The following is a 92355-nucleotide window of genomic DNA, read 5'->3' as shown; positions in this document are numbered from 1 at the left end:
TAGAACTAAGGACCCCGCGCGCCCCGCCGGCCCGGGGCGGCCGGCACAGGCCGCGGCGGCGGGGGCCCGGGGGGGGGGCGGCCCCCCGGCGCCCCCCCCCCCCCCCCCCCCCCCCCCCCCGCCCCTCTGACCTGGGCTTTCCCGGTCCGTCGAAAAAAGTCGAAAAAATCTGCCGCCGGGGCGATGAGTTCCCGCGCCGGCCCCGGTCCATCACTCGACAGCAACGAACGGAGCAGGCGCAGCAGGCGCCGGGCCCACCAGAGAGAAGAGACACCGGGATGTCCTCCACCATGATCTTCGTCAACCTGCCGGTCAGCGACCTGGAGGCCACCAAGGCGTTCTGGGGCAAGCTGGGCTACTCCTTCAACGCCCAGTTCACCGACGAGAACTGCGCCTCCATGCCCATCAGCGACAGCATCGTCGCGATGTTCCTGACCGAGGCCCGCTACAAGGACTTCACCCACAAGGCCATCGCGGACGCGCGGACCACCTCCGAGGTGCTGCTCTGTCTCAGCGCCGAGAGCCGCGCCGCGGTGGACGAGCTGGTCGACGGGGCCCTGGCGGCCGGTGCCACCGAGCCCCGCCCCGCCCAGGACCACGGCGTCATGTACGGCCGCGCCTTCGACGACCTCGACGGCCACACCTGGGAGATCATGTGGATGGACCCGGCCATGGTCCAGGGCTGACCGTCCGCCTACGAGGTCGCGGCGGTCCGCACCGGGTACGTCCGGACCGCCACCTCCTCGTCGTCCAGGCAGCGTCCCGACTCCAGGTCGAAACGCTGCTTCAGCAGCGGCGAGGCCACGAAGGGGCGCCCCGCCGACCAGCCGACCAGCCCGCGCGACAGCACGTGCGCGCCGGTGAAGGGGTCCTGGTTGCCGATCGCGTAGGGGCGCCCCGCGCGGTCGACGAACACCGCGGCCTGGGTCCCGTCCGGGAGCAGGGCGGCCACCCCGCGCCCGGGGGTGAGCGAGGACAGCTCGCACACCGTCAGCCAGCCTTCGGCCACCCGCAGTTCGACGGTCATCGGACAGGACCTCCCAGGGTCAGGGCGGCCAGGTCGGGCTTGACCTGGCCGCGCTCGGGGACGAACCTCACGGTCGGGTCGGGGGCGCCGGGCGCGTTCACGAAGGACACGAACCGCCGCAGCCGGTCGGGGTCCCGGAGGGTCTCGGCCCACTCGTCGCGGTAGTGCGCCACGTGCCGGGCCATCAGCGACTCCAGCTCCGCGCACAGCCCGAGCGAGTCGTGCACCACCACGTCCCGCAGGTGGTCCAGGCCGCCCTCCAGCCGCTCCAGCCAGGTGGAGGTGCGCTCCAGCCGGTCGGCGGTGCGGATGTAGAACATCAGGAACCGGTCGATCAGGCGCACCAGTTCGGCGTCGGAGAGGTCCTGGGCGAGGAGGTCGGCGTGGCGCGGGACGGCCCCGCCGTTGCCGCCGACGTAGAGGTTCCAGCCGTTGGCCGTCGCGATGACCCCGAAGTCCTTGCTCTGCGCCTCGGCGCACTCGCGGGTGCACCCGGACACCGCCGACTTCAGCTTGTGCGGCGCCCGCAGCCCCCGGTAGCGCAGCTCCAGGTCGATGGCCATCCGCACGCTGTCCTGGACCCCGTAGCGGCACCAGGTCTGCCCCACGCACGACTTCACCGTCCGCAGGGCCTTCCCGTACGCGTGCCCGGACTCGAAGCCGGCGTCGACCAGCCGGGCCCAGATCGCGGGCAGCTGGTCCACCCGCGCGCCGAACAGGTCGATGCGCTGCCCGCCGGTGATCTTCGTGTAGAGGCCGAAGTCGCGGGCCACCTCGCCGATCACGATCAGCTTGTCCGGGGTGATCTCGCCGCCCGGGATGCGCGGGACGACCGAGTACGAGCCGTTGCGCTGGAGGTTCGCCAGGAAGTGGTCGTTGGTGTCCTGGAGGGCGGCCTGCTCGCCGTCGAGGACGTAGCCGCTGGCCCCCACGGCGGGGGCCAGGGAGGCGATGATCGACCCGACGGCGGGCTTGCAGACCTCGCAGCCCTCGCCGCCCCGGGCCTCCGGCCGGCCGTGCCCGTCCAGGAGCGCCTGGTACGAGGCCAGGCGGCGGGTGCGGACGATCTCGTACAGTTCCGCGCGCGTGTACGCGAAGCAGCCGCACAGCCCCGGGCCGGCGGCGGGCGGCAGCAGCTGCCCGATCACCTTGAGGCAGCCGCCGCAGCCCGTCCCCGCCTTGGTGCACTTCTTGACCTCGGGCAGGGTCGCGCAGGCGGTGATCGCCTTCTTGGTGACGTTGTGGCAGGAGCAGATCACCGCCGTGTCGGGCAGCGCGGACGGGCCCGGCTGCGGGGCGGGGCCGAGCCCGGCGGGCAGGACCAGGTGCTCGGGCGCGACCGGCGGGACGCTGCCGGTGAGCGGGCGCAGCAGCCCGTAGGCGTCGGCGTCACCGACCAGGACGCCGCCGAGCAGGACGCCCTCGGCGGACATGACGAGCTTCTTGTAGACCCCGGAGCGGGAGTCGGACCAGACGACGTCCAGGCTGCCCTCGGCCGTGCCGTGGGCGTCGCCGAAGGAGGCCACGTCCACGCCGAGCAGCTTGAGCTTGGTGGACAGGTCGGCGCCGGTGAACTCCCGTTCGCGGCCCAGCAGGTCCTCGGCGGCCGTCTCGGCCATCTCGTAGCCGGGCGCGACCAGGCCGTAGACCCGGCCGTCGACGGCCTGGGCGCATTCGCCGATGGCGTACACGCGGGGGTCGGAGGTCCGGCAGCGGGCGTCGACGCTGATCCCGCCGCGTTCGCCGACGGCCAGGCCGCAGTCCCGGGCGAGCTGGTCGCGGGGGCGGACCCCGGCGGAGAAGACGACGAGGCCGGCGTCGACGGTGGACCCGTCGGAGAGGCTCATTCCGGTGACGGAGCCGTCCTCGCCGGTCAGCACCGCCCGGGTGCCGACGCCGGTGTGCACGGTCAGGCCCATGTCCTCGATCGTGCGCAGCAGGGCCGCGCCGCCGCCCTCGTCCACCTGGACGGGCATCAGCCGGGGCGCGAACTCCACGATGCGGGTGGTGAGCCCGAGGCCCTGGAGTGCCCCGGCCGCCTCCAGCCCGAGGAGCCCGCCGCCGACGACGGCGCCGGCCGTCCGGGTCTTCGCGTACTCCTCGATCGCGAGGAGGTCCTCGATGGTGCGGTAGACGAAGCAGCCGGGGGCGTCCCTGCCGGGGACGGGCGGGACGAACGGGTGGCTGCCGGTGGCCAGGACCAGCACGTCGTACGGGAAGACGCGCCCGGAGCGGGAGGTGACCGTACGGGCCTGCCGGTCGACGGACTCGGCGGGGTCGCCCAGGTGCAGCTCGATGCCGTGCTCCGCCATGAACCCGGCCGGGGTCAGGGAGAGCTCCTCGGGGCTGGTGCCGGAGAAGTACGAGGTGAGGTGCACCCGGTCGTAGGCGGGCCGGGGCTCCTCGCAGAGCACCGTGACGCGGTGCGTGGCGGTGGCCCCGCGCTCGGCGAGCGCCTCCAGGTAGCGCTGGCCGACCATGCCGTGCCCGATGAGCACGATCGCGGGCAGGGGCTCGGTCATGTCAGTGGCCTCCGTCGTCGGTGAGCAGGTGGAACAGGTCGTGCGGTGCGTCCAGGGACTCGTCGCCCTCCCAGGTGCGGGCCAGGGCCCCCACGGTGGAGAGCTCGCCGAGCAGGACCCCGCCGACCAGCCGGTCGCCGCGCAGGACGACCTTGCGGTAGGTGCGGCGCGTGGCGTCGGCGAGGCGGACCACGTCGTCGCCGGGGAGCGGGGTGGGGTCGCCGAAGGCGGCGAGGTCGAGGGGGCGGTCGGCGCCGCCGAGGGTGAGCCGGGTCAGGGCGCGCGTGCCGGTGTACTCCGTCGGGGAGCCGGTGAGGACGGCGGCGAGTGCGTCGGCCTGCTCCAGGGCGGGGCCGGCCAGGCCGTAGAGCCGGCCGGCGTGCTCGGCGCAGTCGCCGATGGCGTGGACGTACGGATCGCTGGTGCGCAGCCGGTCGTCCACCACGATCCCCTTGCGGACCTCCAGGCCGGCCGCCCGGGCGAGTCCGGTGCGGGGGCGGACGCCGCAGGCGAGGACGACGACGTCGGCCGCCAGGCGGTAGCCGTCCGCGAGTTCCACCCCGGTGACGCGGTGGCCCTGGCCGGGCGGCGTGCCGGTGCCGGTGGCGGTGGCGGTGGCGGTGGCGGTGGCGGTGGCCGCTGCGCGGAGCCGCTCCCCACCCCGCCCCTTCCCGAAACCGGGGGCCCCGCCCCCGGACCCCCGCGCCTCAAACGCCGGCGGTGCTGGAATCAGCCCCGCCTGGGGGCACCTCCCAGCGGTAGCCGGGGGAGTTTCAGGCGCGGGAGCCGGGGCGGAGCTCCGGGGAACGGAGGAGGGGCGGGGCGGGGAGGAAGCCCCGCGCAGCGGTTGCCCGGTGGTGGTCAGGCCCCTGACGCGGCACTCGGTGTGGATCTCCACCCCGAGGGCCGTCATATGGGCGTGCAGCAGTGCGGACGCGTCGCCGTCCAGCTGCCGCTCCATCAGCCGTTGCGCCTGCTGGGCGAGGACCACCTGCGCGCCCCGCGCGGCCAGCGCACGGGCCGCCGAGACACCGAGGAGGCCGCCGCCGATCACCACCGCCCGCACGCCGGGCCGTACCGCCGCGTCCAGGGCGAGGCAGTCGTCCATGGTGCGGAACGCGTGCACCCCTTCGGGGAGTTCCCCGCCGCCCGGTGGGAGCAGCCCGCGCAGCGCCGGCAGGACCGGGTTCGAGCCGGTGGCCAGTACGAGGGCGTCGTACTCCGGGGCCGTGCCGTCGTCGCAGTGCACCCGGCGTGCGTCACGGTCGATCCGTACCGCCCGCACCCCCCGCCGCAGCACCGGGCCCGGGGCCGGCAGTGCGGCCACCTCGGGGGCGTACCGCCCGGCCAGCACCTCCGCCAGCAGGACCCGGTTGTAGGGTGCGCGGGGCTCCTCGCCGAGGACGGTCACCGCGGCGGCCGGTCCCAGCCGCGCGGCGAGCCGCAGGCCCGCCAGGCCGCCGCCGATCACCACCACACGCTGCTTCGAGGTCATGGAACGAGCGTGCTGGGCGGCTGTTTCCCCGCCGCATCGCTCCTGTTACCCGGACGGAACGCCGCCCTCAGCGCCCGCGCGGCAGGCCGGTGAGGCTTCCGGCGACCGGAGCGCGGGCGGCGTGAACCTCAAGCTTCGCGCAACTTTTCGAGGGTCGGTGGGACCTGCACGGATCCGCTCCCTAGGGTCGGGTCCGTGCCTGACATATCTACGACCATGATCATCGTGCTGTGCGTCGCCGCCGCGGCGGCCGGCTGGATCGACGCGGTGGTGGGCGGCGGCGGACTGCTGCTCCTGCCCGCCCTGCTGCTCGGCCTCCCGCACGCCCAGCCCGCCGCCGTCCTCGGGACCAACAAGGCGGTGGCCATCGTCGGTACGGCCGGGGCGGCCGTCACCTACGCGCGCAAGACCCCGGTGGACGTGAAGCTCGCCGTACGGATCGGGCTGGCCGCGCTCGCCGGGTCGATGGGCGGGGCCGCCCTGGCCGGCGGGATCAGCAAGGACACCATGCGGCCGCTGATCATGGGTGTCCTCGTGGTGGTCGCCGCCGTGGTGATCTTCAAGCCCGGCTTCGGCGCCGCTCCCTCCGCCGCGCCCGTCTCCCGGCAGCGGGTCCTGCTCACCATCGCCCTCGCCGGCCTCGGCATCGGCTTCTACGACGGCCTCATCGGGCCCGGCACCGGCACGTTCCTGGTGCTGGCCCTCACCGCCCTGCTCCACCTCGACCTGGTCACCGCCTCCGCCACCGCGAAGATCGTCAACTGCTGCACCAACGCCGGGGCGCTCGCGATGTTCGCCTACCAGGGCATGGTGTTCTGGCAGCTGGCCGCGCTGATGGCCGTGTTCAACCTCGCCGGCGGCATGGTCGGGGCCCGGATGGCCCTCAAGAAGGGCAGCGGGTTCGTCCGGGGCGTGCTGCTGACCGTGGTCGGCGCGCTCGTCGTCAAGCTCGGCCTGGAGCAGTGGGGCTGACCGCGCCGAGCGGGCGCGGGACCCCCGGCCGCGCGCCCGCCGGACGTCAGGCCCGCGGGGCGCGGCGCATCACCCAGAGGGTCGGCCCGCCGCCGGGCAGCTGCGCCTCGCCGAGCACGGTGAAGCCGAAGTGCTCGTAGAAGGGGACGTTGGACTCCTTGGAGGACTCCAGGTAGACGGGCAGGCCCGCCGCGTCGGCCCGGGCCAGGCCCGAGCGCAGCAGAGCGGCCCCGTGCCCCCGGCCCTGGCCGGCCGGGTCGGCGCCGAGCACCGCGAGGTACCAGTGGTCCTCCGGGGGCGCGTGCTCGGCTGCCGCCGCGATGCCCGCCCGGAACACCCCCGCCCGGTCGCCGAGCACGGTGGCGATCTCGTCGAGGGTCTCGTCGTCGGGGAGGGCGCGGCCGTCGGGCGCCACCCAGAAGGAAGCGGCCAGGTCCGTGCGCTCACACACGCCGTGGCGGCCGTAGTGCCGGGTGAGGAGCGTGGCGAAGTACCGGACCATGCCCTCCTCGCGCGTGGCCTCCTCGGGGAAGAACCAGCACATCATCGGGTCGTCGGCGAAGGCGCGGGCCAGACCGCGGCCGATGTCGTCGGCGTCGTCGGTCGTGGCGGGCCTGGGCGTGTTCGTGGTCGGCATACCGGTCATTCTGCAACCGGATGATCTTGGCCGGGGTGGCGGGGTGCCCGGTTTCAGTAGGTCCCGGTGAGATGGGCGAAGACGACCACGTTGCCCTGATAGCCCGTGCGCGGGGAGAAGCCGCCGCCGCAGGTGATCACCCGCAGCTCCGCGCGCTGCGACGGCCCGTACACGCGCCGGTCCGGGAAGGACTTCGCGTCGTAGACCTCGACCGCGTGGACCGTGAACACCGCGGTACGTCCGTCCGCGCGGGCGACCTCGATCACGGCGCCCCGGTGCAGCGCCCCCAGGTGGTAGAAGACCGCCGGACCGCTCGCGTTGTCCACGTGACCCGCGATCAGGGCGGTCCCCGTGGCGCCCGGGGTGGTCCCCTCCCGGTACCAGCCGGCGAGGTCGCCCGGGGCGGGAGGCGGCACTTCGAGGCTGCCGTCGCGCTCCAGGCCGAGCCCGGTGAGCGGGGCGTCCACCCGGATGGACGGGATCCGGATCCGGGTCGGCGGAGAGCCGGGGAGCGGGTCGATGCTGCCGGGGTAGACGGCCTGCGCGCTCAGGGCGTCGGCGGGGGAGGGCAGCGGCGGCCGGACGGTCTCGCCGGAGCCGCTGGTGACGAGCCAGACCCCGACGCAGACGGCCACCGCCACCAGCCCGGCCCGCCCCCGCCGGTCCACGGTCCGGGGCCGCGCGCCGCCGGGGATCCGCTCCGCTGGGCGGCGGTCGCGCCCGGGCCAGATGCCCCGGATTCCCGGGAAGCCGGCCATCCCTCGCACCCCCTCGCCTCGCCGTCGTCAGCAGTGGCCGTCGCCCGGCCCCGCGAACGGGGGGACCTCGCGGGGCGGGCGACGGTGGGCGGTACCGGTCGGACCGCGGCCTGGGCCGCGGTGGGCGCCCGTCAGCTCCGCGTGCCGCTCGCCCGGCGACGCAGGAGCCAGGTACCGCCGACGGCGGCCGCGGCCAGCACTGCCGCTCCCGCCGTGATCTTGGCCGGGTCGGTGGTGGTGGACGTGCCACCGCCCACCCCGGTGCGCACGTGCCCCTGGGGGCCGTGTTCGGTGACGACCAGGTCGCCGGTGGCGAACTTGCCGTCGGCGCAGGTGGCGCCGATGCCGTAGGTGCCGGGCCGGATGTCGCGGGCGACCTGGAACTGGCCCACGACGACCTCCTTGTGGGTACCCGGGACGAGCCTGAAGCGGCCCCCGCCCACGGTGGTGGCGTCGCCCTCGGCGTGACCGCCCGGACCGCAGGCCTTGGTGTTCACGGTCACCGTGGTGCCCGGCACCGCCGACTTCGGCCACACCTCCAGCACGGCGAAGTCACCGGGTGCGAAGGGCGGCATGCCCAGGTCCGCGGCGGCCACCGCTCCGGCGACCGGGCCGGCGAAGGCGGCGGCGGTCAGCGCGGCGGCGGTCAGCGCGTGGGCGGTCCTGCGGCGCATGGGTCACTCCTCGTGACACGGGGTCGTGTCACGAGGAAAACCGGCCCGCCCGCCCCCCGCCTGCTGACCCATCGTCAGATCCGGTCCCCGCGCCCCTCGGGCACGGGATCAGCCCAGGTCGGAGGCGCTGAACGGCCATCCGTGCGCCCCCACCCCGTCCGGGTGACATCCCGGCCCGCTCGGGCCTGCGGCAGGGGCACCGCCGCCAGGCCCCCGGGGCCGGCCTCGGGCGCCTCCGCCAGCGCCTCCGGCGGGCGATCGTCACAGGGGCCGGGAGATGGTCAAACAGCGGTGCGTACGGTGGGGGATGCACGGGAGAGAGGGGCCTTCGGGCCCGGCCCGCGCAGGTCCTGCGTAGCCGAAGGAGGGGCTCGTGGCATCGGTCGATCGGCCGGGACAGGGCGGCGTCCTGCCGTTCTTCGTGTACGGGACGCTGCGGCCCGGCGAGGTCAACCACCGGCTGTTCCTGCGGGGCCGCACCACCGCCGAGGAGCCGGCCCGGCTGCCGGGCGCGGTGCTGTACGAGGGTCCGGGCTACCCGTACGCGGTCGAGCGGGCCGGCTCCGAGATAGCCGGGTCGTTGATCACCCCCGCCCCCGGGGCGTACGCGGAGCTGCTGGCCTCCCTGGACCTGCTGGAGGAGTACGCGGGGCCGGGCAGCCCGGGCAACGTCTACGACCGGGTCGCACGCGAGGCCGTCCGCGGGGACGGGGGCCGGGTACGGGCCTGGGTGTACCTGGCGGCCGCCCCGCTGGCCGTCCGCCTGGCGAGGTCGGGCCGCGAGATCCCCGGCGGCGACTGGCTGCGGAGGTAGCCCGGCGGCACGGGGCCCGCTGCGCGGGGCGGTGTCCCCCACCCGCCCTCCCGCCGTTCCCCCCGGCTCCGCCCGGACCCGCGCCTCGCCCCCCGGCTACCGCCGCCAGGTGCCCCCAGGCGGGGCCGGACTTCCGCGGCAGCCGGAGGAGGGCCCGGGGCCGAAGCCCCCAGGGGGCTACAGGCCTTCCGCGCCGCGGTTGCGCAGGCGCTGCCCGTACTGCTGGAGCACCCACAGCTCCTGCTGGATCGCCGCGTGCTGCTCCGGCGGTGCCTGGGGGCCGAGGCGGGCCAGCTGGCCCTGGATCTCGTGCACCCGGCGGTCCACCGCCCGCAGGCGGACCTGTACCAGCTGCACCCCCGCGTAGACCTCGTCCACCGTCTTCGCGTGGATGGCCTCCACCGCCAGCTCCGTCACCAGCGCCCGGACCGTGTCGTTCGGGGCCGCCTCCCGCACCCGGGCCAGGTAGTCCTCGGTGCCCTGGGCGGCGCCGCCCGCGTCCTGGATGGCCCGGCGGACCTCCGCGTACGGCGGGGCCGTGAACTCGTCCGCCCCGTACGCGTCGAAGGCGGGGGAGACCAGGGCCGGCCGCTGGAGTGCCAGCTTGAGCAGCTCCCGCTCCGTGCGGTGCGCCGGGCTGCGCAGGTTCAGGGCCGGACCGCTCGGCCGCACCGCGGCGGGTGCGGCGGCCGGGGCCTGCTCCTGGCGGCGGGCGGGCTGCCGCCGGTCCGGCTGCTGGCCGCGCTCGCGCGCCCAGCGCGCCTGCTGCGCGACCCGCTTGACCACGAACTGCTCGTCGCGGATGCCCAGCATGCCCGCCAGCTGCACCGCCGACTCGTGCTGGATGGCGATGTTCTTGATCCCGGCGACCACCGGGGCCGCCTCGTCCAGCGCGGCCGCCCGCCCCGCCGGGTTCTCCAGGTTGTGCCGGGACACGATGTGCCGCAGTGCGAACTCGAACAGCGGGGTACGGGACTCCACCAGCCCGGACACCGCCGCGTCACCCTGAGCGAGGCGCAGGTCGCAGGGGTCCATGCCGCCAGGGGTGATCGCGATCGAGGTCTCCGCCGCGAACTTCTGGTCGTCCTCGAAGGCCCGCAGCGCCGCCTTCTGCCCGGCGGCGTCACCGTCGAAGGTGAAGATCACCTCGGCGGTCGCGTTGTCCATCAGCAGCCGCCGCAGGATCTTGATGTGCTCCCCGCCGAAGGCGGTGCCACAGGTGGCGATGGCGGTGGTGACGCCGGCCAGGTGGCAGGCCATCACATCGGTGTAGCCCTCGACCACCACGGCCCGGGAGGTCCTCGCGATCTCCTTCTTCGCCAGGTCGATGCCGTACAGCACCTGGGACTTCTTGTAGATCGGCGTCTCGGGGGTGTTCAGGTACTTCGGGCCGTTGTCGTCCTCGCGCAGCTTGCGCGCGCCGAAGCCGACCACCTCGCCGCTGATGTCCCGGATCGGCCACATCAGCCGGCCCCGGAAGCGGTCGATGGGCTTGCCGCTGCGGCTGTCCTGGGCCAGTCCGGAGAGGATCAGCTCCTTGTCGCTGAAGCCCCGCCCGCGCAGGAACCGGGTCAGGTGGTCCCAGCCCGCCGGGCTGTAGCCCACGCCGAAGTGCCCGGCCGCCGCCTGGTCGAAGCCGCGTTCCGCCAGGAAGCGGCGGGCGATCTCGGCCTCGGCGCCGCCGAGCTGGTCCACGTAGAACTGGGCGGCCGCCTTGTGCGCCTCGACCAGCCGGATGCGTTCCCCGCGGCCGCTGGTGCCGGCGGTGTAGCCGCCCTCCTCGTAGCGCAGCGTGATCCCGGCCTGGCCGGCCAGCCGTTCCACCGCCTCCGAGAAGGAGAGGTGGTCGATCTTCATGATGAAGTCGAGGGTGTCCCCGCCGGCCTGGCAGCCGAAGCAGTGGTACAGCCCCTTGCTCGGGCTGACCTGGAAGGACGGGGACTTCTCGTCGTGGAAGGGGCACAGGCCCTTGAGGTTGCCGCCGCCGGCGTTGCGCAGCTGGAGGTACTCCGAGACCACGGCGTCGATCGGGACCGCGTCCCGTACCGCCTTCACGTCGTCGTCGTTGATCCGTCCTGCCACCCGTGAATTCTACGGTGGGGCGGCGGCAAACCCGTCAGGCCCCCTCGGCCGGCACCAGGGAGTCGAGCGGAACGGAAGGGTCCGCCAGCTTCTCGCGGTCCACCGGGGCCTTGGAGCGGATCAGGTTCTGGATGTGCTCGGTGACGTCCCACACGTTCACGTTCATTCCGGCCAGCACCCGTCCGTCGGAGAGCCAGAACGCGATGAACTCGCGCTTGCCCACGTCCCCGCGCACCAGCACCTGGTCGTAGCTGCCCGCCGGGGCGAACCCCGAGTACTCCAGGCCCACGTCGTACTGGTCGGAGAAGAAGTACGGCACCCGCTCGTACGAGACCTCCTGCCCCAGCATCGCCCGCGCGGCGGCCGGCCCGCCGTTGAGGGCGTTGGCCCAGTGCTCCACCCGCAGCCGGGCCCCCAGCCCGGGGTGCTGCGCGGCGGCCACGTCGCCGACGGCGAAGACGTCCGGGTCGGAGGTGCGCAGCGAGGCGTCCACGGCGATGCCCCCGCCGTGCTCCCGGTCCACCAGGGCCAGTCCCGAGGTCTCCGCGAGCGCGGTGCGCGGCGCCGCCCCGATCGCGGCGAGCACGGCGTGCGCCGGGTGTTCCTCCCCGTCGTCGGTCCGGGCGGCCAGCACCATGCCGTCCTGGCCGACGATCTCCGTCAGCGTCGCCCCGAAGTGGAAGCGGACCCCGTGCTCGGCGTGCAGGTCCGCGAAGAACTGCCCGACCTCCGGGCCGAGCACCGCGTGCAGCGGCGTGGGCAGCGGCTCGACGACCGTCACCTCCGCCCCGTAGGAGCGGGCAGCGGCCGCCACCTCCAGGCCGATCCAGCCCGCGCCCGCGATCAGCAGGTGGCCGTTGTCGCGGCCCAGGGAGGCCAGCGCCTTGCGCAGCAGGTCGGCGTGGGCGAGCCGGCGCAGGTGGTGCACCCCGGCCAGGCCGGTGCCCGGGATGTCCAGGCGCCGCGGCTCGGACCCGGTCGCCAGCAGCAGCTTGTCGTAGTGCAGCAGGGTGCCGTCCCCCAGGCGCACCGTCTTGGCCTCGCGGTCCAGGTGCACCGCGGGCTGGCCCAGGTGCAGCTCGATGTCGGCGCCCGCGTACCAGGACGGCTCGTGTACGAAGACGCTGTCGCGCTCCTCCTTGCCCAGGAGGTAGCCCTTGGACAGCGGGGGCCGCTCGTAGGGATGGTCGCGCTCGTCGCCGATCAGGATCACCCGGCCGGTGAACCCCTCCGACCTCAGCGTCTCGGCGGCCTTCGCCCCGGCCAGTCCCGCGCCGACGATGATGAACGTCTGGTGTGCGTCGACCACCTGATGCCTCCTCATAACCTCTCCGCCATGTGCGGCCACATGCGAGCGTCCCGCACCGAGCCTGCCCCGGGAAGGGGGAATGGCCCGATCGGCTCACCCTTCGGCGCGCCGCCCGTGCCGGGTGAGGCGGGCGTGCAGGGACCGGGCGGAAGCGTCGGTGAGGCAGGCGATCTGGTCGATGACCGCGCGCTTACGGGCCTTGTCGTCCGGCGCGGCGTCGAAGAGCGCCCGGAACTGGGGGTCGAGGCCCTCCGGCGCGCGGGCGCTGAGCGCCTCGGCGAGTTCGGCCAGGACGATGCGCTGGTCGGCGCGCAACCGTTCCTGCTCGTCGCGCTGCATCACATACAGGTCGGCGACCGCCTTCAGGACGGCGCACTCGTTGCGCGCCCGGCGCGGAACCACCAGCTCCGCCGCGTACCGGGTCAGCGGCCCGGGCCCGTACGCCTCACGGGTGGCGCTCTCGGCGGCCAGGCAGAAACGGCCGATCAGCTGGCTGGTGGCGTCCTTCAGCCGGGCCTGCGCCACGGCGGAGCCGTCGTAGCCGTGCGGCCACCACTCCTCCTCCATCAGCCGGTCCAGCGCCTCGCGCAGCTCTTCGGGGTCGGTGTCCGCAGGCACGTACCGGCCGATGGCGACCTGCCAGATGGCGGTCCGCTCGGGCTCGGCGAACAGCAGGTTGGGGTCGAGGTGCCCGGCGTGCAGGCCGTCCTCGAAGTCGTGCACCGAGTACGCCACGTCGTCCGACCAGTCCATCACCTGGGCCTCGAAGCACTTGCGGTCGGCGGGCGCGCCGCGCCGCAGCCACGCGAAGACCGGCAGGTCGTCCTCGTAGGCGCCGAACTTCACCGAGTCGGGGTCGGTGGGGTGGCCGCCGCGCGCCCAGGGGTACTTGGTGGCGGCGTCCAGGCAGGCCCGGGTCAGGTTGAGGCCGACGCTGACCGGCTCGCCCGTGGCCGGGTCGGGCACGAACCGCTTGGGCTCCAGCCGGGTCAGCAGGCGCAGCGACTGGGCGTTGCCCTCGAAGCCGCCGCAGTCCTTCGCGAACTCGTTGAGCGCCTCCTCGCCGTTGTGCCCGAACGGGGGGTGGCCCATGTCGTGCGACAGGCAGGCCGCCTCGACCAGGTCGGGATCGCAGCCCAGGGCCGCGCCGAGCTCCCGGCCGACCTGCGCGCACTCCAGGGAATGGGTCAGCCGGGTACGGGGGCTCGCGTCCCAGTCGAACGAGCGGGTGCCCGGGGTGACCACCTGGGTCTTACCGGCGAGGCGGCGCAGCGCGGCCGAATGCAGCACGCGGGCCCGGTCGCGCTGGAAGGCCGTCCGCCCGGGCCGTTTGTCGGGCTCGGCGGCCCACCGCTCGGTGGCGGCGGGGTCGTAGGAGTCGTACGCGGGGGTGAGCGCGGTGCCTTCCATGTATCAGACGTTAACCGGAGACACCGACAATCCGAGCAATACGGTCCGGGCCGTTCCTCAGGCGCTGGCCAGTTCGCGCGGGTGGGCGGGGCGGGACAGGGCCTCCTCGTAGCGGTGGAGGACCAGGCGGGCCAGGGCGGGGTGGGCGCCCAGCGGGGCGGCGGCCGGGCCCGGTGCGGCGGCGGCGCTCGCGGTGGCGAAGCGGCCCGGGGCGGTGAAGTACGAGGCCACTGCCACCCGGTGGCCCCGCGCCGCGAGCGCCCGTACGGCGTCCGGGACGGCCGGCGCGGCCGCCGAGGCGTAGGCCGGGGCCACGGGCACCCCGCCGAGCCGCTCCGAGAGCAGGGCGGCGGTACGGCGGGAGTCGGCGGCGGAGTCCGGGTCCGTGGAGCCGGCGCAGGCCAGGACGACGGCCGTGCCCGGCTGCCATCCCGCCTCCAGGAGCCGCTCGAACAGGGCCTCCACCAGCAGCGGGTGCGGGCCGAGGGGAGCCGCGACCCGCGTCCGCAGGCGCCCGGCGCGGGCCGCGGCGGCGGGCAGGTCCCGCTTGACGTGCGTGCCGCGCCCCAGCAGCAGCGGGACGAGGACCGCCGAACCCGCGCAGTCCCCCAGGGCGTCGGCGAGCAGCGGCCGGTTCAGCTCGATGTGCCCGAGCCGGACGTCGAGGCGCGGGCGGAGCTCGCGGACCCGTTCGAGGAGGGTGAGGACGGTGAGCGCGGCGCGGGGGTCGCGGCTGCCGTGGGCCACGGCGACGAGGGTGGGGTGCATGAGGGGGCTCCGTGGGGCCGGGCGCGCGGCGGGCGCACTCCGCTCAGCTGGGTGCCGAGCTGATCGGTGATCCGGGTCAGCAGGTCGGCCGTGCTGCCGAACGGAAGGAAAAGGGAGGGGGCGGACTGGCTTTCGGGAGGGTGCACCGGCTCCGTCATGAACCGATCCTGCGGGCCGCAGATTGCGTGGGCGTTGCGCCGCGGTGACGGCTGTTCGCCGGCTCCTCACGCCCCCGGCGGCGGCCGACGGCGGAACCGCCCCGCGGCCCTGACCGTCCTGACCTGCGAGGAGTCGCCGGGGAGGCGACGAGCCCACGACCACCAGGGGGGAACCGCCATGCGCCGACCGCGCCTCGGTACCGTACGGGCCCGCAGACGGGCGGTACAGGCCGTGACGGCGCTGTGCGTGCTGGCCCTGCTGCCCGCCACCTGGACCCGCGTGGCCGCCGCCGACCGGCTGCGCACCACCGCGCAGGCGCCCGCCGCCGGGGTGGCCGTCGTGTTCGGGGCAGGGCTGTGGGACGGCCGGCCCACCCCCTACCTCGCGGCCCGCCTGGACGCGGCCGTCGAGCTGTACCGCGCCGGGAAGGTGAGGGCCGTCCTGGTCACCGGGGACAACAGCCGCACCGAGTACGACGAGCCCGACGCGATGCGCACGTACCTCACCGGGCACGGGGTGCCGGACGGCCGGATCGTCAGCGACTTCGCCGGCTTCGACACCTGGGACAGCTGCGTCCGCGCGCGCGAGATCTTCGGCGTGCGCCGGGCGGTCCTGGTCAGCCAGAGCTTCCACGTCCACCGGGCCGTCACGCTGTGCCGGGCCGCGGGGGTGGACGCCTACGGGGTCGGCGTCGACAACAAGCACGACGCCACCTGGTACTACGGCGGCGTCCGCGAGGTCTTCGCGGCCGGCAAGGCGGCCGTCGACGCCGTCTTCCAGCCGCGGCCGACCTTCCTCGGACCCAAGGAGGAGGGGGTGTCGCGGGCCCTGGCCGCTCTGGCAGACTGACGCCGCGATCGGCGATATGCCGATTAGTCATATGCGAGTGCGTGCGGCGTCAGGGGTGGAACCGTGGGTGTGGTGGATCTGAGCGGCAAGGCCGTCGTCGTCACCGGTGGGGCCCGGGGCCTCGGAGCGGCCGCCGCGCAGGCCGTCGTGGACGGCGGCGGGCGGGTGCTGATCACCGACGTGCTGGAGGCGGAGGGCGCCGAGACCGCCGCGAAGCTCGGCCACGCGGCCCGCTTCCTGCGCCACGACGTCACCAGCGAGGCCGACTGGCAGGCCGTCCTGGACCACGCCGTCGCCGAGTTCGGCCGGCTCGACGGACTGGTCAACAACGCCGGTATCGCCACGGGGCAGTTCCTGGAGCACGAAAGCGTCGAGCACTTCCGCCGGTGCGTGGAGGTCAACCTGGTCGGCACGTTCATCGGCCTCAAGGCGGCCATCCCGCTGCTGCGGGCGAACGGCGGGGGTTCCGTCGTCAACATCTCGTCCGCCGCCGGTCTCACCGGTCTGGCCCTGACCGCCGGGTACGGCGCCTCCAAGTGGGGCGTACGGGGACTGTCGAAGATCGGCGCCGTCGAGCTGGCGGAGGCGCGGATCCGGGTGAACTCGGTCCACCCGGGGATGACGCTGACGCCGATGACCGCGCCGGTCGGGATCCAGGCGGGGGAGGGGCGCTATCCGGGTACGCCCATGGGGCGGGTCGGCGTCCCGGAGGAGATCGCGGCGGCCGTCGCCTTCCTCCTCTCCGACGCCGCCTCGTACATGACGGGGGCCGAGCTGGCCGTCGACGGCGGCTGGACGGCGGGCCTGACGGTCCGCCACCTGACGGGGCAGTAGCCGGTCCCGGGCGGGGCCGGGTGTGCCGCTGCGCGGGGCTTCTCCCCGCCCCGCCCGGGGGCACCTCCCAGCGGCAGCTGGGGAGGGGCTGGGGCGGAGCCCCCGGGAACGGGGTCCGGGGACGCCCCGGGAAACGGAGAAAGGGCGGGGCGGGGAGAGACCCCTCCGGGCCGCCGCCCGGCCTCACGGCCCCCGGCCGGCGCTGCTGAGCCCCCGCACCCCGGCCCGTAACACGCGACCGCCCCCCGCGTAACACCCCGCCCGCACCCTGGCCCGTATGCACAGCACCCAGGGAGCCATCCCCACCCACTGCCCCTACTGCGCCCTGCAGTGCGGCATGAACCTGCGCCCCGCCGACGGCACGGTCGCGGTCGAGGAGCGGGCCGGCTTCCCCGTGAACCGGGGCGCCCTGTGCGGCAAGGGCCGCACCGCACCCGCCGTGCTCTCCTCCCGCGTCCGCCTCACCGAGCCGCTCGTCCGTACCGGCCCCGGCGGCCCCCTCGCCCCGGCCACCTGGGACGAGGCCCTCGACGCCGTCGCCGCCGGCCTCGCCCGGACCCGCCGCGCGCACGGCCCCGACGCCGTCGGCGTCTTCGGCGGCGGCGGCCTCACCAACGAGAAGGCTTACGCCCTAGGCAAGTTCGCCCGCATCGCCCTCGGCACCTCCCAGATCGACTACAACGGCCGCTTCTGCATGTCCTCCTCCGCCGCCGCCCACCAGCGCGCCTTCGGCCTCGACCGCGGTCTGCCCTTCCCCCTGGAGGACATCCCGCGCACGGGCTGCGTGATCCTCGTGGGCTCCAACCCCGCCGAGACCATGCCCCCCGCCCTGCGCTACCTCACCGAACTCAAGGCGAACGGCGGCACCCTCGTCGTCGTCGACCCCCGCCGCACCCGCACCGCCGAGCTCGCCGACCTCCACCTGGCCCCGCGCCCCGGCACCGACCTCGCCCTGGCCCTCGGCCTGCTGCACCTCGTCGTCGCCGAGGGCCGCACCGACGCGGAGTTCATCGCCGCCCGCACCACCGGCTGGGAGGACACCCGGGCCGCCGCGATGGCCCACTGGCCCGAGCTCGTCGAGCGGATCACCGGCGTCCCCGTACCCCGACTGCGCCGCGCCGTCGAGCTGTTCTGCGCCCCCGAAGCCGCCATGGTGCTCACCGCCCGCGGCCCCGAACAGCAGGCCAAGGGCACCGACACCGTCGGCGCCTGGATCAACCTCTGCCTCGCCACCGGCCGGGCCGGACGCCCCCTCTCCGGCTACGGCTGCCTCACCGGCCAGGGCAACGGCCAGGGCGGCCGCGAACACGGCCAGAAGGCCGACCAGCTCCCCGGCTACCGCAGGCTCACCGACCCGGCCGCCCGGGAACACGTCGCCCGGGTCTGGGGCGTCGCACCCGAGACCCTGCCCGGCCCCGGCCGCAGCGCCTACGAACTCCTCGACGCCCTCGGCACCGACGTGAAGGCCCTCCTCCTCATGGGCTCCAACCCGGTCGTCTCCGCCCCCCGCGCCGCCCACGTCGAGGAACGCGTCCGCTCCCTGGACTTCCTCGCCGTCGCCGACGTGGTCCTCTCCGAGACCGCCGCCCTCGCCGACGTGGTCCTGCCCGTCACCCAGTGGGCGGAGGAGACCGGCACCACCACCAACCTGGAGGGCCGCGTCCTGCTGCGCCGCCGGGCGCTCACCCCGCCGCCCGGCGTCCGCGGCGACCTGGAGGTCCTGCACGGGCTCGCCGCCCGCCTCGGACTGGAGAAGGGTTTCCCCACCGACCCCGAGGAGGTCTTCGCCGAACTGCGCCGCGCCTCGGAGGGCGGCCCGGCCGACTACTCCGGCATCTCCTACGACCGCATCGCCGCCGAACAGGGCGTCTTCTGGCCCTGCCCCGAGGGCTCCCCGGGGACGCCCCGGCTCTTCCTGGACCGCTTCGCCACCGAGGACGGCCGCGCCCGCTTCGCGCCCGTCACCCACCGCGAGGCCGCCGAGACCCCCGACGCCGCGTACCCGCTGCTGCTCACCACCGGCCGGGTCGTCGCCCAGTACCAGTCCGGTGCCCAGACCCGCCGCGTGCCCGAGCTCAACGACGCCGCCCCCGGCCCGTTCGTGGAGCTCCACCCGCGCCTCGCCGCCCGCCTCGGGGTGGCCGACGGCACCCCCCTGGCCGTCACCTCGCGGCGCGGACGGGCGGTGGCCCCCGCCCGGATCACCGACGCCATCAGGGCGGACACCGTGTTCATGCCCTTCCACTGGTACGGGGAGGGCCGCGCCAACACCCTCACCAACCCGGCCCTGGACCCCGTATCCCGGATGCCGGAGTTCAAGGTCTGCGCGGTCCGGGTGGAGCCCGCGTGACACACCCCGGCGGACCATCTCTTGCCGCACTCTTGGGTCCCGCTTTGGGGAGCCTCACAGCTGCCGCAACTAGCGTTCCGCGCATGTCATCTCGACCCGCGAACACCCTCCCCGTGCTGCCCTACCGCAAGCCCACCCGCGGCCGCGACTACTGGGTGCTGGACGACGTCCTGCCCGACGTGGACGCCGTACGGGAACGCTGCCTCGCCAAGGACGACTGGGTCCAGGGCGCCCCGCACAAGCCCGAGCCGTGGCCCGGCCTGCGCGCCATGCCCGCCCTGGAACCGGCCGAACTCGCCCACGTGGAGAAGCTCGTGCGGCAGGCCACGGGGGCGAAGCGGATCTGGGCCGAGGACCCCGCCGGAGCCGGCACCTTCAACCACAACTGCGTCCAGGTCGTCGGCGAGGGAGAGTGCGAGTCCCGGCCGCACACCGACTCCCGCACCCTGTGCCGCTACGCCGCCGTGCTCTACCTGACGCCCGGCCTCCCCAAGGACTGCGGCACCAGCTTCCACCGCCAGAGCCTCCCCGGCGGAGTCCTCGGCGGCAACCAGGTCCTCGCCCCGCACAACAACCTCGTCGACGCCCTGGGCACCCGCTTCGTCCCCGAGGACTCCTTCACCGAGGACCTCCGCGTCCCCCACCGCTACAACCGCCTCCTGCTGTACTCCGCCAACCTGATCCACAGCGCCACCGGTTACTGGGGCACCACCCTGGAGGACAAGCGGATGACGGCCGTCTTCTTCTGGATGGCCTGACGGGACTCCCTGCACGGGCCCGGCACGGGCGGCCCCCGATCGTCTCGGACATGAGTCCGATCCGCATCGGGGTTGCCGCCGGGGGGTAACCATCCGGTCACGCAGCGGGCTCAGAAAGTGCCCGCACGCCCCTCGTGGCGGCGACGTGCCGTACCCCACACTGAGGTGCGGTGCCACCGTCCTCGGAGCCCCTGGAGGTCGCCCCCGTGCAGACCCGGACCCTGACCGTGAACGTGAGCCACCCCGCCGGCCCCTTCCGTGCCGACGACGCCGCAACCGCGGAGGCCGAGGCCGAGGCCGTGGACGAAACCGCAGACGCCGCCGCACGCGAAGCCGCGGAGCACCCCGAGGACGACGAACCCGAAGTGCTCGAACTCATCGAGCAGCCGCCCCCGCAGCCCGCCCGCGGACAGGCCGGCCCCGCCGCGGGCGGCCCCTCCGCCGACCTCTTCCGCCAGTACCTGCGCGAGATAGGCAGGATCCCGCTCCTCACCGCCGCCGAGGAGGTCGAACTCGCCCGGCGGGTGGAAGCGGGACTGTTCGCCGAGGAGCGGCTCGCCGGCGCCACCGACCTCGACTCCCAGCTCGCCGTCGACCTCGACAAACTCGTCGTCATGGGCCGCATGGCCAAACGCCGGCTCATCGAGTCCAACCTGCGGCTCGTCGTCTCCGTCGCCAAACGCTACGTCGGCCGCGGCCTGACCATGCTCGACCTCGTCCAGGAGGGGAACCTCGGCCTGATCCGGGCCGTCGAGAAGTTCGACTACGCGCGCGGCTACAAGTTCTCCACCTACGCCACCTGGTGGATCCGCCAGGCGATGTCACGGGCCCTCGCCGACCAGGCCCGCACCATCCGCGTCCCCGTCCACGTCGTCGAGCTCATCAACCGCGTCGTCCGCGTTCAGCGCCGCATGCTCCAGGAACGCGGCTACGAACCCACCGCCGAAGAGGTCGCCGTCCACCTGGAACTGACCCCCGAACGGGTCCTGGAGGTCCTGCGCCTCGCCCAGGAACCGGTCTCCCTCCACGCACCCGTCGGCGAGGAGGAGGACGTCGCCCTCGGCGACCTCATCGAGGACGGCGACGCCGCCTCCCCCATGGAGTCCGCCGCCTTCTTCCTGCTGCGCGAACACCTCGAAGCGGTCCTGTCGACCCTCGGCGAACGCGAACGCAAGGTCGTCCAGCTCCGCTACGGGCTCGCCGACGGCCGGCCGCGCACCCTGGAGGAGATCGGCCGGATCTTCGGCGTCACCCGGGAGCGGATCCGCCAGATCGAGTCCAAGACCCTCGCCAAGCTCCGCGACCACGCCTTCGCCGACCAGCTGCGCGGCTACCTCGACTGACCGGCGCCGCGGGAAGCCCGCCCGGGCACGGGAAGGGGGCGCCCCGAAGGACGCCCCCACCCGCTCGCGCGCGCTCGCCGGTCAGTCGACCTCGGCGACCGCCTGCGCGAACTGCGCCGCGTACAGCCGCGCGTAGGCGCCGTCCGCGGCCAGCAGCTCCTCGTGCGAGCCCTGCTCCACGATCGAGCCGTTCTCCATCACCAGGATCACGTCCGCGTCCCGGATCGTGGAGAGCCGGTGCGCGATCACGAAGGACGTACGGCCGTGCGCCAGGCGCGCCATCGCCTTCTGGATCAGCACCTCGGTACGGGTGTCCACCGAGCTCGTCGCCTCGTCGAGGACCAGGATCACCGGGTCCGACAGGAACGCCCGGGCGATGGTGATCAGCTGCTTCTCGCCCGCGCTGACGCCCGCGCCCTCGTCGTCGAGCACCGTGTCGTAGCCGTCGGGCAGCGTACGGACGAAGCGGTCCGCGTGGGCCGCCCGCGCGGCCTCCTCGATCTCCGCGCGCGTGACCTCGCGCGCGGCGCCGTACGCGATGTTCTCCGCGATGGTCCCGCCGAACAGCCAGGTGTCCTGGAGGACCATGCCGATCCCCGAGCGCAGCTCCTCGCGGGTCATCTTCGCGATGTCCACCCCGTCGAGGGCGATCTCGCCGCCGGTGACCTCGTAGAACCGCATCAGCAGGTTGACCAGCGTGGTCTTGCCCGCGCCCGTCGGGCCGACGATCGCGACCGTCTGACCCGGCTCGACGCGCAGCGACAGGTTCTCGATCAGCGGCTTGTCCGGCTCGTAGCGGAAGGCCACCTTGTCCAGGACGACCTGCCCGCGAAGCTGCTCCGGACGCTCCGGAACCTCCGCGTCCGGCTCCTGCTCGGGCGCGTCCATCAACTCGTACACCCGCTCCGCCGAGGCGACACCGGACTGCACCAGGTTCGCCATCGAGGCCACCTGCGTCAGCGGCATCGAGAACTGGCGCGAGTACTGGATGAAGGCCTGCACGTCACCGATCGACAGGGTGCCCGAGGCCACCCGCAGACCGCCGACGACCGCCACCAGCACGTAGTTGATGTTCGAGATGAAGAACATCACCGGCTGCATGATGCCGCTGACCAGCTGCGCCTTGAACGAGGCCCGGTACAGCTCCTCGTTCTGCCGGGCGAAGACCTCCGCCGACTCCTTCTGCCGCCCGAAGACCTTCACCAGCGCGTGGCCGGAGTACATCTCCTCGATGTGGGCGTTCAGCGCACCCGTGCTCTTCCACTGCGCCACGAACTGCGGCTGCGACTTCTTGCCGATCTTCGCCGCGACCACCATGGCGAGCGGCACGGTCGCCAGCGCGACCAGCGCCAGCAGCGGCGAGATCCAGAACATCATCGCCAGCACGCCGACGATCGTCAGCAGCGAGTTCATCAGCTGACCCAGCGTCTGCTGGAGCGTCTGCCCGATGTTGTCGATGTCGTTCGTCGCCCGGCTCAGCACCTCGCCGCGCTTCTGCTGGTCGAAGTAGGACAGCGGCAGCCGCGACAGCTTCGCCTGGAGCTCCTCGCGCATCCGGTACACCATGCCGTTCTGCACGAGGTTCGACAGCCTCGTCGCGACCAGCATCAGCAGCGCCGCCATCACGAAGACCGCCAGCGCCCACAGCGCCACGACCCCGACGGCACCGAAGTCGATGCCCTCGCCCGGCGTGAAGTCGGTGCTCGCCAGCATGTCCGCCATGCCGCCGTGCCCCTGGGACCGCAGCCCCTCCAGCGCCTGCTCCTTGGTCAGGCCCTCCGGCATCTCCCGGCCCACGAGGCCCGCGAACACCAGGTCCGTGGCCTCGCCGAGGATCTTCGGCCCGACCACCGAACAGCCGACGCTGCCGACCACGGCCGCGACCATGCCCCACAGCTTCGCCTTGTCCCGCGCCAGCTGGCCCAGCAGCCGTTTGCCCGACCCCTTGAAGTCCATGGACCTCTGGGGCGAGCCCGTCATCATGCGTCCTCCGGGCCCGCTCATGCGGCCTCCGCCTCCGTCAGCTGGGAGAGCACGATCTCCCGGTAGGTCTCGTTGCCGTCCATCAGCTCGTGGTGGCGGCCCTCGCCGACCACCCGGCCCTCGTCGAGGACGATGATCCGGTCGGCGTCGCGGATCGTGGACACCCGCTGGGCGACGATGACGACCGTCGCCTCCTCCGTCTCGCGCGCCAGCGCCGCGCGCAGCGCCGCGTCCGTCGCGTAGTCCAGGGCCGAGAAGGAGTCGTCGAACAGGTAGATCTCCGGACGCTGCACCAGCGTGCGGGCGATCGCCAGGCGCTGGCGCTGGCCACCGGAGACGTTGGTGCCGCCCTGCGTGATGGGCGCCTCCAGGCCGCCCTCCAGCGCGGAGACGAACTCCTTCGCCTGGGCCACCTCCAGCGCCTGCCACAGCTCCTCGTCGGTCGCGTCGGGGCGCCCGTACCGCAGGTTCGACGCCACGGTCCCGGAGAACAGGTACGGCTTCTGCGGGACCATGCCGACCGTCCGGGCCAGCAGCTGCGGGTCCAGCCGGCGCACGTCCTCCCCGTCGACGAGGACCTCGCCGCCGGTCGCGTCGAACAGCCGGGGCACCAGCCCCAGCAGCGTGGACTTCCCGCTGCCCGTGGAGCCGATCACCGCCGTGGTCTCACCGGGGCGGGCCACCAGGTCCACCCCGCGCAGCACCGGCGCCTCGGCGCCCGGATAGTGGAAGTCGGCACCGCGCAGCTCCAACTGCCCGCGCAGAGACACGGTGCGCACCGGGTCCGCCGGCGGGACCACGCTCGACTCGGTGTCCAGGACCTCCTGGATGCGCTCCGCGCAGACCTCGGCGCGCGGCACCATCATGAACATGAACGTGGCCATCATCACGGCCATCACGATCTGCATCAGGTACGCGAGGAAGGCCGTCAGCTGGCCGATCTCCATCTCCCGGCCGTCCACGCGCATCGCGCCGAACCAGATGACGGCGACGCTGGAGATGTTCACGACCAGGATGACCACGGGGAACATCAGCGCGAGCAGCCGGCCCGAGGCCAGCGAGACCCCGGTCAGCTCGGAGTTGGCCCCGCGGAAACGCTCCTCCTCGTAGCCGTCGCGGACGAACGCGCGGATCACACGGTTGCCCGTGATCTGCTCGCGCAGCACGCGGTTGACCACGTCCAGGCGCTGCTGCATCAGGCGGAACAGCGGACGCGTCTTCCAGACGATCGCGCCGACCGAGATGCCCAGCACCGGGACCACGGCGAGCAGGACGCCCGACAGCTTCACGTCCAGGGAGAGCGCCATGGCAATGCCGCCGACGCACATGATCGGCGCCGAGACCATCAGCGTGAAGGTCAGCAGCGCCAGCATCTGCACCTGCTGGACGTCGTTGGTCGTACGGGTGATCAGCGACGGCGCGCCGAACTGCCCCAGTTCGCGGGCGGAGAAGCTCTGCACCCGGTCGAAGACGGCGGCGCGCAGGTCCCGGCCCAGCGCGGCGGCGGTCCGCGCACCGAAGTAGACGGCCCCGACGTTGCAGACGAGCTGGACGAGCGAGACACCGAGCATCAGCGCGCCGAAGCGCAGGATGTAACCCGTGTCACCGTTGACGACACCCTTGTCGATGATGTCGGCGTTGAGCGTGGGCAGGTAGAGGCTCGCACTGGTCTGCAGCAGTTGCAGCAGCACCAGTGCGGCGATGGGTTTCCGGTGCGGACGCAGGTACGTCCGCAGAAGTCGTATGAGCACGCGCAGGCTCCGGTAGCAAAGATCGAGGGGGTTCACTCCATCTTGTGCCAAGCGCAGGCCTGATCCCTACCGCTTTTCGCAAAACCGGGTCAAAAGGAGGAGGCCGCTTCATGCCAAGGTCCCCTTGCTGCCAGCATGCGCGGCCGCAAGGGGTTGCGCACGGGGCCCGCGCCCTGCCCCCGCGCCTCAGAACGCGCCCGGGTGCAGCTGCTCCCGGGTGGCGACGTACTGCTGGCGCACCGCCTGCCAGGCCGCGAACTCCTCGCCCGGCTCGAAGACCTGCGCGGCGGGAGCCGGCCACAGCGGGGGCGTGTGCGGGGCCAGCGTGCCCTGCTGCACCCCCAGCGCCCACGCCGCCTGACGGGCCGCGCCCAGCGCCGCGTAGTCCGCCGGGGCGGGCACGACGATCTGGGTGCCGAACAGCCCCGGAGCGGCGGCCTGTACGGCGGGCAGCTCGGCCGCGGCGCCCAGCAGGAACACCCGCCGGATCCCCACGCCCCGGTGGCGCAGCACGTCGAGGGCGTCCACCAGGCCGCACAGCATCCCCTCGAACGCGGCCCGCGCCAGGTGCTCCGGCTTCATCGAGTCCCGGCGCAGCCCGGACAGGGTCCCGGCGGTGTGCGGCAGGTGCGGGGTGCGCTCCCCCTCCAGGTACGGCAGGAGCACGAGCCCGTGTGCACCGGGCGTCGACTTGAGCGCGAGCGCGCTGAGCCCCTCCAGGTCGGTGCCCAGCATGTCGGCGGTGCCGCGCAGGGTCCGTACGGCGTTGGAGGTGTTCACCACCGGCAGGTGCATGCCGCCGGCGTCGGCGAGGGAGGTGATCAGGCCGCCCGGCTCCGTGAGGGCCTCGTGGTGCACGGCCATCACCGAACCGGAGGCCCCCAGCGAGACCACCGCGTCCCCGGGACCCAGGCCCAGCCCGAGCACGGCGGCGGTGGTCTCCCCGGTCCCGGCGGAGATCAGCAGCCCCTCCGGGGTCATCCCGGCCGCGTCGCACGGGCCGAGCACCTCGGGCAGCAGCGCCTGGTGCCCGAGCGCCAGCTCGACCAGGTCCGGGCGGTACGAGCCGGTGGCCGCCGACCAGTACCCCGTCCCGGAGGCGTCGGCCCGGTCGGTGGTGCGGCGGGCGGGCCGGCCCAGCAGCTGCCAGACCAGCCAGTCGTGCGGGGACATCAGCACCGCGACCCGGCGCGCGGCCTCGGGGTCGGTACGGGCCAGCCAGGCGAGCTTCACGATCGGCTGCGCGGGGTGCGGGACGCAGCCCACGGCCGCCGTCCAGGCGGCCTTGCCGCCGAGCGCCTCGACCAGCTCTGCCGCGGCGACCTGCCCGCGCCGGTCGTTGCCGACCAGGGCGGGCCCGACCGGGCCGCCCTGTGCGTCCAGCGCCAGCAGGCCGCGCCGCGCGGAGACCCCGATGGCCTGGACGCCCTCCAGCAGCCCGCCGCCGGCGGCCTCGCCGAGGGAGAGCAGCCAGGCCTGAGGATCGCTCTCGTGGGGGACCGTCTCGCCCGCCGACTGCGGATGGGGTGCGTAGCCCTGGCGCAGTACGGCGCCCGTGTCCGTGTCGCAGACGACGATGCGAGTGAAGGCGGAAGAGCTGTCCAGCCCGGCGACTATCCCCATGCGGAGAATTCTGCCCCACGGTCCGGCCTTCCCAGGAGGGTCAGGTGTTGCTGGTTCCCCACTCGTCGTCGTACCCCTGCCCCCGTTCCCGCAGGCCGGGCACCCGCCGGGCCACGGAGGCCGGGAGCGCGCCGCCGACCTTGTCGCCGACCGCGGTGAACGCCTTCCCCGCGAACGCCCGTCCGTTCTGCCCGGCCGTCTCGGCGGCGTTGCGCACCACCGGGTTCTGCGCGACCCGCCGCGCGGACTTCTTCATCGCCTCGTACCGCTCGCGTCCCGCGGCCGTTCCCACCACGTACCCGAGGGCCATCCCGGCGAGGAACGTGACCTTGTACCGCATGCCTGCCACCCTTCGTCGTGTCGGTGCCCGGCCGGCTGGCGATACCGATTGGCGGAGCACCCCCCTGCTTGCGCTAATCTATGACTCGCAACGGGCACTCGCCCCCCGGCAAGGCCGGAGGTGGGCTGTTCGTGGCACCGCAGCAATCCCCTGTAGCTCAATTGGCAGAGCAGCCGGCTGTTAACCGGCAGGTTACTGGTTCGAGTCCAGTCGGGGGAGCTCGGTCCCCTGTAGCTCAATTGGCAGAGCAGCCGGCTGTTAACCGGCAGGTTACTGGTTCGAGTCCAGTCGGGGGAGCAGGAAGGGAAGAGGGCCCGGTCGGGTCCTCTTTCTTTTTGCCCCGAACCGGGAACCGGGCAGCTCTCAGCGCGGTCTCACTGAACAGGCGAAGCCGATCATGCGGGGCATCCGAAGCAGGAGATCGTATGAGCGGCTATGCTGCGGCAGACGGCGCGCACACGTGTACGCGCCACGCCGTGAAGGGGCGGTAGCTCAGCCGGTTAGAGCAGCGGACTCATAATCCGTCGGCCGTGGGTTCGAGTCCCACCCGCCCCACCGCACCCCAGGCCAGAAGAAACGTTTCAGGCCTGGGGTTCTTCCCTTCCCGCCGCCATGACGGCGGGCGCAAAACGCATGGCCCCCTCGCGTCGGGCTGCCCTAAGGTGGCCGACGACCAAGATCAGTGGAGCCGGTTTCCGAGGCTCCTCCTGCAGGGGGATTCGCTCATCATGCGCAAGCTCATAGCAGCGGCGGCGGTTTCGTCCGCCATCGTCCTCAGCCTCTCCACGGCCGCGCCGGCCGGTGCCGCCGAGGGCACCGATGACGTCGGCGCGGTGGAGATCGCCGAGGAACTCACGCCCGCCGACACCTCGGCGGAGGGGTCCATCCTCGGCGAGGAAGGTCCCGACGGCGTCACGACCAGTCAGCCGCAGGGGCTTCCGAGCGCCGGTGTCTTCTACACCAACGGCGACAACGTCCACATCTCCAGCACGGCTCCGGCCGCGGCCTCCGGCCATGGCTGGTGGGTCAAGATCAGCGGACCGGGCACCAAGGCCAAGGTCACCATCGAGCTCCAGGCCCTGGACTACCGGGACAACCGCTGGAAGACCGTCGCCACCGGCAGCAAGACCGTGTACCCGGGCACCGGCAGCGCCAACCGTGCCGCCGCGCGCAAGGTCTGCACCAACCGGCTGATGCAGGTGAAGTGGCGCAGCGTCATCGACGTGGACATCATCGGGGTCAACGACTCGCCGGAGAAGGCCGTCACCAAGACCCAGACCCTCTGGTGCGGCGCCTTCTGACACCCGGACGGGGCGCTCGCGCCGCGGACCGCGGGGGCCGCGGCCGGGCGCCCCGGGCCCACCCGCCGCACTGAACCCGGGGCGGCGCCCGACTCCGCGGAGCCGGGCACCGCTGGGCCGGGTCCCAGACCACTGAGGAGACCGCCGTGCCGGAAGCGTCCCTGCCCGCCCCCATGGCCATGGGCGTTCACGGCCTGCTGGACCCGCACCCCTGGGTGAATCCTGAGCTCGACGACGTCTTCGCCCTCACGGTCAGACGGACCGTCGCCTACGGCTGGAGCTCCTTCCACGCCGCCGGACCGCAGGGCGGGCGCTGGGACCACAACGACGCGGGCGGCACCCTGCGCCAGGACGGCCGGGAGCCGCGGGTGCGCCAGCTGGCCTGGATGCGGGTCGACGTCTGCGACGCGCCGCGCGGGCAGCGCCTGCCGGTCCTCCCCATGGCCGCGGTGCTGGGCGACGCCCTGCACCGGACGGGCCGGCTCAGCTTCACCGGGCTGCACACCGTGGCCCCCCTCTACGCGGCGCCCGACAGCCGCGCCGACCTGGCGGTGGCCGCCGAGTGGTTCGCCCTCGCCGATCCCGCGGCGTCCTTCGCGTTCACCGTCGAGGTCTCCGCCGCCGAGAGCGCCGGTCTGCCACGCCGCATGCCCGAGATCCTCGACGCCGCACGCGAAGGCGCCCACGGGCAGGTCGCCGTCGAGCCGCTGGGGGAGCTGTCCGGCTCCGGCCCCCTCGCGCCGGGCCTGGGGGAGTCGCCGGCCGGTGAGCCGGCACCGGCCGGCCTGCGGTCCGGGTGGTCCTTCCGCTGCGCCGCCCGCGAGTGGTCCCTGGACTCGGCGGCCTGGGTCACCGAGATCTTCGCCGACGCGCTGCGCGCGACGGGTACCACCCAGCCGGCGCTCATCACGGTGTCGAAGCCCCTGTAGCCGAGGCGGGGGCCACGGGTGCTCGGACCGGCACCCGCGGCCGCGCGGCCGCGGGGGCCTAGAACTTCTCCGTTTCCTCCACCAGGTGCCGCAGGACGTCCGCCAGGTCGTGGCGGCGTGCGAAGGCGGCGCGCTGCCGGGCCGCGCCCGAACCGTCGCGCAACAGCCCGCCCAGGGTGCGTGCCGCGTGGTCCAGGTCGCCGGCGGCGGCCAGGTCCGGGGCCACCAGGTCGAGCAGGGCCTCCGCCAGATCGGCCGCAGGGAGCTCGGCGCCCGTGTACGGGTCCAACCCGAAGCCCTCCAGGCCGTCGTGCGCCGCCCGCCAGCGGGCCAGGCGCAGGACCTCGTCCCGTACGGGACGGTCGGGCCGCTGCTCCTCGATGTCGCGCAGCGCCGAGGAGACCAGGGCGCGGCCCAGCTCGGCCTGGAGCACGGCCGTGTCGATGTCCGGGGACATGTCGGGCGCACGGATTTCGAGCGTCGGCCAGTTCCCGGAGGGACGGAGGTCCCAGTAGACCATCTTGGTGTCCAGGGCGGCCCCGGAGCCGAGCAGGGTCTGCACCGAGCGGCGGAAGTGGGCCGTGGACGGGAAGTGCGGGGGCGGCCCCGCCGAGGGCCAGCCGGCCCAGGCCATCGCCCGCCAGCTGGAGTGGCCGGTGTCACGGCCGCCCCAGAAGGGCGAGTTGGCGGCCAGCGCGATCAGCGTGGGCAGCCAGGGACGGACCCGGTTCGACACCGCCACCGCCGTGTCCACGTCGAGGGTGCCGATGTGGATGTGGCGGCCGCAGCTGACCAGGGTGTCGGTCAGCGCGCCGAACCGGCGGTGCTGCTCGCGCTGGCGCGGCTCGTCGTCGGTCAGGTGCAGCGGCCCGTCGACGGCCACGACGGGCGAGGGGGCGGCCAGCAGCCGACAGCCGTGCTCACGGGCCGCCGCCGCGAGGGTCCGTCGCAGGGCGGCGAGCTCCTCGCGCAAGGTGATCGCCGAGTCGGCGACCGGGGTGGAGATCTCCACCTGGTACCGGGTGCCCTCCGGGTGCAGTTGCTGGGGGAGCCCGGCGGCGGTGGCGAGGACGAGCGGTGCGGCCGGGACCACCCGTAGGGTGCGGTCGTCGACGAGCAGGAACTCCTCCTCGACCCCCACCGTGAGGGGGGTGGTGACACCGCTCACGGTGCGCGGGCCGTGGCCCGCGGGGCCGGTGTCACTGGTGCTCGTGGTGCTGTTGCCAGGATCGATCACTACGCCTCCCTGGACATACGAGTCTTTCATCATGAGCCGAACAGGAGGCGCGGAGGCAAGGCCGATCCGGTCAAATGTCGGGTGATAATGGCGAGTTAGCGGCAAGACCGACCGCGTTCTGAAACCCCCGGTCCGGGTGGGTCGGGCGGTGCGGGTGTGCGGTCGCGCGTTGCGCGCGTGTGATTCCCGTATGAACGCCCTCCGGACTCCAGGAGCTTCCGAGAACGGTCCGGTTACCATCCCGTGTGACCGGTACCGCCTCCCCGCCCCGACCCAAGCGGCGCATACTCGCCGACCTGACCCCGCTGCGCACCTCCGCCCACTACCGGCGGCTGTGGGTGGGCGGCACCATCTCCTGGATGGGCCAGGCGATGACGGCCCTGGCCATCTCCCTCCAGGTGTACGAGATCACCGGCTCCAGCTTCTCCGTCGGGCTGGTCGGTCTCTTCTCGCTCGTCCCGCTCGTCGCCTTCGGCCTCTACGGCGGCGCCATCGCGGACACCGTGGACCGGCGCAAGCTCGGCCTCCACAGCCAGATCGGGCTCACGCTGCTGTCCTGCGGCCTGGCCGCCGCGGCGCTCCTCGACTACCACCGGGTCTGGCTCCTCTACACGGTCGTCGCCCTCCAGGCCGTCTGCGGGGCGCTGAACGGGCCGGCCCGCTCGGCCATGATCCCCAAGCTGCTGCCGCCCGAGCAGCTGCCCGCCGCGAACGCCCTGGGCTCCGTGACGATGACCTCCGGGACCATGCTGGGCCCGGTCCTGGGCGGGCTCATCGTCGGCTGGTGGGGCTACCAGGCGGCGTACCTGATCGACGTGGTGACGTTCGTCGCCGCCCTGTACGCCATGTGGCGGCTGCCCGCGATGCTGCCGGAGGGCAGGAAGGGGAGGGCCTCGGTGATGGACGGGCTGCGCTTCCTCGGCACCACGCCCAACATCCGGATGACCTTCTTCTCCGACATGGCCGCGATGATCTTCGCCCAGCCGAAGGCGCTGTTCCCGGCCATCGCCGTCCTCTGGTACGGGGGCGACGCCAAGACCGTCGGCCTGCTGGTCGCCGCCCCGGCCGTGGGCGCCCTGCTCGGCGGACTGTTCTCCGGCTGGCAGGGGCGGATCCGGCGGCACGGGCTGGCGATCCTGCTGTCCGTCGCGGGATGGGGGCTGGCCATCGCCGTCTTCGGTCTGACCCGCAACCTCTGGCTGGGACTGTTCTTCCTCGCGCTGGCCGGCTGTGCCGACACCATCTCCATGGTGTTCCGCTCCACGATGATGCAGACCGCGACCCCGGACGGGATGCGGGGCCGGCTCCAGGGCGTGTTCATCGTGGTCGTCGCGGGCGGGCCGCGGCTCGGGGACTTCCTGGCCGGCACCGTGGGCGACCTCGCCTCCCCGACCGTGGCCGTCACGGGCGGCGGGCTGGCGTGCGTGGTGGTGCTGGGGCTGCTGGCGGCGCGGTGGCGGTCCTTCGCCCGCTACGACTCGCGGTCGCCGGAGGCGTAGCGGGGGAGGGGCGCGGGGGCGCGGCGGGAGGGACCGGGGGCCTTGTGAACGGGAGCCCGCGGTTTCGTTGCGGTGTCGTGGCCCCTCTTCCGTCTTCTTTCGAATAGGCATATGACGGTTCGGCGGGCCCGCACGCCCCACAGCGCACCCAGCCGAACCAGGAGGAAGGCCAGCATGCGCCTTCGCACGCTCGTCACCACTGCGGTGGCCACCGCCGCGCTCTCAGCGGCGCTCGTCCCCGCGGCCGGCGCCGCCCCCCAGGACCGGGAGGGCGACCGGGCCTGCTCCCCGTACATGTCCGTCGCCGGGTTCTCCGACTCGTTGGACAAGGCACAGCTCGACGGGAAGCCCGTCGGCGGGATATCCGGGCTCGCCCTCGACCGGGACGGGACGGTCGCGGCGGTCTCCGACGAGTCGGCGCTGTACCGGTTGGAGGTGGCGGGAGGGGACACCCCCGCCGCCACGGCCACCGCGCGGCTGCCGCTCACCGACGGCGCGGGGAAGGTCCTCGACTCGGAGGCGGTGGTCGTCGACCGCGACGGCACCTACCTCGTCACCGACGAGACCGCCCCCGCCGTCCGCCGCTACGACCGGACCGGCCGCGTCCTCGCGACCCTGCCCGTCCCGCCCGCGTTCCGCATCGCACCCGAGGGCCGGGCCACGGCCAACCAGACCTTCGAGTCGCTCACCCTCCTGCCCGGCGGTCACACCCTGGTCGCGGCCCTGGAGGGCCCCCTGGCCGGGGACGGCAAGGACGCGCGGGGGCGCACCCTCCAGCGGATCCAGACCTGGGAACGGCGCCGGGACGGGGAGTTCGTCCTGGGCCGCCAGTACGCGTACCCCGTCGACGCGGGCCACGGCATCGCCGAGCTCGCAGCGACCCGGGACGGGCGGCTGATCGTCCTGGAACGGGGCTTCACCCGCGAGTTCAAGATCACCGCCCGGCTGTACGCGGCCGACCCGCTGGGCCCGAGCGACACCTCGAAGACCGGGACGCTGACGGAGGGCCCGGGGCTGCGGCCCGCGCGCAAGACCGCGATCGGCGACTTCGACGCCTGCCCTACGCTGGGCGCCCCCTCGAAGCTCCCCCAGAACCACCCCCTGGTCGACAACATCGAGGGCATGACCGTCCTCGGCCACGACGGCGCGGGCCGCGTCCGGCTGCTGCTGGTCAGCGACGACAACGAACTCCCCCAGCAGATCACCCGGCTGTACCGGGTGGACGTACGGCTCCCGGCGCGGCGGCCGTAGGGACGCGGGCTCCTACGGACCGCCGCCCTGCGCGTCACACCTCGCGGACTCCGGAGGCGGGGCGGGCGGGGTCCGTGGGGTGGGCGGGGCCGCCGAGGTCGAGGCGCCAGTCGTTGCTGCGCATCAGGGTGCCGCTGCCCGCCGGGTACTCGAAGTCGCAGGCGCCGAGGAGGGTGAAGCCGAGCCGGTTGCAGAGGGCGTTCGAGGGAGCGTTCCCGACCGAGGGGAAGGCGTGCAGACCGCGGGGGCTGCCGGGCCGGCGAGCGATCTCGCGCACGACGGCGATCAGCGCGGCACCGGCCGCGGCGGCCACGCCCCGGCCCTGGTGGGCGGGCAGGACGTTCCAGCCCGTCTCGAAGATCTCCTCACCCCGCCAGTCGCGACGGTGGTAGGCGATGCTGCCGGCCGGCTCCCCGCCCAGCAGGACGGCGAACATGCAGCCCCGCCCGGACTCCGGCAGGGCGAGGTAGCGGCGGTGCCGGGCGAGCAGCTGCTCCTCCGATTCGGGGCCGCCGACGTGGTGGCGCATCTGCGGGGTGTTGATCTGCCGCAGGAGGCTCAGCGAGGGCTCCGACCACGGTTCGAGTCGCATGTCCATGCGGCGCATCCTGGCAGGGCGCCGGGCGGTCGGGCACCCGATTTCCGGGCGGGACGGCACGGCTCCTGCGGCCCGGCCGTGTCGGGTACCGCTGGTCGGGCGCGGGCGCGGGCGCGGGCGCGGGCTAAGGCTGCGCGCCCACGATGCCCCGGGCCACGCCGAGGTCGACCAGGTCCTGGGGGCGGATGCGGAGTTGGTCCGCCGTGGCGGGGGCTTCCTCGGCCGGGCGCTTGAGGATGGCCGCCGCCAGCTCGGGGGCGATGACCGAGAAGTAGCCGTCCGGGGTCACCCAGGTGTTCCCGGGCGCGGCCAGGGCGAGCGCCCCGCCCGAGCCGCCCTCGCCGATCAGCAGAGTCGTCACCGGGACGGTGGCCGCCGCGACCGCCGCGAAGCAGTCCGCGATGGCCGGTCCGGCGCCCGCCTGCTCGGCGGCGGCGTCGTTGGCCGCGCCGGGGGTGTCCACCAGGGTGAGCACCGGGACGCCGAGCCGGTCCGCGAGACGGATCACGCGGGCGGCCGTACGGTAGCCCGCCGGGCGGATGGCGGTGCCGCACTGCGCGGCGTACGCCACCGCCCGGCCCTCCCGCAGCCCGAACCCGCACAGCATCCCGGCGTCGAAGGCCCCGGCCCGGTCCCCGCGCAGCGGCAGCCGCAGCTCGAAGTACGCGTCCAGGTACGCCTCCGCGCGGGGGCGCCCGGGGCGCCGGGCCTGGAGGACGGCGTCCCATCCGGTCAGCGGGGGCGTGACGCCGCCCAGCGCGGCCGGGGGCTCGACCGGAACGGCGGCGCGGGGCGCGGCCAGCACCCGCAGCCAGTCCCCGACCGCCGTGGGCAGCTCCGCCGCGGGGACGACGGCGTCGACGTGCCCGGCCCCGTACTGGCCCTCGGCGGTGTAGGCCCCCGGATCGGCGTCGGCGGGCCGCACCCGGGACCCGGCGAAGCCGACCTGTGCCCCAGGCAGCGCCAGCACCACGTCGGCCCCCGCCCCGAGGGTGGCCCACCCGCCGCCGGTGGTGGGGTCGCGCAGCACCGCGATCTGGGGGATCCCGGCGGCCCGGGTCAGCACGCACTGGCGGGCCACCCGCTGCAACTGCGCCAGCGCGAGCATCCCCTCCTGCATGCGGGAGCCGCCGGTGGCGATCAGGGAGACCAGCGGCAGGCGGCGCTCGCGGGCGTGCGCGTACGCGGCCTCCAGCCGGTCACCGGTGCGCCGGCCGAGGCTGCCGCCGAGGAACCCGAACTCGAAGGAGACGAGCGCGGCTTCGCGGCCCCCGATGCGGCCGGTCCCGATCACCACGGACTCCAGCTCCCCGGTCCGCGCGGTGGCCCGCGCCCGCGAGGCGTCGTACCCGGCCCACCCGAGCGGCCCGTCGTCGTCGGGGTACTCCGCGCACGGCGCGGGCAACTCCTCGAAGCTCCCGGGGTCGGTGAGGGCGGCGATGGCGGCACGGGCCGAGAGACGGGTCGTCACGCGGCCAGGGTAGGCGCTGGGGACGGGGTACGGCGGCTCATGGCGGGGGCCCGCCACCGCCTCCGAGTGGGTGGCGGTCTCCCACCGGCCGGGAACGCCCCGCCGATCGGCGGCCAGGCGGCCGGGACCTCCCCGGGCGGTCTCAGGGAAGGGTTGGGGCTTTCCCGCCAGTCCCACTGTCCTTCCGGTTCGGGCCGCCCTGTCAAGGGCGCTCCTTCGTCGCGTCGCTCCGCGATGGCCTCCGGCCACCCTTGACAGGCCGTCCCGCCCCGGAAAGACAAGGACTGCCGGGAAACCCCCAAAGGAACGGGACGGTCCTTCCTTGGACCTGCGGCCGGATCAGGGACGAGGCGAGGTCGTCGGGGGCCGGTAGACCATGCATCCGGGCCGCCCTGCCTGCCCTTCGGGGCGGCCCTCCGCGCCAGATCGCTACGCGCTCCTCCCGTCTCGGCGTCCAGCGGCCGTCTGGGGTCGCGACCCGCACGGGAGGACGAAGAGATCGTCATCCGGGACGGTCGGGCGCCTCAGATCGCTACGCGCTCCTCGAATTCCGGCGTCCCACCCCCGTCTGGGGCCGGTCCCCGCGCCAGAGGACGACGAGACCGTCATCCGGGTGCTCCGGCGCCGCAGATCGCTACGCGCTCCTCTTTCTCCGGCGTCCAGCGGCGATCGTGGGCTGGGATGCCCTGCTACTCGTCGTCTGGTGCGGTCAGAGAGCCAAGAGGCCTTCGGTCGCCGGATTTCGAGGAGCGCGTAGCGATCTGATGCGCCCACCGGTCCCGGATGACGCTCTCTTCGTCCTCTGGCGCGGGGACCGGCCCCAGACGGCTGGCAGGCGCCGGATCCCAGGAGCGCGTAGCGATCTGGCGCGTCCACCCATTTCGGATGACGGTCTCGTCGTCCTCTCGTGCGGGCAGCGGCCCCAGACGGACTGCGGACGCCGAGACGGGAGGAGCGCGTAGCGATCTGAGGCGTGGGGTGGCCCCGGAGGGCATTCCCGGCGGGCCGGATGGCTGGTCTGCCGGCCCCCGACGACCCCGGAGGGTCCCTGATCCGGCCGCATGTCCATGGAACATCCGTCCCGTTCCTTTGGGGGTTTCCCGGCAGTCTTCGTTTTTCCGGGGCGGGACGGCCTGTCAAGGGTGGCCGGAGGCCATCGCGGAGCGACGCGACGAAGGAGCGCCCTTGACAGGCCGGCCCGACGCGGAAGGACGATGAGACGGACGGGAAAGCCCCAACCCCTCCCTGAGACCGGTCAAGGGGGGTCCGCCCTTCGCCGGTGCCGCTCGGGCGGCCGGGCACCGCCCGGTGGGGTTCCGTGGACGCACGCCTCCCTACAGCCCCGACTCCCACGTCACCGTCGTGCCGCTCGATCCCGTTTCCGTGTGGCCGTCGTCCGAGACCGTGAGGCGGACTCGGGAGGGGGTGGCGTCGATCTCGACCTCGATCGCCGTGACTCCGCTGCGGCGGTGGGCCGCCGCCAGGGCGCTGCGGAGGGTGGCCAGGAGGGCGTCCGTCACGCGGTCCGGGAGGAGGGCGTCCACCGCGCCCGCGAAGTGGACCGACGGCTGGAAGCCCAGCAGGACCGCCGCCCCGCCGGTTTCGCGCAGGACCCGGCCCCGGAAGGTCGTCGGGGCGTCCGTGGGCGGCTGCTGGAGGGCGAAGATGGCCGTGCGGACCTCCTGGATGGTGGAGTCCAGCTCGTCCACGGCCCGGCTCAGCTCGTCGCCGACGTCCGCCGCGTCGCCGGACGGGGCGTTCGAGGAACGCCGCCGCGTGCTCTCCAGCATCATCTCCGTCGCGAACAGCCGCTGGACCACCAGGTCGTGCAGGTCGCGCGCGATGCGGTCGCGGTCCTCGTACACCGCGAGCTGTTCGCGGTCGTGCTGGGCGTCGGCCAGGACCAGCGCCAGCGCGGCCTGGGAGGCGAACTGGGAGGCCAGCAGCCGGTCCACGGCGTCGTACGGGCGGCCGCCCCTCGCCCTGGGCAGGGCGAGGGTGCCGATGAGCTGGCCGCCGCTCTGGAGCGGCAGCATCATGCTCGGACCGAAGCGTTTGCGCACGTGCGTGGTCATCCGGGGGTCGGTCGCCGAGTCCTCTATGAAGACGGGTTCGCCGCCCAGCAGTTGCACCAGCACCGGGGACCCCGGCGCGATGGTCGTGCCGACCAGGTCGCCGGGGTCCCCGTGGGTGGAGGCGGCCACGATCTCCATGCCGCCCTCCGGTGTCGGCTGGAGCACCACGCCGGCGGCTGCGTCCGCGAGCAGCCGGGCCCGTTCGGCGACGCACATCAGGGCGTCGGCCGCCGGCCGCCCCGCGAGGAGGGCGGTGGTCACGGCGGCCGCGCCCTCGATCCAGCGCTCCCGGCGGCGCGCGGTCTCGTACAGCCGGGCGTTGCCGATCGCTATCCCGGCCTGCGAGGCCAGGACCCGTATCAGCGCGAGGTCCTCGTCCGTGAAGGGGCCGCCGCCGTCCTTCTCGGTGAGGTAGAGGTTCCCGAAGACCTCGGTGTGGACCCGGATGGGCACGCCCAGGAAGCTGCGCATGGACGGGTGCCCGGGCGGGAAGCCGGCCGAGCGGGGGTCCTGGGTGAGGTCGTCCAGCAGCAGTGGCCTGGGGTCGGTGATCAGCGCACCGAGCACGCCGCTGCGGCCGTCGGGCAGGCGGGGGATCGCGGCGCGTTCGGCCTCGCTCATCCCGGCAGTGAACAGCCGGGTCAGCCGGCCGCGTTCGGGGTCGACCACCCCGAGCGCGCCGTACCGTGCTCCGCACAGGTCGGTGGCGGAGTCCACGACGTGCTGGAGGGTGGCCTGGAGTTCCAGCTCCGAGCCGACGCTGAGGACGGCGTCCAGCAGCACCGGCAGGCTGGACGGAGCCTCCCCGCCCCCGACGGGCCCGCCCGACTCCTGCGCCGGACCGGGCTCGTACCGGGGTCCGGGCCCCGGTCCCTCGTCGGCAGGCTTCCGCGTCATTCGGCCAGGGGGTTGAGGACCATCGGGGCGATCTTCCCTTCGAGCATCGCGCCGAGACCCAGTACGGCGCACACGTCCGGCCGCTCCGCGATGGCCACGGGCATTCCGGTCGAATCCCTCAGCATCTGGTCCAGCCCCGGCAGCAGGGCGCTGCCGCCCACCATCATGATCCCCCGGTCCGTCAGGTCCGCGACCAGGTCGGGCGGACAGTCGCGCAGTACCTTGCCGATGCCGTCGAGGACGGCCGTCAGCGGGGTGTGGATGGCGTCGCGCACGGCGGCCGTGTCCACGTGGACGGAGCGGGCCAGGCCGGTGGCCACGTCGCGGCCGTGGATCAGGGTGGAGGCGGGGCCGTCCGGGGTGATGCCGTTGCCGTGCAGGGCCAGCTGGAGGGGGCGGACGGCCTGGCTCGGCAGCATCAGCTCGTGGGCGTGGCGCAGGTGCTGGACGACGGCGTGGTCGATGGCCTCGCCGCCGACGGGGATCCGCTCGGCGGTGACGATCGAGCCTAGGGAGAGTACCGCCACCTGGGTGGCGGCCGCCCCGCACACCATGATCATCGTCGCGGTCGGCTGCTCCACGGGCAGGCCGCAGCCGACGGCCGCCGCGATCAGGGTGTCGACCAGTTCGACGCGCCGCGCGCCCAGCCCGACCATCGTCTCGACGGCGGCGCGCTGGGCCAGCGGGTCGGCGTCGTGGGGGGTGCAGCAGGCGGCGCGCAGCCGGGGCTTGCGGCGCAGGGCGCGGCGCAGCTTCTCGCCGAGGAGGTGACGCAGCATCCGCTGGGCCATCTCGATGTCGACGACGGTGCCGCCGGAGACGGGGCGGACGACGCGGATGTAGTCGGGCGTGCGGCCCGTCATCCGTTCGGCGAAGGTGCCGACGGCGATGAGGGCTCCGGTGCGGGTGTTGACCGCGGCGACGCTGGGCTCGTCGACGACGAGTCCGGCGCCCTTGACGTAGACGCGGGTCCTCGCGGCTCCCAGGTCGACGGCGACGTGGCAGCGGCGCAACTGCTCAAGACTGACGGTCACGGCAGGTCCTCCCGAGAGCGCTGGTGCAGAAGGGACCGACGGACGCCGGTCGCAATTCATATCTTCTCGGGTAAATCGGTCATATCGCCCGCTGGAATGCTCCGGCTGGGGCGTGGCGCACGGGGCGGACGTGCTGCACGGGGGTGGATTTCTGTACCGACAGGCAGCACCATGCGCGCACCATCCGCGCTACCCGTGCGTAACAAGGTAAAGGGGTCCCGATGCTGACGTCCCGCCAGAAACTCCTGACGCTCCTGACCCTCTGCTTAGCCCTTCTCGCACCCGTCCCGGCCCACGCCGCGGCCGCCGGGACCGCCGCCCGCAATCCGGTGGTCTTCGTCCACGGTTACAACGCCGACCCCGGCGTCTGGGGTTCCCTGCGCGAGGACCTGCGGGCCGACGGGTACGCGGACTCCGAGCTGTTCTCCTTCGGCTACGACACCCACCAGTCCGTCAACGAGGTCCTCGCGGGCCGCCTCGCCGCCTACGTCGACGAGGTCCGCCGCCGGACCGGAGCCGCCCGGGTGGACGTCGTGGGCCACTCCTTCGGCTCGCTCGTCAGCCGCTGGTACGTCAAGTACGGCGGCGGAACGGCGGCCGTGGACCACTGGGTCTCCCTGGCCGGCCCCAACCACGGCACCTCCACCGCCTGGGCCTGCGCCCTCTGGGACCAGGCCTGCCGCGACATGACCCCGGGTTCCTACGTGGTGAAGAACCTCGCCTCCGGCGACGAGACCCCCGGCCCGGTGAAGTACGCGACCTTCTGGTCGGACTGCGACGAGGTGGTCAACCCCGACAGCAGCGTCCCGCTCACCGGAGCCCTGAACACCCCGGTCGGCTGCCTCAAGCACAACGACCTGCTCGGCGACGACGCCACCTCGGCCGGGGTCCGCGCCTTCCTGCGCTCCTGACCCGGCCCGCTTCTAGACCCCCGCTTCCCCCGCCGGCTGCACCCGCTGGAGCAGCCCGTACGTGAACTCCGCCACCAGGGCCCGCCCCGACGCGGTGAACGCCAGCCGCCAGCGCGTCGGCGCGGTGCCCTCCATCGGCCGGGCCGGCGCGAAGGCCCGGGCCACCTCGTCCACCGTCGCCGACCAGGGCAGCAGGTCCGCTTCCGCCTCCAGCACGGGTCCCCGCGCGCCCGGGGCCCGCACCAGCCACTCGTTCCACACCGCCCCGTCCGGCCCGGCCAGCACCTCGAAGCGCAGCTCCGGCCAGAGCGGCACCGGCCACAGCAGCGCCTCGCACTCCAGGTCCCCGATCCGGCGGGACTCCGCCGACTCCGGCGGGCCCAGCACCGACCGGTAGCGGGCCAGCGCCCCGCGCGACCGGGGAGAGCGGACCATCGCCTGCCAGCGCCGGTTGGCCTCCCGCTGCTCGGCGAGGGTGGCGCCCAGCCGCAGCCGGGCCGCCTCCGCGAGGCCGGGCTGGAAGTCCGCCATCCTGCGCAGCAGCACCAGCTGGAAGGCGCCCGGCCCGAAGGCTCCAGGGCGGCCCGGATTCGGGGTCGCGGTCATGGAGCCACGATTCCACACAGGATCCTCACGCTCCCGGAATACTTATGTTGCCGGGGACCGCATAGCCTGCGGGCCCCATGAACTACTTCTGCCCCGCCTGTCAGAGGCACCTCAACGGCGCGCTCGCGTGCGCAGGGTGCGGAACCCCGGCCGAGCACCTGGTGGCCGCAGCGCCCGGGGCGCCCGGCCCGGGGCCGGCGCCGCAGCCCGCGCTGGCCGAGGTGTTCGCGGACTCGCTCGTCGTCCTGACCGCCCCCCACGAGGGCCGCGCCGGAACGCGCAAGCGCGCGGCCTCCCGCCGCAGACGCGGGCGGACCGCCCTGGCCGTCGGTCTGGGACTGGTGCTCGCGACCGGGGGCTCGATCGCCGTGGCCCGGATGGCGGGCGACGACGAGGGCGTGAGCCGGGCCGACCGGGTGGAGCTCACCGACAGCGGGCCCAAGCAGCCCGACGCCCTGCCGAGCGAGGTGCCCGCCGCGCCCTCCGCCCTGCCGAAGGCGCCGGTGGGTGCGCCGAAGACGGCTCGGCCCAGCGAGAGCCCGAGCGGCTCCCCGTCGGGGCCGAGCTTGAGCGCCTCCGCCCCGACGGGGACCCCCTCGCAGAAAGGTTCCGGCGGAGCGGGACCCGTAAAGACGACGACACCGGGGCAGCCCGCGCCCGGAACCACCGGCACGGCGAAGCCCGCCCCGACGAAGACCAAGGGGGGCACGCCGAAGCCCGAGCCGACGAAGACCTGCGTGTTCTGGATCTTCGGCTGCTCGGAGGGCTGAGCCGGGCCCGCGGGCGGGGGCCGGTCAGCCCAGCATGCGCCTGAGCAGGTCCCGCAGGGCCGTGCGCTCCTCCGACGTGAGCCCGGCCAGCGGTTCGCGCGCGAAGTCCAGGGACTCGCGCAGCCGCTCCGCCGTCTCGGCGCCCTCCTCGGTGGGGGCGGCCAGTTTCACCCGGCGGTCGGCCGGGTCCGGGCGGCGTTCGACCAGGCCGCGGGTCTCCAGCCGGTCGATGATGCCGGTGACGTTGGACGGCTCGCAGCGCAGCTTCTGCGCGATGCGGCGCATGGGCAGCGGCTCCAGCGACAGCAGCGTCAGGACCTTGGCCTGGGCGCCGGTGAGCTGGTGGCGGGCGGCCGCCTCCTCGTACTCCATGTGGTAGCGGGCCACGACGTCGCCGATGAGCTCGACGACCTCGACGGTCACTGGGTCTGCGCGACGACTGGGCATGGGACCAGCGTACCCATTTGCTTGACAACATGAAATATCCAGGAGCATGGTTGTTTCAGGTCGTGAAGCATTCGTCTTCCCTCCCTCTTCCCTACCTCTTCCTGGAGCCCCTCATGTCTCAGATCCCCGCCGTCAGCCGCGAGTGGCACCTGGTCCGCCGTCCGCAGGGCTGGCCCGTGGCCGAGGACTTCGCCCTCCGTGAGGTGCCCGTCTCCGCCGAGCCCGCCGCCGGCCGGATCCTGGTCCGCAACCTCCACATGTCCGTGGACCCGTACATGCGCGGCCGGATGAACGACACCAAGTCCTACGTCCCGCCCTTCCAGCTCGACGAGCCGATGCAGGGCGGCGCGGTCGGCGAGGTCGTGGCCTCCAACGCCGAGGGCTTCGAGGTCGGCGACCACGTCCTGCACATGCTGGGCTGGCGCGAGTACGCCGACCTCGACGCGAAGCACGTCACCAAGGTCGACGCCTCCCTCGCCCCGCTCTCCGCCTACCTCGGCGTGCTCGGCATGCCGGGTCTGACCGCCTACGCGGGCCTCTTCGAGGTCGCCTCCTTCAAGGAGGGCGACTCCGTCTTCGTCTCCGGCGCGGCGGGCGCGGTCGGCAGCCTGGTCGGCCAGTTCGCGAAGATCAAGGGCGCCTCCCGGGTGATCGGCTCCGCCGGATCGGACGAGAAGGTGACGCTCCTCACGGAGAAGTACGGCTTCGACGCCGCCTTCAACTACAAGAACGGCCCCGTCGCCGAGCAGCTGAAGGAGGCCGCCCCCGAGGGCGTCGACGTCTACTTCGACAACGTCGGCGGCGACCACCTGGAGGCCGCCATCTCCGCCATGAACGTCCACGGCCGCGCCACCCTGTGCGGCGCCATCGCCGGCTACAACGACACCGAGCCCGCCCCCGGCCCGCGCAACCTCATGATGGTCATCGGCAAGCGCCTGCGCCTCCAGGGCATCCTGGTCGGGGACCACGCCGCGCTCCAGCCGCAGTTCGTCAAGGACGTCGCGGGCTGGCTGGCCTCCGGCGAGCTGCGCTACGACGAGACGGTCGTCGAGGGCGTGGAGAACGCGACCGACGCCTTCCTCGGAATGCTGCGGGGCGAGAACACCGGAAAGATGATCGTCACGTTCACCCGTTAGGCTCCCTCCATACCGTCGCGATCGTGGGCGCGAGTCGCGGCGACTATCTGGAGGATCCGTTTTCATGTCCATCACCCAGTCCGACGTCGCGTACACGGCCGTCGCCACCGCCGAGAACGGCCGTGACGGCCGCGTCGCCACCAACGACGGCCGGCTCGACGTCGTCGTGAACCCGCCGAAGGAGCTCGGCGGCAGCGGCGCCGGCACCAACCCGGAGCAGCTGTTCGCCGCCGGCTACAGCGCCTGCTTCCAGGGCGCCCTCAGCGTCGCGGCCCGCAACGAGAACGTCGACGTCACCGGCTCCACCGTGACCGCCGAGGTCGGCATCGGCAAGAACGACGAGGGCTTCGGCATCATCGTCAAGCTGACCGCCTCGATCCCGAACGTGGACGCCGCCGTCGCGAAGGACCTGGTCGAGAAGGCCGACCAGATCTGCCCGTACTCCAAGGCGACCCGCGGCAACATCACGGTCGAGCTGAACGTCGCCTGACGCCGTCCGACGCAGCTCCACGCAGGCCGCACCCCCTCAGGGGGTGCGGCCTGCGCCGTAGACTGGCCGCATGCGTGATCTTGCGGGGGGCTTCCGGTACCTGATGGCCGGACAGAGATGGGTGTTCGGCAACGGCCGCTGGCTGGGCTTCGGCCTGCTGCCGGGCCTGGTCTCGCTGGTGCTCTACGGCGCCGCGCTGACCGGCCTCTTCTTCGGGGCCGACGACTTCACCGCCTGGGCGACGCCGTTCGCCTCGGACTGGTCCGAGCCCTGGCTCGACCTCTTCCGCGGGTTCCTGACCGCCGTGGTGATCTCCCTCGGGCTCTTCCTGTCGGTCATCACCTTCACCGCCGTGACCCTGCTGGTCGGCCAGCCCTTCTACGAGTCCCTCTCGGAGCAGGTGGACCGCACCGAAGGCGGTGAGGTCCCGGAGTCGGGTCGCTCCTTCTGGGAGGACCTGTGGATCTCCGCCCGGGACAGCCTGAGGCTGCTGGTGCGGGTGATGCTCTACGGGATCCTGCTGTTCGCCCTCGGGTTCATCCCGGTGATCGGGCAGACGGTGATCCCGGCGATCGGCTTCTGCGTTTCCGGCTTCTTCCTGACCCAGGAGCTCACCTCCGTCGCCCTCCAGCGGCGCCGGGTGGACCTGGACGAGCAGCTCGTCCTGCTCCGCGGGCGGCGTGCGACGGCCCTGGGCTTCGGGGTGCCGCTGGTGCTGCTGTTCCTGGTCCCCTTCGTCGCGGTGTTCCTGATGCCGGGCGCGGTGGCGGGGGCGACCCTGCTGGCGCGGGAGCTGGTGGGGGCCGACGCCGAGACCCCCGAGGGTGGCGCCGGGGACGAGGCCGGGCGGGACGACGCCCAGGCCCAGGCGGGCCCGTACGGTGCGGCCGGTCCTTACGGCGGCTCCGCGCAGCCCCACGGCCAGGGCTACGCCCAGGGTTACGGCCAAGCGCCGGGGCAGGGGTACCCGCCCGCCCCCGGTCAGGGCTACGGCGGCCAGGGCCACGCCGCCCCGGCTCCCGGGCAGGGCTACGGACAGCACGCGCCGGTCCAGGCTCCGGCCTACGACCGGCCCCCGGCCCCCGGCCAGGGCTATGGCGGTCAGGCTCACGGCGGCCCGGGCTATGGCGGTCAGGTTCACGGCGGCCAGGGCTATGGCGGTCAGGTTCACGGCGGTCCGGGCTACGGAGGCCAGGGCTACGGCGGCCAGGGCCAGGCGCCGGGTCAGGCGCAGCCCGCGGCCCCCGGCTACGGGCAGGCGCCGGGGCAGCACCACCCGGACCCGCGCTCGTACTCCTGACGCCGCGCCGCGGGGGCCTCAGCGGCCGGGGCCGCGCCGCAGCAGGGTGATCGCCCCCACCGTGTCCTCGCCCGCGTGGGCGACCGGGTCGGCGTCCAGGCGCTCCCGCATCAGGTCCAGGTACGGCTCGATCAGCTCGGCGCCGACCCCCTGGTCGGCGGCGGTGCGCAGCAGCGTGCCGCTCGCCGCGACCTGCATGGCCAGGTTGGACACCACCCCGGTGGTGAAGTCCCGGGAGGTCAGCCGCTCGGCGGCGTTCCCGACGAAGAACCCCATCGCGCCCAGCCACTCCGACAGCAGCGGGGCCAGGTCCTTCGGCGCGATGTCCTCGCCCTCGATCAGGGCGTAGGCGTGCGAGATCCCGGCGAACAGCCCGTACATCGCGCTCAGCAGCGCCACGTCGTGCAGGGCCGCGTGGCCCGGGTCCTCGCCGACGTAGCGGGCGCCGGCCGGGACCTGCAGGGTGGCCCGGTGGGTGTCGAAGAGGGCGCGGGAGCCGCTGTAGAAGACGTACCCGCCGGACTCCGGGACGCCGATCATCGACGGGGTGGCCATGATCCCGGCGTCCACGAAGCGGGCGCCGCGCTCCTCGGCCCAGGCGGCGCGGGCCCGGCCCTCGGCGGGGGTGCCGGTGGTGAGGTTGACCAGGTCCTTGCCGGTCAGGTCGGCCCCGTCCAGCACGGAGCCGATGCCGGCGTCGTCCAGCAGGCAGAGCACGATCAGGGTGTTGGCGGAGACGGCCGCGGCGGGGCTCGCGGCGACGGACGCGCCCTCGGCTGCCAGGGCCCGCGCCTTGGCGGGGGTGCGGTTCCAGACGGTCAGGGGGTGCCCGGCGGAGAGCCAGGTGCGGGCCAGGGCGGTGCCCATGTCGCCGAGGCCGAGCAGGGTGAGCGGGCGGGGTGCGGTGTCGTTGTCGGTCATGCCGTTTAGCCTGGTGGCAGGGTGAAAAGGCCTCAAGTACGCACCTCGGAGTGGGTGGTTACCCCGAGGTGAGCGAGCAGGTGGGAGGGGTGGGGGATGGCGCTGACACGGAGGCCGGGCGCGGACCACTGCGGGATCGCGGCCGCGATGGCGGTGATCGACGGCAAGTGGAAGGTCTCGATCCTGTGGGAGCTGGAGCAGTGCCCGGGCCGCCGGTTCGGGGAGCTGCGCCGACTGGTCCCCGGCGTCTCGGAGAAGGTCCTCGCGGCGCAGCTGCGTGAGCTGGAGTCGGACGGCATAGTCCACCGTGAGGTCTTCGACGAGGTCCCGCCGCGCGTGGAGTACTCCCTGACCCCGCTCGGCGAGGAGCTGAACGTGGCCCTGGAGTCCCTGGGGCAGTGGGGCGCGAAGCACTTCCTGCCCGACTCTGCCCGGACGGTCTAGAGCCCCGGCGGGAGGGGGACGTCCGCCGTGATCACCGTGGGGGTCAGGGCGTCCGCCTCGGCGAGGAGGGTGCCGTCCGGGGACCAGACCGCCGCGCCGCCGCAGCCGGTCCAGGGGCCCGCCGGGCCGACGTGGTTGGCGAGGACCACGTACAGGCCGTGTTCCTTCGCCATGCCCGGGTAGACGGTGGCGCGTTCGGTGATGCCGTCGCCGGTGCCGTAGAGGGAGCTCGCGAGGTGGACGCGGCAGCCGTCGGCCGCGCCCCGGGCGGGCAGGTCGGGGAAGTGGTTGTCGAAGCAGACGCCCAGGGAGAAGCGGAGGCCGCCGAGTTCGAAGCGGCCGTCCGTGGTGCCGGGGGTGAAGGCGCCCTGCTCGTGCTGGTAGAGGTGCTGTTTGGCGTACGTGGTGAGGTGCGCGCCGTCGGCGTCGTAGACCAGGGTCGCGAGGGCCGGCAGCGGGTCCCGCGTGCGCAGGGCGGCGTTGACGGCGACCGCGACGCCGGCCGAGCGCAGCCCGTCCAGGCGGGGGTCGTCGGGACCGGACAGCCACAGGGCGGGGTCCTCGGCGAGTGCCTCCATCTCGTAGCCGGTGAGCGTCAGTTCCGGGAAGACCACGAGCTCGGCGCCCTCCCTGCGGGCCCGTGCGGCGAGGGCGGTGGCGTGGGCGGCGTTCGCCGTGACGTCGGCGGGTACGCAGGTCAGCTGCGCGGCGGCGATCTTCATGGGACTCAGGATGTCAGGGAGGCGGAGGGGGACGGAGCGCCGGGCAGTTGCCCGCGGCGGCGTACGAAGGCGGCCTCCACCAGGTTGAGCCCGGTCACCACCCCGGTCAGCAGGGCGAGCGCGGCCAGCGAGGGCAGCAGGACGGCCGCGGGCAGCAGGAGCAGGACGATCCCGGCGGCCGTCAGCCTCGTCACCGACCAGGAGCGGAACAGGTGCCAGCGGGTGTACCCGAAGGTGGCCAGGAAGAGGGCGCAGCCCCCGTAGAGGAGGGCGGCCACGCCGAGGGGCAGCCGGGTGCCGGGGCGGGCGACGGCCTCGGCCATGCCGACGGCGACGGCGATGACCGAGGCGATCAGCGAGAGGTGCCCGTACGAGAGGACCTGCCGGGCCACGTCCGCCCGTACGGCGGCGGTCTCCAGGCCGTGCCGGACGGCGTCGGCGGCGAGGTGGAAGTACACCCACCACAGGCCGCAGACCAGGGCGAAGGCCACGGCGACGGCGGCCAGCGCGCCGGCGTCCAGGCCGGGGGCGGAGGCCACCGGGGCGCCGACGGCCACGATCGACTCGCCCAGCGCGATCATCACGAACAGTCCGAAGCGTTCGGCGAGATGGCCCGAGTCGAAGCTGAGCCGGACCATGTTGCGGCGGGTCAGGCGGGGTGCGGCCAGGTCCACGGCGGCGGCCAGCGCCCACAGCCCGAGGCGGGCCCTTCCGTCGGTGAAGGAGCCGGCCAGCAGCAGCGGGCCGCTGACCAGCACCGACAGGGTCACCGGGGTGAGCCGCAGGCGGCGGGTGCGGCCGTGTGCGAGGGCGGCGAGCACGAGGCGGGCGCAGAAGTAGGCGCCGGCCAGGAGGGGGCCGCGGTCGCCGAAGGCGCCGGGCAGGGCCAGGGCCATCAGCAGGCCGCACAGTCCGGCGGCGAAGAGGCCGAGCCGTTCCAGGGGCCGGTCGGCGTCATGGGTGTTGGAGTGGACGGTGTTGCCCACCCACACCCAGTAGACGGGTATGAAGACGATCAGGGCCCGGCCGGTGCCGGCCCAGCCGTGGTCGTGATGGAGGAGTGCCGAGACCTGGGTCACGGCGAACACCAGCACCAGGTCGAAGAACAGCTCCGACCACGCGACCTTCTTCTCCCGCTCTTCGGGCTCCATGTCGTGTCCCCCCGCTCGAAGTCCGGGGGAAAGGATGCCCGGTGGGGGCGGGCGGCTAAGCGCCGGGGCCCCGTAGCAGGGTGAGGAAGGAGCGGAACGCGGCGGGCATGTCCACCGATTCCGGGGCGAGCAGCCACTGGTACTGGAGGCCGTCCATGACCGCCGTCAGCAGCGGAGCGGCTTCTTCCGGGGTGAGGCCGGAGGGGAGGCGCGGGCCGAACTCGGCGCGCAGCAGGTCGGCCATCTCCCCCCGGACCTGCGCGTAGCGCTCGGTGAAGAAGGCGCGGGCCGGGTGGCCGTCGGTGACGCTCTCGCCGAGCAGGGCGGAGAAGGTCTGCACGATGCCGGGGCGCATGGCGTTGTACTCGACCAGGGAGGCCAGCAGGTCCAGGCGCCAGGTGCCGGCCGAGGCTCGGGAGCCGCCGCCGGTGTCCCAGCGGTCGCGCTCCTCCAGGACCGCGACCAGCAGGGCCTCCTTGGTCGGGAAGTAGTGCAGGAGGCCCTGCTGGGTCAGGCCCACGCGTTCGGCGACGGAGGCCAGGGAGGCGCCCCGGTAGCCGCGCTCGGCGATCACCTCGACCGCCGCGCGGACGATCTCGCCGCGGCGCTCCTCGCTCTTCGCCCTGACCATGGCCCCGCCACACCCCTCCCGATCGGACCTGCCCGCCAGTCGTACGACCGTACGCCATCCTTTCATCACGAAAAGATTACAAGACCTACCGTCTTACAAGGGAAGGGTCCACCATGGGCCCACCGCACCGCACCCACAGAGCGAGGAGGCACGGCCGTGACCGCTGCCGATCAGGTCCCCGACGAGCGCGCGAGCGAGCAGCTGCGGGAAGACGCCGTCGAGGCCGCCCTGGACAAGCTGGACCTCGACGCCAAGACCGGACTGCTGGCCGGTCAGGACATGTGGTCCCTGCCCGCCGTCCCGGAGATCGGGCTCGGCTCCCTGGTCATGTCCGACGGGCCCGTCGGCGTCCGCGGCGTGCGCTGGACCGCCGACGACCCCTCGGTCGCCCTGCCCTCCCCGACGGCCCTCGCCGCCTCCTGGGACCCGTCCCTGGCCCGCCGGGCCGGCCGGCTGCTGGCCCAGGAGGCCCGCCGCAAGGGCGTCCACGTCCTCCTCGCGCCCACCGTCAACCTGCACCGCTCCCCACTGGGCGGCCGCCACTTCGAGTGCTACTCCGAGGACCCGTACCTGACCGGCGCCATCGGCACCGGCTACGTCCAGGGCGTCCAGGACGGCGGGGTCGGCACCACCGTCAAGCACTTCACCGGAAACGACGCCGAAACGGAGCGGTTCACCGTCGACTGCGCCATCGCCCCGCGCCCGCTGCGCGAGCTGTACCTGGCGCCCTTCGAGGCCATCGTCAAGGGCGCCCGGCCCTGGGGCGTCATGACCGCCTACAACCGGGTCAACGGCATCACCATGACCGAGCACGCCCGGCTGGTGAACGGGGTGCTGCGCGGCGAGTGGGGCTTCGACGGCTGCAACGTCTCCGACTGGATGGCCGCCCGTTCCACCGCCGGCTGCCTCGACGGCGGCCTCGACGTGGCCATGCCCGGCCCGACGACCGTCTACGGCCCCGCCCTGGCCGCCGCCGTGCGCACCGGCAAGGCCGACGCGTCCGCCGTCGACGGGGCCGTGCGCAACGTCCTGCGCCTCGCCGCCCGCGCGGGCCTCCTGGAGGGCGCCCCCGCCGCCGTCGCCGCTCCGCCCGCGCCGCTCGACGGGCAGGCCCTGGCCCGCGAGCTGGCCGCCCGCGGGGCCGTCCTCGTACGCAACGAGGGCGGTGCCCTGCCGCTCGGCCGCGCCGCCGGCCGCACCGTCGCCCTGATCGGCGCCGCCGCCCGCGACGCCCGCGTCCTGGGCGGCGGCAGCGCCACCGTCTTCCCCGAACGGGTGGTCTCCCCGCTCGACGGGCTCACCGCCGCCCTGCCCGACGGCGCCCTGACCTATGCCGTCGGCGCCGACCCGAGCGAGGAGCCCGCCCCCGCCGGGCAGGGCTTCGAGCTGCGCGCCGTCTGCCGCGACGCCGCCGGGACGGTCCTCGGCGAGGGCCGTCTGCCGTCCGGCCAGGTCCAGTGGATCGGCGACGACCTCCCCGAGGGGGTCACGTACGAGACGATGGCCGGTATCGAGGTCACCGGGACGTTCGTGCCGCGCGAGAGCGGCGAGCACGTCTTCGGCACCCGCGGGCTCGGCGCCTTCCGCCTCTCGGTCGGCGGCCGCACCCGCTGGGAGGGCGTCCAGGAGAGGGGCGACGAGGCCGACCCCTTCGAGGCGTTCTTCGGCGCCCCCAGCGAGCGGGCGACGGTGACCCTGGCCGCCGGGGAGCCCGTCGAGGTCTCGCTGGCCTACCAGGTGCCCGACATGAGTGCGATGCCGCTCAAGGCGGTCATGTTCTCCCTGCTGCACCTCGGGCCGCGCCGCGACCCCGACGAACTGATCGCCGAGGCCGTGCGGGCCGCCCGCGCCGCCGACACCGCCGTCGTGGTCGTCGCCACCACCGAGCGGGTGGAGTCCGAGGGCTTCGACCGCGGCGACCTCCGGCTGCCGGGCCGTCAGGACGACCTGGTGCGCGCCGTCGCCGCCGCCAACCCGAACACCGTGGTCGTCGTCAACGCGGGCTCCCCCGTGGAACTCCCCTGGCGGGAGGACGTCGCCGCCGTCCTGCTGACCTGGTTCCCGGGGCAGGAGGGCGGGGCCGCGCTGGCCGACGTGCTCCTCGGTGACGCCGAACCCGGCGGCCGCCTGCCCACCACCTGGCCCGCCTCCCTCGCCGACGCGCCCGTCACCGAGGTCGTCCCCCGGGAGGGGCGCCTGGAGTACCGCGAGGGACTGCTGATCGGCTACCGCGCCTACGAGGCCCACGGCGTGACCCCGGCCTACCCCTTCGGGCACGGCCTCGGCTACACCGACTGGGCCTACGAGTCCCTGGAGGCCACCGCCGAGTCCGTCCGCGTCCGCCTCACCAACACGGGCACCCGGCCCGGCCGCGAGGTCGTCCAGGTCTACCTCGCCCCCGCCTCCGACCCCGTGGAGCGCCCGGCGAGCTGGCTGGCCGGCTTCGCGTCCGTCACCGCCGGGGCCGGGGAGGGCGTCGAGGTGGAAATCCCGCTGCCCGCCCGCGCCTTCGAGATCTGGGACGAGGAGGCGTACGGCTGGCGCCGGATCGGCGGCACCTACGAGGTCCGCGCGAGCCGCTCCCACGCCGACACCCGGCTCACGGCCACCCTCGACCTGTAGCCCGGCCCGGGCCCACGACACGCCGGGGCGGGGGACTGGCCGGAAATCACCCCCGCCCCGGCCTTCCGCGCACGCCCGCCCGGGCCCGGCGTCAACGCGGCGGCTGCGCCGCCGTCACCTGCCGGTGGGCCAGTTCCGCGAGCCGGGCCTGGCCGTCCCTGCCGGGGTGGAACCAGTCCCAGTGGCTCAGCTGCTCCGCCCCGAAGGGGTACTGGAAGACGGCCCCGCCGTCGTAGCGGCACAGCGCGTCCTTCGCGCAGACCTGGCGCAGCGCCTCGTTGTACTCGACCACGCGCGCCCGTACCTTCTCCCGCCGGGCCGTCGCCCCGGCGTCGGCGGACAGGGGATCGGCCAGCATGGACTGGCAGATCCCCAGCTTCCAGACCTGCCGCACCATCGGGCTGTCCTTGCCCTGCTCCCACAGCCGTTGGAGGTCCGGCACGGACGACACGTACACCTGCGAGGCGGGCGAGGCCGCCCGCAGCTCCTTCAACGCCTGTTCGAACTCCGCCCGGAAGTCGGCCACCGGGGTCATCGACGAAGCCGTGGGCCGGCAGGCGTCGTTCGAGCCCACCATCACCGTGACCAGGCCCGGTTTGTGCTGCGCCGCTTCGGCGACCTGCCCGGGCAGGTCCGCCATGCGCGCGCCCGTCACCGCGTGGTTCCAGCTCCGCGCGGGCACCTCCGCCTCGCCCAGCAGCCGGGCGGCCAGCGAGTTGACGGCGGGATCGCTGCCGGTGGCCCAGGAGACCTCCGGGCAGTCGGCCAGCACCGAACAGGCGTCGAAACCGCGGGTGATGGAGTCGCCGACGGCGGCCACCGAGGCCGGCGCCGGGTTCCACCGCGGCTTCGCCTGAGCCCCCCGCTCGCCTTCTTTCCCGGACGGCCCCGCGTCGTCACAGCCCGTGACCGCCGCCGCCAGTACGGCCACCGCCACGCCCGCGCCGGTGACGGTCCGGCGTACGCGGCGGCGCGCGGCGGTGGTGCGCATCGGGGGGTCCCTCCCTCGTCGCCCCACGTCCTTCCCGGGGCGTCCTGCTGAGTGAATGCTCGGTGTTTACGGGTTTCGGAGCGACCGTACGTCACACCATGACCCCTGGCGCACGGTAGCTTTTTCCCGTGGCGTTTCGGCCGCAGGTGCCGCTACGCAATGTCCATTATTTTCCGTTACATTACATCACGTCACATACTGTCCGTTTTCTGGAGTTTATTCCCGACCTCGTCCCACACTGGAGGTCCCGGTGACGACACGTGGAGTTCTGTACGTGCATTCCGCACCGCGCGCGCTCTGCCCGCACGTGGAATGGGCTGTTGCGGGCGTGCTCGGGGTGCGGGTGAACCTCGACTGGATCAGGCAGCCCGCCTCCCCCGGCACCTGGAGAGCCGAGTTCTCCTGGCAGGCCGAGGCCGGCACCGCCTCGAAACTCGCCTCCGCCCTGCGCGGCTGGCACCTGCTCCGCTTCGAGGTGACCGCCGAACCCTGCCCGACCGCCGAGGGCGAGCGCTACAGCTCCACCCCCGAACTCGGCATCTTCCACGCCGTCACCGGCATGCACGGCGACATCCTGATCCCCGAGGACCGGCTGCGCGCCGCCCTGGCCCGCTCCGCGCGCGGCGAGACCGAGCTGGAGGCGGAGATCGCCAAGCTGCTCGGCAAGCCCTGGGACGACGAGCTGGAGCCCTTCCGCTACGCCGGCGAGGGGGCCCCGGTCCGCTGGCTCCACCAGGTGGTCTAGCCGCCCGGTACGACGAAGGCCCACCCGGCGTCCGGGTGGGCCTTCGTCGTACCGGTTACGGCTGCGGGCGCACTACACGGTGCGGAACGCCAGGGAGACGTTGTGGCCGCCGAAGCCGAAGGAGTTGTTGATCGCGGCGATCGGGCCGTCGACGGGCAGCTTGCGGGCCTCGCCGCGCACGATGTCCGCGTCGATCTCGTCGTCCAGGTCGTCGATGTTGATCGTCGGCGGAGCGATCCGGTGGTACAGCGCCAGGACGGTCGCCACCGTCTCGATGCCGCCCGCGCCGCCCAGCAGGTGACCGGTCATCGACTTGGTCGCGGAGATGGCGACGTGGTCGAGGTCGTCGCCGAGGACCTTGCGCAGGGCCTTCAGCTCGGCCGTGTCACCCTGCGGGGTGGACGTGGCGTGCGCGTTGACGTGGACGAGCTCGGACGGGTCCAGGTCCGTGTTGTCGAGCAGGTTCTGCACGGCGGCCGCGACACCGCGGCCCGTCGGCTCCGGCTGCGCGATGTGGTGGCTGTCCGCGGACAGGCCCTGGCCGAGCACCTCGCAGTAGACGCGGGCGCCGCGCCGGGCGGCGTGCTCGGCGGACTCCAGGACCACGACGCCGGCGCCCTCGCCGAGGACGAAGCCGTCGCGGGCCTTGTCGTACGGGCGGGAGGCCGTGGTCGGGCTCTCGTTGTTCTTGGACATCGCCATCATGTTGGCGAACGCCGCGATCGGCAGCGGGTGGATGGCCGCCTCGGTGCCGCCGGCGACGACCACGTCGGCACGGCCGGTGCGGATCATCTCGACGGCGTAGCCGATGGCCTCGGCGCCGGACGCGCACGCGCTGACGGGGGTGTGGACACCGGCGCGGGCGTTGACTTCCAGGCCGACGTTGGCCGAGGGGCCGTTCGGCATGAGCATGGGGACGGTGTGCGGGGAGACCCGGCGCACGCCCTTTTCCTTCAGTACGTCGTACTGGTCGAGCAGGGTGGTGACGCCGCCGATACCGGAGGCGATCACGGTGCCCAGACGCTCGGGGACGATCGTCTCGTCCTCGCCCGCCGGAGCGGTGTAACCCGCGTCGGCCCAGGCCTCACGGGCCGCGATGAGGGCGAACTGCGCGGAGCGGTCGAGCTTGCGGGCCAGCGGGCGGGGCAGTACCTCGCTCGGGTCCACTGCGGCCTGGGCGGCGATGCGGACCGGCAGTTCGGCGAAGCGCTCGCCCTCCAGGGGCGAGACGCCGGACCGGCCGGCGAGCAGACCTTCCCAGGTCGAAGCGCTGTCGCCACCCAGCGGAGTGGTTGCGCCGATACCGGTGACGACCACGGTGCGATTGGTCGGGCTCACAGGAATTCTTTCTCCACGTCTCAGGGGGTGCTGAATTGTCACGGCGCCACCGCGGGGTGGCGACAAACGCTCGTCAGGCTCAGGCGTCCTGGTGCTTCAGGATGTAGGCGGCGGCGTCGCCGACCGTCTTGAGGTTCTTGACGTCCTCGTCGGGGATCTTGACGTCGAAGCGCTCCTCGGCGGCGACGACGACCTCGACCATGGACAGCGAGTCGACGTCCAGGTCGTCGGTGAAGGACTTGTCGATCTCGACGTCCTCGACCGGGATGCCCGCGATCTCGTTGACGATCTCCGCGAGACCCTCGACGATTTCTTCCTGCGTGGCGGCCATGTGGCGCTCCTTCTGTAGCTAGCTAGCTGGTGGTTCAGGTCCGGGAAGTGATCCGGGCCCTAGGGGAGGGTAACGACCGTGGCGGCGTAGACGAGCCCCGCCCCGAAGCCGATGACGAGCGCGGTGTCGCCGCTCTTCGCCGCTCCGGTCGCCAGGAGCCGCTCCATGGCGAGCGGGATCGAGGCGGCCGACGTGTTGCCGGTGGTTTCCACGTCACGGGCGACCGTGACGTGCTCCGGCAGCTTGAGAGTCTTCACCATCGAGTCGATGATCCGCATGTTGGCCTGGTGCGGGATGAAGACGTCCAGGTCCTCGGCGGTGATCCCGGCGGCGTCGAGCGCCTGCTGGGCCACCTTCGCCATCTCGAAGACGGCCCAGCGGAAGACCGCCTGACCCTCCTGGGTGATGGCCGGGAACTTCTGGGCGGTGTCCGTGCTGCGGAACTCGTCCCACGGGACGGTCTGCTTGATGGTCTCGGACTTGTCGCCCTCCGAACCCCACACCGTGGGGCCGATGGCCGGTTCGGCCGAGGGGCCGACGACCACGGCTCCGGCGCCGTCGCCGAACAGGAAGGCCGTCGCCCGGTCCTCCAGGTCCGTCAGGTCCGACAGCCGCTCGACCCCGATGACGAGGACGTACTCGGCGGAACCCTCCACCACCATGCCCTTGGCGAGGGTCAGGCCGTAGCCGAAGCCGGCACAGCCCGCGGAGATGTCGAAGGCGGCGGGCTTGCCCGCGCCGATCCGGTGCGCGATCTCGGTCGCGACGGCCGGGGTCTGCTTGAAGTGCGAGACCGTCGAGACGATCACGGCACCGATCTGCTCGGGGGAGATCCCGGCGTCGGCGAGCGCCTTGCCGGAGGCCTCCACCGACATCGCGGCGACGGTCTCCTGGGGCGAGGCCCAGTGCCGGGAGGCGATCCCGGAGCGGGAGCGGATCCACTCGTCGGAGGAGTCGATCGTTTCGAGGATGACCTCGTTGGGCACCACGCGGGTCGGGCGGTAGCCGCCGACACCGAGGATGCGGGCGTACGGGGAGCCCTTGGCCGGCTTGATCTTGGACATGCTGTGTGGGCTCCTACTCTCAGGCCGTCTGCTCGGCGATGAGCTTCGCGGCCTTGTCGAGGTCGTCCGGCGTCTTCAGCGCCACGTTCGGCACGCCCTTGAGCGCGCGCTTGGCCAGACCCGTCAGGGTGCCGCCGGGGCTCAGCTCGACGATCCCGGTGACGCCCAGCGTGGAGAAGGTCTCCATGCACAGGTCCCAGCGCACCGGGTTCGCGACCTGGCCGACCAGGCGGGCGACGACGTCGGCGCCCGACTCGACCACGAGACCGTCCCTGTTGGACACGTACTTCAGCGCCGGGTCCGCCGGGGCGAGGGCCTTCGCGGCCTCGGCCAGCGTGGCGACCGCGGGCGCCATGTGGTGCGTGTGGAAGGCGCCCGCGACCTTGAGGGCGACGACCTTCATCGAGCCCTCGGGCTTGTCCGCGACCAGGGCCTCGATCTGCTCGGCGGTGCCCGCGGCCACGATCTGGCCCGCGCCGTTGATGTTGGCCGGGGTCAGTCCGAGCTTCTCCAGGTGGGCGACGACCACGTCCTGGTCACCGCCCAGGACCGCGGCCATGCCCGTCCGGGTGACGGCAGCGGCGTCCGCCATCGCCAGCCCGCGGGTACGGACGAACGACAGCGCCTCGCCCTCGCCCAGCACACCGGCGTAGGCGGCCGCGGTGATCTCACCGACGCTGTGGCCGGCGACGGCACCGAAGGCCGTCGGGGCGCCCAGCGCGGAAGCGGACAGCAGGCCGGCCGCGACCAGCAGGGGCTGGGCCACCGCCGTGTCGCGGATCTCGTCCTCGTCGGCCTTGGTGCCGTAGTGGACGAGGTCCAGCCCGATGGCGTCGGACCACCCCGCGACGCGTTCGGCGGCGCCGGGGAGTTCGAGCCAGGGAGTCAGGAAGCCGGGCGTCTGAGCGCCTTGGCCGGGAGCGACGAGTACGAGCACCCTCACACTCTCTCTTGTGGGTGGTCTCCGCCGCCCGTGGGGACAGGGACGAAGAACCGTCGGGGTAATTGTTGATGTCCGACAAAAGTCTAGGGCTGCTGATCTCCGTCGGCCAGACGCCCGAGGATCAGGGCGATCCGCAGCGTGAACGCGGAACGGACATCGGAGGGTGACCATCCGGTGACGTCCGTCACACGTCGGAGCCGGTAGCGCACCGTGTTGGGGTGCACGAAGAGCATCCGGGCCGCCCCCTCCAGGCTGCTCGCCTGCTCCAGGTAGACGCTCAGCGTCTCCAGCAGTGCCGAGCCCGCCTCTTCCAGAGGTCTGTAGATCTCCTCCACCAGCTGCTCCCTCGCCGAGGGATCCGAGGCGATCGCGCGCTCGGGCAGGAGATCGTCCGCCAGAACCGGACGCGGCGCGTCCTGCCAGGCCGTGCAGGCCTTGAGACCGGCCGCGGCCGCCTGCGCGGACTTCGTCGCGTTCAGCAGGTCCGGGACCACCGGACCGGCCACCACCGGACCGGCGGCGAACGGGCCGATCAGCGACTTCGCCACCTGGATCGGGTTGTCGCTGCCGCCCGCGATCACCACCAGCCGGTCGCCCAGCACCCCGGTGAGCACCTGGAGCTTGTGGTGCCGGGCCGCGCGGCGGATCGCCTCGACCGTCAGCTCGCTGTCCCCCTCCGGGGCGGTGCCCAGGACCACGCACACGTGCTCCGGGGAGTTCCAGCCGAGCGCCGCGGCCCGCGACAGGGCGCCCTCGTCCGCCTCGCCCGACAGCACGGCGTTGACGACGAGCGACTCCAGCCGGGCGTCCCACGCCCCGCGCGCCTCGGCGGCCTGCGCGTACACCTGGGCCGTCGCGAAGGCGATCTCCCGGGCGTACACGAGCAGCGCCTCGCGCAGGATCGACTCGTCGCCGGGGGCCGCCACCTCGTCGATCGCGGCCTCCATGACCTCGATCGTCGTACGGACCATCTCGACGGTCTGGCGCAGGGTGATCGCCCGCGTCAGCTCCCGCGGCGCCGTGCCGAAGACGTCGGTGGAGATCGCCTGCGGGGTCTCCGGGTGCCGGAACCACTCCGTGAACGCGGCGATGCCGGCCTGGGCGACCAGGCCGATCCACGACCGGTTCTCCGGAGGCATCGCCCGGTACCACGGCAGGGCCTCGTCCATGCGCGCGATGGCGTTGGCGGCGAGCCGGCCGGAGGACTTCTCCAGCCGGCGCAGCGTCGCCGCGTGCGGATGCACCGGATGCGCGGGACGGGTCTCGGGGGAATGCTCACGTTCGGGTTGGGGCACGGGACAAGACTGCCTTATCGACGGCCGGGCGCGGACTCGGGTACCGGCCCCGCACCCCGGCAGGCGGCTACGGTGGCTCCCATGATCGATGTACGCCGCGCCGCGGACCGGTACGCGGGAGGGGATCCGGGCACCGGGATCACCACCCGGCACGCCTTCTCCTTCGGGTCCTTCTACGACCCGGACAACATCCGCTTCGGCCCGGTGCTCGCCTGCAACGAGGAGCTGCTCGCCCCCGGCTCCGGCTTCGACGAGCACCCGCACAGCCACACCGAGATCGTGACCTGGGTGGTGGAGGGCGAGCTCACCCACCGCGACAGCACCACCGGCCACACCGGCACCGTCCGGCCCGGGGACGTCCAGCGCCTCGGCTCCGGGAGCGGGGCCCGGCACGTGGAGCGCAACGACGGCGACCGGCCGCTGCGGTTCGTACAGACGTGGCTCGCCCCGCTGGCCGCGGGCGGCGACCCGACGTACGAGGTCGTACGGGGCCTCGCGGACGGTACCCCGTACGAGGTCCCGGCGGCCGGCGCGGTGCTGCACGTGCGGCGGCCCGGCGCGGGCGAGCGGGTCCCCGTACCGGACGCCGAGCGGGTCTACCTGCACGTGGTGCACGGGGACCTGCGCCTCGACGGGGCGGAGCTGGGCCCCGGGGACTCGGCGCGGATCACCGGCGAGAAGAACCTGGAGGTCACGGCCGGTTCCCCCGGCGAACTGCTGATCTGGGAACTGCCGGCCTAGCCGGCCCGGCGGGCGCGGAGTTCCGCGAGGACCGCGTCGGTGAAGGGGGTCCACGCCTCCACGGCCCAGGGGCCGAAGGCGCGGTCCGTCAGCGCGACGCAGGCGGCGCGCACGTCCGGGTCCACCCACAGGAAGGTGCCGGACTGGCCGAAGTGCCCGAAGGCGCGCGGGGAGGAGGTGAGCCCCGTCCAGTGCGGGGACTTGCCGTCGCGGATCTCCAGGCCGAGCCCCCAGTCGTTGGGCGACTGGTGCCCGTAGCCCGGCAGGACGCCCTTGAGGCCGGGGTGGACCACGGAGGTGGCCTCGGCGACGGTGCGTACGTCCAGCAGCCGGGGCGCCTGGAGTTCGGCGGCGAAGCGCACCAGGTCGGAGACGGTGGAGACGCCGTCCTTGGCGGGGGAGCCCTCCAGGCTGGAGGAGGCCATGCCCAGCGGTTCGAAGACGGCCTCGCGCAGATAGTCGGCGAAGGGGATCCCGGTGGCCTTCGCGAGGTGGTCGCCGAGCACCTCGAAACCGGCGTTGGAGTACAGCCGTCGCTGCCCGGGCGGGGCCGTCGCGCGGTGCTCGTCGAAGGCCAGGCCACTGGTGTGGGCCAGGAGGTGACGGACCGTCGAGCCCTCGGGGCCGGCCGGCTCGTCCAGCTCGACCGCCCCCTCCTCGTACGCGACGAGGACCGCGTACGCGGCGAGCGGCTTGGTGACCGAGGCCAGCGGGAAACGGCGGTCCACCGGCCCGTGGGAGCCGGCCAGGCTCCCGTCCGCGCGCACGACGGCCACCGCCGCGGTGGGCACCGGCCAGTTCTCCACGGCCCGCAGGCTCTCCAGGCTGTTGACGCCCTCCATGCTCTCCATGGCCCCGAGCCTACTTGCTTGGAGTGCACTCCAGGGTTCTAGCGTTGCGGTCATGAACCTGACGGAGGCGCGGTACACGATCAGCGAGGTCGAGGCGCGGACCGGTCTGACCCAGCACACGCTGCGCTGGTACGAGCGGATCGGCCTGATGCCGCACGTGGACCGCTCCCACTCCGGACAGCGGCGGTTCAGCGACAAGGACCTCGGATGGCTGGCCTTCGTGGGCAAGCTGCGCGCCACCGGCATGTCGGTGGCGGACATGGTCCGGTACGCCGAGCTCGTCCGCGAGGGGGACCACACGGTCGACGAGCGCCGCGCGCTGCTGGAGCGGACCCGCCGGGAGGTCCTGGCGCGGGTCGCCGAGCTGACGGACGCGCTCGACGTCCTGGACCGCAAGATCGAGATGTACGCGCAGAACACCGCGGACGCGGTGGGCGCGGGAACGGGGAAGGCACAGTCATGACGGAGCAGACCACCATCGCACGCGCCGAGCTGGGCAAGGGCGGCCCGGTCGTCGGGATCCAGGGCCTCGGCTGCATGGGCATGAGCGAGTTCTACGGGGACACCGACGAGGCGGCGGCCCGCGAGACCCTGGAGGCGGCGCTGGCCGCCGGGGTCACCCTCTTCGACACGGCGGACGTCTACGGGCGGGGCGCGAACGAGGAGTTCCTGGCGCCCTTCGTGGCCGCGCACCGGGACGAGATCACCCTGGCGACGAAGTTCGCCATCGAGCGCAGTGACGACCCGGCCTACCGGGGCGTCCGCAACGACCGCGCGTACGTCCGCCAGGCCGTCGAGGGCAGCCTGCGGCGGCTCGGCGTGGACGTCATCGACCTCTACTACATGCACCGGCGCGACCCGGCGGTGCCCTTCGCCGAGTCGGTGGGCGCGATGGCCGAGCTGGTGCAGGAGGGCAAGGTGCGCCACCTGGGCCTCAGCGAGGTCACCGGTCCCGAGCTGCGCGAGGCGCACGCGGTGCACCCGATCGCGGCCCTGCAGTCGGAGTGGTCGCTGTTCAGCCGGGACGTGGAGCGCAGCGCGGTGGGCGCGGCGGCGGAGCTGGGCGTGGCGTTCGTGCCGTACTCGCCCCTCGGGCGCGGGTTCCTGACGGGGGCCTTCGCGGACGCGGCGGCCGAGCTGCCGGCGGAGGACTTCCGGCGCAGCCAGCCGCGCTTCACGGGGGAGAACGCCAAGGCCAACGCGGCCCTGCTGGCGCCCGTCCGGGAGATCGCCGCCGCGCACGGGGTGACGCCGGCGCAGGTCGCGCTGGCGTGGGTGCAGCAGCGGGCGTCGGTGCACGGGCTGACGGTGGTGCCGATCCCGGGAACCCGCAAGCCGGGGCGCCTCGCGGAGAACACGGCCGCGACGCGGATCAGCCTCACGGCTGCCGAGCTGGCCCTGCTGGAGCCCCTCGCGTCCCGCGTGGCGGGTGCCCGCTACCCGGACATGACCTTCACGTCGGACGCCCGGGAGTCCTGACCCGCCGGGGGCGGCCGCCGCGCGGCGCGGGGAGAACCGCTCCGCGCAGCGGGGCCCGCGGCCCCCGGCCGGCTACGCCCCGGCCGTGAAGCGGGCGCGGAGGGTTTCGTACTCCGCGTCCGTCAGCAGGCCCGTGCTGTGCAGCTCGCTGAGGTGCCGCAGCCGCTCCCCGGACACCCGCGCCCGTGGCACGGACCCCACCGGCGCCCGCTCCCGCAGCGCGGCGAGCACGGCGGCCGCGAACGGCAGCGACTCGTGCGCCGCCCCGTAGCCGACGCCGAACAACGCCGCCGCGAGGTCGTGGTCGGGGGCCGGCCGGGTCTCGGCGGCGTCCCGCGGCAGCAGCCGCAGGTGGCCGCCCCCGGGGCGGTCCGGGGACACCCACTCCACCCCGGTCAGCGCGGCGAGCGCGAACCTCTGGTCCCCGGCCCGCCACTTCGCGCTGCTGGCGCCCGTGCGCGACCAGTGGAACGTCACGGCCGAGCCGTCGAACCCCACCCGCGCGTCGTACGCCTTGAGCGTCAGCGGCGGCTGGGGGACCGTCACGAGGAAGCGTTCCGCCGGAGCGGAGCCGCCGGTCCCCAGCCGCTCGCGCAGGGCCTCCGCGAAGTCCGCGGCCTGCTCCGCCCGGTCGCCGGGCAGCACGAGCCGGTACGGGTCGCAGGACTCCTTCAGCTGCCCGGCGGCAGCCTCCATCAGCGGATCGGCCCCGGGCCGGGGCACGGCGCGCAGCACCACCCCCTCCCGCCGCCCGACTCCGGCCGCGGCGGTACCCACCGACACCCCGGACAGCGCTTCGAGGGGGATCCGGCGCTCGCCCAGCGCGTGCCAGAGCCTTGGAGTCCGTATCCCCCGTGCGAAGCGGATGAGCACCGAGTCCGAGTCGGCGTCGAACTCCCAGACGGCATGATTTCCGGCCAGTACGTCACCCATGCGGCACATGGTAAAGGGACGCGCCCCCGCGCGTCCCCCTCGTCATCCCGCCCTGTTTTTTCGACTTGCTACGGGTCCGGGGTGGACCGGCCGTCGTCAGTGACCGTCCGTGCCGGAAATTCCGCCCCGGCACTCGTCGCCGCCGTTCGCGCACGCGACGGAACCGAAACCGCCGGTTCCGATCTTGGCGAAGTTCTCCAGCGAGGCCGTGCCTGGCTCGAAATAGCCGGTGTGGCTGTGGGCCCCGGCCGAGGAGAGCAGCCTGGCTCCGAATCCGGCCGAGACCGGGTCCGCCCCGTGCCCGACCCCGCCGACCTCCAGGTGCGGTACGTCGGCGATCCAGTCGCCCTCGGCCCGCGTGGCCCACACCCGGGCGGAGGTGCGCAGCTCGGCGGCGTTCCCCACGCGCATGCCGGGGCTGCCGGCCACCACCACGTCGGTCACCCGGTCCGGCAGGGCGTGCGCGGCGACCCCGCACACCACCGAGCCGTAGCTGTGGCAGAACAGGGCCACGCTCGCCCGGCCGGGCAGCGCCGCGGCCAGGGCCTCCAGCCGTGCGGCGCCCTGCACGGCGAGCCGGCCGGTGGCGGCGTCCACCCCGACGCCGTCGGGGGCGACGTAGCCGGCCCAGGCGATGACGGCCGTACGGGCCGCGGGCGCGGCCGAGAGTTCGGCGTCATAGAGGGACTGCGCCATGCCGGCGGGGGCGGTCAGCCGGCGCTGGCTGCGTTCGAAGGTGAGGGCGTCGGTGTCCACGCCGGGCACGATCACCGAGACCCGGCGGGCCGCGTCGAGGTCGCCGAAGACCTCGGCGACCAGGCCGTCGCCGCTGGGGTCGAAGAGGAGGATCTGCCGGCCGGCCTCGGCGAGGGACTCGAACCGGTGGGCGCGGCGTATGGCGTTCGCGCGGTCGGCCGGGGTGAGGGCGACGTCCTTGCCCCGGGTCTCCTCCAGCCGCGCGGTCTGGGCGAGCGCGTTGTGGTTGGCCCGGTAGCGGGTCGCGGCGGGGGCGCCGTCGAGGTTGCCGACCACCAGCGGGTAGCCGTCGGCGAGACGGGCCCGCTGGGTGGCGTCGAGGCCGGCGAAGAAGCGGGCCACCGTCCGCACGGGGGCGTCGGCGGCGGGCACCGGACGGCCGTCGACCCGCGCCGTGGCCCACGCGGCGAGCGCGGCGGCGCGCGCCGGAACCGCGGTCTCCGGGCGGTGCACGGCCGTCCAGCCGGTCGTCGCCAGCATCAGGAAGACCACGCCGAGCGCGAGCAGCATGCGCAGGACGGCCGGGGGCGCGGGGGCGTCGGCGATGGGGTGGGCGGGGCGGCCGGGCAGGTTCACTGGAGCCAGACTAGGAGACCTCCGGAGCCAGTGGTATCAGGGGTGACGGGTCTCACGGCCGTCTGTGGTGGCCCTCACTCCGCCCGGTCACGCTCCGTCGCGACGGGGGTCGCACGGCGCTGTCGGCGGGGTGGCCGGAACCTGTCGTCGATTACTCCGGACGGCGCCAGTTCGCGGCCAGCGCGGGGCCGATCTGATCGAGGTAGGCCTCGGTCATCCGCCGGATCGCGGTCACGCTGACGTCCTCGCCCTGCCCCCAGAGCCGACCGGTGACCCGCATCACCCCGGAGAACGCGGCGACGGCGACCCGGGGCCGCGGGTCGGCGTCCAGGTCGAGCCCCTCGCGCTCGGCGATCAGCCGCGCGACCTGCTCCTCCAGCTCGGTCGAGCGGCGCAGGTGGACGGCGAGCAGGGCCGGGGTGGACTCGATCAGCCGGTAGGCCCGCATGTAGAGGTCGACCGGGACCAGCTCGGAGATGGCCTCGTCGAGGGTGTCCCAGGAGGCGAGCACCGCGTTGCGCATGGCCTCCAGCGGCGGCTCGTGCGCCGGGCGCTCGCTCAGCGCGGTGACGAAGTGGGACTCGACCAGGTCCTGGACGGCGAAGGCGACCTCCTCCTTGTTCGCGAAGTAGCGGAAGAAGGTGCGCTGGGAGACCTCTACCGTCTCGGTGATCTCGTCGACGGTCGTGCGCTCGTAGCCCTGCGAGACGAACAGCAGCAGCGCGGCGCGCAGCAGCGCGTCCCGGGTGCGCCGCTTCTTGCGCTCGCGCAGTCCGGCCGCCCGGGCGGGGCGCTCGTCGGTCATCACCGCGGGGGTCCTCTCTGATGCTGGATCTGACGCTGAGTGAGCGGTCAGGGTACCCGTGACGGAGCTGACAGCCACTGCCGCGTTAAGCCGTTTGTGAACTGTCAGTCGCTGACATAATCTGCTGTGCATGACTGGTCAGATCACCCTCGCCAAGGAAACGAGTCCGCCGCCGGTCCGCTCCGGTCTCCGCGGCCACCCGTGGCTGACCCTCTTCGCCGTGGCGATCGGGGTCATGATGGTCACCCTCGACGGCACGATCGTCGCCGTCGCCAACCCGGCGATCCAGAAGGACCTCGGCGCCAGCCTCGCCGAGGTGCAGTGGATCACCAACGGCTACCTGCTGGCCCTCGCCGTCTCCCTGATCACCGCCGGCAAGCTCGGCGACCGGTTCGGGCACCGCCAGACCTTCCTCATAGGCATCGCCGGCTTCGGGCTCTCCTCGGCGGTGATCGGCCTGTCCACCGGGGTCGGCCTCGTCATCGGCTTCCGCGTCGCCCAGGGGCTCTTCGGCGCCCTGCTGATGCCCGCGGCCCTCGGCCTGCTGCGCGCCACCTTCCCCGCCGAGAAGCTCAACATGGCCATCGGCATCTGGGGCATGGTCATCGGCGCCTCGACCGCCGCCGGGCCCATCGTCGGCGGACTGCTCGTCGAGCACGTCAGCTGGCAGTCCGTGTTCTTCATCAACGTGCCGGTCGGCATCGTCGCACTGGCCTTCGGCCTGTTCATCCTGCTCGACCACCGCGCGGAGAACGCCCCGCGCTCCTTCGACCTGCCGGGCATCGTGTTGCTGTCGGCCGCGATGTTCTCCCTGATCTGGGCGCTGATCAAGGCCGCCGAGTGGGGCTGGGGCGATGTGAAGACCCTGCTCTTCCTCCTCGGCTCCCTGGTCTGCTTCGCCCTCTTCGCCTTCTGGGAGACACGGGTCTCCGAGCCGCTGATCCCGCTCGGCATGTTCCGCTCGCTGGCCCTGTCCGCGGGCACCGTCCTGATGGTGCTGATGGCCTTCGCCTTCATGGGCGGCCTGTTCTTCGTCACCTTCTACCTGCAGAACGTCCACGGGATGAGCCCGGTCGACAGCGGCCTGCGGCTGCTGCCCCTCACCGGCATGATGATCATCGGCTCCCCGCTGGCCGGCGCCGCCATCACCAAGGTCGGCCCGCGCATCCCGCTGGTCGCCGGCATGGTGGCCACCGCCGTCGCCTGCTTCGGGATGTCCCGCCTCACCCCGGACACCGGCAGCCTCACCATGTCCCTCTGGTTCGCCCTGCTGGGCCTGGGCCTCGCGCCCGTGATGGTCGGCGCCACCGAGGTCATCGTGGGCAACGCCCCGCTGGAGCTCTCCGGTGTGGCCGGCGGCCTCCAGCAGGCCGCCATGCAGGTCGGCGGCAGCCTCGGCACCGCCGTCCTCGGAGCGGTCATGGCGGCCGAGGTCAGTGACACCTTCGGGGACAACTGGCAGCGGGCGGCCCTGCCCCCGCTCACCCCCGAACAGCTGGAACTCGCGGAGAAGGGCGTCCAGGTCGGCATCGCCCCGGTCCCGCCGGGGGTGCCCGAGCCCGTCGCCCAGACCATCTCCACCGTCGCGCACGAGACCTTCGTGTCCGGTATGAGCACGGCCTTCACCTGCGCCGGAGTGGTCGCGGTCCTCGCCGCCGTCGTCGCCTGCTTCACCAAGCGCGGCGAGCACGCCGAGGCCGGGGCGGGCGCGGCCCACATCTGAGCCGGACCACCCGCCGTTACGGCCGCGTCAACACCGCGCCCGCCACAGCCCCGCCGCAGCCGTGCGGCGGGGCTGTCGCCTATCAGGGTGGACCCGCCCGCAGCCTCTTCCGCTCGGACGTCGTCGCAGGTCAGCGTGGGGTCACGGAGCCTTCGGAAACCGTCCGGGGCCCGTCCGTCCACAAGGAGTTGACCCCGTCATGCGTACGTGGAGCACCGCACGCGTCACCACCCTCGCCGCCGCCCTCCTGGCCGCCTGCGCCCTCATCCCGTCCACCGCGACCGGCGCCCACGCGGCCGGCTCCCCGCCCTGCGCCACGGGGGAGCTCTGCCTGTGGGCGAAGCCGGACTTCAAGGGCACCCGGGCCGTCTACGACCTCAGCACCCTCGACATCAACAGCTGCACCGCTCTGCCCGCGGGACCGCCCGGCTACCAGGCCCTCGTCAACCGCACCGGCCGCCCGGTGACCACCTACCAGTCGGCCGAGTGCGCGGAGACCGGCGAGTTCCAGACCTACCCGGGCGACGGGATCATGCTGCCCCAGTCCCCCTACCAGATCAGGGCGTTCAAGGTGTGGGAGCGGTAGGCCCGGCCTGACCGGCGGCCGGCTCGGGGCCCTGGGCGGCCTGGACGGGCATCGCGCACCGGGAGCCGTGGCCCAGCCGCGCGACCTCGGCCCGCAGCGCCCGCACCTCTTCCTGGAGCTCCCGGACGGCCGCCAGCTGGAGCCGCTCCACCTGGTCGTCGCGCTCGAACCGGGCGATGAACCAGGCGGCGATGTTGGCGGTCACCACACCGAGCAGGGCGATCCCCGACAGCATCAGCCCCACCGCCAGGATCCGGCCCAGCCCGGTGGTGGGGGAGTGGTCCCCGTACCCGACGGTCGTCATGGTGGTGAAGGACCACCACACCGCGTCGCCCAGGTTCCTGATGTTCCCGTTCGGCGCGTCCCGCTCCACGCTCAGCACCGCGAGCGAGCCGAACATCAGCAGCCCGACCACCGCACCCGCCACGTACGTGGTCAGCCGGATCTGCGGGGCCATCCGCGCCCGCCGCCCCACCAGCATCAGCGTCGCCACCAGCCGCAGCAGCCGCAGCGGCTGCACCAGCGGCAGCACCACCGCCGCCAGGTCCAGCCAGTGCGTCCGTACGAAGACCTTCCGGTTCCCCGACAGCCCCAGCCGCACCACGTAGTCCACCGCGAAGGCCGCCCACACCGCCCACTCCGCATGGGTGCAGGCCCGGTGCACCGCTTCTCCCGCGTCCGGCGCGACGATAGGCACGGCGTAGGCGACGGCGAAGGCCACGGCGAGCACCAGCAGGGGGACCTGAGTACGGCGCTCCCACCGCGCCTGGCGGGAGGTTTCCTTCATGCCGATCATCGTAGGGAAAGAGGACGGGGGCGTTGGGACAGGTGTCCCAACGCCCCCACGGAAGAGTGACTCCTCCCGCGATGCCGGCGACCGCGGCTACCGCTACGCGTCCCCGCCCGCCGCGCCCGGGTCGGCGGCCGCGACGTCCAGCAGCTGGTACCGGTCGATGGCCTGCTTCAGCGCCGAGCGGTCGATCTTCCCCTCGCGGGCCAGCTCGGTGAGCGTCGCCAGGACCACCGACTGGGCGTCGATGTGGAAGAAGCGCCGCGCCGCACCGCGCGTGTCGGCGAAGCCGAAACCGTCCGCGCCCAGCGAGGTGTAGGTACCCGGCACCCAGCGCGCGATCTGGTCCGGCACCGCCCGCATCCAGTCCGAGACGGCCACGAACGGCCCCTCGGCACCCGACAGCTTCCGGGTCACGTACGGGACGCGCTGCTCCTCCTCCGGGTGGAGCAGGTTGTGCTCCTCCACCGCGACGGCCTCGCGGCGCAGCTCGTTCCAGGAGGTCGCCGACCAGACGTCCGCCCGGACGTTCCACTCCTCGGCCAGGATCCGCTGCGCCTCCAGCGCCCACGGCACCGCCACGCCCGAGGCCATCAGCTGCGCGCCGACGGCGCCCGAGGTGCCCTGCGAGATGCGGTGGATGCCCTTGAGGATGCCCTCGACGTCCACGTCGGCCGGCTCGGCCGGGTGCTGGATCGGCTCGTTGTAGACCGTCAGGTAGTAGAAGACGTCCTCGCCGGGCTCGTTCGTCTCGGTCGGGCCGTACATCCGCCGCAGGCCGTCCTGGACGATGTGCGCGATCTCGTAACCGTAGGCCGGGTCGTACGCCACGCAGCCCGGGTTGGTCGACGCCAGCAGCTGGGAGTGACCGTCGGCGTGCTGGAGGCCCTCACCCGTCAGGGTGGTCCGGCCGGCGGTCGCGCCCAGGACGAAGCCGCGCGCCAGCTGGTCGGCCATCTGCCAGAACTGGTCACCCGTGCGCTGGAAACCGAACATCGAGTAGAAGACGTAGACCGGGATCAGCGGCTCGCCGTGCGTCGCGTACGCCGAACCGGCGGCGATCAGCGAGGCCGTGCAGCCGGCCTCCGAGATGCCGTCGTGCAGCATCTGGCCGGTCGGGGACTCCTTGTACGCCAGGAGCAGGTCGCGGTCGACCGCCTCGTACTGCTGGCCCAGCGGGTTGTAGATCTTGGCGCTCGGGAAGAAGGCGTCCATGCCGAAGGTGCGGTACTCGTCGGGCGCGATCAGCACGAAGCGCTTGCCGATCTCCTTGTCCCGCATCAGGTCCTTCAGGATGCGGACGAAGGCCATCGTGGTGGCGATCGACTGGTGGCCCGAGCCCTTCTTGGCCGCCGCGTACGCCTTGTCGTCCGGCAGGGCCAGGGGCTTGGCGCGCACCACGCGGGTGGGGACGTAGCCGCCCAGGGAGCTGCGCTGGTCGTGCATGTACTGGATCTCGGGCGAGTTGCGGCCCGGGTGGTAGTACGGCGGCGCGCCGTTCTCCAGCTGCGCGTCGGTGATCGGGATGTGCAGGCGGTCGCGGAAGCGCTTGAGGTCGTCGACCGTCAGCTTCTTCATCTGGTGCGTGGCGTTGCGGCCCTCGAAGTTCGGGCCGAGGGTCCAGCCCTTGACCGTCTGCGCCAGGATCACCGTCGGCTGGCCCTTGTGGGCCTTGGCCGCCGCGTAGGCGGCGTAGACCTTCTTGTGGTCGTGGCCGCCGCGGCCCAGGTGCTGGATCTGCCGGTCGGTCATGTTCTCGACCATCGCGCGCAGCCGCTGGTCCCCGCCGAAGAAGTGCTCGCGGATGTACGCGCCCGACTCGGTGGCGTACGTCTGGAACTGCCCGTCGGGGGTGGAGTTCATCTTGTTGACCAGGATGCCGTCGCGGTCCTGGGCCAGCAGCGGGTCCCAGGAGCGGTCCCAGATCAGCTTGATGACGTTCCAGCCGGCGCCGCGGAAGATCGACTCCAGCTCCTGGATGATCTTGCCGTTGCCGCGCACCGGGCCGTCGAGCCGCTGGAGGTTGCAGTTGACGACGAAGGTCAGGTTGTCCAGGCCCTCGCGGGCGGCGAGCGAAAGCTGTCCGAGCGACTCCGGCTCGTCCATCTCGCCGTCGCCGAGATACGCCCAAACGTGGGACTTGGAGGTGTCGGCGATCCCGCGCGCCTCCATGTACCGGTTCATCCGGGCCTGGTAGATCGCGCCGAGCGGGCCGAGGCCCATCGAGACGGTCGGGAACTCCCAGAAGTCCGGCATCAGCCGCGGGTGCGGGTAGCTCGACAGGCCGTACGGGGCCTTCGACTTCTCCTGGCGGAACGCGTCGAGCTGCTGCTCGGTGAGCCGGTCGAGGAGGTAGGCGCGGGCGTAGATGCCGGGGGAGGCGTGACCCTGGAAGAAGATCTGGTCGCCGCCGTCGCCCTCGTCCTTGCCGCGGAAGAAGTGGTTGAAGCCCACGTCGTAGAGGGAGGCGGAGGAGGCGAAGGTCGCGATGTGGCCGCCGACGCCGATCCCGGGGCGCTGGGCGCGCGAGACCATCACGGCCGCGTTCCAGCGGGTGGCGTTCAGGACCTTGCGCTCGATCTCCTCGTTGCCGGGGAAGAAGGGCTCGTCCTTGGTGGCGATGGTGTTGACGTAGTCCGTCGAGCGCATCTCGGGGACGGCCACGCGCCTCTCGCGGGCCCGCTCGATCAGTCGCAGCATCAGATAGCGGGCGCGCTCGCGGCCCCGCTCGTCGACGGCGGCGTCCAGGGAGTCGAGCCACTCCCTGGTCTCCTCCGGGTCGAAGTCCGGGACCTGGCTCGGCAGGCCGCCAATGATGATCGGATTGCGATCGGATGCGGAAGCCACGCTGTTCCTTCGCTGTCAGGGGAGTCGTGCCTTGGGTCGCCGCCTCCCATGGTCTTACGCCCGGCCGAAATCTTCACCTCTACCACTGGGTAACACCTGGAGCGGGGGAGGAGCGCCGGGCGGGCCGTGCCGGTCCTGCGCGCGGCGGGGCCAAATCGCAACCTTACGCCCAGGGCGATCACCGGGTTCGTAAGGCCGTTCGTCCCTCAAACAGGTAGGAAAGTCCTCATGCGATGCCGAATGAGCTGGAATGGTGTGGGATGAATCACCGGTGGTCCACCCGGGACGCCTGAAACGTACGGCAAAGTTGCGGCGAGACGGCCGCAATCGTCACCGTTTCGACGGTCTCGGCGGCCGGGTACTTGCGCGATCCGCCGCGCCCGTGTGGACTACGCCCAATGCTGCGCGTACGCGCGCCGCCGAAAGACATTCACCGAACATGAGCAGGAGGCACCCCGTGAGCGCGACCGCGGACCACGCGGAGAGCCTGGCCGCCCGGCTGGGTTTCCAGTCCGAACAGGTGGTCCAGGAGATCGGCTACGACGAGGACGTCGATCAGGAATTCCGTGAAACCGTCGAGGACCTCGTCAGTGAGCTCGCCGACGAGGACTACGACGACGTCGCCGACGCGGTGCTGCTGTGGTTCCGCGACGAGGACGGCGATCTGACGGACGCCCTGGTCGATGCGACCGAGCTGGTCGAGGACGGCGCACTGATCCTGCTGCTGACCCCCAAGACGGGCCGTGACGGCTACGTCGAGGCCAGCGACATCAGCGAGGCCGCGGAGACCGCGGGCCTCTCGCTGGCCAAGGGCCTGCCCGTCGGCAAGGAGTGGACGTCCACCAAGCTGGTGACGCCGAAGGCCGCCAAGTCCAAGAAGTAAGCCGCGCCCCGCAGCCGAGCGGAACGCACACCCCGCCGACCCGGTCCGCACCGGGGCCGGCGGGGTGTGCGCGTTCCGGGCCGCTCCGGCCCCGCCGCGGCCCGGTCCGCGGCGGGCGGCCTTAGGGTGGGTCTCACCCGAACGGCCCCGTGCGGGACCGCAGGAACGAAGGGATGCGAGAGATGGCGATCGAGGTCGGAACCAAGGCCCCGGACTTCGAGCTCAAGGACAACCACGGTGCCACCGTGCGGCTCTCCGACTTCCGGGGGGAGAAGGCCGTCGTGCTGCTCTTCTACCCGTTCGCCTTCACCGGCGTGTGCACCGGCGAGCTCTGCGAGCTGCGCGACCAGCTGCCCCGCTTCCAGAACGACGACGTCCAGCTGCTGGCCGTCTCCAACGACTCCGTGCCGACCCTGCGCGTCTTCGCCGACCAGGAGGGCCTGGAGTACCCGCTGCTGTCCGACTTCTGGCCGCACGGCGAGACCTCCCGCGCCTACGGCGTCTTCGACGAGGAGAAGGGCTGCGCGGTCCGCGGCACCTTCGTCATCGACAAGGACGGCGTCGTGCGCTGGAGCGTCGTCAACGGGCTGCCGGACGCGCGTGACCTGAACGAGTACATCAAGGCCCTCGACAGCCTCTGAGAACTCCCGGACGGGTTCCGGACGAAAACCGCCTTGTGGGCGGGAACCCGTCACTAGGATCGAAACGTTGATCCGGTAGCAACGCACGCGGGGCACCGCCCCACACACATACCAATGGAGGACTCGTGGGAGTCAGCCTCAGCAAGGGCGGCAACGTCTCGCTGACCAAGGCCGCGCCCAACCTGACGGCGGTCATCGTCGGTCTGGGCTGGGACGCCCGCACCACCACCGGTGTCGACTTCGACCTCGACGCCAGCGCGATCCTGACCAACGACCAGGGCAAGGTCGCCACCGACTCGAACTTCGTGTTCTTCAACAACCTGAAGAGCCCGGACGGCTCGGTCGAGCACACCGGTGACAACCTGACCGGCGAGGGCGAGGGCGACGACGAGGCGATCAAGGTCAACCTCGCCGGCGTCCCGGCCGACGTGGCCAAGATCGTCTTCCCGGTCTCCATCTACGAGGCCGAGAGCCGCCAGCAGAGCTTCGGCCAGGTCCGCAACGCCTACATCCGCGTGGTGAACCAGGCCGACAACAGCGAGCTCGCCCGCTACGACCTCTCCGAGGACGCCTCCACCGAGACCGCCATGGTCTTCGGCGAGCTCTACCGCAACGGCGCCGAGTGGAAGTTCCGCGCCATCGGCCAGGGCTACGCCTCGGGTCTGCGCGGCATCGCGCAGGACTTCGGCGTCAACGTCTGAGCCGTCTGAGCCGCCCGGGCCCTGCGAGCCCGGGAAAGTTCGTCCGTCCGGCGCCGTGCACCTCTGTGTACGGCGCCGGACCGGCTTTGCCACCATGGAGGCGGGTGGCCGGGCCACCATCACCACGTCGTTCGGGGAGGACCACATCATGGGCGTCACACTCGCCAAGGGGGGCAACGTCTCCCTGTCCAAGCAGGCACCGAACCTCACCCGGGTTCTGATCGGGCTCGGATGGGACGCGCGGTCGACCACGGGGGCCGACTTCGACCTCGACGCCAGCGCGCTGCTCTGCCGCGACGGCCGGGTGCTGGGCGACCAGTACTTCGTGTTCTACAACAACCTGAAGAGCCCCGAGGGCTCCGTCGAACACACCGGCGACAACCTCACCGGCGAGGGCGAGGGCGACGACGAGTCGATCATCGTTGACCTCACCAAGGTCCCGGCCCAGGTCGACAAGATCGTCTTCCCGGTCTCCATCCACGAGGCGGACAGCCGCCGGCAGAGCTTCGGCCAGGTCAGCAACGCCTTCATCCGCGTGGTGAACATGGCCGACGACCAGGAGCTGGCCCGCTACGACCTGACCGAGGACGCGTCCAGCGAAACGGCCATGATCTTCGGCGAGGTCTACCGGTACGGCGGCGAGTGGAAGTTCCGTGCGGTGGGCCAGGGGTACGCGTCGGGGCTGCGGGGCATCGCTCTAGACTTCGGGGTCAACGTTTCGTAAAGCCGTACAAGACGATGGGGTGCCAGTGGTTCTCAAAACCTTCGGCTGGTCGTTCGCAGTCACTGCGCTCGGTCTGGCCGCAGCGGTGTTCTACGGGGGGTGGACCGCTTTTGGGATCGTGGCGATCCTGTCGATCCTCGAAATCTCGCTGTCCTTCGACAACGCGGTGGTCAACGCCGGAATCCTGAAGAAGATGAATGCCTTCTGGCAGAAGATCTTCCTCACGGTCGGCGTGCTCATCGCCGTGTTCGGCATGCGCCTGGTCTTCCCCGTCGTGATCGTCGCGATCAGTGCCAAGATCGGCCCGCTCGACGCGGTCGACCTCGCGATGAACGACAAGGAGATGTACCAGCAGCTGGTCACGGACGCCCACCCGTCCATCGCCGCCTTCGGCGGCATGTTCCTGCTGATGATCTTCCTCGACTTCATCTTCGAGGACCGCGACATCAAGTGGCTCGCCTGGCTGGAGCGCCCGCTCGCCAAGCTCGGCAAGATCGACATGCTGTCCGCGTGCATCGCGCTGATCGTCCTGGTCATCACCTCGATGACCTTCGCCACCCAGGCCCACCAGCACGGCGGTGCCCACGTGGACAAGACGCAGACCGTCCTGGTCTCCGGCATCCTCGGCCTGATCACCTACATGGTCGTCGGCGGTCTCTCCGGCTACTTCGAGAACAGGCTGGAGGAAGAGGAGGAGGCCGAGCACGAGGCGGAGGAAGCGGCCAGGAAGAGCGGCAAGTCCGTCCCGGCCGTCGTCATGGCGGGCAAGGCCGCGTTCTTCATGTTCCTCTACCTTGAGGTCCTCGACGCCTCCTTCTCCTTCGACGGGGTCATCGGCGCCTTCGCCATCACCAACGACATCGTGCTGATGGCGCTCGGCCTCGGCATCGGCGCCATGTACGTCCGCTCGCTGACGGTCTACCTGGTCCGCCAGGGCACCCTCGACGACTACGTCTACCTGGAGCACGGCGCCCACTACGCCATCGGCGCCCTCGCCGTGATCCTGCTCGTCACCATCCAGTACGAGATCAACGAGGTCATCACCGGCCTCGTCGGCGTCGTGCTGATCGCCTGGTCCTTCTGGTCCTCCGTACGCCGCAACAAGCGGCTGGAGGCCGAGGGCGGCGACGGCGAGCCCGCGGAGGCCGTCGCCGGGGTGTGACCCGGCCCCGATTGCGGAACGCTCCTTGAGGAGCCGTCTCTTCTTCGGCGGGGCGGCCGCGCGGATCCCACGGGACCGCGTGGCCGCCCCGCGGCATATCCGCGGCCCGGCCGCGCACGGACCGACCAGGGGGGTTGGGGTACATGGGGTTCTTCGACGGGTTCTTCGACGGGATCAGGGGCGCCCGCGCGATGCGGTTCGACTCGGGCAACGCCTCGTCGAACGCCATCGAGCTGACGAAACGGCAGCCGACGGTCTCGCTCACCAAACAGCAGGCCGTCCACGGCAACCTCCGGGTGAACCTCTCCTGGCGGATGCGCACCTCGGACATCGGCGGCGGCTCCGGCCAGAGCGGACAGCTCTTCCGCCACCCGTTCAAGCTGTTCAAGCCCGACATGGTGCAGGCCCACACCCAGGGCATGGTCAACGTCGACCTCGACATGGGCTGTCTGTACGAGCTGACGGACGGCACCCGCGGCGCCGTACAGCCGCTGGGCAACCTGCTCGGCGACCTCAACGACCCGCCGTACGTGAAGCTCAGCGGGGACGACCGGTTCGGCTCGCCGTCCGGGGAGACCCTGTACGTCAACCTCGACCACGCCGACGACATCAAGCGGCTGCTGGTCTTCGTCTACATCTACGACCAGACCCCGGCCTTCGACCGCACGCACGCCCTGGTCACCCTCTACCCGACCGCGGGCCCGCGCATCGAGATCCCCCTGGAGGAACGCCACCCGCAGGCCCGGTCGTGCGCGGTCGTCTCCCTGCAGAACGTCAAGGGAGAGCTGATCGTCCGCCGCGAGGTGAAGTTCGTGTACGGGTTCCAGGCCGAGCTCGACCGGCTGTACGGGTGGGGGCTCCAGTGGGGGCGGGGCTACAAGACGAAGGCCTGAGCCCCGCCCGGGGCGTTCGTGAAGCTCAGCGGCGGATGAACTGCGGGCCCTGCACCGGCAGCCGGAACGACGGGTCCCCGCCCGGAGCCGGCACGGGCACCGGAGAGACCTGCTGCGGGTAGCCGTAGGCCGGCTGGACCGGAGGCGGGGCCTGGGTGACGGGGGCGGGGACCGGCGGGCGCATGGCGGCGGTGCGGTCGTCGGCGGGGCCGCCGGGCCCGGCGGCGGGGGCGGCGGGGGCGCCCTCCGCGGCCTCGGCGGCGTTCTCGTCGACGGAGATCCCGTGGTCCGTCGCCAGACCCACCAGACCGTCGGAGTAGCCCTCGCCCAGGGCCCGGAACTTCCACCCCTCGCCCCGGCGGTACAGCTCGCCGCACATCAGCGCGGTCTCGGCGCCCGTCTCCGGCCGCACGTCGAAGTGGGCCAGCGGCTCCGGCGCGGCGCCCGGGGAGGCGTCGTACAGCTGGATGCGCAGGTCGTGGACCCGCTGGAAGGGCACGTCCTCGGCGGAGGCCACCACCAGGATCCGGTCCACGACCGGCGGCACGGCCCGCAGGTCCGCCTGCACCGCGTCGGTGACCCCGTCGCCGACCTGCTTCTTGCCCAGGCGCCAGACGGACCCGGAGGGGTGCCGGGGCTGGTTGTAGAACACGAAGTCCTCGTCCGAGCGCACGCGCCCGTCCGCCCCCACGAGCAGCGCGGAGGCGTCCACGTCCGGCACCTCGGGCCCGGTGGTCCAGCGCAGCACCGCCCGGACCGCCGTGGCGGCCACCGGGATGTTCGAGCCCTTCTGCATCGCGTGCGTCATGCCCGTCATCCTGCCCTCCCGGGCGGGGGCGGGACAATGCGGCCCCCCGTACACCCTTGTCCCCGACCGGAGAGCTGGGCATGGTGCGAGAGGGTTACCGGAGCTTCATGTGCTTGGGGAACTCTTGACTCGCGTTCGTACGTACTATTACCGGCCACGCCAGTCGGGCCACCACGGCAGTACGGGGGAAGCACATGCGTCACTTCGGGCACATATCGCCCACCGTCCGTCAGGGCCTCTTCCACCAGGAGCCCGCGGACTTCACCCTGGCCTCCCCCGCCCGCACCCTCGCCGCCGCGCTCGGAGCCACCCTCTACAGCCCCGCCACCCGCCCGCGCCTGGCCGCCGACATCCGCAAGCAGGCCGGCCGCGGAGTCGTCTCGATGGTCCTCTGCCTGGAGGATTCCATCAGTGACGCCGACGTCGTGGACGGTGAGGAGAACCTCGTCCGGCAGTTCGCGCTGCTCGACGCCGAGCGCGACGCCGACCCCGCAGCCGGGGAGCTCCCGCTCCTCTTCGTCCGCGTGCGCACTCCCGAGCAGATACCCGACCTGGTGCGCCGCCTCGGCCGGTCCGCGCGGAATCTGGCCGGATTCGTACTTCCGAAATTCACGGAATCGCGTGGGTCGGCCTTCCTCGACGCCGTGGCCCACACCGAGGCCGTCAGCGGCCTGCCCCGGCTGTACGCCATGCCCGTCCTGGAGACGCCCGACCTCCTCCACCTCGAAACCCGGGTCGAGGCCCTCGCCGGCGTCTCGCGCACCGTGAACCGCCACCGCGAGCGGGTCCTTGCCCTGCGCCTGGGCGTCACCGACTTCTGCTCCGTCTACGGACTGCGCCGCACCCCCGACATGACCGCGTACGACGTCCGGATCGTGGCCGGCGTCATCGCCGACGTGGTCAACGTCCTCAGCCGTGCCGACGGCACCGGCTTCACCGTCACCGGCCCCGTCTGGGAGTACTTCCGCAGCCAGCAGCGCCTCTTCAAACCGCAGCTGCGCCGCAGCCCCTTCCTGGAGGAGGGCGTCGAGGAACTGCGCACCGCGCTGATCGAGCACGACCTGGACGGGCTGCTGCGCGAGGTCGAGCTCGACCGGGCCAACGGACTGCTCGGCAAGACCTGCATCCACCCCGCCCACGTCACCCCCGTGCACGCGCTGTCGGTCGTCTCCCACGAGGAGTTCAGCGACGCCCAGGACATCCTGCGGCCCGAGCGCGACGGCGGCGGAGTGATGCGTTCCGCCTACACGAACAAGATGAACGAGGTGAAGCCCCACCGGGCCTGGGCCGAGCGCACCATGCTGCGCGCCGAGGTCTTCGGTGTGGCGAAGGAGGAGGTCGGCTTCGTCGACCTCCTGACGGCCGGACTCCAGCTGTGAGCGGGCCGCGGCAGACGACGAGGACGGCGATGGACGGCACGACGACGGACACGGTGTGGCCCGGGACCTGGGTCGCGCGGCGGCTGGGCGTACGCCTGGAGGACCGGCCGGAGGACGGCCCGCAGCACGGCCCGCAGGGGTCCGGCGGCGGGCGGCGGCTGACGGAGCTGCTCGGCCTGGCTCTGCGGCGCAACCCCAAGCGCGCCCACCTGCTGGTCTCACAGGTGCTGGGCAAGCACGTCCCGCAGTCGCCCGCGACGGTGTACGCCGCCGGGTACGGGCTGGGCGAGCGGGTCCGGGAGCTGCTCGGCGACCGGGCGGCCTCCGCCGTGGTCCTCGGCTACGCCGAGACCGCCACCGGGCTCGGCCACTGCGTCGCCGACGGCCTGGGCGCGGCGCCGTACCTGCACTCCACGCGCCGCCCGGTGCCGGGCGTGCGGCCCGCGGGCGGGTTCGAGGAGGCGCACTCGCACGCCACCTCGCACCTGCTGCTGCCCGAGGACCCGGGGCTGCTGGCGGGGGACGGGCCGCTGGTCCTGGTCGACGACGAGTTCTCCACCGGCAACACCGTCCTGAACACCATCCGCGACCTGCACTCCCGCCACCCGCGCGGCCACTACGTGGTCGTCGCCCTGGTCGACATGCGCTCGGCCGCCGACCGGGACCGGCTCACGGCCTTCGCCGCCGAACTGGGCGCCCGCGTGGACCTGATCGCCCTGGCCTCGGGCACGGTCGCCCTGCCCGAGGGGGTCCTGGACAAGGGCCGGGCACTGGTGGAGGAGTACGAGCCCCGGGGCGCGGCCGGCGCCGGGGCGGCCCCGGCCACCGGGGGCGAGGCCGCTCCCGCCCGGAGCGCCGCCGCGGGGGCCCTTGCCGCGTCGGCCTCCGCCGACCCGGCCGCTGCCCCGGCCGGGTCCACCGTGCCCCGGGCCGCGTCCGGCCGGGAGGGCGCCGCGTACGCGCGCGTCGCCCTGAGGTGGCCCGCCGGAGTGCCCGACGGGGGGCGGCACGGGTTCACCCCCGGGCACCGTGAGGCACTGGAGTCCGCCCTGCCCGCTCTCGCCGGGCAGCTGGCGGCCGGGCTGGGCGAGCGGCCCGGCCGGGTCCTCGTCCTCGGCAACGAGGAGCTGATGTACGTACCGCTGCGCCTCGCCGCGGCCCTGGAGGAGCGCGGGGCCGCCGCCGAGGTGCGGTTCTCCTCGACCACCCGCTCGCCCGTCCTCGCCGTCGACGACCCCGGCTACGCCATCCGCACCCGCCTCGTCTTCCCCGCCCACGACACCCCGGCCGACGGCCCCGGTGACCGCTACGCCTACAACGTCGCCGGAGCCGGATTCGACGCCGTCGTGGCCGTCGTGGACTCCGCCGGGGACACCCCCGAGCTGCGCTCCGGCCTGCTCGCCGCCCTGGCCCCGCACACCGGCCGCGTCGTGCTGGCCGTCGTCCCCTCGTACACGCCGGCCGGACCCGGCGCCGGCGCCGCCGCGTCCGTTACGTCCCGCACGCCCCACCCCGACCGGCAGGAGCCGACCATGTCCGAGCCGCGCCTGCCGGAGCCCCTGCGCGGGCCCGCCTTCTCCTCGTACGCCCCCGAGGACGTCGGCTGGCTGCTCCAGGACCTCTCCGCCGTCGCGCTGGAGGCCCCGACCGAGGAGCGCGAGGAGGCCATCCAGGCCGGCGGCGCCCACTACGCCGAGTCCCTGCCCGTCGAGTACCAGCCCTCCGCGCGCTACCAGGAGCTCTACCAGGACGCCCTGGCCGCCTCGGCCGCCCGCGTCGCCCGCGCCGTCGGCACCGTCACCGAGACCGTCCTCGCCGAACGCTCCCCCTCCCCGGTGCTCGTCTCCCTGGCCCGTGCCGGAACCCCCGTCGGCGTGCTGATGCGCCGCTGGGCCGCCGCCCGGCACGGCCTGGACCTGCCGCACTACGCCGTCTCCATCGTGCGCGGCCGCGGCATCGACGCCAACGCCCTGCGCTGGCTCGCCGCCCACCACGACCCGGCCGACGTCGTGTTCGTCGACGGCTGGACCGGCAAGGGCGCCATCACCCGCGAGCTGCGCGAGGCCCTGTCCGCCTTCCCCGGCTTCAACCCGGAGATCGTCGTCCTCGCCGACCCCGGCGCCTGCGTGGAGACGTACGGCACCCGCGAGGACTTCCTGATCCCCTCCGCCTGCCTCAACTCGACCGTCTCCGGACTGGTCTCGCGCACCGTCCTGCGGTCCGACCTGGTCGGCCCGGACGACTTCCACGGCGCGAAGTTCTACCGCGAGCTGGCCGGGGCCGACGTCTCCACCGCCTTCGTGGACGCCGTGGCCGCCCGCTTCGACGAGGTCGCCGAGGCCGTCGACACCGAGGTCAAGGAGCTCCTCGCCGCCGACCGCAGCCCCACCTGGGTGGGCTGGGCGGCGGTCGAGCGCATCAGCGAGGAGTACGGCATCCACGACGTCAACCTGGTCAAGCCGGGCGTCGGCGAGACCACCCGCGTGCTGCTGCGCCGCGTACCGTGGAAGGTCCTCGCCCAGCGCGGCGCCGGCCCCGACCTGGACCACGTACGCCTGCTCGCGGGGCAGCGCGGCGTGCCCGTCGAGGAGGTCGACGACCTCCCGTACACCTGTGTAGGACTCATCCACCCCCGCTTCACGCGCGGCGCCACCGGCGCCGACGGAAAGGCAGTGGCCGCCCAGTGACCCGCCAAGGACACGTCCTCGTCGCCAGTGACCTCGACCGTACGCTCATCTACTCCACGGCCGCGCTCGGCCTGACCATGCCCGACCCGCAGGCCCCCCGGCTGCTGTGCGTCGAGGTGCACGAGGCCAAGCCGCTGTCCTTCATGACGGAGACGGCGGCGGCCCTGCTCGCCGCCCTGGCCGCCGACCCCGCGGTGGTCTTCGTCCCGACCACCACGCGGACCCGCAAGCAGTACCAGCGGATCCGCTTCCCCGGCCCCCCGGCCCCGTACGCGATCTGCGCCAACGGCGGACAGCTGCTGGTGGACGGGGTCCCCGACCGGGACTGGCGGCGCGCCGTGGCCCGGCGGCTCGCGGAGGAGTGCGCCCCGCTGGAGGATGTCCACCGGCACCTGCTCGCCGTCTCCGACCCGCAGTGGCTGCGCAAGACGCGGATCGCCGAGGACCTCTTCGCCTATTTGGTCGTCGAGCGGGCCCTGGTCCCCGACGAGTGGCTCAAGGCCCTCACCCGGTGGGCGGAGGAGCGCGGCTGGACCGTCTCCCTCCAGGGCCGCAAGATCTACGCCGTCCCGCGGCCGCTGACCAAGAGCGCCGCGATGCGCGAGGTGGCCCGCCGCACGGGCGCCGCCACCACCCTCGCCGCAGGCGACTCGCTCCTCGACGCCGACCTGCTGCTGGCGGCCGACCGGGCCTGGCGGCCGGGCCACGGCGAACTGGCCGACGCCGGCTGGACGGCACCCACGGTGACCGCCCTGCCCGAGGCCGGCGTACTCGCCGGTGAGGAGATCGTCCGTTCCTTCGGCCGGGCGGTTGCGACACTGACCGCATGACCAAGGGCAACAGCACCAAGATCACGGACGAGCTCTACCGCTACGTCCTCGCGCAGAACCCCCCGCTGGACGAGTTCCAGCGGGGGCTGGTCGCCACCACCTGGGAGAAGTTCCCGGAATCCGCCGGCATGCAGTCGGCGGAGGAGCAGGGCCCGCTGCTGGCCTTCCTGGTCCGGCTGACGGGCGCGAAGCACGTCGTCGAAGTCGGCACCTTCACCGGTTTCTCCGCCCTGTCGATGGCCCAGGCCCTGCCGGCCGACGGCCGCCTCATCGCCTGCGACGTGTCGCGGGAGTGGACCGCGTACGGTCGTGCGGCGTGGGAGGCGGCGGGCGTCGCCGACCGCATCGACCTGCGCATCGCCCCCGCCCTGGACACCCTGCGCGCCATGCCGGCGGAGCCGCACATCGACCTGGCCTACGTCGACGCGGACAAGGAGAACCAGATCCTCTACTGGGAGGAGCTCGTCCCCCGGCTGCGCCCGGGAGGCCTGATCGTCACGGACAACACGCTCTTCCACGGGACGGTGCTGGACGAGTCCCCCGACAGCAGGGGCGCCAGCGTCCGCGCGTTCAACGACCACGTCAGGGCGGACGCCCGCATGGACTCCGTCCTGCTGGCGATCTCGGACGGCCTCACCCTGTCGCGCAAGCGGTGACCCCGCCGCCCCGGCGGTTCAGCAGCAGCCGCCCCCGCCGCAGCAGCCCCCGCCGGACGGAGCGGGGGCACTGCTCGTCCCCCCGACGGCGACCGCGGACAGCAGCTTGACGGTGTCGGCGTGCCCGGCGGGGCAGTCGGCGGGCGCGGACGACTCGGCCATGGGACGGCTGACCTCAAAGGTGTCGTCGCAGGTCCGGCAGCGGTATTCGTAACGAGGCATGCGCACAGGCTACCGAGCCGCCGCCCCGCCCCGGGCCCGTTCCTCGCGGGCGGCCTGGTCGGGGTGGCGGGCGCGCCAGTACGGGTTGTCGTGCGGGAGGGCGCTGCCCACCCGGCCGTACATCCCGAACCACATCAGCATCACGCCGACGACGAAGCTGAACAGCACGTTCTGGATCCTGAAGGCCAGGAAGTTCAGTCCGGTGTCGAGCAGGGCCAGGTTCACGAACCCGCTGGCGATGAAGAGCAGCCCCAGCGCGATGTTGAGCGTGGAGGCGAAGGTCCCGCCGATCACCATCCCGACGATGAGCAGGGCGCCGATGCAGATCGACAGCAGGCTCAGCGCGCCGTTGGTGTTCAGGGCCAGCACGGTGTCGCCGCCGGTGTCGAAGAACCCGATCCGGTGGACCAGCCCCAGGACCCCGAACACGATCAGCAGCAGGCCCGTCAGCCCGGCGCCGACCCGGTAGACCTTGCTGAGCTTGTGGTCGGCGGGCAGGTGCTCGTCGAGCCGTGCGTTGACGGGGTGCAGCAGCCTCTCCGTCAGGCGGGGGCCCTGCCGTTCGGGGGGCGGCGGCCCGTAGGGCTCGTGGGGGACGTAGGGCGCGTAGTGCTCGTGCGGCTCGGTGCACCCGTAGGCCGCGTGCGGCACGTACGTCTCCGGGCGCGCGGGGGACTCGTGGCGCCCGCGAGGCCTGTGGAAAGTGTGGGCAGCCATGGCGCCCTCCTCGGTTCCGTTCCCGGCACCCTCCAGCATCCGCCCATGCCCCGCCCCGGACAACTGCGGCCCCCCGAGCCGGCCGGTCCCGCTCGCGGCTGTCCGGGCAGCTCCGGGTCCGGGAGCCGACCGGCCCCGCCCGCGGCCGCCCGGGCCACTGCGGATCCCCGGAATCGGGGCCGGGTCTGTCCGGGCAGCTCCGGATTCCGGCTCCGGCCCGAGCCGGCCGGGTCTCAGCCTCCGGCGCGGCGGCCCCGCATGTCCGACACGACCCGGCCCACCGCCGCCCGGACCTCCTCCATCTCCTGGAGGAAGTGCCAGTAGTCGGGGTGGCGCCCCTCCAGCCCCGCGAGCGCCCGTTCCATCCGGGCCACCGACTCGTCCAGGGGGCGGGCGTGCCGCGGATCGGGCACGCTGCGGCCCTCCATCGCCAGCCGCTGCGCGTCCCGGATCGCGAACCGCGTCCGCTGCACCTCCGCCTGCGGGTCCCGGGCCACCGCCTCCAGCCGCGACAGCCGGTCCTGCGCCGCCGACACCGCCTCGTCGGTGGCGTCCAGACCCGCCCGCACCGCCTCGACCAGCGCCGTCACATCGGCCCAGCGCTGCTCGTCCCGCGCCCGGCCGGCCTGCGCCAGCCGCTCCTCGGCCTGCGTGACGTCCCGTACGGCCTGGTCGGGGACGTGCTGCAGGTCCTGCCAGCAGGCCGCGCTGAACCGGCGGCGCAGCTCGCTGAGCACGGGGTCCACCCGGTCCGCCCGGTTGCGCAGCGCCTGCGCCCGGGTCCGCAGGCTCACCAGCCGCCGGTCGATCTCCGCCGCACGCTCCGGCAGCCGCTGCGCCTCGGCCCGTATCGCCTCGGCGTCCCGCAGGATCCGGTCGGCCCGCTGCACGGTCTCCTGCACCCCGTGCTGCGCCGCGCCCTGGTTCAGCTTCGTCAGCTCGGGGCCCAGCGCGGCCAGTCGCGCCGCCAGGTCGTCGGCCCGCATCCCCTTGGCCCGTACGGCGTCCAGCGCGTCGCTCGCGGCCAGCAGCGCAGCCTTCGCCCGCTCCCGGGCCGGCGCGACCCGGGCCAGCTGCGTCTCCGCCCTGTCCAGCAGCGGCTGCAGCCCCTGCGCGAACCGCTCCAGCTCCCCCTTGACCCGCACGAGCTCGTCCCGCGCCCGGGTCAGCTGCTGCCTGGCCTGTGCGGCGACGGAGCCCTCCAGGTCGACCCGGTCCAGGTCGTGCGCGTCGACGGCCTCGATATAGGTGTGGCTGACCTCGTCGATGCGCCGCCCGAGCGCGGCGAACCCCTCGGCGGCCTGCCGCGCGGCGGGCGAACCGTCGGCGGCGGCGATGGTCTCCAGCGAGATCCGCAGGTCCCGCTGGGCGGTGTCCAGCTCGTAGAACGCGGCCGCGGCGGCATCCTTCGCCGCCTGCGCGTCCGCCCGCCGACTCTCGTCCCGCCCACCGAACCACCGCCGGGATGCCGTCGTCACAGTCCCTCTCCCGTACCCCGTCCGCCAAGCCCGCGACCATTCTCCCCCACGGGCACGGGTTTGCGTGGGGGGTGCGCCCTCCATGTAGGCTGTCCACTCGTCCACGGGTGCGTAGCTCAGGGGTAGAGCGCTGCTCTTACAAAGCAGATGTCGGCGGTTCGAAACCGTCCGCGCCCACCAGTGCAGAGGCCCCCAACCGATCATGGTTGGGGGCCTTTGGCGTGTTTGGGAGACGGGAGGCGGGGTCCTCATGGCCGGTGGTCGGCGTCAGTGGATGCGGCGGGGGTGCACGGGTGCGGTGTGGGGAGGCGGTGTGGTGCTGCTGTTGGCGGCCTGTTCCGGTCCCTATCCGGTCGAGGTCGGAGCCGTCGATCGGCTGACGGGCGTGTGGTCGGACTGGACCGGGGCGACGGTCGAGTTCGGGGACGACGGCACGTTCACGGCCGAGGGCCTGGACAAGGCGGACGTCGTCGGGTGGGGGTGCTCCGGATTCGCCGCGCGGCAGCGGGGAACCTGGGCTCCCGCCGGCAGCCACGGGAGGGTCGCCTTCGACGGTGTGGACTGCGCGGACATGGAGCTGGCCTTCTACGGCTCCCCGGGTTCCTTCGTCTTCTGCTTCACCCGGGACGTGGCGTCCGGCGGGTGCGCCCACGAGTTCAGCCGGAGGAGGGCGGTGGCCACTCCGTCCCCTCGGGACGCGGGCAGCACGGGCGGGCCGGTTCGTCAAGCCACGGGGTCCCGGGGCGTGACCGGAGGGGGCGGCGCTGCGCCTACTGGAGGTCCGGTCGCGACGGAACGGCGGAGCGGCGGGAACGGAGAGGAGCAGCAGCCATGTCCCACCAGGCCCACACCCCGAGTGCCACCCCTGCCAAGCGGCGGATGTTCCGCTACATGATGGTCCTCACCGCGGCCGCCTTCATCGCCGGCGGTGTGGCGTCCCTGCCGGCGCATGCGCAGACCGTGCCGCGGGCCCCTGCCGTGAAGGGCCATGCGCTGCCCTGTCCGTCCGGTTACGTGTGGCGGGACGGCTACGACGGCGACGCCCTGTGCGTCACGCCGGCCGAGCGGGACCGGGTGCACGCGCAGAACCCGAACCGGCAGCCCGGCGGGGGTGTGTACGGGCCGGCCACCTGCAAGCCGGGTTACGTGTGGCGGGAGAAGTGGACGGGGGACACGCTGTGCGTGACGCCCGCCGAGCGGGCCCGCGCCAGGTGGCAGGGACAGCTGATCGACAACGGGCCGGAGCTCACCGGCATACCCGGGAGGTGATCCCCGTCTGCGAGCCCCCGGCCGGGAGCGGCCGGGGGCTTCGGGGGTGCGGGGTCAGGCGTTGGGGCGCTTTCCGTGGTTGGCCTTCTTCTTCTTGCGGGCGCGCTTCTTGTTCCCTCGCTTGGCCATCGGACGTCTCCCTCGATTCGCCTGTCATGCGGATGTTCCGGGCGTTCGCCAGTCTAGGCAGCGGGGCGGTTTCCCGCGCGGCGGCGCGGGGACCATCCCCCCGGGGGTGGGGCGCGTGGCCGGTGTCGGGGAGTGGGTCTGGCCCGTCGCGGCGTTCGGGCTGGGGGCCGGCTGGCTGGGGCTGGCGGCCTGGTGGCCGGGCCGGGACCGGTTCGAGCGGGAGCGGGACGCCGAGCGGGAGCGGCTGCTCGCGCGGATCGGCGAGCCGGAGCCCGAGGCGGGGGAGCCCCGGCTGGTGGACGCCTCCAGGGGGCGGGGGGAGGGCCGCGCGGAGCGGTACGACGGCTTCACGCCGGTCCTCGTCGAGTACTACGCCTACGGGCTGGCGCAGGCGCGCAGCAGCTTCGCCACCAGCCAGCGGTTCGCCGGGGTCGGGGCCGCCGTGCTGCTCTTCGGCATCGGGCTCGCGGTGTGGAAGGCCGAGAGCAGCGGGGAGGCCTACATCGGGGTGGTGACCAGTTCGGTCGGGGTGGTCGTCACCCTGGTCGGGCAGCTGTTCCACCGCAGGGCCGACGCCGCCCTGCGGCACATGGCCGCCCAGACCGCCTCCCTCCGCGAGGACCGGCGGGCCGCCGAGAGCATCCGGCAGGCGATCGCCCTGCTGGAGGACGTCTCCGACCCGGACCTGCGGGCGCGGCTGCAGGCCGGGATCATCATGCGGCTTTCCGGGGCACAGCTGCCGCCCGCGGGGTCATAGTGGAGGTATGTGCCGTTCCATCAAGACCCTGCGCCCGCCCGCCATCCCCGAGAAGGCCACCGAGGAGGAGATCCGCGCGGCCGCGCTCCAGTACGTACGGAAGGTGTCCGGCTTCCGGGCGCCAGCCGCCCACAACCGGGAGGTGTTCGACGCCGCGGTGGACGCCGTGGCCGAGGCGACGCGGCTGCTGCTGGACGGGGTGCAGGTACGGGGGCGGGCCGCTGCCGCGGTGTGAGGGTCAGCGGGCCTCCGCCGAGCGGCGGCGCAGCAGCCAGATGCCGGTGCCCAGCGCGCCGGCCGCGAGGGTGCCGCCGACGGCGATCTGGGCCCGGCTCATCGAGTCGACGCTGCCGCCGAGGCCGCCGCGGGCGGCGCCGGGGGAGACCTGGAGGGTGACGGAGACCCGGCGGCCGCCGCACTCGAAGGTGACGGGGTACGAGCCGGGCGCGGCGTCGCTGAAGACGGTGGCTGAGCCGAGGAGGTTGCTGGCGGTGGAGTTGCCCGGGGCCAGCGAGACGGCGTTGAACACCCGGGAGGACGCCCGTCCGGTCCGGGTGCTGCATCCGTCGACGTTGAGGCTGACGCGGCCGCCCGGTGCGACGGTGCCGGGGGAGACGGTGGCGGAAGGGGTCGCGCCGCCGGCCGGTACGGCGGAGGCGAGCGAGGCGGGTGCGGCGGCTGCGATGACCAGTGTCGCGGCGGCGACTCCGGTCAGACGATGCCGGATGCGCGTGGGGGGCATGGCGGAATCTCCTCGGGCTCCTCGGAACGGCGCGTCCGGGGCACGGATGTGACGCCGATTCGGTGGCGCGCCGTGTTCTGGACGCTAGAAGCCGGGGCGGCGGGCCGCGATTGCTGCCGGGTGAACGGGTGACCCGGTGGCCCAGCCGGCCCATCCTCCGGGGGGTTCCCGGCAGGGGTCAGGCCGTCGCCGCCGGGGTGTCCGGCGGGCGGCGCAGGAGGAAGGCGGCCAGGGAGCCGGCGGTGAACAGGGCGAGCAGGGAGATGGCCGTGCCGAGCCAGGCCGTGCCCAGCCACTGGGTGCCGAAGTAGCCCAGGGCCACGCTGTAGCTCGCCCAGCTCAGGCCCGCCAGGACCGACCAGGGCAGGAACTCCGCCACCGTGCGCCGCGTCTTGCCGGCGCCCAGCGAGACCACCGACCGGCCCGCCGGGGCGAAGCGGGCCAGCACCACCAGCGGGCCGCCGCCGCGGGCCAGGGCCGTACCGAGCCGTTCGTGGGCCCGCGTCAGACGGCGGGAGCGGGCGATGACCCGGTCCAGGCGGGGCCCGCTGTGCCGGGCCAGCCGGAAGGCCGCCATGTCGCCCAGCACCGAGGCCGAGGCGGCGACCGTCAGCAGCAGCGTCACGTCGGGCACCCGCGCGGTCGTCCCCCCGGCCGCGGCCGCGGCCGCGGCTGCGGCGCCGCTGATCACCAGCACCCCGCTCGGCAGCACCGGGAGGAACACGTCGAGCAGGACCGACACCGCCACCAGGACGTAGATCCACGGGCTCGCGGTCAGCGACCCCATCGTCTCGATCACAGCGGGACTCCCCAGTCCGGAACGCCGCGTGGTCGCGGGGAGGCGGCAGGGGCGGCTTGACAGCCATACAGCGTACGCCCGGCACCCCCGCGCCGGAGCCCCGACCTAGTCCGCTCCGGTGAGGCTGCGGTCCAGTACCGTCACCAGGCGGGCGCCGGGCCGGGACGAGCGGGCCTGGTCGAGCCGGAGGCGGGCCCCGCGCTCTTCCAGGGTCAGCGTCATCAGCTGGTTGCCGAACCACGGGCCGCCCGTACGCCGCCAGCTCAGCGGCGGCCGTCCCGTCCGGCCGTGCCGTGAGAAGCCGCGCCCCAGCCAGCGGCCCAGCCGTGACCAGCCCAGCCGGAAGCCCCATTTCACCAGGGGGTGGATGGAGTTGTGCACCGGCGAACAGGTCAGCTGGAAGACCCGCGCCGTACTGGGTATGAGCGGCTCCGCCACGTACGCGTGGTGGACGTCCCCGGACAGGACGGCGACGGTCGCCGGAGCCTTCGGGCCCGTCCCGACCTCCTCGATCAGGTCGCTCAGCGCGGCGAAGGAGGCCGGGAAGGCCGCCCAGTGCTCCAGGTCGGCGCGCCGCCGCAGGTCCTCCCCGATCCGGGCCCACCGCTTCCCGCGCTCCCCGCGGCAGAGGGCGGCGTTCCACACTTCCGCGTCGTGGATCAGCGGCGGCATCAGCCACGGCAGGGAGGAGCCGATCAGCAGATGGTCGTAACCGCCGTGCCCGGCCAGGGCGTTCTCCCGGAGCCACTGCTGCTCCGCCGGGTCGAGCATGGCGCGCCCGTCCTCGGCGAGCACCCGGGCGGCGCGGGTGTCGACCATCAGCAGCCGCGTCCGGCCGAAGTCCCGCCGGTAGCTCCAGCGCACCGAGGCGGGATCGGCGTCCGCGGCGGCGGCGAAGACGCGCAGGGCGTCCGTGCCGTCCGGGGTGGCCCGTACGGCCGCGTACAGCGGGTCCGCCGCGAGCTCGGCGGGGGAGAGGTTCCCCAGGTGCTGGTACACCCAGTACGACATCAGCCCGCTGAGGACCCGCTCCGGCCACCAGGGGGTGGCGCGCATCTCCGCCCGCCAGGATGCGCTGGTGTTCCAGTCGTCTATGACGTCGTGGTCGTCGAATATGTGAAGGCTGGGGACGGTCGACAGCAGCCAGCGGATCTCCGGGTCGCCCCAGGACTCGTCGTAGAGGCGGGTGTACTCCTCGTAGTCCGCGACCTGTGCGCCCGGGGCCTCGCGCAGGTCCCGCCGGGCCGCCAGCCACCGCCGGGTGTCCTTCGACAGATGGTCGGCGTAGACCTGGTCGCCGAGCAGCAGCACGAGGTCCGGCCGGGGCTGCGCGGGGTCGGCGGCCAGCCGTGCCGCGAGGGTGTCGAGGGCGTCGGCGCCGTGCGGCCCGCGGCGACCGGCCGGCGGGGCGGCCTGCCGGCAGGAGCCGAACGTGATGCGCAGGCCGGGCGCCGGACGGCCGGCCCCGCCCCCCACGGCCGGGGTGGCGATCGTGCTCGGCGGGAAGCGGCCGCCGGGCTCGGGCCAGACGGGGAGGCCGTCGAGCAGGACCTCGTACGCCGTGGCCGTCCCGGGCGTCAGGCCGGTGACGGGTATCAGGGCGTAGTGGTGGCCGGTGATCTGGAAGGTGCGGGCGGTGCCGCCGGATCCGTCGGCGCACCGGATCTCCGCCGTGCACGGGCGGTCCGCCTCGATCCATATCGTGGCGGAGCCGCCCGTGTCCCAGTCGACGTAGCGCAGCAGCGGTCCCAGTCGCAGTCCGGCCATCCGACTCCCCCTCCTCGACAGCCCTTTCGATCACGGTACGGGGCGCGGAGGGGGCCCGGCCTCCCCCTCGCGGGGGATAGCGGGGGTGAAATCCCCGGGGAGTGGCGGGGTGTCAGCAGCCGTTCAGGACGTTCACCAGGGCGGTCTTCTCCCCGGCGTCCATGCTCAGTCCCCAGTACTGCTTCACCTGCACCCACGAACGGGCGTACGTACAGCGGTAGGCGGTCCGCGGCGGCAGCCACTTGCCGGGGTCGAGGTCGCCCTTGGCCTGGTTGACGTTGTCGGTGACGGCTATGAGCTGGGGGCGGGTGAGGTCGTTGGCGAACTGCTGGCGCTTGGCGGTGGTCCAGGCGGCGGCACCCGACCGCCAGGCCTCGGCGAGCGGGACCATGTGGTCGATGTCGACGTCCGAGGCGGCGGTCCAGGTGGCGCCGTCGTACTCGGAGTACCAGCTGCCGCTGACGGCGGCGCAGGAGGAGTCGGTGACGACGTTCGCGCCGTCGCGCTTGAGGACCGTCTCACGGGTGTTGCAGGTGCCGGAGATGGTGATCCAGTGCGGGAACTGGGAGCGGCTGTAGCCGGTGAGGCTGCCCTCGGCCTCCGGCGCGACGGTGGCCAGGTAGGCGCGGGCCTCGGCGGCGCTGATCGGGGTGGGCGGGGAGGCCAGGGCGGCCGGGGCGTTCACGAGGGAGGTGAGGGCGGCGAGCGCGACGGCGGACGCGAGGACGCCCGCGCGCCCGGCGCGGCGGATGCGACGCGCGTAGACGGAGGGCGTGCGGAAGGGCGTGAGGGGCATGAGGGGCTCCCTGGAGCGGGGGGTTGACGGCCGTGCGGCCCCGGCGGGGCGCGGCCATGGTGTCGGCGCCGGATGTCGCGGCGATGGGCGCCAGGTGACAGATTGCCGACATGTGCACGTCACATCAAGAAGATCAATGCCCCGCGTTCAAGGGGAAGTTGAGATTCCGGCCGTGAGGGTGGGCGGTATGGGGCCAAGCTCACATTCCGGACGGGCGGGTGGGGCGGCCGCGGTCGCGTACCCTGGTGGAGCAGAAGGGGAGTAGCTCTTCGCCGGACCGTCGACATACTGCTGGGTCACCCCAGCCGGCGCCCGGAGGCGGACCGCGTCAGCGGACCGCCAGCGAGACCTTCGGCCGCAGTGTCCTGTCCATGTGACGCGACGCGCGTGGCGCAGCATGCCGATCCCGCATGCGCGCGGTGCGCGGCGTGTCGACGTTTCCCAGGGCGCCGCCGAGCCGAAGCGACCCCTGGCACTCCCCAGGTCTCTCGGTCCGATGGCGTCCTGCCCGACCGATCGAGGTTTCTCCCCGTGTTCAGCTTCACCGTGCTGGCGATCGCCTTCGGCGTCGTGTTCCTCGCCGAACTCCCCGACAAGACGGCCCTGGCCGGTCTGATGCTCGGCACCCGCTACCGGGCGTCCTACGTCTTCGCGGGCGTGGCCGCCGCCTTCGCCGTACACGTCGCGCTCGCCATCGCCGCGGGCAGCGTGCTCACGCTCCTGCCGCACCGGCTCGTCCAGGCCGTCGTGGGCCTGCTCTTCCTCGCGGGCGCGGCCATGCTGCTCCTGAAGAAGGGGGACGAGGAGGAAGAGGTCAAACCGCCCGCCGACCAGTCCTTCTGGAAGGTCTCCGGCGCCGGCTTCATGCTCATCCTGGTGGCCGAGTTCGGCGACCTGACGCAGATCATGACCGCCAACCTGGCGGCGCGCTACGACAACCCGCTCTCCGTCGGCCTCGGAGCCGTGCTGGCGCTCTGGGCGGTGGCGGGCATCGGCATCCTGGGCGGCCGCACCCTCATGAAGTACGTGCCGCTGCGGCTCATCACCAAGGTCGCGGCGTGCGTCATGGCGGCGCTCGCCGGGTTCTCCCTCTACGAGGCGATCACGGGCTGACGCGGAGCGGCGCCCCCGGCCCCCGGCGCGGCCCGCGCGCCGGGGAGGGGGTTGTCCGGGAGGGGTTATCCGGCCGGAGTGAGGGTGAGTCGGACCGAGCCGTCCCCGGCGGCGTCGACGCGCACCGCGGTGAGGTCGTGGACGTGGACGGTCGGGCCGTGGGCCGCGGCGCGCGGCCCTATCCCGACCACGCGCATGCCCGCCGCCAGGCCCGCCGCGATGCCGGCGCCGGAGTCCTCGAAGACCACGCAGTCGGCCGGGTCCACGCCGAGCGACGCGGCGCCCTTGAGGAAGCCCTCCGGGTCGGGCTTGCTGGCCCCGACCGACTCGGCGGTGACGCGCACGTCCGGCATCGGCAGGGCGGCGGCCGCCATGCGGACCCCGGCCAGGGCGGCGTCGGCGGAGGTGACCAGGGCGTGCGGCAGGCGGGCGATGGCCGCCATGAACTCCGGCGCGCTCGCGACGGGCACCACGCCGTCGGTGTCGGCCGTCTCACGGGCCAGCATCTCGGCGTTCTCCGCGTGGTTGAGCTCCATCGGGCGCTCCGGGAGCAGGATGGCCATGGTGGCGTAGCCCTGGCGGCCGTGGACCACCTTCAGGGCCTCCTGCGGGTCCAGCCCGTGCGACAGCGCCCACTCGCGCCAGCAGCGCTCGACCACCGCGTCCGAGTTGACGAGGGTGCCGTCCATGTCCAGGAGCAGCGCCCCGGCGTTGAGGACGACGTGGGCGGAAGCGGTGCTGGCCGACATCGGCGGGGCTCCAGACGGGGCGGGAGAAGAGAACAAGCGGTTCCGCCCACCGGTCAGGGGGTGCGGGCGGAACCACTTTGTTCCTACACGATACAAAACCCTGGGCGGTGTGCGCCACCGCCCGGCGCGTGAGCTATCCCTCCAGGGCGCGCCGGGTGGCCGGACCGTAGACGCCCCAGGGGTCCCCGTAGACCCCGGACTCCATCTGGAAGTCCGTCACGGCCCGCTCGACGGCGCGGCCGTAGCGGCCGTCGAAGCGGCCGTCGTACATCCCCTGGTCCGCGAGCAGCCGCTGGAGCTTGAGCACCTCGGGGCCCGAGTCCCCGGAGCGCAGGGTGGCGGCCTTGGAGGGCGGGGGCGGGGCGACGGACCTGGTCGCGCGGGGCGGGCTCGCGGACGGGCCCGGGGACGGGGGCGCCGACGTGCGGGAGGGGCTCGGGGACGCGGACGGCGACGCCGACCGGGACGCGCTCGCCGTAGCGGACCGCGAGGGCGACGGGGTGGCGCTCTCGGTGGGGCCGGCCGGCGACTGCGACGGGCTGCCCGGGGCCGCGCCGGTCACGGGCACCGACGGCCCGGGGTCCGCCAGCGTGGTGCCGTCCTTCCCGGAGTCCGTGAAGAGTCCCAGCGCGAGCGCCACCAGGCCGGCGGCCACCACCGCGCCGGCCGCGGCCAGCAGCGGGACGGCGCGCCGCCGCTTCGGCGCCGGGCGCCCCGCCGGTCTCCTATAAAAAAATACCACCCCACCACAACCGTTA

86 protein-coding genes, 4 tRNA genes and 2 pseudogenes are annotated in these 92355 nt (G+C 73.4%); 44 read left to right on the top strand and 48 right to left on the bottom strand.

Annotated features, from left to right (window positions below):
• The first annotated feature begins 278 nt into the window (after window positions 1–278).
• On the top strand, window positions 279–686 hold the full coding sequence (locus tag WDV06_RS10170; protein WP_395509312.1) for a VOC family protein: 408 nt from the start codon (window positions 279–281) through the stop codon (window positions 684–686).
• Window positions 687–694: 8 nt separating this feature from the next.
• Here the strand turns inward: WDV06_RS10170 and nirD are convergent, their stop codons facing one another.
• Genes nirD through WDV06_RS10155 form a run of 3 tightly spaced genes read right to left on the bottom strand, consistent with a single transcriptional unit; the run spans window position 695 to window position 5044 of the window.
• Complete coding sequence (gene nirD / locus WDV06_RS10165) at window positions 695–1027, bottom strand: nitrite reductase small subunit NirD (RefSeq protein ID WP_395509311.1); 333 nt, start codon at window positions 1025–1027, stop codon at window positions 695–697.
• Window positions 1024–3549: a nitrite reductase large subunit NirB gene (gene nirB / locus WDV06_RS10160; RefSeq protein ID WP_395509310.1), complete on the bottom strand. Its 2526-nt coding sequence runs from the start codon at window positions 3547–3549 to the stop codon at window positions 1024–1026. The genes nirD and nirB overlap by 4 nt, the downstream gene beginning before the upstream one ends.
• A 1-nt stretch (window position 3550) precedes the next feature.
• The gene (locus tag WDV06_RS10155) at window positions 3551–5044 is read right to left on the bottom strand and encodes an NAD(P)/FAD-dependent oxidoreductase (RefSeq protein ID WP_395509309.1); all 1494 of its coding nucleotides are present in this window, start codon (window positions 5042–5044) and stop codon (window positions 3551–3553) included.
• A 195-nt stretch (window positions 5045–5239) separates the two neighbouring features.
• On the opposite strand from WDV06_RS10155, the gene WDV06_RS10150 reads away from it, so the two are divergent.
• Complete coding sequence (locus WDV06_RS10150; RefSeq protein WP_395509308.1) at window positions 5240–6016, top strand: sulfite exporter TauE/SafE family protein; 777 nt, start codon at window positions 5240–5242, stop codon at window positions 6014–6016.
• A 46-nt stretch (window positions 6017–6062) separates the two neighbouring features.
• On the opposite strand, the gene WDV06_RS10145 is transcribed toward WDV06_RS10150, so the two are convergent.
• The 3 genes from WDV06_RS10145 to WDV06_RS10135 form a co-directional block, all read right to left on the bottom strand.
• The gene (locus WDV06_RS10145) at window positions 6063–6653 is read right to left on the bottom strand and encodes a GNAT family N-acetyltransferase (RefSeq protein WP_395509307.1); all 591 of its coding nucleotides are present in this window, start codon (window positions 6651–6653) and stop codon (window positions 6063–6065) included.
• Window positions 6654–6706: 53 nt separating this feature from the next.
• Window positions 6707–7420: a class F sortase gene (locus WDV06_RS10140; protein ID WP_395509306.1), complete on the bottom strand. Its 714-nt coding sequence runs from the start codon at window positions 7418–7420 to the stop codon at window positions 6707–6709.
• A gap of 122 nt (window positions 7421–7542) precedes the next feature.
• Window positions 7543–8085: a hypothetical protein gene (locus tag WDV06_RS10135; protein ID WP_395509305.1), complete on the bottom strand. Its 543-nt coding sequence runs from the start codon at window positions 8083–8085 to the stop codon at window positions 7543–7545.
• A gap of 373 nt (window positions 8086–8458) precedes the next feature.
• Here WDV06_RS10135 and WDV06_RS10130 point away from each other — a divergent pair, with 373 nt between their 5' ends.
• A complete protein-coding gene (locus WDV06_RS10130; RefSeq protein ID WP_395509304.1) occupies window positions 8459–8899 on the top strand; it encodes a gamma-glutamylcyclotransferase family protein in 441 nt (146 codons plus the stop codon).
• Window positions 8900–9076: 177 nt separating this feature from the next.
• Here WDV06_RS10130 and dnaG read toward each other — a convergent pair whose 3' ends face one another.
• The 4 genes and pseudogenes from dnaG to WDV06_RS10110 form a co-directional block, all read right to left on the bottom strand.
• The gene (gene dnaG / locus WDV06_RS10125; protein ID WP_395509303.1) at window positions 9077–10981 is read right to left on the bottom strand and encodes a DNA primase; all 1905 of its coding nucleotides are present in this window, start codon (window positions 10979–10981) and stop codon (window positions 9077–9079) included.
• Between the two features lie 34 nt (window positions 10982–11015).
• Entirely contained in the window at window positions 11016–12290 is a 1275-nt protein-coding gene (locus WDV06_RS10120) for an NAD(P)/FAD-dependent oxidoreductase (RefSeq protein WP_395509302.1), read from the bottom strand.
• Between the two features lie 93 nt (window positions 12291–12383).
• Window positions 12384–13700: a deoxyguanosinetriphosphate triphosphohydrolase gene (locus tag WDV06_RS10115; RefSeq protein WP_395509301.1), complete on the bottom strand. Its 1317-nt coding sequence runs from the start codon at window positions 13698–13700 to the stop codon at window positions 12384–12386.
• 57 nt (window positions 13701–13757) lie between these two features.
• Window positions 13758–14626 (bottom strand): annotated as a pseudogene (locus tag WDV06_RS10110) (sirohydrochlorin chelatase).
• Between the two features lie 178 nt (window positions 14627–14804).
• Between WDV06_RS10110 and WDV06_RS10105 the strand changes: the two are divergent.
• The 5 genes from WDV06_RS10105 (at window position 14805) to WDV06_RS10085 (ending at window position 20761) form a co-directional block, all read left to right on the top strand.
• On the top strand, window positions 14805–15476 hold the full coding sequence (locus WDV06_RS10105) for a SanA/YdcF family protein (RefSeq protein ID WP_395509300.1): 672 nt from the start codon (window positions 14805–14807) through the stop codon (window positions 15474–15476).
• Between the two features lie 69 nt (window positions 15477–15545).
• Complete coding sequence (locus WDV06_RS10100; protein ID WP_395509299.1) at window positions 15546–16310, top strand: glucose 1-dehydrogenase; 765 nt, start codon at window positions 15546–15548, stop codon at window positions 16308–16310.
• Between the two features lie 277 nt (window positions 16311–16587).
• On the top strand, window positions 16588–18660 hold the full coding sequence (locus tag WDV06_RS10095) for a molybdopterin oxidoreductase family protein (RefSeq protein WP_395509298.1): 2073 nt from the start codon (window positions 16588–16590) through the stop codon (window positions 18658–18660).
• Window positions 18661–18743: 83 nt separating this feature from the next.
• Window positions 18744–19418, top strand: coding sequence for a DUF6445 family protein (locus WDV06_RS10090; protein ID WP_395509297.1), 675 nt, complete (start codon window positions 18744–18746; stop codon window positions 19416–19418).
• A 170-nt stretch (window positions 19419–19588) separates the two neighbouring features.
• Complete coding sequence (locus WDV06_RS10085; RefSeq protein WP_395509296.1) at window positions 19589–20761, top strand: RNA polymerase sigma factor; 1173 nt, start codon at window positions 19589–19591, stop codon at window positions 20759–20761.
• 81 nt (window positions 20762–20842) lie between these two features.
• Here the strand turns inward: WDV06_RS10085 and WDV06_RS10080 are convergent, their stop codons facing one another.
• The 4 genes from WDV06_RS10080 to WDV06_RS10065 all read right to left on the bottom strand — a co-directional run bounded on the left by WDV06_RS10080 (window position 20843) and on the right by WDV06_RS10065 (window position 26458).
• Entirely contained in the window at window positions 20843–22765 is a 1923-nt protein-coding gene (locus WDV06_RS10080; protein WP_395509295.1) for an ABC transporter ATP-binding protein, read from the bottom strand.
• Window positions 22762–24495 carry an ABC transporter ATP-binding protein gene (locus WDV06_RS10075; protein ID WP_395509294.1) on the bottom strand — a complete coding sequence of 578 codons (1734 nt, stop codon included), beginning with the start codon at window positions 24493–24495 and terminating at the stop codon, window positions 22762–22764. The genes WDV06_RS10080 and WDV06_RS10075 overlap by 4 nt, the downstream gene beginning before the upstream one ends.
• Window positions 24496–24681: 186 nt before the next feature.
• The gene (locus tag WDV06_RS10070; RefSeq protein WP_395509293.1) at window positions 24682–26118 is read right to left on the bottom strand and encodes a xylulokinase; all 1437 of its coding nucleotides are present in this window, start codon (window positions 26116–26118) and stop codon (window positions 24682–24684) included.
• A 40-nt stretch (window positions 26119–26158) separates the two neighbouring features.
• On the bottom strand, window positions 26159–26458 hold the full coding sequence (locus WDV06_RS10065; protein ID WP_395509292.1) for a YtxH domain-containing protein: 300 nt from the start codon (window positions 26456–26458) through the stop codon (window positions 26159–26161).
• A 146-nt stretch (window positions 26459–26604) separates the two neighbouring features.
• Between WDV06_RS10065 and WDV06_RS10060 the strand changes: the two genes are divergently transcribed.
• The 5 genes from WDV06_RS10060 (at window position 26605) to WDV06_RS10040 (ending at window position 28688) form a co-directional block, all read left to right on the top strand.
• Window positions 26605–26677: transfer RNA gene (locus WDV06_RS10060), tRNA-Asn, on the top strand.
• Between the two features lie 5 nt (window positions 26678–26682).
• A tRNA-Asn gene (locus WDV06_RS10055) sits at window positions 26683–26755 on the top strand.
• Between the two features lie 184 nt (window positions 26756–26939).
• A tRNA-Ile gene (locus tag WDV06_RS10050) sits at window positions 26940–27013 on the top strand.
• Between the two features lie 173 nt (window positions 27014–27186).
• Window positions 27187–27759 (top strand): hypothetical protein, encoded by a 573-nt coding sequence (locus WDV06_RS10045; RefSeq protein ID WP_395509291.1) that lies wholly within the window; start codon window positions 27187–27189, stop codon window positions 27757–27759.
• A 146-nt stretch (window positions 27760–27905) separates the two neighbouring features.
• Window positions 27906–28688 (top strand): hypothetical protein, encoded by a 783-nt coding sequence (locus tag WDV06_RS10040; RefSeq protein WP_395509290.1) that lies wholly within the window; start codon window positions 27906–27908, stop codon window positions 28686–28688.
• 58 nt (window positions 28689–28746) lie between these two features.
• Here the strand turns inward: WDV06_RS10040 and WDV06_RS10035 are convergent, their stop codons facing one another.
• The gene (locus WDV06_RS10035) at window positions 28747–29925 is read right to left on the bottom strand and encodes a carboxylate-amine ligase (RefSeq protein WP_395509289.1); all 1179 of its coding nucleotides are present in this window, start codon (window positions 29923–29925) and stop codon (window positions 28747–28749) included.
• 245 nt (window positions 29926–30170) lie between these two features.
• Here WDV06_RS10035 and WDV06_RS10030 point away from each other — a divergent pair, with 245 nt between their 5' ends.
• Window positions 30171–31424 (top strand): MFS transporter, encoded by a 1254-nt coding sequence (locus WDV06_RS10030; RefSeq protein WP_395509288.1) that lies wholly within the window; start codon window positions 30171–30173, stop codon window positions 31422–31424.
• Between the two features lie 174 nt (window positions 31425–31598).
• On the top strand, window positions 31599–32675 hold the full coding sequence (locus WDV06_RS10025) for an esterase-like activity of phytase family protein (RefSeq protein WP_395509287.1): 1077 nt from the start codon (window positions 31599–31601) through the stop codon (window positions 32673–32675).
• A gap of 34 nt (window positions 32676–32709) precedes the next feature.
• Here the strand turns inward: WDV06_RS10025 and WDV06_RS10020 are convergent, their stop codons facing one another.
• The 4 genes from WDV06_RS10020 to WDV06_RS10005 form a co-directional block, all read right to left on the bottom strand.
• Window positions 32710–33273: a GNAT family N-acetyltransferase gene (locus tag WDV06_RS10020; RefSeq protein WP_395509286.1), complete on the bottom strand. Its 564-nt coding sequence runs from the start codon at window positions 33271–33273 to the stop codon at window positions 32710–32712.
• Between the two features lie 124 nt (window positions 33274–33397).
• Window positions 33398–34744, bottom strand: coding sequence for a carboxyl transferase domain-containing protein (locus WDV06_RS10015; protein WP_395509285.1), 1347 nt, complete (start codon window positions 34742–34744; stop codon window positions 33398–33400).
• A 1334-nt stretch (window positions 34745–36078) separates the two neighbouring features.
• Complete coding sequence (locus tag WDV06_RS10010; RefSeq protein WP_395509284.1) at window positions 36079–37716, bottom strand: sensor histidine kinase; 1638 nt, start codon at window positions 37714–37716, stop codon at window positions 36079–36081.
• Window positions 37713–38750 carry a rod shape-determining protein gene (locus WDV06_RS10005; protein ID WP_344155861.1) on the bottom strand — a complete coding sequence of 346 codons (1038 nt, stop codon included), beginning with the start codon at window positions 38748–38750 and terminating at the stop codon, window positions 37713–37715. Before WDV06_RS10005 ends, WDV06_RS10010 begins: the two co-directional genes overlap by 4 nt.
• A gap of 221 nt (window positions 38751–38971) precedes the next feature.
• Here WDV06_RS10005 and WDV06_RS10000 point away from each other — a divergent pair, with 221 nt between their 5' ends.
• Window positions 38972–39661 (top strand): esterase/lipase family protein, encoded by a 690-nt coding sequence (locus WDV06_RS10000; protein ID WP_395509283.1) that lies wholly within the window; start codon window positions 38972–38974, stop codon window positions 39659–39661.
• A 12-nt stretch (window positions 39662–39673) separates the two neighbouring features.
• Here WDV06_RS10000 and WDV06_RS09995 read toward each other — a convergent pair whose 3' ends face one another.
• Complete coding sequence (locus WDV06_RS09995) at window positions 39674–40267, bottom strand: hypothetical protein (RefSeq protein ID WP_395509282.1); 594 nt, start codon at window positions 40265–40267, stop codon at window positions 39674–39676.
• 77 nt (window positions 40268–40344) lie between these two features.
• Here WDV06_RS09995 and WDV06_RS09990 point away from each other — a divergent pair, with 77 nt between their 5' ends.
• Entirely contained in the window at window positions 40345–41037 is a 693-nt protein-coding gene (locus WDV06_RS09990; protein ID WP_395509281.1) for a hypothetical protein, read from the top strand.
• A 24-nt stretch (window positions 41038–41061) separates the two neighbouring features.
• On the opposite strand, the gene WDV06_RS09985 is transcribed toward WDV06_RS09990, so the two are convergent.
• Window positions 41062–41484 (bottom strand): MarR family winged helix-turn-helix transcriptional regulator, encoded by a 423-nt coding sequence (locus WDV06_RS09985; RefSeq protein ID WP_395509280.1) that lies wholly within the window; start codon window positions 41482–41484, stop codon window positions 41062–41064.
• A 113-nt stretch (window positions 41485–41597) separates the two neighbouring features.
• Between WDV06_RS09985 and WDV06_RS09980 the strand changes: the two genes are divergently transcribed.
• The 3 genes and pseudogenes from WDV06_RS09980 to WDV06_RS09970 all read left to right on the top strand — a co-directional run.
• Window positions 41598–42620: an NADP-dependent oxidoreductase gene (locus tag WDV06_RS09980; RefSeq protein ID WP_395509279.1), complete on the top strand. Its 1023-nt coding sequence runs from the start codon at window positions 41598–41600 to the stop codon at window positions 42618–42620.
• 64 nt (window positions 42621–42684) lie between these two features.
• Window positions 42685–43110, top strand: a complete 426-nt coding sequence (locus WDV06_RS09975) for an organic hydroperoxide resistance protein (protein ID WP_358896269.1) — start codon at window positions 42685–42687, stop codon at window positions 43108–43110.
• A gap of 70 nt (window positions 43111–43180) precedes the next feature.
• Window positions 43181–44062 (top strand): annotated as a pseudogene (locus tag WDV06_RS09970) (EI24 domain-containing protein); the annotation flags it as partial.
• Window positions 44063–44428: 366 nt separating this feature from the next.
• Here the strand turns inward: WDV06_RS09970 and WDV06_RS09965 are convergent.
• Window positions 44429–45331: an NAD(P)-dependent oxidoreductase gene (locus WDV06_RS09965; protein ID WP_395509278.1), complete on the bottom strand. Its 903-nt coding sequence runs from the start codon at window positions 45329–45331 to the stop codon at window positions 44429–44431.
• 96 nt (window positions 45332–45427) lie between these two features.
• Here WDV06_RS09965 and WDV06_RS09960 point away from each other — a divergent pair, with 96 nt between their 5' ends.
• Window positions 45428–45775, top strand: a complete 348-nt coding sequence (locus WDV06_RS09960; protein WP_395509277.1) for a winged helix-turn-helix transcriptional regulator — start codon at window positions 45428–45430, stop codon at window positions 45773–45775.
• On the opposite strand, the gene WDV06_RS09955 is transcribed toward WDV06_RS09960, so the two are convergent.
• The 3 genes from WDV06_RS09955 to WDV06_RS09945 are packed head-to-tail and all read right to left on the bottom strand — an operon-like array spanning window position 45772 to window position 48279.
• Window positions 45772–46497, bottom strand: coding sequence for a carbon-nitrogen hydrolase family protein (locus WDV06_RS09955; RefSeq protein WP_395509276.1), 726 nt, complete (start codon window positions 46495–46497; stop codon window positions 45772–45774). The genes WDV06_RS09960 and WDV06_RS09955 overlap by 4 nt on opposite strands.
• Window positions 46498–46502: 5 nt before the next feature.
• A complete protein-coding gene (locus WDV06_RS09950) occupies window positions 46503–47648 on the bottom strand; it encodes a low temperature requirement protein A (protein WP_395509275.1) in 1146 nt (381 codons plus the stop codon).
• Window positions 47649–47703: 55 nt separating this feature from the next.
• Complete coding sequence (locus WDV06_RS09945) at window positions 47704–48279, bottom strand: TetR/AcrR family transcriptional regulator (RefSeq protein WP_395509274.1); 576 nt, start codon at window positions 48277–48279, stop codon at window positions 47704–47706.
• 156 nt (window positions 48280–48435) lie between these two features.
• On the opposite strand from WDV06_RS09945, the gene WDV06_RS09940 reads away from it, so the two are divergent.
• The gene (locus WDV06_RS09940) at window positions 48436–50901 is read left to right on the top strand and encodes a beta-glucosidase H (protein WP_395509273.1); all 2466 of its coding nucleotides are present in this window, start codon (window positions 48436–48438) and stop codon (window positions 50899–50901) included.
• A 91-nt stretch (window positions 50902–50992) separates the two neighbouring features.
• Here the strand turns inward: WDV06_RS09940 and WDV06_RS09935 are convergent, their stop codons facing one another.
• Entirely contained in the window at window positions 50993–51892 is a 900-nt protein-coding gene (locus tag WDV06_RS09935; protein WP_395509272.1) for an SGNH/GDSL hydrolase family protein, read from the bottom strand.
• A 250-nt stretch (window positions 51893–52142) separates the two neighbouring features.
• On the opposite strand from WDV06_RS09935, the gene WDV06_RS09930 reads away from it, so the two are divergent.
• A complete protein-coding gene (locus WDV06_RS09930; protein ID WP_030657058.1) occupies window positions 52143–52637 on the top strand; it encodes a DUF3145 domain-containing protein in 495 nt (164 codons plus the stop codon).
• 72 nt (window positions 52638–52709) lie between these two features.
• Here the strand turns inward: WDV06_RS09930 and fabF are convergent, their stop codons facing one another.
• The 5 genes from fabF to WDV06_RS09905 all read right to left on the bottom strand — a co-directional run bounded on the left by fabF (window position 52710) and on the right by WDV06_RS09905 (window position 57608).
• Window positions 52710–53975 carry a beta-ketoacyl-ACP synthase II gene (gene fabF / locus WDV06_RS09925; RefSeq protein WP_395509271.1) on the bottom strand — a complete coding sequence of 422 codons (1266 nt, stop codon included), beginning with the start codon at window positions 53973–53975 and terminating at the stop codon, window positions 52710–52712.
• A 79-nt stretch (window positions 53976–54054) separates the two neighbouring features.
• A complete protein-coding gene (locus WDV06_RS09920) occupies window positions 54055–54306 on the bottom strand; it encodes an acyl carrier protein (protein WP_395509270.1) in 252 nt (83 codons plus the stop codon).
• Between the two features lie 59 nt (window positions 54307–54365).
• Window positions 54366–55370: a ketoacyl-ACP synthase III gene (locus WDV06_RS09915; protein ID WP_395509269.1), complete on the bottom strand. Its 1005-nt coding sequence runs from the start codon at window positions 55368–55370 to the stop codon at window positions 54366–54368.
• Window positions 55371–55389: 19 nt separating this feature from the next.
• Window positions 55390–56307, bottom strand: a complete 918-nt coding sequence (locus tag WDV06_RS09910; RefSeq protein ID WP_395509268.1) for an ACP S-malonyltransferase — start codon at window positions 56305–56307, stop codon at window positions 55390–55392.
• Window positions 56308–56396: 89 nt separating this feature from the next.
• Window positions 56397–57608: a PucR family transcriptional regulator gene (locus tag WDV06_RS09905; RefSeq protein WP_395509267.1), complete on the bottom strand. Its 1212-nt coding sequence runs from the start codon at window positions 57606–57608 to the stop codon at window positions 56397–56399.
• A gap of 81 nt (window positions 57609–57689) precedes the next feature.
• On the opposite strand from WDV06_RS09905, the gene WDV06_RS09900 reads away from it, so the two are divergent.
• Window positions 57690–58349 (top strand): pirin family protein, encoded by a 660-nt coding sequence (locus WDV06_RS09900; RefSeq protein ID WP_395509266.1) that lies wholly within the window; start codon window positions 57690–57692, stop codon window positions 58347–58349.
• Here the strand turns inward: WDV06_RS09900 and WDV06_RS09895 are convergent.
• Entirely contained in the window at window positions 58346–59173 is an 828-nt protein-coding gene (locus WDV06_RS09895) for a serine hydrolase domain-containing protein (RefSeq protein ID WP_395509314.1), read from the bottom strand. The two genes, WDV06_RS09900 and WDV06_RS09895, sit on opposite strands and share 4 nt — an antisense overlap.
• 79 nt (window positions 59174–59252) lie before the next feature.
• Between WDV06_RS09895 and WDV06_RS09890 the strand changes: the two genes are divergently transcribed.
• Both WDV06_RS09890 and WDV06_RS09885 read left to right on the top strand, forming a co-directional pair.
• Window positions 59253–59663 (top strand): MerR family transcriptional regulator, encoded by a 411-nt coding sequence (locus WDV06_RS09890; RefSeq protein ID WP_463668210.1) that lies wholly within the window; start codon window positions 59253–59255, stop codon window positions 59661–59663.
• Window positions 59660–60679: an aldo/keto reductase gene (locus WDV06_RS09885; RefSeq protein WP_395509264.1), complete on the top strand. Its 1020-nt coding sequence runs from the start codon at window positions 59660–59662 to the stop codon at window positions 60677–60679. The genes WDV06_RS09890 and WDV06_RS09885 overlap by 4 nt, the downstream gene beginning before the upstream one ends.
• Window positions 60680–60751: 72 nt before the next feature.
• On the opposite strand, the gene WDV06_RS09880 is transcribed toward WDV06_RS09885, so the two are convergent.
• From WDV06_RS09880 to WDV06_RS09870, 3 genes are all read right to left on the bottom strand, one after another.
• Window positions 60752–61612, bottom strand: a complete 861-nt coding sequence (locus WDV06_RS09880; protein WP_395509263.1) for a DUF4429 domain-containing protein — start codon at window positions 61610–61612, stop codon at window positions 60752–60754.
• Window positions 61613–61708: 96 nt separating this feature from the next.
• A complete protein-coding gene (locus tag WDV06_RS09875) occupies window positions 61709–62878 on the bottom strand; it encodes an alpha/beta hydrolase (RefSeq protein WP_395509313.1) in 1170 nt (389 codons plus the stop codon).
• 217 nt (window positions 62879–63095) lie between these two features.
• Window positions 63096–63749: a TetR/AcrR family transcriptional regulator gene (locus WDV06_RS09870; protein WP_395509262.1), complete on the bottom strand. Its 654-nt coding sequence runs from the start codon at window positions 63747–63749 to the stop codon at window positions 63096–63098.
• Window positions 63750–63879: 130 nt separating this feature from the next.
• On the opposite strand from WDV06_RS09870, the gene WDV06_RS09865 reads away from it, so the two are divergent.
• On the top strand, window positions 63880–65472 hold the full coding sequence (locus WDV06_RS09865; RefSeq protein ID WP_395509261.1) for an MFS transporter: 1593 nt from the start codon (window positions 63880–63882) through the stop codon (window positions 65470–65472).
• Window positions 65473–65671: 199 nt separating this feature from the next.
• Window positions 65672–66058 (top strand): peptidase inhibitor family I36 protein, encoded by a 387-nt coding sequence (locus WDV06_RS09860; protein ID WP_395509260.1) that lies wholly within the window; start codon window positions 65672–65674, stop codon window positions 66056–66058.
• On the opposite strand, the gene WDV06_RS09855 is transcribed toward WDV06_RS09860, so the two are convergent.
• Window positions 66039–66845: an ion channel gene (locus tag WDV06_RS09855; RefSeq protein WP_395509259.1), complete on the bottom strand. Its 807-nt coding sequence runs from the start codon at window positions 66843–66845 to the stop codon at window positions 66039–66041. The two genes, WDV06_RS09860 and WDV06_RS09855, sit on opposite strands and share 20 nt — an antisense overlap.
• Window positions 66846–66947: 102 nt before the next feature.
• Complete coding sequence (gene aceE, locus WDV06_RS09850; RefSeq protein WP_395509258.1) at window positions 66948–69695, bottom strand: pyruvate dehydrogenase (acetyl-transferring), homodimeric type; 2748 nt, start codon at window positions 69693–69695, stop codon at window positions 66948–66950.
• Window positions 69696–70152: 457 nt separating this feature from the next.
• On the opposite strand from aceE, the gene WDV06_RS09845 reads away from it, so the two are divergent.
• The 6 genes from WDV06_RS09845 (at window position 70153) to WDV06_RS09820 (ending at window position 74699) form a co-directional block, all read left to right on the top strand.
• Complete coding sequence (locus WDV06_RS09845; RefSeq protein ID WP_395509257.1) at window positions 70153–70578, top strand: DUF3052 domain-containing protein; 426 nt, start codon at window positions 70153–70155, stop codon at window positions 70576–70578.
• Window positions 70579–70760: 182 nt separating this feature from the next.
• Entirely contained in the window at window positions 70761–71219 is a 459-nt protein-coding gene (locus tag WDV06_RS09840) for a peroxiredoxin (RefSeq protein ID WP_045945771.1), read from the top strand.
• 125 nt (window positions 71220–71344) lie between these two features.
• On the top strand, window positions 71345–71920 hold the full coding sequence (locus WDV06_RS09835; protein ID WP_042816748.1) for a TerD family protein: 576 nt from the start codon (window positions 71345–71347) through the stop codon (window positions 71918–71920).
• A 148-nt stretch (window positions 71921–72068) separates the two neighbouring features.
• Window positions 72069–72644: a TerD family protein gene (locus tag WDV06_RS09830; protein ID WP_079431701.1), complete on the top strand. Its 576-nt coding sequence runs from the start codon at window positions 72069–72071 to the stop codon at window positions 72642–72644.
• Window positions 72645–72669: 25 nt separating this feature from the next.
• Window positions 72670–73806, top strand: coding sequence for a DUF475 domain-containing protein (locus WDV06_RS09825; protein ID WP_395509256.1), 1137 nt, complete (start codon window positions 72670–72672; stop codon window positions 73804–73806).
• Between the two features lie 143 nt (window positions 73807–73949).
• Complete coding sequence (locus WDV06_RS09820; RefSeq protein ID WP_395509255.1) at window positions 73950–74699, top strand: TerD family protein; 750 nt, start codon at window positions 73950–73952, stop codon at window positions 74697–74699.
• A gap of 25 nt (window positions 74700–74724) precedes the next feature.
• Here WDV06_RS09820 and WDV06_RS09815 read toward each other — a convergent pair whose 3' ends face one another.
• Window positions 74725–75507, bottom strand: a complete 783-nt coding sequence (locus WDV06_RS09815; RefSeq protein ID WP_395509254.1) for a TerD family protein — start codon at window positions 75505–75507, stop codon at window positions 74725–74727.
• Window positions 75508–75701: 194 nt separating this feature from the next.
• Between WDV06_RS09815 and WDV06_RS09810 the strand changes: the two genes are divergently transcribed.
• From WDV06_RS09810 to WDV06_RS09795, 4 genes are read left to right on the top strand one after another with little or no spacing between them, the layout of a single operon-like run.
• Window positions 75702–76886, top strand: coding sequence for an HpcH/HpaI aldolase/citrate lyase family protein (locus WDV06_RS09810; RefSeq protein ID WP_395509253.1), 1185 nt, complete (start codon window positions 75702–75704; stop codon window positions 76884–76886).
• 29 nt (window positions 76887–76915) lie between these two features.
• Complete coding sequence (locus WDV06_RS09805; protein ID WP_395509252.1) at window positions 76916–79573, top strand: phosphoribosyltransferase; 2658 nt, start codon at window positions 76916–76918, stop codon at window positions 79571–79573.
• Window positions 79570–80403 (top strand): HAD family hydrolase, encoded by an 834-nt coding sequence (locus WDV06_RS09800; protein WP_395509251.1) that lies wholly within the window; start codon window positions 79570–79572, stop codon window positions 80401–80403. Before WDV06_RS09805 ends, WDV06_RS09800 begins: the two co-directional genes overlap by 4 nt.
• On the top strand, window positions 80400–81059 hold the full coding sequence (locus tag WDV06_RS09795; RefSeq protein WP_395509250.1) for an O-methyltransferase: 660 nt from the start codon (window positions 80400–80402) through the stop codon (window positions 81057–81059). Before WDV06_RS09800 ends, WDV06_RS09795 begins: the two co-directional genes overlap by 4 nt.
• A gap of 18 nt (window positions 81060–81077) precedes the next feature.
• On the opposite strand, the gene WDV06_RS09790 is transcribed toward WDV06_RS09795, so the two are convergent.
• From WDV06_RS09790 to WDV06_RS09780, 3 genes are all read right to left on the bottom strand, one after another.
• Complete coding sequence (locus tag WDV06_RS09790; protein WP_045950330.1) at window positions 81078–81281, bottom strand: FmdB family zinc ribbon protein; 204 nt, start codon at window positions 81279–81281, stop codon at window positions 81078–81080.
• Between the two features lie 9 nt (window positions 81282–81290).
• Entirely contained in the window at window positions 81291–81998 is a 708-nt protein-coding gene (locus WDV06_RS09785; protein ID WP_395509249.1) for a DUF4383 domain-containing protein, read from the bottom strand.
• A 233-nt stretch (window positions 81999–82231) separates the two neighbouring features.
• Window positions 82232–83476, bottom strand: coding sequence for a coiled-coil domain-containing protein (locus WDV06_RS09780; RefSeq protein WP_395509248.1), 1245 nt, complete (start codon window positions 83474–83476; stop codon window positions 82232–82234).
• Window positions 83477–83581: 105 nt separating this feature from the next.
• Here WDV06_RS09780 and WDV06_RS09775 point away from each other — a divergent pair.
• A tRNA-Val gene (locus tag WDV06_RS09775) sits at window positions 83582–83656 on the top strand.
• Window positions 83657–84307: 651 nt separating this feature from the next.
• The gene (locus WDV06_RS09770; protein ID WP_395509247.1) at window positions 84308–84745 is read left to right on the top strand and encodes a hypothetical protein; all 438 of its coding nucleotides are present in this window, start codon (window positions 84308–84310) and stop codon (window positions 84743–84745) included.
• Between the two features lie 54 nt (window positions 84746–84799).
• Here the strand turns inward: WDV06_RS09770 and WDV06_RS09765 are convergent, their stop codons facing one another.
• Window positions 84800–84874 (bottom strand): 50S ribosomal protein bL37, encoded by a 75-nt coding sequence (locus WDV06_RS09765; RefSeq protein ID WP_099895366.1) that lies wholly within the window; start codon window positions 84872–84874, stop codon window positions 84800–84802.
• A 115-nt stretch (window positions 84875–84989) separates the two neighbouring features.
• On the opposite strand from WDV06_RS09765, the gene WDV06_RS09760 reads away from it, so the two are divergent.
• Both WDV06_RS09760 and WDV06_RS09755 read left to right on the top strand, forming a co-directional pair.
• Window positions 84990–85631: a TRADD-N-associated membrane domain-containing protein gene (locus tag WDV06_RS09760; protein ID WP_395509246.1), complete on the top strand. Its 642-nt coding sequence runs from the start codon at window positions 84990–84992 to the stop codon at window positions 85629–85631.
• A gap of 7 nt (window positions 85632–85638) precedes the next feature.
• Window positions 85639–85866 (top strand): DUF2277 domain-containing protein, encoded by a 228-nt coding sequence (locus WDV06_RS09755; protein ID WP_045948918.1) that lies wholly within the window; start codon window positions 85639–85641, stop codon window positions 85864–85866.
• 3 nt (window positions 85867–85869) lie between these two features.
• On the opposite strand, the gene WDV06_RS09750 is transcribed toward WDV06_RS09755, so the two are convergent.
• The 4 genes from WDV06_RS09750 to WDV06_RS09735 all read right to left on the bottom strand — a co-directional run bounded on the left by WDV06_RS09750 (window position 85870) and on the right by WDV06_RS09735 (window position 89735).
• On the bottom strand, window positions 85870–86373 hold the full coding sequence (locus WDV06_RS09750) for a hypothetical protein (RefSeq protein WP_395509245.1): 504 nt from the start codon (window positions 86371–86373) through the stop codon (window positions 85870–85872).
• Between the two features lie 178 nt (window positions 86374–86551).
• Entirely contained in the window at window positions 86552–87172 is a 621-nt protein-coding gene (locus tag WDV06_RS09745) for a DedA family protein (RefSeq protein ID WP_395509244.1), read from the bottom strand.
• Between the two features lie 105 nt (window positions 87173–87277).
• Window positions 87278–88939, bottom strand: a complete 1662-nt coding sequence (locus tag WDV06_RS09740; protein ID WP_395509243.1) for an alkaline phosphatase D family protein — start codon at window positions 88937–88939, stop codon at window positions 87278–87280.
• Between the two features lie 112 nt (window positions 88940–89051).
• On the bottom strand, window positions 89052–89735 hold the full coding sequence (locus WDV06_RS09735) for a GmrSD restriction endonuclease domain-containing protein (RefSeq protein ID WP_395509242.1): 684 nt from the start codon (window positions 89733–89735) through the stop codon (window positions 89052–89054).
• A gap of 531 nt (window positions 89736–90266) precedes the next feature.
• Between WDV06_RS09735 and WDV06_RS09730 the strand changes: the two genes are divergently transcribed.
• Entirely contained in the window at window positions 90267–90848 is a 582-nt protein-coding gene (locus WDV06_RS09730; RefSeq protein WP_395509241.1) for a TMEM165/GDT1 family protein, read from the top strand.
• Between the two features lie 65 nt (window positions 90849–90913).
• Here WDV06_RS09730 and WDV06_RS09725 read toward each other — a convergent pair whose 3' ends face one another.
• Both WDV06_RS09725 and WDV06_RS09720 read right to left on the bottom strand, forming a co-directional pair.
• Entirely contained in the window at window positions 90914–91597 is a 684-nt protein-coding gene (locus WDV06_RS09725; RefSeq protein ID WP_395509240.1) for an HAD-IA family hydrolase, read from the bottom strand.
• A 133-nt stretch (window positions 91598–91730) separates the two neighbouring features.
• Complete coding sequence (locus tag WDV06_RS09720; RefSeq protein ID WP_395509239.1) at window positions 91731–91904, bottom strand: peptidoglycan-binding domain-containing protein; 174 nt, start codon at window positions 91902–91904, stop codon at window positions 91731–91733.
• Here WDV06_RS09720 and WDV06_RS09715 point away from each other — a divergent pair.
• On the top strand, window positions 91897–92328 hold the full coding sequence (locus tag WDV06_RS09715) for a hypothetical protein (protein ID WP_395509238.1): 432 nt from the start codon (window positions 91897–91899) through the stop codon (window positions 92326–92328). The two genes, WDV06_RS09720 and WDV06_RS09715, sit on opposite strands and share 8 nt — an antisense overlap.
• Window positions 92329–92355 lie beyond the last annotated feature (27 nt).

The sequence above is a fragment of the Streptomyces racemochromogenes genome, assembly GCF_044129415.1.
In the GTDB taxonomy this organism is placed as follows: domain Bacteria; phylum Actinomycetota; class Actinomycetes; order Streptomycetales; family Streptomycetaceae; genus Streptomyces; species Streptomyces racemochromogenes_A.
Note: the sequence above shows the minus strand (reverse complement) of the source record. Positions and strands in the feature narration are given on the sequence as shown.

Coding starts and splice junctions, on each gene's coding strand:
- WDV06_RS10170 (WP_395509312.1), top strand. CDS start 279: ATGTCCTCCACCATGATCTTCGTCAACCTGCCGGTCAGCGACCTGGAG.
- nirD (WP_395509311.1), bottom strand. CDS start 1,027: ATGACCGTCGAACTGCGGGTGGCCGAAGGCTGGCTGACGGTGTGCGAG.
- nirB (WP_395509310.1), bottom strand. CDS start 3,549: ATGACCGAGCCCCTGCCCGCGATCGTGCTCATCGGGCACGGCATGGTC.
- WDV06_RS10155 (WP_395509309.1), bottom strand. CDS start 5,044: ATGACCTCGAAGCAGCGTGTGGTGGTGATCGGCGGCGGCCTGGCGGGC.
- WDV06_RS10145 (WP_395509307.1), bottom strand. CDS start 6,653: ATGCCGACCACGAACACGCCCAGGCCCGCCACGACCGACGACGCCGAC.
- WDV06_RS10135 (WP_395509305.1), bottom strand. CDS start 8,085: ATGCGCCGCAGGACCGCCCACGCGCTGACCGCCGCCGCGCTGACCGCC.
- WDV06_RS10115 (WP_395509301.1), bottom strand. CDS start 13,700: ATGGAAGGCACCGCGCTCACCCCCGCGTACGACTCCTACGACCCCGCC.
- WDV06_RS10105 (WP_395509300.1), top strand. CDS start 14,805: ATGCGCCGACCGCGCCTCGGTACCGTACGGGCCCGCAGACGGGCGGTA.
- WDV06_RS10095 (WP_395509298.1), top strand. CDS start 16,588: ATGCACAGCACCCAGGGAGCCATCCCCACCCACTGCCCCTACTGCGCC.
- WDV06_RS10090 (WP_395509297.1), top strand. CDS start 18,744: ATGTCATCTCGACCCGCGAACACCCTCCCCGTGCTGCCCTACCGCAAG.
- WDV06_RS10080 (WP_395509295.1), bottom strand. CDS start 22,765: ATGAGCGGGCCCGGAGGACGCATGATGACGGGCTCGCCCCAGAGGTCC.
- WDV06_RS10070 (WP_395509293.1), bottom strand. CDS start 26,118: ATGGGGATAGTCGCCGGGCTGGACAGCTCTTCCGCCTTCACTCGCATC.
- WDV06_RS10065 (WP_395509292.1), bottom strand. CDS start 26,458: ATGCGGTACAAGGTCACGTTCCTCGCCGGGATGGCCCTCGGGTACGTG.
- WDV06_RS10045 (WP_395509291.1), top strand. CDS start 27,187: ATGCGCAAGCTCATAGCAGCGGCGGCGGTTTCGTCCGCCATCGTCCTC.
- WDV06_RS10025 (WP_395509287.1), top strand. CDS start 31,599: ATGCGCCTTCGCACGCTCGTCACCACTGCGGTGGCCACCGCCGCGCTC.
- WDV06_RS10020 (WP_395509286.1), bottom strand. CDS start 33,273: ATGGACATGCGACTCGAACCGTGGTCGGAGCCCTCGCTGAGCCTCCTG.
- WDV06_RS10010 (WP_395509284.1), bottom strand. CDS start 37,716: ATGACGCGGAAGCCTGCCGACGAGGGACCGGGGCCCGGACCCCGGTAC.
- WDV06_RS10000 (WP_395509283.1), top strand. CDS start 38,972: ATGCTGACGTCCCGCCAGAAACTCCTGACGCTCCTGACCCTCTGCTTA.
- WDV06_RS09995 (WP_395509282.1), bottom strand. CDS start 40,267: ATGACCGCGACCCCGAATCCGGGCCGCCCTGGAGCCTTCGGGCCGGGC.
- WDV06_RS09990 (WP_395509281.1), top strand. CDS start 40,345: ATGAACTACTTCTGCCCCGCCTGTCAGAGGCACCTCAACGGCGCGCTC.
- WDV06_RS09985 (WP_395509280.1), bottom strand. CDS start 41,484: ATGCCCAGTCGTCGCGCAGACCCAGTGACCGTCGAGGTCGTCGAGCTC.
- WDV06_RS09980 (WP_395509279.1), top strand. CDS start 41,598: ATGTCTCAGATCCCCGCCGTCAGCCGCGAGTGGCACCTGGTCCGCCGT.
- WDV06_RS09975 (WP_358896269.1), top strand. CDS start 42,685: ATGTCCATCACCCAGTCCGACGTCGCGTACACGGCCGTCGCCACCGCC.
- WDV06_RS09965 (WP_395509278.1), bottom strand. CDS start 45,331: ATGACCGACAACGACACCGCACCCCGCCCGCTCACCCTGCTCGGCCTC.
- WDV06_RS09960 (WP_395509277.1), top strand. CDS start 45,428: ATGGCGCTGACACGGAGGCCGGGCGCGGACCACTGCGGGATCGCGGCC.
- WDV06_RS09955 (WP_395509276.1), bottom strand. CDS start 46,497: ATGAAGATCGCCGCCGCGCAGCTGACCTGCGTACCCGCCGACGTCACG.
- WDV06_RS09950 (WP_395509275.1), bottom strand. CDS start 47,648: ATGGAGCCCGAAGAGCGGGAGAAGAAGGTCGCGTGGTCGGAGCTGTTC.
- WDV06_RS09945 (WP_395509274.1), bottom strand. CDS start 48,279: ATGGTCAGGGCGAAGAGCGAGGAGCGCCGCGGCGAGATCGTCCGCGCG.
- WDV06_RS09935 (WP_395509272.1), bottom strand. CDS start 51,892: ATGCGCACCACCGCCGCGCGCCGCCGCGTACGCCGGACCGTCACCGGC.
- WDV06_RS09920 (WP_395509270.1), bottom strand. CDS start 54,306: ATGGCCGCCACGCAGGAAGAAATCGTCGAGGGTCTCGCGGAGATCGTC.
- WDV06_RS09915 (WP_395509269.1), bottom strand. CDS start 55,370: ATGTCCAAGATCAAGCCGGCCAAGGGCTCCCCGTACGCCCGCATCCTC.
- WDV06_RS09900 (WP_395509266.1), top strand. CDS start 57,690: ATGATCGATGTACGCCGCGCCGCGGACCGGTACGCGGGAGGGGATCCG.
- WDV06_RS09890 (WP_463668210.1), top strand. CDS start 59,253: ATGAACCTGACGGAGGCGCGGTACACGATCAGCGAGGTCGAGGCGCGG.
- WDV06_RS09885 (WP_395509264.1), top strand. CDS start 59,660: ATGACGGAGCAGACCACCATCGCACGCGCCGAGCTGGGCAAGGGCGGC.
- WDV06_RS09880 (WP_395509263.1), bottom strand. CDS start 61,612: ATGGGTGACGTACTGGCCGGAAATCATGCCGTCTGGGAGTTCGACGCC.
- WDV06_RS09875 (WP_395509313.1), bottom strand. CDS start 62,878: ATGCTGCTCGCGCTCGGCGTGGTCTTCCTGATGCTGGCGACGACCGGC.
- WDV06_RS09870 (WP_395509262.1), bottom strand. CDS start 63,749: ATGACCGACGAGCGCCCCGCCCGGGCGGCCGGACTGCGCGAGCGCAAG.
- WDV06_RS09865 (WP_395509261.1), top strand. CDS start 63,880: ATGACTGGTCAGATCACCCTCGCCAAGGAAACGAGTCCGCCGCCGGTC.
- WDV06_RS09860 (WP_395509260.1), top strand. CDS start 65,672: ATGCGTACGTGGAGCACCGCACGCGTCACCACCCTCGCCGCCGCCCTC.
- WDV06_RS09855 (WP_395509259.1), bottom strand. CDS start 66,845: ATGAAGGAAACCTCCCGCCAGGCGCGGTGGGAGCGCCGTACTCAGGTC.
- WDV06_RS09840 (WP_045945771.1), top strand. CDS start 70,761: ATGGCGATCGAGGTCGGAACCAAGGCCCCGGACTTCGAGCTCAAGGAC.
- WDV06_RS09830 (WP_079431701.1), top strand. CDS start 72,069: ATGGGCGTCACACTCGCCAAGGGGGGCAACGTCTCCCTGTCCAAGCAG.
- WDV06_RS09820 (WP_395509255.1), top strand. CDS start 73,950: ATGGGGTTCTTCGACGGGTTCTTCGACGGGATCAGGGGCGCCCGCGCG.
- WDV06_RS09815 (WP_395509254.1), bottom strand. CDS start 75,507: ATGACGCACGCGATGCAGAAGGGCTCGAACATCCCGGTGGCCGCCACG.
- WDV06_RS09810 (WP_395509253.1), top strand. CDS start 75,702: ATGCGTCACTTCGGGCACATATCGCCCACCGTCCGTCAGGGCCTCTTC.
- WDV06_RS09805 (WP_395509252.1), top strand. CDS start 76,916: ATGGACGGCACGACGACGGACACGGTGTGGCCCGGGACCTGGGTCGCG.
- WDV06_RS09795 (WP_395509250.1), top strand. CDS start 80,400: ATGACCAAGGGCAACAGCACCAAGATCACGGACGAGCTCTACCGCTAC.
- WDV06_RS09790 (WP_045950330.1), bottom strand. CDS start 81,281: ATGCCTCGTTACGAATACCGCTGCCGGACCTGCGACGACACCTTTGAG.
- WDV06_RS09785 (WP_395509249.1), bottom strand. CDS start 81,998: ATGGCTGCCCACACTTTCCACAGGCCTCGCGGGCGCCACGAGTCCCCC.
- WDV06_RS09770 (WP_395509247.1), top strand. CDS start 84,308: ATGTCCCACCAGGCCCACACCCCGAGTGCCACCCCTGCCAAGCGGCGG.
- WDV06_RS09755 (WP_045948918.1), top strand. CDS start 85,639: ATGTGCCGTTCCATCAAGACCCTGCGCCCGCCCGCCATCCCCGAGAAG.
- WDV06_RS09750 (WP_395509245.1), bottom strand. CDS start 86,373: ATGCCCCCCACGCGCATCCGGCATCGTCTGACCGGAGTCGCCGCCGCG.
- WDV06_RS09740 (WP_395509243.1), bottom strand. CDS start 88,939: ATGGCCGGACTGCGACTGGGACCGCTGCTGCGCTACGTCGACTGGGAC.
- WDV06_RS09735 (WP_395509242.1), bottom strand. CDS start 89,735: ATGCCCCTCACGCCCTTCCGCACGCCCTCCGTCTACGCGCGTCGCATC.
- WDV06_RS09725 (WP_395509240.1), bottom strand. CDS start 91,597: ATGTCGGCCAGCACCGCTTCCGCCCACGTCGTCCTCAACGCCGGGGCG.